106 protein-coding genes, 1 pseudogene and 2 riboswitches (2 of these 109 only partly in view) are annotated in these 114541 nt (G+C 56.9%); of the genes and pseudogenes, 74 read left to right on the top strand and 33 right to left on the bottom strand.

Annotated features, from left to right (window positions below):
• The 3 genes from ACLBWT_RS14865 to ACLBWT_RS14855 form a co-directional block, all read left to right on the top strand.
• A protein-coding gene (locus ACLBWT_RS14865; protein ID WP_447663914.1) for a UbiD family decarboxylase crosses the window boundary here: on the top strand, positions 1-1282 show its 3' portion. 491 nt of this gene lie to the left of the window's left edge; 1282 of the gene's 1773 nt are visible here — the last part of the coding sequence; the start codon falls outside the window, past its left edge; it ends in the stop codon at positions 1280-1282.
• Between the two features lie 61 nt (positions 1283-1343).
• A complete protein-coding gene (locus tag ACLBWT_RS14860; RefSeq protein ID WP_447663913.1) occupies positions 1344-2060 on the top strand; it encodes a Cthe_2314 family HEPN domain-containing protein in 717 nt (238 codons plus the stop codon).
• Between the two features lie 21 nt (positions 2061-2081).
• Positions 2082-2870 carry an SDR family oxidoreductase gene (locus ACLBWT_RS14855; protein WP_447663912.1) on the top strand — a complete coding sequence of 263 codons (789 nt, stop codon included), beginning with the start codon at positions 2082-2084 and terminating at the stop codon, positions 2868-2870.
• An 83-nt stretch (positions 2871-2953) separates the two neighbouring features.
• Here ACLBWT_RS14855 and ACLBWT_RS14850 read toward each other — a convergent pair whose 3' ends face one another.
• On the bottom strand, positions 2954-3199 hold the full coding sequence (locus tag ACLBWT_RS14850) for a NifU family protein (protein WP_048744982.1): 246 nt from the start codon (positions 3197-3199) through the stop codon (positions 2954-2956).
• 87 nt (positions 3200-3286) lie between these two features.
• On the opposite strand from ACLBWT_RS14850, the gene ACLBWT_RS14845 reads away from it, so the two are divergent.
• Positions 3287-3556, top strand: coding sequence for a YuzB family protein (locus ACLBWT_RS14845; RefSeq protein ID WP_447663989.1), 270 nt, complete (start codon positions 3287-3289; stop codon positions 3554-3556).
• Between the two features lie 3 nt (positions 3557-3559).
• On the opposite strand, the gene ACLBWT_RS14840 is transcribed toward ACLBWT_RS14845, so the two are convergent.
• Complete coding sequence (locus ACLBWT_RS14840) at positions 3560-4627, bottom strand: NAD(P)/FAD-dependent oxidoreductase (RefSeq protein ID WP_447663911.1); 1068 nt, start codon at positions 4625-4627, stop codon at positions 3560-3562.
• 66 nt (positions 4628-4693) lie between these two features.
• Positions 4694-5797 carry an aminofutalosine synthase MqnE gene (gene mqnE, locus ACLBWT_RS14835; RefSeq protein WP_048744984.1) on the bottom strand — a complete coding sequence of 368 codons (1104 nt, stop codon included), beginning with the start codon at positions 5795-5797 and terminating at the stop codon, positions 4694-4696.
• A gap of 416 nt (positions 5798-6213) precedes the next feature.
• Here mqnE and erpA point away from each other — a divergent pair, with 416 nt between their 5' ends.
• Together erpA and ACLBWT_RS14825 are read left to right on the top strand one after the other, a co-directional pair.
• Positions 6214-6573 carry an iron-sulfur cluster insertion protein ErpA gene (erpA, locus tag ACLBWT_RS14830; protein ID WP_021882070.1) on the top strand — a complete coding sequence of 120 codons (360 nt, stop codon included), beginning with the start codon at positions 6214-6216 and terminating at the stop codon, positions 6571-6573.
• Positions 6574-6979: 406 nt separating this feature from the next.
• Positions 6980-7411 (top strand): hypothetical protein, encoded by a 432-nt coding sequence (locus tag ACLBWT_RS14825; RefSeq protein WP_164763057.1) that lies wholly within the window; start codon positions 6980-6982, stop codon positions 7409-7411.
• 150 nt (positions 7412-7561) lie between these two features.
• Here the strand turns inward: ACLBWT_RS14825 and ACLBWT_RS14820 are convergent, their stop codons facing one another.
• The 3 genes from ACLBWT_RS14820 to ACLBWT_RS14810 all read right to left on the bottom strand — a co-directional run bounded on the left by ACLBWT_RS14820 (position 7562) and on the right by ACLBWT_RS14810 (position 9053).
• A complete protein-coding gene (locus ACLBWT_RS14820) occupies positions 7562-7876 on the bottom strand; it encodes a DMT family transporter (RefSeq protein WP_048747654.1) in 315 nt (104 codons plus the stop codon).
• Between the two features lie 66 nt (positions 7877-7942).
• The gene (locus ACLBWT_RS14815; protein ID WP_049867949.1) at positions 7943-8317 is read right to left on the bottom strand and encodes a DMT family transporter; all 375 of its coding nucleotides are present in this window, start codon (positions 8315-8317) and stop codon (positions 7943-7945) included.
• Between the two features lie 166 nt (positions 8318-8483).
• Positions 8484-9053, bottom strand: coding sequence for a TetR family transcriptional regulator (locus tag ACLBWT_RS14810; protein WP_447663910.1), 570 nt, complete (start codon positions 9051-9053; stop codon positions 8484-8486).
• Between the two features lie 198 nt (positions 9054-9251).
• Here ACLBWT_RS14810 and ACLBWT_RS14805 point away from each other — a divergent pair, with 198 nt between their 5' ends.
• Genes ACLBWT_RS14805 through tnpB form a run of 3 tightly spaced genes read left to right on the top strand, consistent with a single transcriptional unit; the run spans position 9252 to position 9923 of the window.
• The gene (locus ACLBWT_RS14805) at positions 9252-9560 is read left to right on the top strand and encodes a hypothetical protein (RefSeq protein ID WP_447663999.1); all 309 of its coding nucleotides are present in this window, start codon (positions 9252-9254) and stop codon (positions 9558-9560) included.
• Positions 9472-9798 carry an IS66 family insertion sequence element accessory protein TnpA gene (tnpA, locus tag ACLBWT_RS14800; RefSeq protein WP_447663988.1) on the top strand — a complete coding sequence of 109 codons (327 nt, stop codon included), beginning with the start codon at positions 9472-9474 and terminating at the stop codon, positions 9796-9798. Before ACLBWT_RS14805 ends, tnpA begins: the two co-directional genes overlap by 89 nt.
• Entirely contained in the window at positions 9792-9923 is a 132-nt protein-coding gene (tnpB, locus tag ACLBWT_RS14795; protein WP_081718282.1) for an IS66 family insertion sequence element accessory protein TnpB, read from the top strand. The genes tnpA and tnpB overlap by 7 nt, the downstream gene beginning before the upstream one ends.
• A gap of 82 nt (positions 9924-10005) precedes the next feature.
• On the opposite strand, the gene ACLBWT_RS14790 is transcribed toward tnpB, so the two are convergent.
• Positions 10006-10440, bottom strand: a complete 435-nt coding sequence (locus ACLBWT_RS14790) for an Rrf2 family transcriptional regulator (protein WP_447663909.1) — start codon at positions 10438-10440, stop codon at positions 10006-10008.
• Between the two features lie 171 nt (positions 10441-10611).
• Between ACLBWT_RS14790 and ACLBWT_RS14785 the strand changes: the two genes are divergently transcribed.
• Positions 10612-11013 carry a cupin domain-containing protein gene (locus ACLBWT_RS14785; RefSeq protein WP_029881528.1) on the top strand — a complete coding sequence of 134 codons (402 nt, stop codon included), beginning with the start codon at positions 10612-10614 and terminating at the stop codon, positions 11011-11013.
• 219 nt (positions 11014-11232) lie between these two features.
• Here ACLBWT_RS14785 and ACLBWT_RS14780 read toward each other — a convergent pair whose 3' ends face one another.
• From ACLBWT_RS14780 to ACLBWT_RS14770, 3 genes are all read right to left on the bottom strand, one after another.
• Positions 11233-11853 carry a hypothetical protein gene (locus ACLBWT_RS14780; RefSeq protein ID WP_447663908.1) on the bottom strand — a complete coding sequence of 207 codons (621 nt, stop codon included), beginning with the start codon at positions 11851-11853 and terminating at the stop codon, positions 11233-11235.
• A 156-nt stretch (positions 11854-12009) separates the two neighbouring features.
• Complete coding sequence (locus ACLBWT_RS14775; RefSeq protein ID WP_447663907.1) at positions 12010-12327, bottom strand: hypothetical protein; 318 nt, start codon at positions 12325-12327, stop codon at positions 12010-12012.
• A gap of 194 nt (positions 12328-12521) precedes the next feature.
• Positions 12522-13133 carry a hypothetical protein gene (locus tag ACLBWT_RS14770; RefSeq protein WP_447663906.1) on the bottom strand — a complete coding sequence of 204 codons (612 nt, stop codon included), beginning with the start codon at positions 13131-13133 and terminating at the stop codon, positions 12522-12524.
• Positions 13134-14289: 1156 nt separating this feature from the next.
• Between ACLBWT_RS14770 and ACLBWT_RS14765 the strand changes: the two genes are divergently transcribed.
• The 3 genes from ACLBWT_RS14765 (at position 14290) to ACLBWT_RS14755 (ending at position 16772) form a co-directional block, all read left to right on the top strand.
• Positions 14290-15135, top strand: a complete 846-nt coding sequence (locus ACLBWT_RS14765; RefSeq protein ID WP_447663905.1) for a hypothetical protein — start codon at positions 14290-14292, stop codon at positions 15133-15135.
• 192 nt (positions 15136-15327) lie between these two features.
• Entirely contained in the window at positions 15328-15780 is a 453-nt protein-coding gene (locus tag ACLBWT_RS14760) for a hypothetical protein (protein ID WP_447663904.1), read from the top strand.
• Positions 15781-16088: 308 nt separating this feature from the next.
• Positions 16089-16772, top strand: coding sequence for an SOS response-associated peptidase (locus tag ACLBWT_RS14755; protein ID WP_447663903.1), 684 nt, complete (start codon positions 16089-16091; stop codon positions 16770-16772).
• Positions 16773-17289: 517 nt separating this feature from the next.
• Here ACLBWT_RS14755 and ACLBWT_RS14750 read toward each other — a convergent pair.
• Positions 17290-18372, bottom strand: coding sequence for a tyrosine-type recombinase/integrase (locus ACLBWT_RS14750; protein WP_447663902.1), 1083 nt, complete (start codon positions 18370-18372; stop codon positions 17290-17292).
• A 280-nt stretch (positions 18373-18652) separates the two neighbouring features.
• Between ACLBWT_RS14750 and ACLBWT_RS14745 the strand changes: the two genes are divergently transcribed.
• From ACLBWT_RS14745 to ACLBWT_RS14725, 5 genes and pseudogenes are all read left to right on the top strand, one after another.
• Positions 18653-19684 carry a hypothetical protein gene (locus tag ACLBWT_RS14745; RefSeq protein ID WP_447663901.1) on the top strand — a complete coding sequence of 344 codons (1032 nt, stop codon included), beginning with the start codon at positions 18653-18655 and terminating at the stop codon, positions 19682-19684.
• 252 nt (positions 19685-19936) lie between these two features.
• Positions 19937-20104, top strand: coding sequence for a hypothetical protein (locus ACLBWT_RS14740; RefSeq protein WP_447663900.1), 168 nt, complete (start codon positions 19937-19939; stop codon positions 20102-20104).
• Between the two features lie 18 nt (positions 20105-20122).
• On the top strand, positions 20123-20332 hold the full coding sequence (locus ACLBWT_RS14735; protein WP_447663899.1) for a hypothetical protein: 210 nt from the start codon (positions 20123-20125) through the stop codon (positions 20330-20332).
• A gap of 35 nt (positions 20333-20367) precedes the next feature.
• Positions 20368-20547, top strand: a complete 180-nt coding sequence (locus ACLBWT_RS14730) for a hypothetical protein (RefSeq protein ID WP_447663898.1) — start codon at positions 20368-20370, stop codon at positions 20545-20547.
• 321 nt (positions 20548-20868) lie between these two features.
• A pseudogene (locus tag ACLBWT_RS14725) lies at positions 20869-21078 on the top strand (DinB family protein); the annotation flags it as partial.
• A 294-nt stretch (positions 21079-21372) separates the two neighbouring features.
• Here the strand turns inward: ACLBWT_RS14725 and ACLBWT_RS14720 are convergent.
• A complete protein-coding gene (locus tag ACLBWT_RS14720) occupies positions 21373-23028 on the bottom strand; it encodes an FAD-binding dehydrogenase (protein ID WP_447663897.1) in 1656 nt (551 codons plus the stop codon).
• A gap of 210 nt (positions 23029-23238) precedes the next feature.
• On the opposite strand from ACLBWT_RS14720, the gene ACLBWT_RS14715 reads away from it, so the two are divergent.
• The 4 genes from ACLBWT_RS14715 to ACLBWT_RS14700 all read left to right on the top strand — a co-directional run bounded on the left by ACLBWT_RS14715 (position 23239) and on the right by ACLBWT_RS14700 (position 27879).
• Positions 23239-23994, top strand: a complete 756-nt coding sequence (locus ACLBWT_RS14715; RefSeq protein ID WP_048747645.1) for a response regulator transcription factor — start codon at positions 23239-23241, stop codon at positions 23992-23994.
• Positions 23991-25067, top strand: a complete 1077-nt coding sequence (locus tag ACLBWT_RS14710) for a sensor histidine kinase (RefSeq protein WP_447663896.1) — start codon at positions 23991-23993, stop codon at positions 25065-25067. The genes ACLBWT_RS14715 and ACLBWT_RS14710 overlap by 4 nt, the downstream gene beginning before the upstream one ends.
• Positions 25068-25181: 114 nt before the next feature.
• On the top strand, positions 25182-25958 hold the full coding sequence (locus tag ACLBWT_RS14705) for an ABC transporter ATP-binding protein (RefSeq protein ID WP_021880094.1): 777 nt from the start codon (positions 25182-25184) through the stop codon (positions 25956-25958).
• A complete protein-coding gene (locus ACLBWT_RS14700; protein WP_447663895.1) occupies positions 25933-27879 on the top strand; it encodes an FtsX-like permease family protein in 1947 nt (648 codons plus the stop codon). Before ACLBWT_RS14705 ends, ACLBWT_RS14700 begins: the two co-directional genes overlap by 26 nt.
• Before the next feature lie 193 nt (positions 27880-28072).
• On the opposite strand, the gene ACLBWT_RS14695 is transcribed toward ACLBWT_RS14700, so the two are convergent.
• Complete coding sequence (locus ACLBWT_RS14695) at positions 28073-28579, bottom strand: hypothetical protein (RefSeq protein ID WP_048748687.1); 507 nt, start codon at positions 28577-28579, stop codon at positions 28073-28075.
• 464 nt (positions 28580-29043) lie between these two features.
• Here ACLBWT_RS14695 and ACLBWT_RS14690 point away from each other — a divergent pair, with 464 nt between their 5' ends.
• Together ACLBWT_RS14690 and sda are read left to right on the top strand one after the other, a co-directional pair.
• A complete protein-coding gene (locus tag ACLBWT_RS14690) occupies positions 29044-29694 on the top strand; it encodes a YheC/YheD family protein (RefSeq protein WP_048748686.1) in 651 nt (216 codons plus the stop codon).
• A 301-nt stretch (positions 29695-29995) separates the two neighbouring features.
• Positions 29996-30139: a sporulation histidine kinase inhibitor Sda gene (gene sda / locus ACLBWT_RS14685; RefSeq protein ID WP_021880090.1), complete on the top strand. Its 144-nt coding sequence runs from the start codon at positions 29996-29998 to the stop codon at positions 30137-30139.
• Positions 30140-30555: 416 nt separating this feature from the next.
• Here the strand turns inward: sda and ACLBWT_RS14680 are convergent, their stop codons facing one another.
• Entirely contained in the window at positions 30556-31557 is a 1002-nt protein-coding gene (locus ACLBWT_RS14680; protein ID WP_447663894.1) for an NAD(P)/FAD-dependent oxidoreductase, read from the bottom strand.
• Positions 31558-31760: 203 nt separating this feature from the next.
• Between ACLBWT_RS14680 and ACLBWT_RS14675 the strand changes: the two genes are divergently transcribed.
• Together ACLBWT_RS14675 and ACLBWT_RS14670 are read left to right on the top strand one after the other, a co-directional pair.
• A complete protein-coding gene (locus ACLBWT_RS14675; protein ID WP_048748684.1) occupies positions 31761-32954 on the top strand; it encodes an NAD(P)/FAD-dependent oxidoreductase in 1194 nt (397 codons plus the stop codon).
• Positions 32954-33226, top strand: coding sequence for a hypothetical protein (locus tag ACLBWT_RS14670; RefSeq protein WP_021880086.1), 273 nt, complete (start codon positions 32954-32956; stop codon positions 33224-33226). Before ACLBWT_RS14675 ends, ACLBWT_RS14670 begins: the two co-directional genes overlap by 1 nt.
• A 113-nt stretch (positions 33227-33339) precedes the next feature.
• Here ACLBWT_RS14670 and hemQ read toward each other — a convergent pair whose 3' ends face one another.
• Positions 33340-34086, bottom strand: a complete 747-nt coding sequence (gene hemQ / locus ACLBWT_RS14665) for a hydrogen peroxide-dependent heme synthase (protein ID WP_049869691.1) — start codon at positions 34084-34086, stop codon at positions 33340-33342.
• 185 nt (positions 34087-34271) lie between these two features.
• Here hemQ and ACLBWT_RS14660 point away from each other — a divergent pair, with 185 nt between their 5' ends.
• The 11 genes from ACLBWT_RS14660 (at position 34272) to ACLBWT_RS14610 (ending at position 46617) form a co-directional block, all read left to right on the top strand.
• A complete protein-coding gene (locus tag ACLBWT_RS14660) occupies positions 34272-34559 on the top strand; it encodes a YuiB family protein (RefSeq protein ID WP_083436575.1) in 288 nt (95 codons plus the stop codon).
• A gap of 265 nt (positions 34560-34824) precedes the next feature.
• Positions 34825-36342 carry a helicase DnaB gene (locus ACLBWT_RS14655; protein WP_127507717.1) on the top strand — a complete coding sequence of 506 codons (1518 nt, stop codon included), beginning with the start codon at positions 34825-34827 and terminating at the stop codon, positions 36340-36342.
• A gap of 63 nt (positions 36343-36405) precedes the next feature.
• Complete coding sequence (gene dnaI, locus ACLBWT_RS14650) at positions 36406-37386, top strand: primosomal protein DnaI (protein WP_021878071.1); 981 nt, start codon at positions 36406-36408, stop codon at positions 37384-37386.
• A gap of 298 nt (positions 37387-37684) precedes the next feature.
• Entirely contained in the window at positions 37685-39751 is a 2067-nt protein-coding gene (locus ACLBWT_RS14645) for an Ig-like domain-containing protein (RefSeq protein ID WP_048744699.1), read from the top strand.
• Positions 39752-39964: 213 nt separating this feature from the next.
• Positions 39965-40294, top strand: a complete 330-nt coding sequence (locus tag ACLBWT_RS14640; protein ID WP_447663893.1) for an ArsR/SmtB family transcription factor — start codon at positions 39965-39967, stop codon at positions 40292-40294.
• The gene (locus tag ACLBWT_RS14635) at positions 40291-40713 is read left to right on the top strand and encodes an SRPBCC family protein (protein ID WP_447663892.1); all 423 of its coding nucleotides are present in this window, start codon (positions 40291-40293) and stop codon (positions 40711-40713) included. Before ACLBWT_RS14640 ends, ACLBWT_RS14635 begins: the two co-directional genes overlap by 4 nt.
• 220 nt (positions 40714-40933) lie before the next feature.
• The gene (locus ACLBWT_RS14630) at positions 40934-43189 is read left to right on the top strand and encodes an ATP-binding cassette domain-containing protein (protein WP_447663891.1); all 2256 of its coding nucleotides are present in this window, start codon (positions 40934-40936) and stop codon (positions 43187-43189) included.
• A 369-nt stretch (positions 43190-43558) separates the two neighbouring features.
• Positions 43559-44662: a sulfate ABC transporter substrate-binding protein gene (locus tag ACLBWT_RS14625; RefSeq protein WP_447663890.1), complete on the top strand. Its 1104-nt coding sequence runs from the start codon at positions 43559-43561 to the stop codon at positions 44660-44662.
• A gap of 32 nt (positions 44663-44694) precedes the next feature.
• The gene (gene cysT, locus ACLBWT_RS14620) at positions 44695-45528 is read left to right on the top strand and encodes a sulfate ABC transporter permease subunit CysT (RefSeq protein ID WP_447663889.1); all 834 of its coding nucleotides are present in this window, start codon (positions 44695-44697) and stop codon (positions 45526-45528) included.
• 12 nt (positions 45529-45540) lie between these two features.
• Positions 45541-46425, top strand: coding sequence for a sulfate ABC transporter permease subunit CysW (gene cysW, locus ACLBWT_RS14615; RefSeq protein WP_447663888.1), 885 nt, complete (start codon positions 45541-45543; stop codon positions 46423-46425).
• A gap of 3 nt (positions 46426-46428) precedes the next feature.
• Positions 46429-46617, top strand: coding sequence for a YezD family protein (locus ACLBWT_RS14610; protein ID WP_447663887.1), 189 nt, complete (start codon positions 46429-46431; stop codon positions 46615-46617).
• Positions 46618-46817: 200 nt separating this feature from the next.
• On the opposite strand, the gene ACLBWT_RS14605 is transcribed toward ACLBWT_RS14610, so the two are convergent.
• Positions 46818-46970: a hypothetical protein gene (locus ACLBWT_RS14605; RefSeq protein ID WP_021878061.1), complete on the bottom strand. Its 153-nt coding sequence runs from the start codon at positions 46968-46970 to the stop codon at positions 46818-46820.
• Positions 46971-47225: 255 nt separating this feature from the next.
• Between ACLBWT_RS14605 and uvrC the strand changes: the two genes are divergently transcribed.
• Complete coding sequence (gene uvrC, locus ACLBWT_RS14600; RefSeq protein WP_447663886.1) at positions 47226-49175, top strand: excinuclease ABC subunit UvrC; 1950 nt, start codon at positions 47226-47228, stop codon at positions 49173-49175.
• Positions 49176-49836: 661 nt separating this feature from the next.
• On the opposite strand, the gene ACLBWT_RS14595 is transcribed toward uvrC, so the two are convergent.
• Positions 49837-51477, bottom strand: coding sequence for a CPBP family intramembrane glutamic endopeptidase (locus ACLBWT_RS14595; RefSeq protein WP_447663885.1), 1641 nt, complete (start codon positions 51475-51477; stop codon positions 49837-49839).
• 237 nt (positions 51478-51714) lie between these two features.
• Positions 51715-51881, top strand: a riboswitch (cyclic di-AMP (ydaO/yuaA leader).
• Between the two features lie 119 nt (positions 51882-52000).
• On the opposite strand from ACLBWT_RS14595, the gene ACLBWT_RS14590 reads away from it, so the two are divergent.
• Positions 52001-53353, top strand: coding sequence for a TrkH family potassium uptake protein (locus ACLBWT_RS14590; RefSeq protein WP_447663884.1), 1353 nt, complete (start codon positions 52001-52003; stop codon positions 53351-53353).
• Between the two features lie 21 nt (positions 53354-53374).
• Positions 53375-54052, top strand: a complete 678-nt coding sequence (locus tag ACLBWT_RS14585) for a potassium channel family protein (RefSeq protein ID WP_447663883.1) — start codon at positions 53375-53377, stop codon at positions 54050-54052.
• Between the two features lie 91 nt (positions 54053-54143).
• Here ACLBWT_RS14585 and ACLBWT_RS14580 read toward each other — a convergent pair whose 3' ends face one another.
• The gene (locus ACLBWT_RS14580; protein ID WP_447663882.1) at positions 54144-55118 is read right to left on the bottom strand and encodes a LysR family transcriptional regulator; all 975 of its coding nucleotides are present in this window, start codon (positions 55116-55118) and stop codon (positions 54144-54146) included.
• A gap of 339 nt (positions 55119-55457) precedes the next feature.
• Here ACLBWT_RS14580 and ACLBWT_RS14575 point away from each other — a divergent pair, with 339 nt between their 5' ends.
• Genes ACLBWT_RS14575 through sdhB form a run of 3 tightly spaced genes read left to right on the top strand, consistent with a single transcriptional unit; the run spans position 55458 to position 58689 of the window.
• A complete protein-coding gene (locus tag ACLBWT_RS14575) occupies positions 55458-56123 on the top strand; it encodes a succinate dehydrogenase cytochrome b558 subunit (RefSeq protein ID WP_076353793.1) in 666 nt (221 codons plus the stop codon).
• Between the two features lie 28 nt (positions 56124-56151).
• Positions 56152-57900 carry a succinate dehydrogenase flavoprotein subunit gene (sdhA, locus tag ACLBWT_RS14570; RefSeq protein WP_447663881.1) on the top strand — a complete coding sequence of 583 codons (1749 nt, stop codon included), beginning with the start codon at positions 56152-56154 and terminating at the stop codon, positions 57898-57900.
• A gap of 18 nt (positions 57901-57918) precedes the next feature.
• Positions 57919-58689, top strand: a complete 771-nt coding sequence (gene sdhB / locus ACLBWT_RS14565; protein WP_447663880.1) for a succinate dehydrogenase iron-sulfur subunit — start codon at positions 57919-57921, stop codon at positions 58687-58689.
• A gap of 138 nt (positions 58690-58827) precedes the next feature.
• Here sdhB and ACLBWT_RS14560 read toward each other — a convergent pair whose 3' ends face one another.
• The 3 genes from ACLBWT_RS14560 to ACLBWT_RS14550 form a co-directional block, all read right to left on the bottom strand.
• Positions 58828-59322, bottom strand: a complete 495-nt coding sequence (locus ACLBWT_RS14560) for a glutathione peroxidase (RefSeq protein WP_447663879.1) — start codon at positions 59320-59322, stop codon at positions 58828-58830.
• A 170-nt stretch (positions 59323-59492) separates the two neighbouring features.
• Positions 59493-60404, bottom strand: a complete 912-nt coding sequence (locus ACLBWT_RS14555) for a J domain-containing protein (RefSeq protein ID WP_447663878.1) — start codon at positions 60402-60404, stop codon at positions 59493-59495.
• A gap of 151 nt (positions 60405-60555) precedes the next feature.
• Entirely contained in the window at positions 60556-60864 is a 309-nt protein-coding gene (locus ACLBWT_RS14550; RefSeq protein WP_048744678.1) for a winged helix-turn-helix transcriptional regulator, read from the bottom strand.
• A 172-nt stretch (positions 60865-61036) separates the two neighbouring features.
• Here ACLBWT_RS14550 and ACLBWT_RS14545 point away from each other — a divergent pair, with 172 nt between their 5' ends.
• Positions 61037-61435 carry a DoxX family protein gene (locus ACLBWT_RS14545; protein WP_447663877.1) on the top strand — a complete coding sequence of 133 codons (399 nt, stop codon included), beginning with the start codon at positions 61037-61039 and terminating at the stop codon, positions 61433-61435.
• Positions 61436-61657: 222 nt separating this feature from the next.
• Positions 61658-62479, top strand: a complete 822-nt coding sequence (locus tag ACLBWT_RS14540; protein WP_447663876.1) for a DUF695 domain-containing protein — start codon at positions 61658-61660, stop codon at positions 62477-62479.
• Between the two features lie 34 nt (positions 62480-62513).
• On the opposite strand, the gene ACLBWT_RS14535 is transcribed toward ACLBWT_RS14540, so the two are convergent.
• From ACLBWT_RS14535 to ACLBWT_RS14520, 4 genes are all read right to left on the bottom strand, one after another.
• Positions 62514-63410, bottom strand: a complete 897-nt coding sequence (locus ACLBWT_RS14535; RefSeq protein WP_447663875.1) for an EamA family transporter — start codon at positions 63408-63410, stop codon at positions 62514-62516.
• 282 nt (positions 63411-63692) lie between these two features.
• Positions 63693-64271, bottom strand: a complete 579-nt coding sequence (locus ACLBWT_RS14530) for a permease (protein WP_447663874.1) — start codon at positions 64269-64271, stop codon at positions 63693-63695.
• A gap of 342 nt (positions 64272-64613) precedes the next feature.
• Positions 64614-65423, bottom strand: coding sequence for a histidinol-phosphatase (locus tag ACLBWT_RS14525; protein ID WP_447663873.1), 810 nt, complete (start codon positions 65421-65423; stop codon positions 64614-64616).
• A 61-nt stretch (positions 65424-65484) separates the two neighbouring features.
• Entirely contained in the window at positions 65485-66387 is a 903-nt protein-coding gene (locus tag ACLBWT_RS14520; RefSeq protein ID WP_447663987.1) for a LysR family transcriptional regulator, read from the bottom strand.
• A gap of 203 nt (positions 66388-66590) precedes the next feature.
• On the opposite strand from ACLBWT_RS14520, the gene ACLBWT_RS14515 reads away from it, so the two are divergent.
• A complete protein-coding gene (locus ACLBWT_RS14515) occupies positions 66591-67916 on the top strand; it encodes an MFS transporter (protein WP_447663872.1) in 1326 nt (441 codons plus the stop codon).
• 132 nt (positions 67917-68048) lie between these two features.
• Here the strand turns inward: ACLBWT_RS14515 and corA are convergent, their stop codons facing one another.
• The 3 genes from corA to uraA all read right to left on the bottom strand — a co-directional run bounded on the left by corA (position 68049) and on the right by uraA (position 74201).
• Positions 68049-68984: a magnesium/cobalt transporter CorA gene (gene corA, locus ACLBWT_RS14510; protein WP_447663871.1), complete on the bottom strand. Its 936-nt coding sequence runs from the start codon at positions 68982-68984 to the stop codon at positions 68049-68051.
• A 563-nt stretch (positions 68985-69547) separates the two neighbouring features.
• Positions 69548-72688: an S-layer homology domain-containing protein gene (locus ACLBWT_RS14505; protein WP_447663870.1), complete on the bottom strand. Its 3141-nt coding sequence runs from the start codon at positions 72686-72688 to the stop codon at positions 69548-69550.
• Between the two features lie 205 nt (positions 72689-72893).
• A complete protein-coding gene (uraA, locus tag ACLBWT_RS14500; RefSeq protein ID WP_447663986.1) occupies positions 72894-74201 on the bottom strand; it encodes a uracil permease in 1308 nt (435 codons plus the stop codon).
• Positions 74202-74476: 275 nt separating this feature from the next.
• A riboswitch (SAM riboswitch) is annotated at positions 74477-74594 on the top strand.
• Between the two features lie 132 nt (positions 74595-74726).
• Between uraA and metA the strand changes: the two genes are divergently transcribed.
• From metA to mqnC, 4 genes are all read left to right on the top strand, one after another.
• Complete coding sequence (gene metA / locus ACLBWT_RS14495; protein WP_447663869.1) at positions 74727-75644, top strand: homoserine O-acetyltransferase MetA; 918 nt, start codon at positions 74727-74729, stop codon at positions 75642-75644.
• 64 nt (positions 75645-75708) lie between these two features.
• Positions 75709-76878, top strand: a complete 1170-nt coding sequence (locus ACLBWT_RS14490; RefSeq protein WP_447663868.1) for an aminotransferase class I/II-fold pyridoxal phosphate-dependent enzyme — start codon at positions 75709-75711, stop codon at positions 76876-76878.
• A complete protein-coding gene (locus ACLBWT_RS14485) occupies positions 76875-78062 on the top strand; it encodes a trans-sulfuration enzyme family protein (RefSeq protein WP_447663867.1) in 1188 nt (395 codons plus the stop codon). The genes ACLBWT_RS14490 and ACLBWT_RS14485 overlap by 4 nt, the downstream gene beginning before the upstream one ends.
• Before the next feature lie 348 nt (positions 78063-78410).
• Positions 78411-79544 carry a cyclic dehypoxanthinyl futalosine synthase gene (gene mqnC, locus ACLBWT_RS14480; RefSeq protein ID WP_447663866.1) on the top strand — a complete coding sequence of 378 codons (1134 nt, stop codon included), beginning with the start codon at positions 78411-78413 and terminating at the stop codon, positions 79542-79544.
• Positions 79545-79940: 396 nt separating this feature from the next.
• Here mqnC and ACLBWT_RS14475 read toward each other — a convergent pair whose 3' ends face one another.
• Positions 79941-81050 (bottom strand): diguanylate cyclase, encoded by a 1110-nt coding sequence (locus ACLBWT_RS14475; protein WP_447663865.1) that lies wholly within the window; start codon positions 81048-81050, stop codon positions 79941-79943.
• A gap of 214 nt (positions 81051-81264) precedes the next feature.
• Here ACLBWT_RS14475 and ytxC point away from each other — a divergent pair, with 214 nt between their 5' ends.
• The 3 genes from ytxC to ACLBWT_RS14460 all read left to right on the top strand — a co-directional run bounded on the left by ytxC (position 81265) and on the right by ACLBWT_RS14460 (position 85278).
• Positions 81265-82206, top strand: a complete 942-nt coding sequence (ytxC, locus tag ACLBWT_RS14470; protein ID WP_447663864.1) for a sporulation protein YtxC — start codon at positions 81265-81267, stop codon at positions 82204-82206.
• Positions 82207-82536: 330 nt separating this feature from the next.
• The gene (gene thrS, locus ACLBWT_RS14465) at positions 82537-84474 is read left to right on the top strand and encodes a threonine--tRNA ligase (protein WP_447663863.1); all 1938 of its coding nucleotides are present in this window, start codon (positions 82537-82539) and stop codon (positions 84472-84474) included.
• 78 nt (positions 84475-84552) lie between these two features.
• On the top strand, positions 84553-85278 hold the full coding sequence (locus tag ACLBWT_RS14460; RefSeq protein ID WP_447663862.1) for a 3D domain-containing protein: 726 nt from the start codon (positions 84553-84555) through the stop codon (positions 85276-85278).
• An 18-nt stretch (positions 85279-85296) separates the two neighbouring features.
• On the opposite strand, the gene ACLBWT_RS14455 is transcribed toward ACLBWT_RS14460, so the two are convergent.
• On the bottom strand, positions 85297-85755 hold the full coding sequence (locus ACLBWT_RS14455; RefSeq protein ID WP_447663861.1) for an Lrp/AsnC family transcriptional regulator: 459 nt from the start codon (positions 85753-85755) through the stop codon (positions 85297-85299).
• 468 nt (positions 85756-86223) lie between these two features.
• Between ACLBWT_RS14455 and liaF the strand changes: the two genes are divergently transcribed.
• From liaF to serC, 13 genes are all read left to right on the top strand, one after another.
• Positions 86224-87333 (top strand): cell wall-active antibiotics response protein LiaF, encoded by a 1110-nt coding sequence (liaF, locus tag ACLBWT_RS14450; protein WP_447663860.1) that lies wholly within the window; start codon positions 86224-86226, stop codon positions 87331-87333.
• A 9-nt stretch (positions 87334-87342) separates the two neighbouring features.
• Positions 87343-88380: a histidine kinase gene (locus ACLBWT_RS14445; protein WP_447663859.1), complete on the top strand. Its 1038-nt coding sequence runs from the start codon at positions 87343-87345 to the stop codon at positions 88378-88380.
• Positions 88377-89033: a response regulator gene (locus tag ACLBWT_RS14440; RefSeq protein WP_447663858.1), complete on the top strand. Its 657-nt coding sequence runs from the start codon at positions 88377-88379 to the stop codon at positions 89031-89033. Before ACLBWT_RS14445 ends, ACLBWT_RS14440 begins: the two co-directional genes overlap by 4 nt.
• Positions 89034-89191: 158 nt before the next feature.
• Complete coding sequence (locus tag ACLBWT_RS14435) at positions 89192-89611, top strand: YugN family protein (protein WP_447663857.1); 420 nt, start codon at positions 89192-89194, stop codon at positions 89609-89611.
• A gap of 234 nt (positions 89612-89845) precedes the next feature.
• Positions 89846-91438, top strand: a complete 1593-nt coding sequence (locus ACLBWT_RS14430) for a S1C family serine protease (RefSeq protein ID WP_447663856.1) — start codon at positions 89846-89848, stop codon at positions 91436-91438.
• Positions 91439-91600: 162 nt separating this feature from the next.
• The gene (locus tag ACLBWT_RS14425; RefSeq protein ID WP_447663855.1) at positions 91601-92296 is read left to right on the top strand and encodes a response regulator transcription factor; all 696 of its coding nucleotides are present in this window, start codon (positions 91601-91603) and stop codon (positions 92294-92296) included.
• A 2-nt stretch (positions 92297-92298) separates the two neighbouring features.
• The gene (locus ACLBWT_RS14420; protein ID WP_447663854.1) at positions 92299-93777 is read left to right on the top strand and encodes a sensor histidine kinase; all 1479 of its coding nucleotides are present in this window, start codon (positions 92299-92301) and stop codon (positions 93775-93777) included.
• 64 nt (positions 93778-93841) lie between these two features.
• Positions 93842-94792, top strand: coding sequence for a 4-hydroxy-3-methylbut-2-enyl diphosphate reductase (locus ACLBWT_RS14415; RefSeq protein ID WP_447663853.1), 951 nt, complete (start codon positions 93842-93844; stop codon positions 94790-94792).
• A gap of 13 nt (positions 94793-94805) precedes the next feature.
• Entirely contained in the window at positions 94806-95336 is a 531-nt protein-coding gene (locus tag ACLBWT_RS14410) for a DUF2062 domain-containing protein (RefSeq protein ID WP_447663852.1), read from the top strand.
• 256 nt (positions 95337-95592) lie between these two features.
• On the top strand, positions 95593-97908 hold the full coding sequence (locus tag ACLBWT_RS14405) for a glycosyltransferase family 39 protein (RefSeq protein ID WP_447663851.1): 2316 nt from the start codon (positions 95593-95595) through the stop codon (positions 97906-97908).
• Between the two features lie 227 nt (positions 97909-98135).
• A complete protein-coding gene (aroF, locus tag ACLBWT_RS14400) occupies positions 98136-99197 on the top strand; it encodes a 3-deoxy-7-phosphoheptulonate synthase (protein WP_447663850.1) in 1062 nt (353 codons plus the stop codon).
• A 334-nt stretch (positions 99198-99531) separates the two neighbouring features.
• Complete coding sequence (gene glnA, locus ACLBWT_RS14395) at positions 99532-100956, top strand: type I glutamate--ammonia ligase (protein WP_048748719.1); 1425 nt, start codon at positions 99532-99534, stop codon at positions 100954-100956.
• 196 nt (positions 100957-101152) lie between these two features.
• Positions 101153-102241, top strand: coding sequence for a 3-phosphoserine/phosphohydroxythreonine transaminase (gene serC / locus ACLBWT_RS14390; protein ID WP_447663849.1), 1089 nt, complete (start codon positions 101153-101155; stop codon positions 102239-102241).
• A 93-nt stretch (positions 102242-102334) separates the two neighbouring features.
• On the opposite strand, the gene ACLBWT_RS14385 is transcribed toward serC, so the two are convergent.
• Positions 102335-103060 carry a response regulator transcription factor gene (locus tag ACLBWT_RS14385; protein WP_021879075.1) on the bottom strand — a complete coding sequence of 242 codons (726 nt, stop codon included), beginning with the start codon at positions 103058-103060 and terminating at the stop codon, positions 102335-102337.
• Between the two features lie 125 nt (positions 103061-103185).
• Between ACLBWT_RS14385 and trmL the strand changes: the two genes are divergently transcribed.
• From trmL to ACLBWT_RS14370, 3 genes are all read left to right on the top strand, one after another.
• On the top strand, positions 103186-103650 hold the full coding sequence (trmL, locus tag ACLBWT_RS14380) for a tRNA (uridine(34)/cytosine(34)/5-carboxymethylaminomethyluridine(34)-2'-O)-methyltransferase TrmL (protein WP_447663848.1): 465 nt from the start codon (positions 103186-103188) through the stop codon (positions 103648-103650).
• A gap of 180 nt (positions 103651-103830) precedes the next feature.
• Positions 103831-104079, top strand: a complete 249-nt coding sequence (locus ACLBWT_RS14375; protein WP_447663847.1) for an AbrB/MazE/SpoVT family DNA-binding domain-containing protein — start codon at positions 103831-103833, stop codon at positions 104077-104079.
• Positions 104080-104303: 224 nt separating this feature from the next.
• Positions 104304-105281 (top strand): aldo/keto reductase, encoded by a 978-nt coding sequence (locus tag ACLBWT_RS14370; protein ID WP_447663846.1) that lies wholly within the window; start codon positions 104304-104306, stop codon positions 105279-105281.
• Between the two features lie 262 nt (positions 105282-105543).
• On the opposite strand, the gene ACLBWT_RS14365 is transcribed toward ACLBWT_RS14370, so the two are convergent.
• Positions 105544-107151 carry a helix-turn-helix domain-containing protein gene (locus ACLBWT_RS14365; protein ID WP_447663845.1) on the bottom strand — a complete coding sequence of 536 codons (1608 nt, stop codon included), beginning with the start codon at positions 107149-107151 and terminating at the stop codon, positions 105544-105546.
• Positions 107152-107204: 53 nt separating this feature from the next.
• Positions 107205-109007 (bottom strand): cache domain-containing sensor histidine kinase, encoded by a 1803-nt coding sequence (locus tag ACLBWT_RS14360; protein WP_447663844.1) that lies wholly within the window; start codon positions 109005-109007, stop codon positions 107205-107207.
• A gap of 222 nt (positions 109008-109229) precedes the next feature.
• Here ACLBWT_RS14360 and ACLBWT_RS14355 point away from each other — a divergent pair, with 222 nt between their 5' ends.
• The 5 genes from ACLBWT_RS14355 to ACLBWT_RS14335 form a co-directional block, all read left to right on the top strand.
• Positions 109230-110108, top strand: a complete 879-nt coding sequence (locus ACLBWT_RS14355) for a carbohydrate ABC transporter permease (protein WP_021879069.1) — start codon at positions 109230-109232, stop codon at positions 110106-110108.
• Complete coding sequence (locus tag ACLBWT_RS14350; protein WP_447663843.1) at positions 110108-110938, top strand: carbohydrate ABC transporter permease; 831 nt, start codon at positions 110108-110110, stop codon at positions 110936-110938. Before ACLBWT_RS14355 ends, ACLBWT_RS14350 begins: the two co-directional genes overlap by 1 nt.
• Positions 110939-111185: 247 nt before the next feature.
• Complete coding sequence (locus ACLBWT_RS14345; protein ID WP_447663842.1) at positions 111186-112490, top strand: ABC transporter substrate-binding protein; 1305 nt, start codon at positions 111186-111188, stop codon at positions 112488-112490.
• A 384-nt stretch (positions 112491-112874) separates the two neighbouring features.
• Complete coding sequence (locus ACLBWT_RS14340) at positions 112875-114212, top strand: ABC transporter substrate-binding protein (RefSeq protein ID WP_447663841.1); 1338 nt, start codon at positions 112875-112877, stop codon at positions 114210-114212.
• Positions 114213-114432: 220 nt separating this feature from the next.
• Positions 114433-114541, top strand: partial view of a hypothetical protein gene (locus ACLBWT_RS14335; RefSeq protein ID WP_447663840.1) — the start only. It continues 1010 nt past the right edge of the window; 109 of the gene's 1119 nt are visible here — the first part of the coding sequence; the start codon lies at positions 114433-114435; its stop codon lies beyond the right edge, outside the window.

Here is a 114541-nt window from a genome sequence, read left to right as displayed (position 1 = left end):
TCCGAAGAAGCATAATGTCGGCATGTACCGCATGCAGATCTTCGACGACTCGACGACCGGCATGCACTGGCAGATCCACAAAGGCGGCGGCTTCCATTATCACGAAGCGGAGAGGAACAACCAGGAGCTGCCGGTAAGCGTATTCCTCGGGGGACCTCCGGCGCTGATCGCCTCGGCGATCGCTCCCGTTCCGGAGCATCTGCCGGAGCTGATGATCGCATCGCTCATTCTCGGCAGCAAGCTTCCGGTCACCCAGGATCCGCTGGGACGCCACCGCATTCCGGCGGAAGCCGAGTTCTCGATCCACGGCAGCGTGCCGCCGCATCTGCGCAGGCCCGAAGGCCCGTTCGGAGACCATTTCGGCTATTATTCCCTGCAGCATGATTTCCCGGTATTCAATGTCAGCCATGTGCATCACCGCAAGGATGCGATCTACCCGGCGACGATCGTCGGCAAGCCGCGGCAGGAGGACTACTACCTGGGGGAATATCTGCAGCGGCTGCTCAGCCCGGCTTTCCCGATGGCCATGCCTGGCGTGAAGGATCTGTGGGCTTACGCGGAGACCGGCGTCCACGCCTTGGCCGCCGCTGTCGTGCGGGAGAGCTATTCGCGCGAGGCGCTTGCGACCGGCTTCCGCATTCTTGGCGAAGGCCAGCTGACGCTGACCAAGTTCCTGATGCTGACCGACCAGCCGGTCGACCTGTCCCGCTTCGACGTGCTGCTGGAGACGATTTTGGAGCGCTTCCGCCCGGAGACCGACCTGTTCGTCTTCGACAACACATCGCATGATACGCTCGATTACACGAGCGGCAAGCTCAACCATGGCAGCAAGGCGCTTCTGATGGGCGTCGGCGAGCCAGTGCGTGAACTGCCGCATGAGTATACGGAAGGCCCGATCGCCGAAATCAGCGACATCGCGGTTTATTGCCGCGGCTGCCTGACCGTCTCCGGAGCGGACTATGCTTCGGATCCGGAGCTTGCGTCCAAAGTATTGGAGAGAGCCGCCGAGAAAGGAACCGACTGGCCGCTGATCGTCCTGGTCGATGACGCCAGCACGGTCGCTTCGGCCCAGACGCCGTTCCTGTGGACGGTATTCACCCGGTTCAATCCCGCGGACGATATCTATGCCCTCTCGGAAGCGAGGCGCCATCATATGGCCTACCGCCTTCCGATCGTCATCGATGCCCGCATGAAGCCGGGGTATCCGGACGAGCTGTTCCCTCGGGAGGATATCGTTTCTCTGGTCGACGGCAGATGGAAGGAATATTTCCCTAAATCCTGAATGCCTGAAGGTTTTTGGCTCTGCTGCACAGAAGCTAAGAAAATCCGGAGGAGGAAGGTCCATGCTGAGAATGTTGTTCGGGGAAGCGCCGGCCAAGCCTGAGGGCAAGATGGCCGAAGCGGTCCAAGCGATGGCCGATTATGCCTCCCTTCTCCACAAGCTCGTGGAGGAAGGCAAGGACCGCAATCATAAGGCGCGGACTTACGAGGTATGGACGATCGGCCTGATCGCTTCCCTTGATGAGCTGGAGCAGAGCTGCTACGCGGCATCACGCTTCTGCGCGATGGTCACGAGCTCCAGCGTCGAGGACATGGGCCCGGATGAACGGCTGAATTACAGGCGCTACGTCTATTTCGACAAAAATGCCTTCATCCGGCTGTTCGCGTTGCTGGACAAGCTGGGCACGCTGCTCAATGACATGCTGTCACTGGAAACGGAGCAATTCAAGAGGCAGTTCTCCTACTTTACGGTGCTGCACCGGATGCGGGATAAAAAGCTTCATCCGGGGCTTGCCGGTCCGCTCACGGATCTTAAGAACCAATATGACGAGCCGATCGTCCGATTGCGGAAAAGGCGGAATGTCGAGATCCACAGCATGAACTCCGAGCTGCAGGACGATCTGATGCAGCTGCATCTCAACTTCGGAGACGAAGTGAAGCTGGAGGATATCAACAGCCAGATGGAGGATCTGGCCCAATGCCTGGACATGGCGGCGGGAACCGTCCATCTCGTGTTCGATTATGCTTTGTCTCTATTGAAGCCTGCCGTAAGCAAGTGAGTCGAGGCAAGGAGGAGAAGCGTGGAGCTGAATGGAAAAACGGCGCTCATAACGGGCAGCGCCAAAGGGCTGGGCAAACGGGCGGCCGCTGAGCTGGCCCGGCTGGGATGCGATATCGTCCTGAACTACCGTTCCAGCGGGGCGGAGGCAGATGAGCTCGCTCGGCGCTTGGCACAGCAATACGGAGTGCGCGCGACCGCGGTGGAAGCGGACATCGCCGACCCCGGCGACACGGGCAGGCTGGCCGAGGAGGCGCTGAAGCTGAGCGGAAGCGTCGATATTCTGGTGAACAATGCCGGCCCGTTCATCCGGGAGCGGAGAGTATTCGCCGATTATGACGACGAGGAGATCATTTCCCTGCTTCATGGCAATCTGCTTGGCGCAATGCTGCTTGACCGCAAATTGCTGCCAGGCATGCGCAAGAGCGGCTGGGGACGCATCATCCATTTCGGGTTCGGCCATGCGATGGAAGGCAGAGCGTGGCCGCATCGCGCCGTCTATGCGGCGGCCAAGACCGGCCTCGTCTCCTTCACCAAGACGCTTGCCGTCGAGGAAGGCGAGCATGGCATAACGGTCAACATGGTCTGTCCCGGCGATATCCGGGGCGACTTCAAGGAGAAGTCCATTGCCGACGTCGACGGAATGAGAGATCCGGATTCGCCGCTCGGCCGGCCTGGCACCGGAGAAGACGTGGCGAGGGTCATTTCGTTCCTCTGCCTGCCGCAATCGGACTTCCTGACCGGCAACATCATCGATGTGACAGGCGGCTTCGATCCGATTCGCACGAGCATCAAGCCGGTCCAGCCCTGAGACAAAAGCACGAGCGGCCGATCGCCTCCAAGGAGGCGATCGGCCGCTCGTCTGTATATCGCGATGATGATGGATGCGGGCAATTAGAAGACTTGCATGACCTCTTGCACGCCTTCGACTTCTTCAAGCAGGGCGCGCTCGATGCCGGCCTTCAGCGTGATGGTGGAGCTGGGGCAGCTGCCGCAAGCGCCCATCAGGCGAAGCTTGACGATGCCGTCTTCCACGTCGACGAGTTCAACGTCGCCGCCGTCGCGCTGCAGGAAGGGACGGAGCTTGTCAAGAACGTCCAGTACCTCATCATACATCGTGCTTTGTGCGTTTTCGCTCATTGCAATCAACTCCTTTCTTATCTATTATAATACAAAGCCATTCAATTGAAAATGGACGGCAAAGCAAAGAGGTGAAACGACATCATGTTGAAACCGATCATCGAATTCTGCTCCAGCAATATGCATCACGGCACCGACCGGCTGATGAAGCAATACGAGCTCGATCCCGAGCTTGAAGTCATCGAATACGGCTGTCTCGGCAACTGCGGCGAATGCTATTTGTTCCCGTTTGCCATGGTGGATGGAGAGATCGTGAGCGCCGGGAGCGTCGAGGAGCTTGAAGCCGCCATCTCAGAAAAAATCGCCGTCAGCGCCGCCGAGCGCGCCGCGCTGGACAAGCTGATCGACGATTTATAGAGCTTAGCCGAAATGATTTTTGGAGCGCCACAGCACGCCGGTTTTGAGCACTCGGGGCACACGGCCCATAATGGCCGTCTTGCCCATGAGGCCGAAACCGGCTTTTTTGCCGAGCGAACCGAGCGTGCCCTTGAGCTTGATCTGTCCAAGCTTGGGCGTGCGGCCTTTCCATACGGCCTGCATGACGTCGGCCACTTGCTTGCCCATCGCTCCCGCCAGCTGTCCGCTGGGAGAGAACGGCACCGAGGCGCAGTCGCCGATGACGAACACTTCCGGATGGTCCGGGAGCTGATGCAGCTCGTTTACGACGAGCCGGCCCTGGTTGTCTTTGGGCACATTGAGATCCTGGACGACATCGACCGGCTGGATGCCGGCCGTCCAGATCGTCGCATCGGTATAGATCGGCTCCGGGGAGTTGCCGTCATGCAGAATGCCGCCCTCGAGCAGCTTGAGGGAGACGTTGCCCCTCATTTCCACATGATGCTCCAGGAACCATGACGACACGTACGTCTTCAGCTTCGTCGGAAATGCCGAGAGGATGCTCGGTCCGCGGTCGATGATGCGGATGTTGAGATCGCCTCTGCTCTCGCGCAGCTCAGCCGCGATCTCGACGCCGCTGAGGCCTCCGCCGATGATGGATACTTGGCCGTAAGGCTTGACGTCTCCGATCCTGCGGTACGTCCTGCGCGTCGCGGAGAACGTCTGGATGCTGCTGGAATATTTCTCCGCGCCGGGAATGCCGTGATAGTTGTCCGTGCAGCCAAGCCCGATCGACAGCCAATCGTACGACACGGGATCCTGGCCTTCCAATAGGATGTGCTTGTTCTCCAGATCGATACCCGTCACTTCACCGTAGGTGATAAGCAGACGGGGGTCGTTGGGGAACGCGACGCGCAGCTCGATCTCCGGCGAAGTGCCGGCAGCCAGCGCGTAATATTCCGTCTTGAGGCCTTGGAAAGGCATGCGGTCGATCAGGACGATGATCGTATCGGACGGAATGTCCCCGTCAAGCAGTTCCTGAGCCAGAGCCATGCCGCCGTAGCCGCCGCCCAAAATGACAAAACGTTTCATGATATCCCAACCCTTGTTTCACAATTCAGCTGATGGTGAACCTAATATGCTCGCCAGCCGTTCTTCTTACTCAAATACCTTGACTTCATTGTAGAAGGTGTCGCGTTCAACCGGAATGCGTCCCGCACCCTTTATTAACCAGATCAGATCTTCTCGTGACAGACCTTCCGGAGTGAGGGCGCCAGCCGCGTGGCTGATGCGCTCGCGGACCAGCGTTCCGTGCACATCGGATGCGCCCATCGCCAGCGATACCTGGGTCAGCTGAGGGCCGATATTGATGAAGTAGGCCTTGATGTGATTGAAGTTGTCCAGCATCAGGCGGCTGATCGCGATCGTCTTGAGGTCCTCGAAGGCCGAATTGCGGCGGCGGATGCCCGCCTTGGGGCTGGCCGGCTGCATGGAGAGAGGGATGAACACGAGGAAGCCGTTCGTCTCGTCCTGCAGCTCGCGGATCGACATCATATGCTGGATGCGCTGCTCGTGGGTTTCCACGGCTCCGTACAGCATCGTCGTATGCGTCTTGATGCCGAGGTTATGCGCGGTCCGGTGGACGTCCAGATACTGGCTCACGTCCGCTTTCTCGACCCTCATCTTCTTGCGGTACTGGTCCGACAGGATTTCAGCGCCGCCCCCTGTCAGGGATTCGAGGCCGGCGTCGCGCAGCTCTCTCAGCACGCCTTCGTAGCTGAGGCCGCTGATGCGGGAGAAGAAATCGATCTCGGCCGCCGTGTACGTCTTGAGCGTCACATGCGGATATTTTTCCTTCAGCGCCTTGAGCGAATCCACATAATATTGGAAGGGAACATGGGCATTATGGCCGCCGACGATATGGAACTCCCGCACGGTTGGCGTAATATGCTGATCGACGTATTGGATCATCTCTTCCGGCGTCAGCGTATAAGCGCCTTCGTCCCCCTCATCCTTGCGGAAGCTGCAGAAGGCGCAGTGGGCTTCGCAGACGTTGGTGAAATAAAGCGTCATCGTATCGATGAAATAAACCTTCTTGCCGTTCTTGCGCAGGTTGACCTCGTTGGCCATCTGTCCGATGCTGAGCAGATCGTCGGAGCGGTACATAAAGACGCCGTCTTCAAGCGTCAGCCGCTCGCCGGCGGCTACTTTCTCGCGGATGCCTTGCATGACGGAGGCTTCCGTCGGAGTAATGATATTCATGAATGGGACCTCCTTGTCCGTTCCGGTTCCTGCGGCCCGTGCGTCACCTCGGCGGGTCCGGCCCGCTGTTGCGGGAAGCTGCAGGTCAAGCGTCCTGCTTTGTGAAAAAAAGTACTTATTCGTGCGTCGTATGCAAACAAATCGTATTCATTATAAACCTTGAGTTGTTAAGCTTCAACAGGAAAACGGCAAAAGATCAGGGATTTCAAGGGAGTTATGGAGACAGGTTGTCCGCCTTGGGCGGACGCGGTAATGAGGTAAAGCGCCCGTGGACAGCTGTTCCGTTCAAGCTCATGCCCGTCTTGATTGCCCGCGCGCCGGACGCTCGCTTGTTTCCGCTCCAGCTTGCTTGAGACCCGGATGCAATAGGAGTATACTTAAAGCAATCGCCAGCTTTGACAGGAGGATGAAACGATATGATCGAGATCAGTGAAACGGCCTCGGATAAAATAAAAGAAATGCTCGCCGCCGAAGAAGCAGCGAACCTGTTCCTGCGCGTCGGCGTCAAGGAAGGCGGCTGCAGCGGCTTCTCCTACGGCATGGGCTTCGACGACGAGCAGAAGAGCGACGACCAGGAGCTCGACGTCAACGGAGTAAAGGTCGTCGTCGACAACGACAGCGCCAAGTACCTGCGCGGCCTCGAGATCGACTGGAAGGAAGGCGCCATGGGCGGCGGCTTCACGATCCACAACCCCAACGCCACCGTTACCTGCGGCTGCGGATCAAGCTTCCGCACGGCGAGCGACGCCGGCAAGCCGAAGCCGGACGAGTGCTGAGGCCAGCGCCTCTGAGAAGGTTTTAAGGCGGCGCAGAGTCGGGAGTTTACCTTAGGGTCCAATTCGGAATTCTTACAACCGAAATACAAGGGCTGTGAATTGGGATTAGAAAATACACAATCGTCGAATTGATTATTATCAACCGGCAATAAGGCAGTTATGGGTTGTAAATCCGACCTTCCGAACGTTGTATGTTGACATACAACGTTCGGAAGGTTTTTTTGTGTTGAACAGGAAACAGCGAAAAGTTCCAACCCGAAGATGAGCTGATAGCTGCAAGTTAGATTCCGAAAAAGGAAATCCTCCGGCGTACATATTTTATTGTTCTTTCCAAGAATCCATTAACGGATATATTTATATCATTCATATATATGCTGTATACTCTTTAGGCAAAAGGGAAAGGAAGATGCGCTTGAAGAGAAAAGGAATAAATGCTCTGCTTGCTCTGCTGCTCCTGGTTGCTTTTACCGCCCAACCGCTATTGGCGGCCCCCAAAGCCACAAGCGTCAAAGTCACCTTCGTAAGCGCGAAGCTGGTCGAGAACAATCATGTCGGCAACGAGTGGCGGTATGAAGCACGGGCTGGCAGCAAGGAGATTGAGGAGGGCCATTCGGTCACGCTGACAGTAAAGGGCAGCGAAACCATCAAGCTGGAAGTGGACGTCGAGGAACAGGACAAGATTCCTGACATCGGAAAAGGAAGCTCAACAATCAAGTTGTCCGCTATCAAGGGCACCGTGACGAAAAAAATGAAAGTGACCGTCGTCGAGAATCGTGGCCGCTATTCCGGAAATACTGCAACATGGGAGTTCGCTTTTAAAATCTCGAAAGCTTCATAAAATCGCATTCAAGCTTTGAGTCCCGCAACTCCGAAGTCGAATAAAAATAGGATGTTCAACCTTGATGGTAAGTAATCAGACCAGCACGGTCTCGAGAACAATTGAAGCCCCCGGAACAAGTCCTCTCGTTCCCGGTTTTTTCAATCGGTTTCAAGATACGGCCTTCAGTCCGCTCACGCCGATTACGATCAGCAGCAGGCTGAGCATCCGCATCCTGCTTTTCGATTCGCCGAAAAAGATCATGTTCGTCACGACGGCAAGAGAGGTTCCGAGACCGATCCATACCGTGTAGGCAATGCTAAGCTGGAGATATTGGAACGAAGCGTAAAGCAGGATGAACGACGCCGCGAAGCCGCCGGCGAACAGCAGGGCGTTCAGCCAGCTTTTGCGCCTGGAGAAGCGGCTGAGTCCTACGACTCCGGTCACTTCGCAGACCGCTGCGGAGAAAACAAAGATCCAACCCATGATGATAACCTCCATGTTGTCTTTCTAAATTGGTTGAACCGGCCATTGGCTGCTTGCCGGTTTATTTCAGCTGTTAGGCGAGGAATCGGCGCTTTTGCCGTCCGCCAGCTTCAGCATGACGATCCCGATCAGCAGCAGAATCATGAACAGGCTTTTGGCGATGCTGAAGGTGCCCCCGAACAGGGTGGCGTCCATCAGAGCGGTGCCGATGGTTCCCGCTGCCGCGAACAGGGCGTAGACGGTGCCGGTAGGGATGGACTGGCAGGCCCGATAAAGGAAGTAGAAGTCGATGACGATGAGAACGGCGATCAGGACGAAGTGCCAAGGGAGATTCGCGGTATGGAAGCCATACACCCAGATCCATTCCATAAGGCAGGTCAGTCCGACGAACAGCCAGCCTAATTGCGGCTTGGCGGGTTTGTTTTTTTGTTGCGCATGCATGAGAGACACACCTTTCGAGATGAAGGAAATCATATAGGAATGAAACGGTTAAACGAAAAAAGGTTAAAACGAATGAATCGTCCTATGAAATGAAGTCCTGCTACTGAATAAAAGCACCTTATGAATGAACGTCAGTCATAATTAGCTGTGAAAAGACGCAGAGCCGTCATTTCACTCCAAGCCCGGCGACAAGAAACGCTTTAAGCTCCGCGACATGCTCCTCCACGACTGCGCTGTCCGAAGCGGCGTACAAATAATTCTGCTCGGCGGCGGTTTCGATAAGCCCGAGCACCAGCTTGGCTGCATAAGCGGTCGCGATGGACGGGCGTATTTCGCCGCGTTCCTGGAACTGGACCAGCCTTCCGTTGATCCACTTGTAAATCGGGTCGTAGATCGCTTCCCATTCCCGGACATGCTCCGTCTGGGTGATGCCGGAGTAGATCAGCGCGGACAAATCCCGATGCTGCTCGGTGACCTCGAAGATCGCTTCGACCATGCCGTCCAGCTGCTCTCTGGCGCTGCCGCTGTCATCGATCGCATGCAGCCGGACGAGAATGTTCTGGACCATGACTTCCGCGATCGCCGGCATGACGGACAGCTTTGAAGGGAAATACAGATAGAAGGTGCCTTGGGCGATTCCCGCCTCTTTCACGATGTCGGAGATTTTGGTTTTTTCCATGCCCTTCTCCTGCAAGACCGCAATGGCGGCATCGATAATCAGCTGTCGTTTATCCATGGGAAGCACGATCCTTTCCGCATATGAATGAATGTCAGTCATTTATCTTCAGTTTAATTGTTCCCTTGCAGGATGTCAAGATGCAGAGCCGGTGCCGCTCTGTCTGGCTCCAAGATGAAATGCCCCCTGCTGTCCGATATAATGAGGGATGCCGTTATACCTATCGGCCCATCCCATCCACCAAAGGAGAACCATGAGATGACTGACATCAATGGATTTATCGCCGAGTGGCGCAGCCACCGCAACGTTTTGCCTCAAATGCTGGAACAGGTAACAGATGAGCAGCTGGGCATGAAGCCTTGGGAGAAGGCCATGTCATTGTCCGAGCTCGTCGTCCACATCGCCGGCTCGATGGTCATGTTTGCCGCGACGGTTGCAAACGGCGCCTACATGCCGGGAGGCAAGCCGGCTTCGCTCCATACGGGAAGATGTCCAAGAGAAATGGGAAGCCCGCATCGCTGCATTCCGTTCCAGCGGCGAAAAAGCAACAAAATGGTGCAAAGATAATCAAGTAAATCGTCGTCATCTTTACGCATGGTTGAAAAGACTAAGCAGTTCATCTTCGGACGCCAACAGTACCAAGTCAACTACCTTTGTCAAAGCTAACGTTATTCCTGAGTCGAAGCCTACAACGTCCGCTTGCCCCCTTTGCATCCGAATCGGTACAGCTGTTATCGAGGTCGAACCTGGGTTCAATCCTGCCCTGCTCCGCGATGTGGTGCAAGCATTGGAGGCCGAATGCTAAGCGAGCTGATCACTCAGCAAGTGTATCTGGCATGCGGTAAAACGGATTTACGGAAATCCATCGACGGACTGGCTGCTCTCGTCCAAGAAGGACTTGTATCCCAATCCCATTGTACCGAAAGGTGATGGAGCGAACGTTGTCAATGTCCGGGCGGACACATGAGTGGCTCTATGAAGAAGTGTTGTACACCGCGCAAGCGGTAAAAATTTATTCTTTCTGATCAAATTGTCCGGCCAGCGAAGCAATTGTTACTGCAGCAAGTTCATTTTCCATCGCAACCTGAACTTTGCCGTAGACCTGGTCCAGCATCCGGGGAATCTTGCTTCCAACTGGACAGGTTGGACATGTGGAACGATGGACGGCGAAAAATTTTTCTTGTTCTTGCTGCCCGTCCGTTACCGCACGATAAACATCCAGCAGCGTGATCTGCTCTGCCGGCTTCGCCAACGTAATATTCGCATGGACACCCAGCGAGGATTGAATCAAGCCCGCCTGCGTAAGCTTGCGCATATTCCGCCGAATAGCAGCCGGATTTGTGTTCACACTCACTCCCAGCAATTCGGAGGTCGTTCTTCCGGAAGCGTTGAACGCAAGAAAACATAAGATATGAATAGCGATGGAAAACTGATTGCTGTTTACCATCAGGACACCCCCTACCTTCTATCGAGCTTAGCTGCTTAGTCTATTGTATGAGTTTAATCTTTCTAAATCAATGCATAGTATTCAGTTGACATTGCACAAAAAAAATGCTAATGTTTAAATGTAATAGTAATTAATGCTGTTACAAATAAAATGATGAGGTGATATGAAACAATGGCAGATCAGAATGCAAGCTATTCCGTTTTTGAAGCAGGACCTTTCCGACAATTGGATAAAGGCAAGCAATTTCTGAAGGATTCGCTAAATTTGAACAGTATGGAAGTATCGCTCAACAGCCTTCCTCCCGGAGGTCAATTTCCCTTTCTGCACAAACATAAGGAAAACGAAGAACTGTACTTGATTATCCACGGTCAGGGACAATTCCAAGTGGACGGGAATATCTTCCCGGTACAAGAAGGATCGTCAATCCGCATTGCGCCTGAGGGCGTTCGTTCATTGCGAAATACTTCGCAGGAACAACATTTGGAATTTATTGTGATCCAAGCGCAGCAGCACAGCTTAAAACAATGGGTGAGCACAGACGGCATTCCGCTCGAAGAGCCCATCACCTGGTAGCCTATCTTTCAAGAAAGGCAACCGAGGCGGAACGTAACGGAAGATCCACTCCCACCTCGGAATTTTATGAAATTGTAATGTGTTAAAAAAGACGCTTCCATGCCCGTCGGTTATGCGGGTTTGGAAGCGTCTTTGCACATTTTTACGCCCATCTTCGCTCAAGCTTGCATGCGCATTTGGTTCTTGTGTCCCGTTAGTTGAAAAATTGATTGGTTCCCGTCATCCCCGATTCATTTGCGAAAGTGAATAATCTTTTAATAACTGCACCCATACTTTATCGTTAACAACGTAGTCCCAATTGACGTTTTCAACACCATTTGACGTAGCTTCGGGAACTAGATTCTTTGCTATCGCGGACCATTGTTTACTTATTTCATAGATGCCCTTTATCTTTTCGAATTGTTTCTCGTTAAGCGTAAGAGTTGACTTAGCAGGTGTGCAATCCCCGAGGACTCCATTTCCGATCAGTTGCCTGGCCAGAAAAAAATGAATATCCTGAGCTGCGTATGCTGTTATTTGATCAGTTTGTACATCGTTCTCCTTTTTTAAAGATTTTGCGGTCTGAAGCATTTCTTCATATTCCGTGCCGATCGATTTAAAGTTGTAACAAAGCGTAGTCGCTACATTGGGCAGCATTTCTTTCTTGCCACTGTTCATATATTGATGAAGAGTCTCTTCGCTAACCAGTACGGCTGTTAAAAAGTCCGATAATGATTGGCTTAATTTTGCGGAAATATATCTTTCATACCTTTGGTTTTCCTTAAACTGCACAAATATAATGACTATTGAGATAATCAACAAAACCATATATATTACAACAAGAACTCGTTTGATTGTCATTCAGCACTTCCCCTGTACCGATAATGATATTTAAGACATGCCCGTTATTTCAACAATAACAGCAGCCAATTACTAGCCAACTGCTGTTTGTTGTTTTGAAGTATTGTTTCCCTTTAGCTTAAATAAATAATGTTTTATTAAAGCCATTATTTCTGTTCATTTAGGCTTAGCAGCCGGTCTTATTGATGTTAGCTTTCCGGTGTGTTTGTTCTCGTCTTTTGTTTTAAAATCGTATGATACAGCGTAAATTTCACCTATTAATATAAGATTCCATGTATTTTCATTATTCACTTTAAGCCGGACTACCTCGGGATGGTTACCTAAGTCTTTGACCTTAATCCAGTATGAGTTCCTCTCTGGTTGCTCTTTATCAACAACTTTTATTAATCCAACGGTCGTGCTAGTGGTACCGCAAGATGCAAGCATCCCAACCAGAATCACAATACTGAAAATTTTTAGCATAATCTTGAACATTAATACACTTCCTTTTAATTATCCCGTTACACTTTAAACGTAAAATTTTCCCATTTGTTGCGTTAAACTGCCCGTTAGCTTAATGCCGGCTGCAGTCTACAACTTTATTTTTACGGTCTAATACTTTATTTTCACACCACACCATGATTATTCCGAATTTGTGCTGAAGCACCCTTACAGCAACTGAACTTGTTTTATATTCTTTTCAACCACTCGTTTAGTATGATTCGCACCTTTACTTGTTCTTCAATAGCCTTTTCAAGCGCATATCCCAGGACCATGCTTAACGTAATGTGTTCATGTGGACTTTTCGCATCGATTTGGCTGGCTAATCTCTTCATCTGCTCATTTGTTGCTTCATCAAGATTATTCTTTATCAACTGAGCCATAATGTCATACATCAATTTCTTTTGCCTAAGAACTTCGGTAATAATCGATGCTGCTGCAGCCTGCACGGATAAATCCATCGCATAAGCTAACTGGGATATCAGTTCATAGTCCGTTGCTTTTAGTCGCATAGACAGACGCTTTGCTCGTTTTCCAAACAAGACATACGATTCGTAATCCAAGTGGCCGATCATGAATCGGTTTGTTTTGTATACTAAAGTACGCTTCAAATGTGCTTGAAAATTATTGATCACTTCGTCCTTTTCATATCCCTTGATGGTCAAGGCTTCGCCAATAGTTTTCATGGGTAATTCGCATAGATAGCTCAGCATAAAGATCTCCTCGTATTGATCTGCCGTCAGTGGCGCTGCTATCGCTCTCTTTTTATCACTCCTGGACTTCCTTCCCTCTATGGTCAAAACTGACACCTCCCGCTTAGGTTATGCCTGCAACATCGTTTACGTGTTTCTGAGTTATTTTAATTTTATGATGATCCCAGCAATGTATGACAAGCATGTATGCAGCAAAAATACGTTGGGGATACTGGGAATAGAGGTGATGATTATGAAAACCAAAAGCATTGATCCCGGATCCCAACTGGCTCAAGAAATTATTCAATTTGCTAAAAGCCACAATATGAAGCTTCGCAAAAAAAGAGTTCCACCAACAGACTCCTCTAAGAACCTCCAGAAGCGACCATCAAGTTGATTCAGAATTTTTAAGTTACAACTATCAGCCCATCCTGAAATCGATCTATCGACCTGTATTCGTCCTTATGACGAAGGCAGGTCTTTTTTGTGTAAATTATTTACGGCACACCAATCATAAAGCGAGCTGCGATCAATTTTCTTACCGTTTATCTATCAAGAATCAAATCCTCTCCTGTTGCATTTAAAAACATCCAAATCAATCCTACCGGTGGAGATGCACTAACAAATTACTCTATTATGCAAAAATAACATTATGAAAAATTCACAATAGAATATAGTAAAATCGAAAAAAGGGAGTGCCACACCCAGAACAAAAAATCAACCCCGAACCGAATATTTAATTAGGCTCAGCAGGAAACAAAATGTACTTATGAGGTAGTGTCCTGTGGACGTTTTAACCCGACATGCAGCCAGGACGCCCAAACTTCCGACCCACATCCTTAATAGCCCCTAAATCAGCTTTATAGAACGCGAGAGTTAAACCAAGCTCTTACAGCGTCGCGTATCTTCAAAGAGGGGCAGCCAGTTAATTCAAAGAAAAGACTGCCCCCGATTCATAAGATACATTCTTAGAAGAGGGGAGGGGGGGTGTGGATTAGATATTAGTAACGTTAATGCTAACATTAAGGCTAGTGTTAATGTTAAACCCAGGCATGTATTGTACTTGAGGAATTGCATTAGTGGGTTGAGCAGCATAACGAAGAAGTGAAACTGCGGGAATGAAAGACCCATATTGTGCAGGAAGGGGATAGTAGCTAGAACAAAGAAGATACAATATATAAAGATGCAATGAAGCGGATTTCTGAACTTGTAGAAGAAGTAATCCAGGTTTGTGATGAAGTCCAGGTTTGTGATGAAGTTGCAGATGAAAACCATTACGAAAGAGATTGGGTTTTGGATCGATTCAGAGAACAATTTAGCAAAGCAAAACGACGAAAGTGAGCCGGGGACGGACATGAATAAAGTCAAGAAAAAGAAGTCGGTGAATCCGTGGGAAGGGCTGAACAAGCGTCAGCAGCTCTATTTGACGGCCATCTATGAAACGGACCAGGACGAGGAGCGTAACGCGAAAGCCTCGGCGGCAATCGATCGCCATAGCCGGCCGGCTGATGAGTGGCGTTGGCTCCCCTACGGATATGACCAATACGGGAATATGTTGCCTCTCATGGAGCGGATACATTCCTTAAACCTCATCGATCAGGGGACAGGTAGTACATTTAAGGCGCTCGAGAGCCGCGGGATGATCTCGCTTCGTTGGGAGCCGACCACGCTCGTTGATAAGATCCCGATCGTCCGGATAACAGCGAAAGGGCGAAGGGTGGTTCGAAAGGCGACCGGCGAAGTCCGCCCGAAGAAGCAGCCTGCGGTCATGCTGCGGGAATGGCATTGGAGAGCGCTCTCGATGGCATACCAGGCTTACTTAGAGAAGACGGAAGGTCTGCTGGATGAATGGGGAACCGCCTCTTATGGGGGGATATCCTGGAACACATGGCTGCGGCTTCGTGGCTATCGATTGAACGGGGAATATATTCAGCTGGTAAAGGAGCATCAAAACCGAGAGGCGGAGAACTGGCGTTTGTGGTATTACGTGATGCGGATTACGCCTGAAGGTGTTCGTTTTTATATTAGGGAATGGAATCGCTATCACGAGCTTTATCCGGATGTAGATGCGCCGGCACCCAACCAAGAGAGGGGTGATGCGATCGTTTAGATGGACGAACAGCTGTATTTCAGCGCGTAATGGATCGGTGTATGATGGAAAAAGCGGGTGCGGTATGGCCAGTGATTGTGCGCGCTGGGGGAACATACAAGTGAGTAGTCAGTCTTTGTTAGCCGATTAAAAGATTACCATCTATACTATAAAAGTAAGGTAATCAAACTTAAGAAAAAGGAGCAAGTTACTATGAAGAAGGAAGTTAGAATGCATTCAGGAATCTACCGTTTCAAATGGCCTTATCTTATGGGCCCGTTGATTCCAGACGATGCAGGGAATGTCACGGTATATGATTGTGACGTAGAAGTAAGAGTCGGTCAGGATGAAGATTTAAAAGAGGGGAAGCTAGCTACAATTATTATTACTTCCTACAGCGCTCCAGGTGTTCAAAATAGAATTGAACATATTGCAACTAAAATTCGGTTGGCGTTCTTTGATAATATCTTCCATGAACTTCATTGGGAGAAGGCGATTGTACCTGAAGAGAAGATACGCTGGATTGAACAACATCTATTCTCTAAAGGTAGTATGCAGGGGGACACCTCGCTTGATCAAGCTCTGGAAGTCACGATGCAATGGGACGCTAAGAAACACGCATACGGTGGACCATCGTGGAAAAACGCTCAAATTACATATAACTAAGAGTTAGACGGTTCTCTTGGATTGTCGAGGCGCGCCGGGCTGGTCAGATTAAAGGAGATTAACAGAATAAGATAGAAGCTGAAGCTTCAGGATGGCCGAAAGTGGCCAATAAACCAAGAAAGAGCCCCGGCTAATCGCCGGGGAATATTCGCATTACGAACAGCGGCGAGTTACCCTTTCACATTCGGATTTCGGGGAGATATCACAACAAGCCGAGCTTCAAATTGAAAAATTAAGGACTGTCATTGGCCTTCAGATCATGGGTAAGCTAAGGGTAATGCGATTATTTGAACCAGGAGGCGTTTCTTATGTGTGGACGATTCACGTTGGTTGCAGATCAAGAACAGGTCATTGATACATTTCACATCCAGGATGTTCAGTACGAGCTGGCCCCGCGATATAATGTCGCTCCTACCCAAACGATCGCTGGCGTATTAACCAATGATGAAGGTGAGCGTTCGCTGCAAGGGTTTCACTGGGGGCTTCTGCCCTTTTGGGCAAAGTCCAAGAAACTCGCTTACAGTACGTTTAACGCCCGAGCAGAAACACTTCAGAGTAAGCCGACATTCCGTTCAGCCTTCCCGACTAAGCGCATGGTAGTGGTTGCAGATGGATTTTATGAATGGGCGCATGATGGGAAAGAAAAGCAGCCTTATCGATTCCGGGTCCAATCCAATGAGGTTTTTGCCTTTGCGGGCTTGTATGATCATTGGAGGAGTCCGGAAGGTCAGCTGGTCCAAAGCTGCACCATCATAACTACCGATCCCAATAAACTAACCTCTAAGGTCCACGACCGAATGCCGGTAATATTAGGTGAGGAAGAATTGAAGGTTTGGCTTGATCCAGGAGTAACTGATAAAGAGCTCCTGCAGGAGCTTCTACAGCCTTACGACGCGAATGATATGTACTGTTACCCGGTATCTAAAGCTGTAGGTAATGTCCGGAATCAAGCTGCAGAGTTAATTGAAGAAATACCGCTAAACTCTAAGTGAGGGAGAGGTTTCCTTGTGATTGCCGGGACTGCAGGGAGATCATCGGTTCACGTAGTTAATTATTGAGGTCGTGAATCAGCCGCCTATATGGATCATACGAAAGATAATTAAAAGATGAGTAGCAATGAGGTTAAGGAGTAACCGTGCCGAATCCTGCCAATCTCGTGAATTTCAAGGGATAATGTGATATAATGCAGATCGTCCTCAAAGTGTATGTTGTTTCGCTTACACGTATACTTACACTTCGGATTGCTGGGCCGCTGATCTCTCCGGATCACGGCCTTTAGTTTATTCTGAGCTGCAGCACGAAAAAAGACGCTCTCCGCTTGGAGAACGCCTTATCAATGGCCGCGGCCTTTTCATCTTCTGACGCTTTAGAATAACCTCTCGTCATATTAATATCGGTATGACCTAGTGCCGAGGATCTGGCGAAGGGAAAACACAGTGATTAAACGAGTTTTAAAGGAGGCATACCGCTGACCATGTGGTGCCTTGAAATAAGTCTTTAAAAATATAATCAAATTAAAATATCAACCAGATCGCTAACATCCTTTTCTTTTTTTAATTGTGTTCGCAAATAATTTTCCTTAGTGGTTCGTTCTGACTCATGTTCAAGTGTCTCTGCAATATCTGATACTGATGCTCCTGCAGCTCGGGCAGCCTGAGCGAAATAATGACGCAAAAAATGTGGTGTAACCCTATGGAGCTTAACCGTTTTTAGACCAGCTGCCTCCATATATCGAGAAAGAGCAGATGATAAACTAGGCAAAGAATAGTGCTTACCATAACGATTAGGGTAAAAGGGAGTGAGATCAGTTGGATCAATCTCTACAGAAAGACCTAACCGTAATCGATACTCCATAATATCGTCGAGAGCGTATTGCTTGATATGTGCAAGCCGAATCTTGCCCCGCTTCCCCACCGTTTTTAGATAGAATTTATTCCTTTGTTTATCGTAAGAAAGGTCCCCCCATTTTGGAGTTATTATTTCATTCAGTCGAAGACCGGTTGTCGCGAGGATCAGTAGTAGACCTTTGATTTTAGGATTTTTCTTAAAATAAAGTATAGAACTACGAAGAGTTTCTTCATCTATTTCACGCTCAGGTATTAAATTTTTATCAATTTTAACTGGAAGTAAACCTCGAGCTAAATCTTTCCCGCAATAATCTTCTTCGTAACACCATTTCAGAAATCCCCTTAGAACGGTTGTTTTTTTGGCCAATGTAGTTTTTTTAGGATAAAGCTGCTGAAGAACACCTTGGTACTGCTCTATATTGAAGCGGGTCAACGATCGGAAATCATCAACTTGAATCGTATAACAAAAATATAGAAAGTGGAGAAGGATTTGAATGTAATCCCGCTTAGTTGTTTCTGAACGATTTTTGCCCCGTTGATGTATATAAAGGTAGATCATTCCTACATTAGATACCTGGGCATAATTATAGTTACCTTTATAATCCTCCTGACTAGCAACAACTGAATATAATTCTCTATAATAATCTGTTTTTATTAATTCCTTTTCTAACATAGGCTTATTCAAGCTATTAAGATTCACATTTTGAAAAATAGAAAGAATAACTTGATATATGTTTTCATTCATATATATGTATTCTCCAATCTATAATTTTAAGATTCTATTCTATTGATCAAACATTAAAGTCTAATTTACTTTTATTATAATGCTAAAACTCAATTCAAACAAAAATAATAGTCAATTCTTTCACATTTAGTGGTACTTGCTTGTTTTTAAAATATATAATTGAAAATAAATAAATACATTTAAATGAAGCGCTATTTAGAAAATTAAACGCAATGAAAATTATGTATTTATCTATATATAGTGTAAAATAATATTAACAAACGTAGTAGAGGTGATTAGATTGATCAAATATATGAATGTTGAGCAAGTATCTAAAGAACTTGGGATAACCCCCGCTTCGGTATATAAATTGATGAATCATAAAGATCCAAACAAAATTCTTGAACCGGTGAATCGTGAGACTTACAGGGGCGATGGGGGATACGTCTTTAGTGTTGAAGATGTTAACCGCATAAAGCCGCTATATATTAAAGAAGACTTAACTTCGGCCCAAGCTGCTAAACAAATAGGGAGATCTACAAGTTATATTCATAAACTGATTCAGGATGGGCTTATTGATTATTACGAAGGGGAGTATAGAGGGAAAAAGACATACTTTTTGAAGCAAGAGGAATTGGACAAGCTTGCTGAAATGAATGCAGCAGATGAGAGAAATGAAACGCTTTATGACCATAAGACAGGGGCATTCCTTTTTCAACTATATAAGAAAGGGGATGAGCTTGCACGAGTCGTACATATTAAGAAATTTAACCGTACTAAAGTAGAAATTTCATTGAAACTTGATAATGGCAAAATCCTTTCTTATAAAAAGGCTATTTTAGACGGATGGAAACCAACTATGCAAATAAGCCCTAAAAAGGCCATTACCAGCTATGGGTATTCGGTATTTGAATTTCCTATCCCTGCGACTATGGACTCCATGATCTACTCGATTATTGAAGAACTTATGAAACAAGCGGGACCAGTTAATCTTCGAATAAATCGAAGCAATGAAATAATCAAAGTAGAAGTTAAAAAGGTCGTATTAAAAGATATACTGGTCACTACACATCCGGATATGATTGACAGAATGAAATTGTTTTTAAAGCGGGGGAAAATCATCGCTAAATATGATGGGCTCTTAATTGATACCGGCTTATCTCCTATTACATTGTATATTTCCGAAGATAGAAAGGAGAAATTCGTTGAGACGGTAACGAATAACAAAGTTACGCTGCAGGAGTGGGCTGATAAAATTAATAATCTCGATCAAAAACAGTTTGAGCAGCTGATGCATTCATTAGGCACATTATTCAGTGAACTTGATAAATAGAGAGAGCAAGCTGTAATTGGAAGTCACTGCTTCGTCGATTTAAGGCAATGACAATTGCGTTTAGTATTTTGAAATAAAGCGAGCAGGTGTAATTCTATCAGCTCGCTTTTTTGTTTTATATTTTTAGAAAACATTCGTTAAAACATTGAATGTATAGTATTTTTGTGGATATTTTTCTATGATATACTCAAATAAAGCAATTCGACAACCTAAAACGGTGTTGATTTTAAATGAATAAGGAGCGTGTATTAAATGAATTATTGCGGCATATGTTCCCATTTTAAAGAAACGGGTAGTTCGGATGGTCCTATGCCATTAGGATTCTGCTATGGTAAAGCATGGAAAGATGGAGAACCTGAAGAAATACGTGCAGACGCAATTGCATGTGGCTCTTTTGTCGATGTAGAAGATACAAATTGAATAGGCGGTGTACATGAGATGAAGGCGCAAAAACTTCTCGATAAACTTGAATCTTACGAACAAGAAGCATACGACGCTGCCATGGGAACTGACTGGCTCGAAGCTATTGGTGAAGGTTTCAAATTTTACGTTCGACAATGCGTCGAGCAAGGCGAATCGGTCACGATGGCTGGCTTTGTTAAATACGTGGATGCTATGGCTCGTGAAAAGCTTGAAGTATCTGAATGAATACGCGGTTGTAATCATTAGGAGGTATGCAGCGAATGAAAGAAGTTCAATGTAAGTCCTGTCTTAAGAAGATAGCAACAATCAATTCTTTTAATGTCACAGAAGAAAATTTTGTCTCTCGATCTAATAGCTCCTACCCGGTTGGACCTAATATGGTTAATGAAGTTAAATTAACTTGTGAGTGCGGTCATGTAACAATGCTTTATGGCGGTTAATGTATCGTACTGAATATAAGTGAACATCACAATGAATCGGGAGCGTGCATTCGGATGATTAAAATAAATAATTTGGTAAAAAAAATCAGTAAAAAAAGATTGGAGAAAGCTAAGAAAGCTCGTATGGATGCTTCGAATGTACTTTATCGAACGCGGCCCAAAACAGATGGAGCTGTTTTTATCCTCGGAGAAGTCAACGATGCTGAAAACTCCTTATCGAAGATGCTAACAACAAAGCAAGATAGGTCATAAGGTATAAAGTTGCTTCGGTTCAAGGGGGATCTTAGCTGACTACTTAACGATGAGCTCCGGGCTTTTGTCGCTTCCACGACCGAGCGGGCGGAGGAGCTGCTTCGCTCGATCGGCGGGGAGCAATTGGAGCGGCAGATCGATTTCTTTGGAAATGCGATGCCGGGTCATGTCCTGCTTCAGAACGCGAAGGACCATGAGATCCACCATAAAGGCCAGCTGTTCGTCTACCTGCGTCTGGCAGGCATCGAGCAGCTGCCTTTCTTCGTCAGCCGCGGCTAAGAGCGGACGTTCAATTGACGTTCAATGAATGAGGCTGAGGCATCCGGCTCGAGGCCGTCTGCGTGCAAGAGCACAGCAGCCTGGGCGGATTTTCAGGTTGTCCGGAAGCATAGGGAAGCCCGGTGTCGGACTCGACAGCCGGGGCTTTCTGCTTTCAGGAGGACGAATGGGAAGCCCCGGCGTCGACTTCGATCGCCGGGGCATTTTTATATTCAAGAGGATAACGGGAAATGCCAAGCCAGAGCACTGTCAGCTGAAATCCGTGCGCCAGCTTGATCTGGGGCTGCGGCTCTGTTAATGGAGCTGCTCGGAGAGCGCCCGCCCCGCCTGACGTCCGGTGAACAGGCAGCCGCCGAGGAAGGTGCCCTCCAGCGCGCGGTAGCCGTGCACGCCGCCGCCTCCGAAGCCGGCCGCTTCGCCCGCTGCGTACAGGCCGGGAACGGGAGCTCCCTCGGTGCCGAGCACCCGCCCGGAAAGATCCGTCTGGAGGCCTCCCAGCGTCTTGCGGCTGACGATCCGCAGCCGGACGGCGATGAGAGGACCATGGGCCGGGTCGAGGAATTTATGGGGAGCCGCGGTGCGGATGAGCTTGTCGCCGAGATAGCTTCTCGCTCCGCGGAGAGCTACGATCTGCAGGTCTTTGGAGAATTTGTTGTCCATTTCGCGGTCTCTGGTCAGCAGCTGCCGCTCCAGCTCGGCCGCTTGGATAAGGGAGCTGCCGGCGATCCGGTTCATGCCTGCAGCCAGCTCGGCTGCGCTGCCGGCCGTGACGAAGTCCTCGCCGCGGTCCAGGAACGCCTGGACCGGACCTGGTACGGAAGAGAAGGCCCGTCCCAGGACGCCACGGATGCTCTTGCCCGTCAGGTCCGGATTCTGCTCCGAGCCGGAGAGGGCGAATTCCTTGCCGATGACCTTACGGGTGAGGACGAACCAGGAGTAATCATAACCCGTATCCTGGATGGCCTTCAGCGTGCCCAGCGTATCGAAGCCGGGAAAGTTCGGAGCGGGAAAACGCCTGCCTTCGGCATTCAGCCATATCGAGGAAGGGCCGGGCAGAATCCGGATGCCATGGCGGTTCCAGACAGGGCTCCAGTTGCGGATGCCCTCGGTATAATGCCACATCCGGTCCCGGTTGACGATGCGGCCGCCGGCTTGCTCCGCAATGCCGAGCATCCGTCCGTCCACATGAGCCGGGACGCCGGACAGCATCGTTGCGGGCGGCCGTCCGAGCCGCTCCGGCCAGTTTTGCCGGATCAGCTCGTGGTTCGCTCCAATGCCTCCGCTGGCCACGAGCACGGCTGCGGCATGGAATTCGAACTCGCCGACCGGCTTCCGAGAGCTTGCTTCGCCGCGTCCTGCGCGGCTGGGCTCGAGCACGACGCCATGCACCCCGGCGATGGAGGCGCCTTGCTTGATGAAGCCGTCGACCCGGTGGCGGGGACGATAGTCGACGAGCCCCGAGTCTATTGCAGCCCGGACGCGGGCCTCGAACGGCTTCACGATGCCCGGTCCGGTGCCCCAGACGATATGGAACCTAGGCACGGAGTTGCCGTGGCCCTCGGCCAGATAACCGCCGCGCTCGGCCCAGCCGACAACGGGAAAGAAGGAGATGCCGAGGGAGCGCAGCCATGCCCGCTTCTCTCCGGCGGCGAAGTCGACGTAGGCTTCCGCCCATCGGCGGCCCCAGCGGTCTTCGTCCTCCGCACGGTCGAAGCCGGCGGACCCGAGCCAGTCCTGCCAGGCGAGCTCGCGGGAGTCCTTGATGCCCATCCTCCGCTGCTCCGGAGAATCGACCAGAAACAGCCCTCCGAACGACCACCAGGCTTGACCGCCCAGCGACGCTTCCGGCTCTTGATCGACAAGCAGCACCTTCTTGCCGGCTGCGGCCAGCTCGCATATGGCCGCGAGTCCAGCGAGCCCGGCTCCGACCACGATGACGTCGTAATTCATGGATGGCCTCCTTTTATCGGCATAATATGAACATAAAAGCGTTTTCAACAACTTGGGCGGAAAGAAGGCCTGAACACGATTCGGATGCAAAATGATCTTAAATCACCAGGGGGCAAGGGTCAAATCGCTAGTGGAGGTTTCTCCCGACCTAAGCCCGGCTCATGGTTTTTCCCCTTTGTGGTAAACTTTCCTTATATGGAGGGGAATTCTATGTACCGAATCACGATCGTCGAGGACGATGACAAGATCGCCGAGCAGCTGGCGGGAGCGCTGGAGCGCTACGGCTTCCAGCCGCAGCGGGCGGCCAGGTTCAAGGAGCTGAACGAGGATTTCCGCGAGCATGCGCCTCATTTGGTGCTGATGGACATCAATCTGCCGTATTTCGACGGCTTCTACTGGTGCCGCCAGTTCCGCCAGCATTCCAAAGCTCCCGTCCTGTTCATCTCCGCTCGATCGGGCGAGATGGATCAGGTGATGGCGATTGAAAACGGCGGGGACGACTATATTACGAAGCCGATCCATCTGGATCTGCTCATGGCCAAAATCAAAAGCGCGCTGCGCCGCGCTTACGGTGAGTACGCGTCCACTGCGGGTTCTGCATCCCACGCTGCCGATCAAGCCGTCGCCATGGGAGCTCTCCGCCTGGATGCGAGCCGCAGCCTGCTGGAATGGCGGGGAGGCTCCGTCGAGCTGACCAAAAACGAGCGGCTGCTCGCGCAAAGCCTGCTTGAGTCGGGGGGCCGGATCGTTTCCCGGGACAACCTGCTGGAAAGCCTGTGGGACGATACGAGCTTTGTCGATGACAATACGCTCACGGTCAATGTGACCCGGCTCCGGCGCAAGCTGGAGGAGATCGGGCTAAGAGGCGTGCTGGAAACGGTGCGCGGCCAGGGCTACAGGCTGAATGAAGCTCAACTGGCCGAAGAAGGGGGCGGCCGTTCTTCGGCGCCGGAGAGCCGGGCATGAAGCGGCACTCGGCTCTGCTGCTTTATTTGCGCGGGCAGCTGTTCAGCCTTTCCGTCGTGGCTTCCTCCCTTCTGACCGGAGCGGCGATCTGGTACCTGGAAAGGGTGATGTCTTCCGCCGGCGTCGATTGGGCGGTTCTGGGCTATTTCCTGCTCTTGTCGCTCTGCATGACGGTTGCCGGATTGATGCTCGGCTACTTGCGCCAGAGGGCTTACCTGAAGCAGCTGCTCCGCATGACCGGGCAGCCGGCCGGCTGGAAGCCGCTGCTGTCGCCGGTAACGGCCGAACAGAAAAAAACGGCCGAGCTGATCTCGGTGCTCGGCCATCAGAGCCAGGACCGGCTCGAGCAGCATAACCGCGAGCGGGAGCTGCACCGGCATTTCGTGTTCCAATGGGTGCACCATATGAAGACGCCGGTATCCGTCATCGATCTGATCGCGCAGAACGCAGCCAGCAAGCCGGGCCTTGTCGGCCAGGAGCTTCAGGATGCCTCGGCCAGCCTCCGGGAGGAAACGGACAAGCTGGCCCGCGGCCTCGAGCAGATGATGCACACCGCCCGCCTGGACGAGTTCGCGATGGACTTCCATCCAAGGCGCGTCTCTCTTCACGAGGCCGCCCGCACGGCGGTCAACGCGCACAAGAGGCTCATCATCGCCGCCGGCGTCTATCCCCGCATAACGGGGGAGGGCTGGGTAGAGACCGATGAGAAATGGCTTCATTTCCTGCTTGGGCAGCTGGTGGCCAATGCCGTGAAATATTCTCGTCCCAAGCCCGGCAGCAAACAGCTGGCCATCGCGATCGTCAGCCAGACCGGCGGAGGGACAAGCATCTCCGTCCGGGATGAAGGCATCGGCATTCCGGCGCAGGATATTCCCCGAGTGTTCGATCCGTTCTTCACCGGAGAGAACGGACGCAAGACGGAGGAGTCGACGGGCATGGGCCTCTATCTGGCCCGGGAGGTCGCCTCGCGCATGGGCGTCGGCCTGGAGCTGGAATCCGCGGCGGGAGAGGGGACGACCGCGACACTGTCTTTCCACGGGAAAGCCATCCATGAGGATCTCCAAGTCAGGTGACAATGTTGTAAGGCGGGCTGTAAGCTGAATCAATGGGCCGGCCGCGGCCTCCCGGCTATACTTGGAACCAAGCCAGACAGAGAAACAAGATAGAATCGGGAGGATCCAAACGACATGAACATTCTGGAAGTCAACTCGCTGGGCAAAATCTACAGCACCAAAGGCGAGGTCAGCTATAAAGCGCTGGAAAGCATCGATCTCAACGTCGGCGCCGGAGAATTCGTCGGCATCATGGGCCCGTCGGGCAGCGGCAAGACGACCCTGCTCAATCTGCTGTCGACGATCGACAAGCCGACATCCGGCACGATCCAGGTGCGCGGCATCAATCCGGCCGGCCTGTCCGAACGCAAGCTGGCGCTGTTCCGGCGCCGCGAGCTCGGATTCGTGTTCCAGGATTTCAACCTGCTCGACACGCTCAGCCTGAAGGAGAACATCGCGCTGCCGCTCGTGCTCGACGGCGCATCCCCGTCCAAGATCGAAGCGGCGCTGGAGCCGGTGGCGGCTCTGCTCGGCATCGCTCCGATATTGGCGAAGCGCCCTTACGAAGTATCGGGCGGCCAGAAGCAGCGCGCCGCCATCGCGCGCGCCATCATCCACCAGCCGTCGCTGCTGCTGGCCGACGAGCTGACGGGCAATCTCGATTCCAAGTCGGCCAAGGACGTCATGGAGTCGCTGAAGGACCTCAATGAACGGCTCGGCGCGACCGTGCTCATGGTGACGCATGACCCGTTCAGCGCCAGCTACTGCCAGCGGATCATTTTCATCAAGGACGGCCGCTTCTTCTCGGAGATCCGCCGCGGGGACAACCGGCAGGCGTTCTTCCAGCAGATTCTGGACTCGCTCAGCGTGTTGGGAGGGAATTTCGATGACGTTCCGTTCGCTCGCGCTTAACAACATCCGGGGCAGCTGGCGCTCCTACGCCGCCTTTTTCCTCAGCAGCGTGTTCTCCGTCATGATTTTCTATTTGTACGCTTCCTTCCTCATGCATCCCGATGTGGCCAGCGGCCATATCGTCCATGCCAACGAGGTCAAGCCGATGATGAAATTCTGCGAATATCTGATCGTCATCTTCTCGTTCTTCTTCGTCCTGTACTCCAGCTCGGCCTTCCTCAAGACGAGGAAGAAGGAGTTCGGCCTGCTGTCGCTGTTCGGCACGACACGAGGCCAGCTCCGCAAGATGGTCGTCTACGAAAGCATGGCCATCGCGGTGCTCTCCATCGGGGCGGGACTCAGTCTGGGCATCCTGCTCAGCAAGCTGTTCCTGATGGCGCTGGAGGTGCTGCTGCAGAGCGATGTGCCGATCCGCTTCGCCATTCCCGGCCAGGCGGTGCTGCTCACCGGCGGAGGCTTCCTGCTGCTGTTCCTCGCGATCGCCCTCATTACGGCGATGACCGTAGGCAGGCAGCAGATCGTCGAGCTGCTCGGCGGTGCGAGGCGTCCCAAAAAAGCGCCTGCCGCATCGCCCTGGCTGTCCATTCTCGCTGCGGCATCCCTCGTGGCGGGTTATGGGCTGGCCTGCTGGATGACGCCGATGAACTTTCTGATTTTCGCGCTTCCGGTCATCGGACTGACGACGCTCGGAACGTATTTCCTTTACACGCAGCTGAGCGTGGCCGTACTGAATCGGCTCAAGCGGAGCAAGGGCATTTTCTACAAGCGCACGAATATGCTCGTCATCTCCCAGATGTCTTACCGGATCAAGGACAACGCTCGGGTGCTGTTCGTCGTCACGATTCTGAGCGCGGTCGTCATGAGCGCGGCCAGCACGGTGTATGTGTTCCAGAAGCTGCAGCGCGATCAGATCCTGGAGCATACTCCGTTCACGGTCGGATATGTGGAGCGCGGCGACGGCCATCCGGTCATGGACCCGGCGCAGGCCCGCAAGCTGCTCGAAGACGGAGGAGGCCGCATCGCCGAGCAGGCGGAGCTCCAGGGCGTCGTGGCGAAGGGGCTAACTTCGGCGGCGGCGGGCTGGAAGCCCGAAGATTCCCGCAAGGCGATGGCGGTGTCGGCTTCCGACTACAACCTGCTGGCCAAGCGGGCCGGGCTCGATGCGGTCAATCCTGCCGAGGGCGAGGCCGTCATCAGCTTTCCTTATAAGGAAATGAAGGGAAGCAAAACGAAGCCGAACGAAACCGTCTCGGGCCAGGCTGGCGGAGCGAGCTTCGAGCTGAAGCTGCAGAAGCTCGTGTACGGCAGCGTCTTCAGCCCCGTAAATGACGCGACCTATCTGCTGGTCGTTCCCGATTCCACGCTGCAAGCATGGAAGGACGGGGCTCCATCGGCGGAGCGCCTGCGTGCGTACGGCTTCGAGCTTAGCGATTGGGAGCGTGCGCTGCCTGCCGTCCAAACTTTCGAAAAGGCGCTCGCCAAAGAGCAGAAGAGCTTTGTCCAGAGCTACAGGGTCGAGAGCTACCGCGACATGAAGCAGTCGATCGGCCTGACCATTTTCGTCGGCCTCTTCATCAGCGTCCTGTTCTTTGTCGCTGCTGGCAGCCTGCTTTACTTCAAGCAGTTCACCGAGCTGCAGGAGGATCAGAGCCAGTTCCAGGCGCTGCGCAAAATCGGCCTCACCGCCGGCGAGCTGCGCCGCACGGTAGCGGCTCAAGTCGGCATCCTGTACCTTGCGCCCTGCCTGCTCGGCATCGTCCACAGCGTATTCGCAATGTTCGCCTTGGGGACGCTGATCGGAACGCCGGTCTGGATGTACGGCCTGATCATCATGGGCATCTACATTCTGCTCCAGGGCGTGTATTTCCTGATCTCCTGCACGGCATACACGAGAAGCATTCTGAAGCTGCCTGCAAGCTGAACCCGATAGTCTATTGATCGGGAAGGGAAGGGCTGATAGGCCTTGCACGCCTTCGCAAGAATCAATAGAAGGGCGAGTGATCCCGTACGGGCAGCAGGAATCGTGCGAGGGGCAATGGAGCCATAAACTCGTCAAAAAGAGCGGACCCCCGGAAAAAGTTCCGGAGGTCCGCTTTTTTTGGATTCGGCTTTTCTCAAGCGCGGCTTCGCGAGAGCAGCAGGAACGAGCCGCCGATAATGAACAGCAAAGCAAGGAACGGGAATACGGAGGCGAAGCCGCTGAGCAGCGCGCTGATCGAGAAGACGGCGCTGAACAGCAGGCCGATCACGAGCAGGATATTGATTGGGATAAGCAGCCAGCGGTTCCGGTTTCCGAACCAATAGAATTCCCACAGGCCGAACGGAACGGCCAGGATGAAGCCGGGCCAGATCGAGCCCCAGTTGTCCAGCAGCATGGCGAACTGGCAGACGAGGCCGGCCGCCAGCAAAATCCCGCCGGGAATGAGAAGTCCCGGAGCGCGGCGTCCGAGCAAGGAGAAGTACATCCAATGGAAGAAGATGCCGAGCGGGATCACGAACAGGCTTGGCCAGAAATGGCCGAAGATGAATCCGGGACCGACGCTGCGGCCTTGCTGCAGCATCATATAGACCCCGAGGAGGATGAGCGCCGCTCCGAGGACGGCTTTTGCTTGGCGAGTCATGATTCCACCCTTTCGGCTGTAGGCCACCTGCAGAACGCGGTTGATGGCCGTTTTTTTCCACTATACCAAGGCTGCGGCCTGCTGTCCTCCTGCCGGAGGGAAATCAGATCCCGGACTTAAGTCCAGGTCGAGGCTGTCTCAGGCTCTCATCCTTCCCCGGCGTCTGCCTGGAAGGCTGCAGCGGGCAATAGAGGCCATAAGCCTCGGACAATCATCCAAGAGAACGAACGCCTGAAAGCATAGAATAGAAGAGAAAGAGGAAAGGAGAACCGATCCAAATGGAAGAATTCGCAGCAGATTCGGCCTTCCCGGCGGATGAAGCGCCTGCGGCTGCCGTTGCGGCTGCCCAGGACGCTCCCGTTCAAGGAGAGGCAGTCCCCGAGACGGCGAATGCCGAGGATGAGCTGGCCTATGTGCAGAAGGCGCTGTCGCTGCCGCTTCATGCGGGGAAGGGCGGCGGACGCATGCTCTCGAGCAAGATGGCCAAAACCGCCGCGCTTCTCTCCCATCCGTCCATCGCTCCCCATATTCCCCCGACCCGGCCTTACACGGAAGCCAATCTGAAGAGCATGCTGGAGCAGCACGGGATGGTCGTCATCAAGCCGGTTCGCGGGACCGGGGGAATCGGAGTCATCAAGATCGAGCGCAGCGGAAGCGGATACAGCTATACGCACAGCTCGAGGACCCGCTCGGCCTCGTCGGTCCCATCCCTCCACAGGGCTCTGAAGCCGCTGCAGAAGGGGCGCGCCTACATGATCCAGAAAGGCATCCAACTGGCGACAGTTGGAGGAAGGCCGATCGACTATCGGGTCAAATACGTGAAAAACGGAAGCCGCTGGGAATTCCGCTCGATGGTCGGGCGCGTCGCCAGGCCGGGATTGTTCGTCACGAATCTGTGCCGGGGCGGCAGCCAGCTGACGGCGGCCCAAGGAATAAGCCGCTCGCTGTCCTCGAAGCTGGTGAGGAGCAAAAAGCAGGAAATGCGCAGCCTGACCCGAATTTCAGCGTCGGCGCTGGAAGCCCGCTTTCCCGGCATCGGCCAGCTCGGCTTTGATTACGGCCTCGACAAAAGCGGGAAGATATGGATTTTCGAGGTCAACACCCGCCCTAAATAGGCATGCAGCCGAGCATTATCATTACCCTCCCCATCTCCCGCTCAACCTTGCTGGAGCCTGCAAAATCTTTATCGGAAATAAAGTATTCATCAAACTTTTTTATTGAATTTCCCTCCCCTCCGGTTGTGTATAACTCTGTCCACAGTAAGCATGAAGAGTTTCCTCAAGATTTTCCAAATACCCACAATTTGTGCACATCTTGTACACCGTTCCATGTGGATAACGGAACGCTTGTTCCTTGAAAACAGCCCATGCTAAGATTGGGAAGAAATAGAAATTCAATTCGAAAGGAGGCTGAAATATGGAGTTGTTGTCTGATGAGCTGCTGATCGAGACTTACTTCAGCGCGGTCCAGTTCAATCTGGATTACGATTTCATCAAGCTTTTGAAGGGTGAGCTGAAGCGCAGACAACTGAGTCCCGAATCCATACTTTTAGGCGCTTGATGACTTCTTGGCCGCGCTTGTTGTTCCACGGCCATCCGGATGGAAATCAGGGATGGACGATCACAGCTCAATGCGGACGCTGACTCCGCAGCTGCTGGAGCAGGCGGGACAATACACCATATGATAACAAGCCTGTTCCAATCCGCCGGACAGATCGTCGGTCTGTACTGGCGAGTACGGCGAATACGGGCCTGCATAATCCGCCGCGGGACCGCAGTCTTCGGCCGGTCCTGCGCAGTGCGGGCATGCCGCATAGAGAAGCCGGATTCCATTGCATACGGGACACATAAAATAGGGTACCCTCCCAAGACATCGTTTGCTGCCGCTCAATCGGAAGCATGGCGCATGTCGAGGTAGGATACCCTTATTTTTTCGGTTCTAACGGGTCTGATTCGAGGATCTTCTTCCGTTATGGCCTACAGCTTGAGATTGCTGCTATGTCCAGGCGAGAGCTTGGCGGAAGGATCGATATAGACTTTGGCGTTGTTGACGGCCGTCGGCGCTTCGCCGAAACCGACCGCGATCAGCTTCAGCTTGCCCGGATAAGTCGTGATGTCGCCGGCAGCGAAGATACCGGGCACGCTCGTCTCCATCCGGGTGTCGACGACGATGCTGCCTCCCTCGATATCGAGGCCCCACTCGGCGATCGGGCCGAGAGACGATACGAAGCCGAAGTTGACGATGACCGTATCCGTATCCAGCACGGTCTCCTCGCCGGTCTTCACATGGCGCAGAGTGACCCGCTCAATGTAGACCTCGCCCTCCAGCTTGGCGATCTCGGTCGGGACAAGCACCCGGACGGTGGATTCCTGCAGCTTGGCTACGCTGTGCTCATGAGCGCGGAATTTATCCCTTCTATGGATCAGGGTGACGCTTTCGGCGATCGGCTCGAGCATGAGCGCCCAGTCGACGGCGGAATCGCCGCCGCCGCTGATCAGCACCTTTTGGCCCTTGAACTGATGCAGATCGCTGACGAAGTAATGCAGGTTCTTCTTCTCGTACAGCGCCGCCTCCGGCAGCTCGAGCCGGCGGGGCTCGAAGGCGCCGACGCCTGCCGTGACGATGACGGCGCGGGCCAAGTGGACAGCTTTGTCGGTACGAATCTCGAACAGCCGCTCCCCGTGCTTGACGAGAGAGGTTACCTTCTCCTCCAGGCACACTTCCGGCGCGAAATGATCCAGCTGCCGCCGCAGCGAATCGACGAGCTCCTGGGCGGTAACCTTGGGAAAGCCGGCGACATCGTAGATGTGCTTCTCGGGATACAGGGCGGCGAGCTGGCCGCCCAACTGCGGCATGCTTTCAATGATCTTGACGGATGCCTGGCGCATGCCGCCGTAAAAGGCGGCGAACATGCCTGCCGGCCCGCCGCCGATAATGGCGATGTCGACCGGTTCCGCATTGGATTCCAATCCTGTCATTTCCGCACCTCCAGAACATGGGCTACAGGATCATTATACGCCTGCCCGGGCGTCCAAGGGAAACGGCGCAATTGTACGTTCTTCTAATTATTTTCGTAGGAAATGACCTTGATGTGCCAATCCTTATTTTGATATCATGGCAGGAGTATATTTGGATCATTAGATAGCAGGATGTCAAGAGATGGATTGGAAGGGAACGCCATATGAGCAATATACCGAAGATCGTCATACTGGGAGCAGGCTACGGAGGCATTCTGACCGCGCTGAAGCTCCAGAAGCAGCTGAACTACAACGAAGCGGACGTCACGCTTGTCAACAAGCACGACTACCATTATATTACGACCCATTTGCATATGCCGGCAGCGGGAACGGACAATCCCGAGAATGCCCGCGTCAATATTTCCAAGCTGATCGATGAATTCAAGATCGACTTCGTGAAGTCCACGGTCGTGCAGATCCGGACGCAGGACAAGAAGGTCATTCTGGAGGACGGAACGCTGTCCTACGACTATCTGGTCATCGGCCTCGGCGGAGAGCCGGAAACGTTCGGCATCCCGGGCCTCGCCGAGCATGCGATGAACATCCGCAGCATCAACTCGGTCCGCCTCATCCGCGAGCATATCGAGTACCAGTTCGCGAGGTACAAGCGGGAGCCGCATCGCACCGATTACCTGACGTTCGTCGTCGGGGGAGCGGGCTTCACCGGCATCGAGTTCGTCGGCGAGCTGGCCGACCGCATCCCGCAGCTATGCCGCGCGTTCGACGTGGACCGCTCGCTCGTGAAGCTCTACAACATCGAGGCGGCGCCGTCCGCGCTGCCGGGCTTCGATCCGGAGCTGGTGAAGTACGGCATGGACGTGCTGGCCAAGAAAGGCGTCATCTTCCGCATCGGGACCGCGATCAAGGAATGCTCGCCCGACGGCGTCATCGTCGGCGACGGCGAGGAGATCCGCTCCAAGACCGTCATCTGGACCGGGGGCATCCGCGGCAACCGGCTGATCGACGAGGCCGGCTTCGAGACGATGCGCGGCCGCGTCAAGGTCGACGACTACCTGCGGGCTCCGAACCAGGAGAACATCTACATCATCGGGGACAATTCCCTGATGTTCAACGAAGAGGGCCGTCCGTATCCGCCGACCGCCCAGATCGCCATGCAGCAGGGCGTCACCTGCGCCCACAACCTGGTCGCGGCGATCCGCAGCCAGCCGCTGAAGACATTCGCCTTCAGCAACAAGGGCACGGTCGCCTCGCTCGGCAAAGGCGAGGGCATCGGCGTCGCCTTCGGCAAGAAATACCAGGGCCGCAAGGCCGCCTGGCTGAAGAAGATGATCGACCTGCGCTACCTGTTCATCATCGGGGGAATCCCGCTCGTCCTGCGCAAAGGGAAGTTCTTCTAATGCGCCACTGCAGCGTGCAGGTGCGCGGCCTGCTGACGAGAGACGAGCTCGACCGGTACAACGCGCTGATGGAAGTGGGCTCCTATCTGGAGTCCCAGAACCGCCACGACTTGGCCTATACCGTCCAGAAGGAAGTGGACAGGCTCATCGAGCCGGGCATCGAGCGGCTCAAGGAGAAGGGCCGGCAGCGCGACCGGGACACCGAGGAATATCTGAATGCCAAGAGGCTGGCCGCCGAGGCCGGTCTCGAGGATGACGAAGACGAGGATTAAAGCGAAAAAGCCGCAGGCTGAAAGGGGAAAACCCTTCCGCCTGCGGCTTTACTTCTGCTGCCATGCGCCGGCTGCGCAGAGCCTGCCTCGACCGGGATATCCCGGTCAGGGCATCAAACGGACAGCAGCTGCTCCAGCTTGGCGCCGTCGAGCAGATTGCCGATGAAAAACTCGCCGAAGTCGCCGTAGCGAGCGCTCACCTCGTCGAACCGCATCTCGTAGACGAGCTTCTTGAACTGGAGGGCGTCCTCCGCGAACAGCGTCACGCCCCATTCCCAGTTGTCGAAGCCGACGGAGCCGCTGATGATCTGCTTGACCTTGCCGGCGTACTGGCGGCCGATCATGCCGTGGCTGCGCATCATCGCGCGCCGCTCGTCCATGCCGAGCATATACCAGTTGTCGCCGCCGTCGCGGCGCTTGTTCATCGGATAGAAGCAGATGTGGCGGGCTTTCGGAAGCGTCGGCTTGAGGCGGGCCACGATGTCCGGGTTCTGCATTGGATCCTCGCCCGGCTTGCTCATGTAATTGCTGAGCTCCACGATGCTGACATAGGAGTAAGCGGGCTTCGTATAGTCGCCGAGCGGACTCTTGTTGAAGCTCGTCTCCAGTTCGCTGAGCTCCTCAAGCGTCTCGCGAAGATGCATGATGACGAAGTCGGCTTTCTGGCCGACGACGGAATAGAACGCCGTGCTGCCCTTGCGGTCCTGCTCGTCGCGTGTCCACCCGGCCAGCATGGATTGGATGGAGTCCAGCGCGGAAGCGCGGTCTCCGGCGCCGGCCGCTTTCCAGGCCTGCCAGTCGATCGTGCGGAAATCATGGAGAACGTACCAGCCCTCCAGCGTTTGTGCTGCGTCACTCATTTCCGTTGTTTCTCCTTCCATAAGAAGGGCATGCCTGCACCCCTCCTGCCATGTCTCCCATTGTATCGAATCGCCTCAAGCAGAGCAACCGGAGCGGGAAGCTGCAAATTGACTTGCGGGCAGGCTTGGCATAAACTTAGAAGGAACCGCGTTTGGTATGCGAGAACGGAAGGATGATAGGCGGCATGCTTCAAATTATAATTGCGACGGTGCTCTTTTTTGTGATGATGTTTGGAATCGGATTCATCCTGAACATGCTCATGAAGACGACCTGGTTTCCGATTTATCTGTTCCTGATCGTACTGGTGCCGATCTACATATGGTCCACCTGGGACCACAGCGTCTCGGTGGCCGATAATATAGGAGAGTTCACGTTCATCGATTGGATGCCGGTCATCGGCGCCCTTGTCGGAGCCTATGTAAGCGGGTATGCCATCCGCAAGCTCCGCATCGGCGGCTTCAAGATGTTCTAGGCTTTTGCCGGAGTTTCAAAAAGGAAAGCGGCCGACATGCGGCGCTTTCGCGGCCTGCTCGTTCCATAGGCTGCGGGCGCTGCCATGTCTTTTTTTTCTCTCCCGCCCAAGGAGATCCCGGCTCGGCTCCGCATGGGGCCGGCCGATGAGGGCGGCGCCATAAAATGGTCGGGCAAGAAGGCTGGACCGGCTTCCCGAATGGTGTCGGATAGGCTCGATTCTATGATACACTAGTAGGACGAAGAAAGAAGGGGTGGAAGAAACGATGCGCATAGACAGCCGGCTGCAATTCACCGAACATCACCGGTTCTGTGTGTACCGGAGCTTCTCGCTAAGTCCGCTCGACCAGCGGATGCTGACGCTTATCTACCAGCCGATGACGGGAGCGGCAGCCGCTTCCCTCTATCAGTTCCTTTATTATCAGGTCGCGGAGGGCTACAGCGGGTATTCCTCTCTCGACAGCCAGCGCAAGCTGTTCCTCGGTCTAGGCCTCGACATGAACGATGCCGGCCGCCGGGAGCTGGCCGCATGCGCTTCCGTTCTGGAGGCGCTCGGCTTGCTGACGACCTGCCGGCTGTTCCTGCCGGGCCAGGAGGACGTCATGTACGAATACGAGCTGACAGCGCCGCTGTCGCCGGCCGAGTTTTTCCAGAACCAGCATCTGAGCATGCTGCTGCGGGACAAGGTCGGCAAGTACGGCGTCGTAAGCCTCCAGGAGTCGCTGTTCCAGCGGGAGCCGGACGAGCTCGCCCAGCATGAGCTGGTCAAGGAGAACATTTCGATGCCGTTCTACGAGCTGTTTCGTCTGAACGCCGCCGTCGATCTGGAGCTGGAGCAGGCTCTCGAGGAAACGTCGCCGGTCCGCAAGGCTCCGGTCCAGCCGGAGCAGCCGAGTGCCGGAATCCAGTATGGCGACCTTATCTACCGCTTTCCGCGGGGATCGGCGAACCGCCCTTACGTGGAGAGGCTGCGGGGGGATCAGGACCGGATGGCCCAGCTGAATTACGTCGCATACAAATACGGTCTCGGGGCTGCCGACCTCAGCAGGCTGCTGGACGAAGAGGATGTATTCGACGGACGCGGGGAGCTGCAGCTCGACGACTTGCAGCTCAAGGCCGCCCAGATGTACCGGCAGGACCGCAAGCGCGAGAGCGACCGGGCGCGCCAGACTTCTCGGATGCAGGAGGAGACGGAAGCCGAGCAGCCGGAGCACGGCGTGCTCGCGGAGCATTATTTGCCGGTTCCGTCGCAGCTGTCCGGACGATGCGACATTCAGCAGTACAACATGCTGATGCGCAACGAGCCGCATACCCGCTTCCTGCGCCGGTTTTTCCCCGGCGCCGTGCCGGACTGGATCGAGCGGCAATTCGAGCGGATCGACCTTCACTACAAGCTGCCGGGACCGGTCATCAACGTGCTCGTCCATTATGTCTTCGGGATGAAGGGATCGTCGCGCGTCACGAAAACGTTCATTGAAGCGGTCGCCTCCAATATGCTCGTGCAGCAGGTGGACGAATTCGAGAAGGCGGTCGGTTATGTGAGGGAGCAGATTGAAGTGGAGCGCTCCCGCGAAGCCCAGCAGGCCGGCGCACCGGGCAGGGGGCAGGCTGCTTCCCAGCCGCGGAGCGCCCCGGCTGCCGGCGGCAGAGGCGGCTACCGCCGGACGGGAGCGTCGCGCAAGCCGGTGCTGCCGGTCGTGGGGGATGACGCCGCCGCTCCGGAGGTATCGCCGGAGGAGCTGGAAGAGATTTTGCAGCTTGCGCGCAAGCTGGACGGCAAGTAGAATTTGAGCCCATCGGGCTTTTTGGATAAACGGCCAGCATGAGAAAGAAAGGAGGAGGCAGCTATGGAATCCCTGAAGGATTTGCTCAAGACGATGCCGGGAGGAGCCCAGATTCGGGCCCGGGCCCAAAAGCAGCTGCAGGAGCTGCTGGACGATCCGGGCGTCCGCAAGCTGCGGGAGCAGCATCCCGATATTGACGAAGGCGTGGTGCGGCGCAATTCCAATCTGGTCTATCAATACGTCAAGGAGCATCGCAACTGCTCGGCCTGCCCGGGACTGGACGAATGCCCCAACGACTTCCAGGGCCATTATACGCTGCTGTCCGCGGACGGCTCCAGCGGCGAAACCCGCCTGATCGACCGGAAGACAGCCTGCCGCAAGTTCATCGCCCGCCGCAACGAGGAGCTGATCCGCAGCCGCATCCGCAGCTTCTACGTCAGCGACAAGGTGCTGGCCAAAGCGTATTCCTTCGAAGACATCGCGAGGAAGGACTCGGCCCGCCTGCCGGCGGTCAAGCAGATTCTTCAATATATCGACCGGACCAAAGAGCAGGGCCTACAGACGGACGGACTGTACTTGACCGGCCAGTTCGGAACGGGCAAGACGTTCCTGATGGGCTATATGATGGGAGAGCTGGCGAAGCTCGGCTACTCGGGCGTCATTGTCTACATGCCGGATTTCGTCGAGGATCTCAAGGCGATGTTCGGCGAGCCGGGCCGTCTCAAGGAGACGATCGATCTGATGAAGGAAGCCGATATTCTGATCTTCGACGACATCGGCGCCGAGAACCTGAGCCCGTGGGTTCGGGATCATGTCATGGGCTCGATTCTGAACTACCGGATGGAGCGCAAGCCGACCTTCTATACCTCGAACCACGCTCTCGACGATTTGGAGCAGCATTTCAGCTTCACGAGCAAGGACGGGGAGGAATACCACAAGGGCCGCCGGATCATGGACAGGATCCGCCCGTTCGTGGAGGTCATCATGGTCAAGGGAAGCAACAAGCGCGGATCCCGGGGAGCTAATCCGGGAGCGGAAACCTGAACATCTCAAGCCATAACGTCCCGATCGAGACTTCCGTCTCGCATCGGGGCTTTTTTTCGTTTTCTTCCCCTGCTTGACCGATTCTAACCAGCTTGCCCATGACGCTTTGCCGGAACAAGCCCGCGGCGAATTACCGGAAGTTTGCTCGAAACGTGACTTGTTTTGGATGAGACCGCCTTCGACAGAAACATTTCCTCCATAGTGCCGTTAAAGAGGGTACATTCGCTGGCCCGCATCCGCGATGCGGTTTTTTCTTCTTCCGCGGTTCCGGCAGAAAACCCTTAGGAGGACTGCAAAGATGAGGAAAATCGCTCTGGCATTGCTCGCGTTATCGTTGCTGCTTGGATTAGCCGTCCCAGCCGCGGGAGCGGCGACGCTGACGACGGAGGAGAAGTTCCAAGTGCTGAAGCGGCAAGGTATTATGACCGGTTTCGAGGACGGATCGTCTCGCCTGAACGAACCCATGTCCCGCGAACAGTTTGCTTCCGTGCTCTATAAGCTTCTCGAATTGCCTCATTCCAGTTCCACAGTCGGCTTCGCGGATGTTCTGAAGACACGCTGGTCGTTCACAGCGGTCCAAGCGGTGCGAAGCGCAGGCATCATGGTCGGCAAAGGAAATAATCGATTCGAGCCGACCGCCGCGGTGAAGGTCGAAGAGCTGGCTGTCGTGCTGCTGAAGGTCAACAGCATCCCTGCCGATCCGAAGTCCGGATTCGTTGGCAAAGCATCGGCCTGGGCGAAGGATGCGGTCGGAACCTCTCTTAACAAAGGCTGGATCGCCCCGAGGAACGACTACACGGTCAACGCTACGCGAGGTGTGCTCGTGGAGGCTGTCTACGCGGTCTATGCGGGCTGGGCCAGTGCGCTCGACGTGAAGTCGGTCGAAGGACTGAGCGTCCAGTCGGTGCGGGTGAATCTGAAGGCGAAGGCCGACTCGGCGGATATCGGACAATTCTCCCTGAGGGACGATCTCGGCAACGTCGTGCCGATCCTTCTCGCGACGGTCGGAGGAGACGGGATGTCGGTATTGCTTACAACAGGCTACCAAATCGAAAACCGCAAGCATACCTTAACCATCGAGAGCAAGGCGTGGGCGTACACTTCGGCGAGATCGGACATGGTGAAGCCGACGATAACTGCGTTCGACCGGTCAACAGCCCGCAGCTATGTCCTGACGTTCTCAGAGCAAGTTGACACCAAGACGGCAACGAGTCCCGCGAACTACTTGTTCTCCGGCGGATTGAAGATAACGACGCTGCAGCTCTCTTCGGACAAGAGGCAGGTCACGTTCTCCACGTCGGATCAGTCGGACAACACTCGGTACTGGCTGACCGTCAAGAACGTCAAGGATCTCGCCGGCAACGTCATGGACACGCGATCGGATTTGTCTATCGTAGGCAACGACGACACGACAAAGCCGGCGATCATCGATTCGGAATTTAAGGTGAATGCGGATGCTTCTTTGACCGTCAAATTCAGCGAGAAGGTGAATCGGGACATTGCCGTGCAGACCGGACGGTACAGCATCGACGGCTTGGCGATCGTATCAGCGAGTCTGGACAACGAGGGGCGCACCGTCACGCTTCGGACATCGGCCCAACAAGACAAGACCGTGTACAGCCTTGCCGTATCCGGCATTCCCGACCTGGCTGGCAACATGATGGATAAAAAATCCGGCCTTCTGTTCGGGGGCATCTCCAATCCGATCCTGCCGGTGAAGCTTCAGAGCATAGCCGCGGTTAACGAGAACACCCTGGAGATCGCGTTCGACAGAGATATCAAGGACGCAGACGTCGGTTCCTTAGCAGCAACGATTCTCAAGGATAACGGTGCCAACGTCTCGATGTCCGGCTGGAGCAAATATGTCGTCCGCAAGCCGGGAACGAAAAGGATCGTTGCGGTCCAATTCCGCACGGGAACCGATTCGAATCCGAGCTTGTTCGATCCTGGCCACGTATACACGGCGAGGGTAACAGGCGTGTCGTCGCTCATCTCGCGGGACGGCGCGAACGAATCCGCGTTCGCGGGAACCATAGCCGCCAACGAGGCTCCTTATGCGAAACAGGTGATTGTCTTGAACCGGACGACGATTAAGGTCGTATTCAGCGAACCGGTGAAAAACGTGAACGAGCCATATTTCGTGATGAAGGAACAGGGAGGAGATGCTGTCGGCATCTCCCATGACGAATTGAACAACACGGGCGCGGTTGTCACCGAGGTGACGCTGAAGCTGTCCAAGGATATGACGCCGGGCCAGGTCTATGTTCTCACGTTCAAACCGGGCATAACCGATGCGGCAGGCTTCAACGGATGGAAGACGAAGAACGGCAATGAGGACATCAGCCTTCTGTTCACAGGTGTTTAATTTTCTAGTACTCTTGGTCACCAAGGCAGGTCTGAGCGTGATCAATACCAAAGACAATATGGCATTATTGACGGCTGCCGAAAGAATGGATCGCTCTCACCCGAGAAGTACAAAGTCTTTTATTGACGAGACACCTAATGGTGTCGTATGATCGAATTGTCACCAAATGGTGTCCGATCGCGGGTTCAACTAAAATACGTAGGAGAGGGTGTTGTGAGCGAGAACAACCAGTTGCGGGATGTATATGACGCGATTGCAGATCCTACCAGGCGCCGGCTGATCCGTCTGTTAGCAGAGGCGGAGGAGATACCGCTTCATGAATTGACGGCACAGTTCGAGATGGGCCGGACAGCCGTTTCCAAGCATTTGACCATCCTTAAAGAGGCCGGACTGGTGCTTGACCGGAAAGTCGGCAGAGAAACGCGATTCAGGCTGAATGCCTCACCGCTTCGAGAAGTTCAAGATTGGCTGGCTTTTTACAGCAGGTTTTGGAGTACGAATATGTCGCGCCTGAACCAACTATTAGAGGAGGAAGAAAATTGAGTTTAACCTTATCCTTGGATTTTCAGTACACGGCATCGATCGAGAAGCTTTGGTCCGCCGTAACCGATTCCAACAAGCTTGCCAAATGGGTGGTCGACATCCACAGCGGCCAGGCGATGGAAAATGATTTCAAGCCCGTCGCAGGACATCATTTCCAGTTTCGCACTCAGCCGTCCGAATGGTGGGATGGAATTATCGATGGTGAGGTTCTCGTCGTCGACGAACCAAACAAAATATCCTATACTTGGGCCAGCGGCGGGGAAAAGCACACAGTCACCTGGACACTGCAGGATTTAGGGGACGGGAAGGTAAACCTTCATCTCGAACAAGTCGGATTCACCAATGCTCAAGGACTCGAAGGTGCAAGGTATGGCTGGAGCAAATGGTGCGGCGAGCTTGAAAAGGTATTGGGACAATAAACGATAACGGCATTCGGCTTAGGATTGCAGTTCCTTCTTCAATGCTGAATTTGAACCCTGCTTAGCTCGAAGTAGACCTAAACCGGCTGCATGCACCTTGCAGCCGGTTTAGGTCTACTTCGGATCATGGGACAAGCTCTTGTCGTTTCTTTTCAAGATCGCACGAATCCGTCTGGAAATGTCGGAATGAAGGAAAAGAACAATCGGAAGGGTGTCAAGCATGAGCGAATCGAATCAGGAGTACATCGTCATCTCGGGTGCGAGGGAAAACAATCTCAAGAGCGTATCCTTGCGCATTCCCAAGCGGAAGATCACGATCTTCACCGGGGTATCCGGATCCGGCAAGTCCTCGATCGTTTTCGATACCATCGCAGCAGAATCCCAGCGTCTGCTGAATGAGAACTTCAGCATGTTCGTCCGCAGCTTCCTGCCGCGTTTTCCGCAGCCGGATGCAGACGCGATCGAGAACCTCAGCATGGCCGTTATCGTCGATCAGAAGCGGCTGGGCGGCGGCTCCCATTCCACGATGGGCACAATCACCGATATCTCTCCCATTCTTCGTCTTCTCTTCTCCCGAGTGGGACAGCCCTATGTCGGAAAAGCAAACATGTTCTCCTTCAATGACCCGCAAGGCATGTGTCCCCAGTGCAACGGGCTCGGCCGCAGCCTGTGCGTCGACATGAGCAAGGCGCTGGACATGTCGAAGTCGCTAAATGAAGGGGCCATCTTGCTGCCCGGCTATGCGGTGAACAGCTGGGACTGGAACATGATCGTCCAGTCGTGGCCCTTCGATACCGACAAGAAGCTGAGCGATTATTCGGATGAGGACCTGGAGCAGCTGCTGCACGGCAAAGCTAGGAAAGTGAAGATGGATTTCGCGGGCAAGGCGACGAATATTACGGTGGAAGGCGTCATCGAGAAGTTCTCGAACAAATACATCAAGCAGGATGTGAAGACGAAGTCAGAGCGCACCCAGCAGGCTGTCGCGCCTTACATCACCGAGGGCGCCTGCTCCAGCTGCCACGGCGCGAGGCTCAGCCGGGCCGCGCTTGATTGCAGGATCAATGGATACAACATTACGGAGCTGTCTTCCATAGAGGTCGGCCATCTCATCCGCGTCATTCGGGAGATTGATGATCCGGCAGCCGCGCCGGTAATCAAGTCGCTGTCGGATAGGCTGCAGCATCTGGTGGATATCGGGCTCGACTATTTGACGCTGGACCGGGAGACGGATACGTTGTCCGGCGGCGAGTCGCAGCGCGTCAAGATGGTGAAGCACCTGAGCGGCAGCCTGGTGGACGTCACCTACATCTTCGATGAGCCCAGCGTCGGCTTGCATCCCCGTGATGTGCACCGGCTGAACGGGCTGCTTCAGAAGCTTCGCGACAAGGGCAATACCGTCCTTGTCGTCGAGCATGATCCCGATGTGATCAAGGTGGCGGATCATATTGTCGACGTCGGGCCTCACGCCGGCAGCCGCGGCGGCTCCATCGTGTATGAAGGAAGCTTCCAAAAGCTGCTGGAGGCCGATACGCTGACAGGCACCCATATGAAGCGGCTGCTCCAGCTGAAGCGCGATTGCAGGCAGCCGTCCGGCAAGCTCAGCATCAAGGATGCCACGCTGCACAACCTGCGGAACGTGAGCGTGGATATTCCGACCGGGGTGCTGACCGTCGTTGCAGGTGTCGCCGGCTCGGGCAAGAGCACGCTGATCAACGAAGTGTTCCTCAGCCAGCATCCGGATGCGATCGTCATCGACCAATCGGCGATAGGGGTGTCGACGCGCTCGAATCCCGCGACCTACACAGGCATCATGGATGATGTGCGCAAGGCGTTCGCTTCCGCGAACAAGGTGAGCCCGAGCTTGTTCAGCTTCAACTCCAAGGGGGCCTGCGAGAACTGCCAAGGGCTGGGAGTCGTGTACACCGACCTCGGCTACCTTGACAGCGTGAAGCTGCCCTGCGAAGTCTGCGGAGGCAGAAGGTTCAAGGAAGAGGTGCTGACGTACAAGCTGAACGGCAAGTCGATCGCAGAAGTTCTGGAGATGACGGTGGAGCAGGCATTGGATTTCTTTCAGCTAAAAGAAGTTGTGCGCAAGCTCCGGGCGATGAGCGATGTAGGGCTGAACTATGTCACGCTCGGGCAGCCGCTCAGCACGCTCTCGGGCGGAGAATGCCAACGAATCAAGCTCGCAAGCGAGCTGCATAAGCAGGGCAGCATCTACGTGATGGACGAGCCGACGACCGGCCTTCATATGTCCGATATCGGACACCTTCTGGAGATCATGAACCGTCTCGTGGATGCCGGCAACACCGTCATCGTCATCGAGCACAACCTCGAGGTGATCAGCCAAGCGGATTGGATCATCGATATGGGACCGGACGGAGGCAGCAAGGGCGGCCAGATCGTGTTCGAAGGCACGCCGGCGCAGATCGTCCAAGCGGAGCAGTCGATCACGGGAAAATACTTGATGTAAGGAAGCTGAGCTTGTGCAAGCGGGTTGAGCCGGCAACAGGCGGAGAGTTGGACTGGCGGGGAACGAAACGAATGCGGTATAAGGATGGACAGCTGAAGGCTAATCTCAGCTGTCCTTTTCCATTCAAGCAGCGCTATGCGGATGAATATGAAACTAATTTCATTCCATAGGATCAACATGCGAACCCGATCGGAAGGGTATCAGCTTCAGTTATGGACCCCATAAGGGTTGTTGAAAAATCCGTTGACACCAATGGGGATAGGCTGGTATTATTTGATCCATAAACCAACTAAACAACTAGGAATTATCTCACTTGTTACCGGACCTCCGGAACAGGCGGACTTATCTTCCATGAAGGGGTGCTCGTCCATGACAAAGAAAAAGCTTCGCACGCTGCCTGTCCTTTTGCTCTCGGCTTCTCTCGCCTTCACCCTGACCGCCTGCGGCTCCGGCAACAACAGCAATAATGGAAATGCAGCGGCCGGCAATACCGGCGGTGCGGCCAACGCCGCAGGCGCCAAGACAGAGCCCAAAGGATCTGTCGAGCTGCTCAACGTATCCTACGATCCTACCCGCGAGCTCTATGGGGCGTATAATGCGGCGTTCGCGAAATATTGGAAAGACAAGACCGGCCAGGAAGTAACCGTGAAGCAGTCGCATGGCGGCTCCGGCAAGCAGTCGCTCTCCGTCATCGGAGGCCTCAAGGCTGACGTCGTCACGCTGGCGCTCGGCTACGACATCGATGCGATCGCCTCGAAAGGGCTGCTGAACAAGGATTGGAGCACGAAGTACGAGGACAACAGCGCTCCGTATACGTCCACGATCGTATTTCTGGTCCGCAAGGGCAATCCGAAGGGCATCAAGGACTGGAACGATCTCGTGAAGCCTGGCGTGCAGGTCATTACGCCGAATCCGAAAACATCCGGCGGCGCCCGCTGGAACTATCTTGCGGCATGGGGCTACGCCTCCAAGCAGGACGGCGGCGACGAAGCCAAGACGAAGGATTTCATGAAGCAGCTGTTCAAGAACGTTCCGGTGCTCGATTCCGGCGCGCGCGGCGCGACGACGACGTTCACGGAGCGCGGCATCGGCGACGTCCTGCTCGCGTGGGAGAACGAGGCTTTCCTTTCCCAGAAGGAGCTTGGGGACAAGTTCGAGATCGTCTATCCTTCGATCAGCGTGCTGGCGGAGCCTCCGGTAGCCGTCGTCGACAAGGTCGTGGATAAGAAGGGCACCCGCGAGGTCGCCGAGGAATATCTGAAGTATCTGTACAGCGACGAAGGCCAGAAGATCGCCGCCGACAATTTCTACCGTCCGATCAACAAGACGATCGCGGAGCAGTACAAAGACAAATTCAAGGAGCTTGAACTGCTCCAGATCGACAAGGACTTCGGCGGCTGGGCCGAAGCGCAGAAGAAGCATTTCGCCGACGGCGGAACGTTTGACGAAATCTACACGCCGGGATCCAAGTAAAAGGTTCTGGACGATACAGGAGCTGACTTCACATGAAAGGTTCCCGCACTCGGAGCATTTTACCCGGATTCGGATTGTCGATGGGCATCACCGTGTTTTACCTTTGCATCATCGTGCTTATTCCGCTGTCTTGCGTCCTGCTCAAGACGGCGGAGCTCAGCTGGGGAGAATTCTGGTCGACGGTGACCGCTCCCCGTGTCATGGCTTCCTACCGCATCAGCCTTCTGACTTCGCTGGCGGCAGCGGTAATCAACGTCGTGTTCGGCTTCATTGTCGCATGGGTGCTGGTACGCTATTCGTTTCCGGGCCGCAAGTTCCTGGACAGCCTCGTCGACCTGCCGTTCGCGCTTCCGACCGCAGTCGCCGGCATCGCCCTGACGGCCATCTACGCGCCTAACGGCTGGGTCGGAAAATGGCTGGAGCCGCTTGGCATCAAGGTGGCCTTCACGCCGCTCGGCATCACGATCGCCTTGATCTTCATCGGCTTGCCTTTCATCGTCCGGACCGTTCAGCCCGTATTGGAGGATCTGGACGCAGAGGTCGAAGAAGCGGCCGTCATGCTGGGAGCCGGAAGATGGCGCACGATCCTGCGCATCGTGCTGCCGGAGCTGACGCCGGCGCTCCTGACCGGCTTCGCGCTTGCGTTTGCCAGGGGCATCGGGGAATACGGCTCCGTCGTCTTCATCTCCGGCAACATGCCGATGCGCACGGAGATCGCTCCGCTGCTGATCATGACGAAGCTGGAGTCGTTCGAGCTGGAGCAGGCAACGGCGATCGCGCTCGTGCTGCTCGTCATCTCGTTCGCTATGCTGCTCGTCATCAATTACATCCAGTGGCGGGCCGGCAGGCGCGCGCTGTCGCGATAGGAGGAATGCCCTGTGGCCGGTACCGTAACTTCCCGATTGTCCGCCAAGGCCGTTGTCCGGGCGAAGCCCGTAAGCGAGCCGCGTGCCGTCAAATGGCTGCTCATCGGCATCGCCTTCGTATTTCTCGCGCTGATCGTCCTGCTGCCTCTTCTCACCGTCTTCATCGAAGGAATGAAGCGGGGCTGGGATGTGTATATCAGCGCCTTGACAGACCCCGACGCCGTGGTTGCTCTCAAGCTGACGCTGCTCGTAGCCGTCATCGCGGTGCCTTTGAACGCCGTCTTCGGCGTGGCGGCCGCATGGCTCGTAACCAAGTTCAGCTTCCGCGGCAAAAACCTGCTCGTGACACTGATCGACTTGCCGTTCTCGGTGTCGCCCGTCATCGCGGGCTTCATCTTCCTGCTGCTCTTCGGCGCCCAGGGTTATCTCGGCCCATGGCTGGATGAGCATAATCTGCAAATCGTATTTGCGACTCCAGGCATCGTACTCGCGACTATGTTCGTGACATTTCCTTTTGTAGCCAGAGAGCTGATTCCCCTCATGCAGGCGCAGGGCACGCAGGAGGAGGAAGCGGCCGCCACGCTTGGGGCGAAGGGATTCCGCATCTTCTGGAACGTTACGCTTCCCAACATCAAATGGGGCCTTCTGTACGGCATCGTGCTCTGCAACGCGAGGGCTATGGGAGAGTTCGGCGCCGTATCGGTCGTATCCGGACATATCCGCGGGGAAACGAACACCCTGCCTCTGCATGTGGAAATACTGTACAACGAGTATCAGTTCTCGGCATCCTTTGCCGTGGCTTCGCTGCTGATGATGCTTGCGCTGGTTACGCTTGGCGCGAAAAGTCTCGTGGAATGGAAAACCGCGCAGCGGGATAAAGAAACCGTGGAGGGATGACGGATGGCGAAACCTGTGGAATTGGATGAATCCTGGCTGGAGCGCATCGCCGACCAGGTCAACGGGCTGGAGTACGGCGCGGTGGTCATTACGGTGCATGACGGACGCATCGTGCAGATCGACCGTACGGAGCGCAAGCGGTTCGATGCCGCCGCCCTTCGGCAGCCGGGTGCCGCCGCGGCTCAGGGATGAATCCGAAGCAAGATGAATAGAGAACGGAATAAAAGGACGAGACAGGGCTTCCCCTATCTCGTCCTTTTGGTTCTGTCAGCCGGCTTTGCGGTCAGAGTCTTGCGCTTGAAGCCAGATTCTCGAATTAGGCCGATAAAAAAATGAATACCCTCCTGGCCGGAGCCGGAGGGTTGGATTGGATGTGTGGGTGGAACGGGAGCCTAGGAAATGATGTATTTGACAACCACCATGATAATATAGGCAACGGTCATAAAGCCAAGCATGCCGCCGAATCCGACCATAAGATCCATCAGGTCGTCACGCGGTTCCTCATTCAGATGCTCGCGCGGATCTCTTACATTGACGCTCTCCATTGTTCGCCCTCCTCGCTTCAAGACTCAGGTATCGCTGTCCCGGCCCGGAGGCCGTTATGTATCGGACAAGACGTTATCGCATCAGCTTGTAATAGTATACCCAACCTGGCGGAGTTATGTAAAGGTGAAATTTGCCTTATGGAACCGCTGCTGAAAGCGGTATCCGGCCGCGGCTGACGGCTGCCTGCTCCCTGTGCTACAATAGAGAATACGGCAAAAGGCCAGCGGGGCCGAGCCGCGAAAGGTGGATTGTCCATGGATCCCATCAAGGGGAAGCTAGCGCTCCTTCCCGACCAGCCGGGCTGTTATCTGATGAAGAACGGCGAAGGCACCATCATCTATGTCGGCAAGGCCAAAGTGCTGAAAAATCGTGTCCGTTCCTATTTCAACGGAACCCATAACGGCAAGACGCAGCGTCTCGTCTCGGAAATCCGGGATTTCGAATATATCGTGACGGCAAGCAACATGGAAGCGCTCATTCTGGAGTGCAACCTGATCAAGCAGTATCACCCCCGCTACAACGTGCTTCTGAAGGATGACAAGTCCTTTCCTTATATCAAGATTACGAATGAGAAGCATCCGAAGCTGGAAGTTACCCGGCGGATCGTGAAGGACAAGGGCAAATATTTCGGCCCGTATCCGAACGCCTATGCGGCGCAGCAGACCAAAAAACTGCTGGACCGCTTGTACCCGCTTCGCAAATGCAACACGCTGCCCGACAAAGTATGCCTGTATTACCATCTCGGCCAGTGCCTCGCTCCTTGCGAATTCCCGGTGGAGCAGGCGACGTACGATTCCATGGTGCAGGAGATCGCCCGCTTCCTGAACGGCGGTCAGGACGAGGTCAAGGCGGAGCTGCAGCGCAAAATGCTGGAGGCCGCGGAATCGATGGAGTTCGAACGCGCCAAGGAATACCGCGATCAGATCACGGCGATCGATGCCGTCATGGAGAAGCAGAAGATCACGCTCGCCGACGCGCTCGACCGCGACGTGTTCGGCTATGCCACCGACAAGGGGTGGATGTGCGTGCAGATCCTGTATATGCGCAGCGGCAAGCTGATCGAGCGCCATACGACGTCCTTCCCCTATTACGGCGAGGCTTATGACGACTTCATGACGTTCGTTACCCAGTACTACAGCGACAACCCGGCTCTGCCGAAGGAAATCCTCCTGCCGGTGCCGCCGGGCGAGCTCCATGCCGGGGCGACTGTGGAAGACGGTGCTGCCGGGGGAGCGGCTGGCCGTGGGCAGCAGAGCGCCGCAGGAGCAGCGGAGACAACGGTGCCGGCTGCACAACCCGCAGGAGCAGCAGAAGCGGCAGCGGACGACGGCGGCGAGCCCGCGGCCGGATCCCATGCGGAGGAGATCCGCTCCTCGCTCCAGAGCTGGCTCAAGGTCAAGGTCCATATTCCGCAGCGCGGGCGCAAGCGCGAGGTCGTCGGCATGGCGGAAGGCAACGCCAAGGTGACGCTCGACGAGAAATTCAAGCTGATCGATCGCGATGAGGAGCGCAGCGTCAAAGCTGCTTCGGGCTTGGCCGCATCCATCGGCTTGACGACGATCCGGCGCATCGAGGCGTTCGACAACTCCAATATCCAGGGAACCAACCCGGTATCGGCCATGGTCGTCTTCATCGACGGCAAGCCCGACAAGAAGGAGTATCGCAAGTACAAGGTCCGGACCGTCCAAGGGCCGGATGATTACGAGACGATGCGCGAGGTCATTCGCCGGCGGTACGAGAGGGTGCTCAAGGAAGGGCTGGAGCTTCCCGATCTTATCGTGGTGGACGGCGGCAAAGGGCAGATCAGCGCGGCGGTCGACATCCTCGAGAACGAGCTCGGCCTTCAGGTGCCGGTATGCGGGATCGTGAAGGATGCCAAGCATAAGACGGCGCAGCTTATGGTCGGCGATCCGCCGGAGCCGGTCGTGCTGCCCCGCGACAGCCAGGAATTCTATCTGCTGCAGCGCATCCAGGACGAGGTCCACCGCTTCGCGATCACGTTCCACCGCGAGCAGCGGGGCAAGTCCATGGTTCAATCGACGCTGGACTCCATTCCCGGCATCGGGGAGAAGCGCCGCAAGCAGCTGCTGAAGCATTTCGGCTCCCTCAAGAAGATCCGCGAAGCATCCGCCGAGGAATTCAAGCCGCTCGGCATCGGCGCTGCCCTGGCGGAGCGGATCGTGGCGGCGCTGAAGGAAGAGTAGCGTCCCGGCGACAAGCGGGATTGGCGAGAAAAATGGGGAAAAGCCTGCATGGCTGTCTGCACCGCTTTCGGTGCCGGCTGGCCGGGCAGGTTTTTCTTTACCATGCGGGATCGTGAAGCGGGCCTGGATCCAAGCCAAAACTGCTGCCCTTTTCGGCTTGGCGCAGGGGGTAGCAAGGCTCGAAACGAGCCTTGCAGGGTGTCCTTGCGGCTACGCGCAGGGGTGCAAGGCTCGAAACGAGCCTTGCAGGTCACCTCGCGGCTTCGCGGAAGGGTGCAAGGCTCGAAACGAGCCTTACAGGGTGCCCTTGCGGCTTGGCGCAGGGGGTGCAAGGCTCGAAACGAGCCTTACAGGTCACCTCGCGGCTTGCCGCAGGGGGTGCAAGGCTCGAAACGAGCCTTGCAGGGTGCCCTTGCGGCTTCGCGTAGGGATGCAAGGCTCGAAACGAGCCTTACAGGGTGCCCTTGCGGCTTCGCGTAGGGATGCAAGGCTCGAAACGAGCCTTACAGGGTGCCCCTCGCGGCTTCGCGGAGAGGATGCGCAAGGCTCGAATCGAGCCTTGCAGGTGGCCTCGCGGCTACGCGTAGGAGAAGGGGCTGCCCCAAAGCCATCGGCTTTAGGGACAGCCCCTTTGAGTTCCAGCGTGATAGGGAGCGCAATCTCAGCCCGGCGCCAGCGGAATGCTGCTGCTCCGCCGCGAGCCGTACCATTTCATCGCCCAGGCGACGCCGGCAGGCGCGACGATGTAGACGACGCCCGCAAGGATATTGCCGCCTCCTCCGATGAGGAAGAGCGAGATCGACATCAGCACGGAGTCCATGATGGCATGGGCGAATACCGCCGTGAAAAATCCGAACCGAAGGAAGATGTATCCGAACAGAAGGCCGAGAATCGTCAGCTCGATCAGCCTCGTCGTAGACGGGTAGATCGGATAGGTCACATGTCCGAGCGCCCAGATGATCGTAGGGATGAGGCAGGCGACGAACGGGTTTTTCAGCCACTTCATCAGCAGGCCGATGCCGAACAGGCGATAGACGGCTTCCTCCTGGATGGCTGCGCACCACGCCAGCAGCGGCATCAGCAGCGGAGCGGCGAGGTTGTAGGGCGACTGGGTTACGTCGCTTGTCGACCAAGCTCCGGTAAATGCCGACAGGCCGATCAAGATAACGGTCTGCAGGCCGAGAAGGATGAAGCCGAGCACATAGGCAAGCTTCATGCTGCTCCAAGCGGTCTCTCCGAAGCGGGACTCGCGGGAGGTCAGCCACAGCCGCCTGCCCTGCGCGCGCCATAGCCCATCCCCGGCGACGAGGGAGAAGTAGGCGGACAGAGCGAGCAGGAAGGTGAGGCCCATCGTGATGACGAGCTGGACCAGGACGACGGTCTCGGCGTTGGGCCGCGCTCCATACATGGCCCGGAGGCCGTCGAGCATGTTCAGGTTGTTGATGGCATAGAAGCCGAGAAACACGAGGCTGATCGCCCAGCCGCGGCGGAAGGAGCTGTACTTCCTCATGACGATCGAATAGATGACGGCGAGAACGAACAGGATTCCGCTCGGCAGCAGATTGCCCAGCAGCGACAGGCTGGAGGCGATCCGATCCTGATCCGCCGTGTAGGCGAGGTAATCCTTGGGCACTTCATAGCGCGGCATGAACTCCGCCAGGACGGTCTTGCCGCCAGGCTCAGCTGCGGCGGCGGAAGGAGGAGCCGCCTCTATGGTGAGGCGGGCTTGGCCGATCCCTCCTCCTTGCACGGCATACACCGTCTTGTAGCCCGCCGATTCACCGATCCTCTCCAGCTTGCCGTAGCCGAGCTCGGCGGCTTGCTTGGCGGCAAGCCGGTCAAGCTGTTCCGCGCTGGGGGCAAGGACGTCCGCGGATTCTCCGGCAGAGGGCGTGAACACCTGCTTCCAGCCGATCACCCGGCCGCTGGACATGCCGACCTCGACGAACATCTGCCCTTCGGGCAGGGAGAGAGACACCTGCCATGTATCGGCCGGAACGATCTTGCCGGGTCCTTCCTCGAATTTTTTGGACAGCTTTTCTTTGCTCAGATAACCGGTTATGTCCCGGTCGGATTGGTGGACCGTATGAGCGGCGAGAGGCTCGGAGCCGGTCAGCTGCCGGGCGAAAGCCATCGCTGCCTGCTGCGCCTCGCCCTTGGGAACAGGCTTGTCGGAAGCTTCCTCTCCCGACAGCCCTCCCGCGAAGGAAGGGATGATCTGCAAAATCAGGAAGATGGCGGCTCCAATGATTCCCGTCCAGAAATACTTACGATAGCTTTTCTCCAACTCGGAGCTGTTCATGATTGTCCTCCTGACGATGCCTGACTGCAGGGCAAGCTTTTATAACCTTACCACAGCGGCTTTCAAATTATCCACGCCGCGGCAGGGAGAGATCGAGATTTCGCGCAAAAGAAAGAGCAAGGGCAGGATTACGCCTTGCTGGACTTGTCCCAGCACTATTTTCCGTCCCATATCGCTCCGCAAGCTTGGATTGGGACATTGGTAACCTGTCCTCTATCCTATATAATCAAATCCGACCATATAGAACAGCCGAATTTCCAAAGAATACGGGGGAACCATATAGCTGCCTGGCGCAGCTTGGGGTGAATTCCGTTCCGGCGCAGGCGGCTGCCTGCCGGGAGCGGATAGGGCAGCCGTCATGCCCGAATCCGACAGCTAACCTCGGAGGCTGCTTGACCGGACTCGCAGGGCGCACAGGCACTTGGGTTTCCAGTGCTTTTTTTTGTGCTTCCGAAGCGACAGGCTTACGATGCCAGGACTTCGCGATCGGCAGGGATATGGAGACAAAAGGAGAGTCGCCGGCATGCAATCATGGTCTTCAGTATTCAAGCAAGCTTTCAAATTGTCGCCGCCGCGCATTCTCGTCGCCGGATTCGCCGTCATGATCGGCATCGGCTCGCTGCTGCTGATGCAGCCGTTCGCAACGGCCGGCGGAGAGGGCACGAGGTGGATCGACGCCCTGTTCACCGCTACTTCGGCGGCTTGCGTCACAGGCCTCGTCGTCGTGGATACCGGCACCCACTATTCGATTGCAGGCCAGATCATCATTCTTCTGCTTATTCAGATCGGAGGGCTCGGCTTCATGACGATGGCGACGCTGTTCGCCCTCGTGCTGCGCAAGCGCATCTCGCTCAAGGACCGGCTGCTGCTGCAGGAAGCGATGAACCAGAGCTCCATAGAGGGAATCGTCCGGCTTATCCGCAAAGTTCTGCTGTATTCCCTCGTCATCGAAGCGGCGGGAGCGCTGCTGTACGCGGTCCGCTTCGCATCGGACATGCCGATCGGCCGCGCCGTTTACTTCGGCATCTTCCACGGCGTATCCATGTTCAACAACTCCGGCTTCGACATCTTCGGCGATTATCGGAGCCTCACCGGCTATGTGTCGGATCCGCTCGTCAATATCGTGACGATGGTGCTGATCGTTACAGGAGGCCTCGGCTTCATCGTGTTGTCCGATCTGATGGAATGGAGGAACAACCGCAGGTTCTCCCTCCATTCCAAAGTGGTCTTGCTGGCCACGGGCAGCCTGATCGTCATCGGAGCGGTCGTCATCTTCATCTTCGAATATTCCAACGCCAAAACGATGGAGCCGCTCGGCTTCGGAGGCAAGGTGCTCGCAGCCTTCTTCCAATCCGTCACGACGCGCACGGCGGGAGCCAACTCGCTCGATATCGGCGCGATGCGCCAGGCGAGCTTGTTCTTCATGATCATCCTCATGTTCATCGGGGCATCGCCGGGCTCGACGGGCGGCGGCATCAAGACGACGACGTTCATGACGCTCGTCGCCGCGATGGGCGCTATGATCCGCGGCAGGGAGGACATCGTCCTCTTCCGCTACCGGCTGGGCAAGGAGCGCATCATGAAGGCTTTGACGATCACGATGCTGTCGCTTGCGCTCGTGCTCGTCGTGACGATGGTGCTCTGCACCGTCGAGGACCGCGATTTCCTGCGGATCCTGTTCGAGACGGTATCGGCATTCGGCACCGTCGGGCTCAGCACGGGAATCACGACCAGCCTGAAGGATGTCAGCAAGCTGCTGCTCAGCCTGACGATGTTCGCCGGCCGGCTCGGTCCGCTGACGATGGCATACGCGCTGAGACCGAAGCAAGGCAAGGAATTATATAAAAATCCAGAAGGCAAGATTATCATCGGATAGGAAAGGAAATAAAGAGACACAATGGGAAAGAGTTCAAAAGGAGAGCAATACTGCGTCATCGGGCTGGGCCGATTCGGCTCCAGCCTGGGCAAGGAGCTCATGCAGCTCGGCTATGAGGTGCTCGGCATCGACCGCAGCGAGGAGCTGGTGGACGATATGAGCGCCGTGCTCACCCATACGCTATGCGCCGACGCGACGGACGAGGATGCGCTGCGCGCGATCGGCATCCGCAACTTCGACTGCTGCATCGTGGCCATCGGGGGAGACATCCAGTCGAGCATTATGGCGGCGATACTGGTCAAGGATTCCGGAGTCGGCAAGGTCGTCGTGAAGGCGGTATCGGAGCTGCACGGCCGGGTGCTGGACAAGCTTGGCGTCGACAGGGTCATCTATCCGGAGCGGGATATGGGAATCAGGGTCGCCCATCAGCTCGTATCGCCCAATCTGCTCGACTATATCGAGCTGTCGTCCGAATACGCCGTCGCGGAGCTGGCTGTTCCGGGCTGCCTCAACGGCAAGGCGCTGTCCGAGATCGACACACGCAAGCGCTACGGCTGCAGCATCGTAGCGATCAACAAGCCCAAGGGCATCATCATCGCTCCCCAGGCGAATTCCATTCTGGAAGAAAAGGATGTCATGGTCGTCATCGGAACGAACGAGGGCATCGAGCAGTTTGAAAACGCGGTGAGCCGCAGCTGACGACCGCCGTGGAGGGAAATAAGCGGCCTGCCGGGCAGGAGCGGTCCGCTCCAGGCCAGGCATACGCATAGAAAGAAAGGCAGGAGGCGCGTCAGTCGACGCGGACTCCTGCCTGTTTGGTTTCAGCGGCCCTCTGCTGCATGGCCTTCAAACTTGCCACCGGCGAAGCCGAGCGGCGGAAGTAGTTCGCGGCCGCTTCGCGGATCCAGTCTCTGACCGCAGGCTCCAGCCGGGCCGGGTCGCCATGGATGAGCGAGGTGGTCCGCTTGGCCTGCTCCAGCTCCAGCACCGGGACGACCATAAGGTCGTTGTCCGCCAGCATCTGCTGCCGGATATAGGAGCGCGGCAGCAGCGTCGCCGCTCCGCAAGTATGGAGCAGCCGCAGGATGGCTTCGAACGAATCGATTTCCATTTTGACATCGGGATGCAGCCTGTGGGTGTCGAACAGCTCGTCGGTCAGGTTGCGGTACCAGGTTCCTTTGGAGAAGAGGATCATCGGCAGCCCGCTGAGCGTCCGGATCGCCAGCTTGCCGTTCTCGGTCAGCAGATGGCAGCGGGGAAGCACCAGCTCCAGATGGTCGTCGAACAGCGGGACGCAGTGCAGCTGCGGGTCGTCGATGACGGATGCCACCAGGCCGAGATCGATTTTTTTGTCCCGGACGAGCGATACGATCTCGTGGGTCTTGCCGGTGACGGCCTTGATGTCGATCTCGGGATGGCTGGCGGTCAGCGCCTGGATGAGATCCGGCAGCGTCGTCTGCAGCGTCGTCAGGCTGGCCCCGATCGTCAGGCTGGAGCGATGAGTTTGCTTGAACTCGCTCAAGGTGCTCATGTATTTGCGATGCAGCTGACGGGCCTGGAGCGCGTAGTCGTAGGTCAGCTCGCCGATGCGCGTCAGCTCCAGCCTGCGTCCGACGCGGCGGAACAGCTGCGCGCCGAGCTCCTGCTCGAGCTTGGCGATCTTCCGCGACAGCGCCGGCTGGGACAGGTTGAGCAGCGCCGAGGCTTTGTTCATGCTGGACTGCTCGACCACGGCGGCGAATACGTTGAGATCTTCGTTGAGCATTTCCTGCAGCCTCCCGATCCTTTAGAAGAGAATGAATGAGCAAGGCAGCAAATCTTATCTTGCGCATGCCGGCAGCTTCCCTGAGGAGAGCTGCAGCTTCATGGCTTGAGCTCTTATGCATATAGGTTATAACATTGTATAAGGAATAAACAATATCTTTATAAGGAAAAAAAGAGTACGATGGAAACTGTGGCTAAACTGTGACCGGAAAAAGCAGGGGAAAGCTGTCGGGTTTTGTTGACGCTCCCATGCACGGGCTGTAAAATGGATAAGGTTTGCAACAAAATTCGACCGATGATGACTAGAAATCAAACGGCTGGAAAGGAGAACGCTTTATTTATGAATGGTAACTCGTACTTAACGCGCAAGATTCACTCGCTGCTCGGGGTGATTCCGCTCGGCCTGTTCCTCGTTGAGCATGCCATCACCAACTACTCGGCGTTTGAAGACGGGCCTGAGGGCTTTAACGACAGCGTCGGGTTCCTGAACGGACTGCCCCTTGTTCTCTTCCTGGAGATCTTCGGCATCTTCCTGCCGCTCCTCTTCCATGGAGTATACGGCTTGTATGTCGCCTACCAATCGAACTGGAACAACTCCCGCTTCAAGTACGGACGCAACTGGGCGTTCACGGCGCAGCGCGTCACCGGCGTGATCACGTTCATCTTCGTCATCTGGCATGTGTTCGAGACCCGCTTCCAGGTCGCCCTGGGCAACCTGACGCATGAGGAGCTCGGCGCCCGGATGCACGAGATCTTCACGAATCCGGTCTACATCGTGCTGTATGCGATCGGTGTCCTTTCCGCTGTCTTCCACTTCGCGAACGGCATGTGGTCGTTCCTCGTCAGCTGGGGCATCACGGTCGGCCCGCGCGCGCAGCGCGTCTCCGCCTATATCTGGATGGGCGTGTTCGTGATTGTATCGGCTCTGTTCCTGCTTTCCATCGTGGCCTTCACGGGCAGCGACTTCGCCGAATCGGCATCCGCCGTACGTACCTGGATCGGTTAATACGACAGACAAGGAGGACCTCATAATCATGGCTAAAAACAACATTATCGTCGTCGGCGGCGGACTCGCCGGCCTGATGGCTACAATCAAGGCGGCCGAGGCAGGCGTGCACGTCAACCTGTTCTCGCTCGTGCCGGTCAAGCGCTCCCACTCCGTGTGCGCGCAGGGCGGCATCAACGGCGCCGTCAATACAAAGGGCGAAGGGGACTCCCCTTGGGAGCACTTCGACGACACCGTCTACGGAGGCGACTTCCTCGCCAACCAGCCGCCTGTCAAGGCGATGTGCGAGGCGGCGCCCGGCATCATCCACCTGATGGACCGGATGGGCGTCATGTTCAGCCGCACGCCGGAAGGCCTGCTGGACTTCCGCCGCTTCGGCGGCACGCAGTACCATCGCACGGCGTTCGCCGGCGCGACGACGGGCCAGCAGCTGCTGTATGCGCTGGACGAGCAAGTACGCCGCTGGGAGGCCGCCGGCCTCGTCAGCAAGCATGAGCATTTCGAGTTCATGGGAGCGGTCGTGGACGAAGACGGCGTCTGCCGCGGCATCACCGGCCAGGACCTGCGCACGATGGAGGTCCACTCCTTCCGCGCCGACGCGGTCATCCTGGCGACAGGCGGCCCCGGCATCATTTTCGGCAAGACGACCAACTCGGTCATCAATACGGGCACGGCGGCCAGCGCCGTGTACCAGCAAGGCGTCCACTACGCCAACGGCGAGATGATCCAGATCCATCCGACGGCCATTCCGGGCGATGACAAAAACCGCCTCATGTCCGAATCGGCTCGCGGCGAAGGCGGCCGCATCTGGACGTACAAGGACGGCAAGCCTTGGTACTTCCTCGAGGAGAAATACCCGGCTTACGGCAACCTCGTGCCGCGCGACATCGCGACCCGCGAGATCTTCTCCGTATGCGTCGACCAGAAGCTCGGCATCAATGGCGAGAACATGGTCTACCTCGATCTCTCCCATAAGGATCCAAAGGAGCTTGACGTCAAGCTCGGCGGCATCATCGAGATCTACGAGAAGTTCGTCGGCGACGATCCGCGCAAGCTGCCGATGAAGATCTTCCCGGCGGTCCACTATTCGATGGGCGGCATGTGGGTCGACTACAATCAGATGACCAACATTCCGGGCCTGTTCGCCTGCGGCGAATGCGAGTACCAGTACCATGGAGCGAACCGTCTCGGCGCGAACTCCCTGCTGTCCGCCATTTTCGGCGGCATGGTGACGGGACCCAAGGCTGTGGAATATATCAAGGGACTTAAAAAGTCCGCGGAAGACGTTTCTTCCAGCATCTTCGACCGCGAAGTGAATCTGCGCACGGACAAGTACGAGTCCATCCTGAAGATGGACGGCACGGAGAACGCCTACGTGCTGGCCAAGGAGCTCGGCGAGTGGATGACGAACAACATGACCGTCGTCCGCTACAACGACCGTCTGGAGCAGACGATCCAGAAGATCAAGGAGCTCAAGCAGCGCTACACCAACATCAACATCAACGATACGGCCCGCTGGAACAACGCCGGAGTCGCCTTCACCCGCCAGCTGTGGAACATGCTGGAGCTGTCCGAGGCGATGACCAAGGGCGCGCTGCTCCGCGACGAAAGCCGCGGCGCGCACTACAAGCCGGAGTTCCCGGAACGGGACGACGAGAAGTTCCTGAAGACGACGATCGCGAAATTCACGCCGGAAGGCCCGGAGATTTCGTACGAGGAAGTCGACACTTCGCTCATTACGCCGCGCAAGCGCGACTACTCGAGCAGCAAGCACTAAGGAGGAGGGAGAACGACAATGGCAACCGAAACAGCTACCAAGACCGGTAAAATGGTCAAGTTCATTATTACCCGTCAGGATTCGCCGGATGCGGCTCCTTATACCGAAGAGTTTGAGGTTCCGTACCGCCCGAACATGAACGTCATCAGCGCCCTGATGGAAATCCAGCGCAACCCGGTCAAAGCCGACGGCGCGTCCACGACTCCGGTATGCTGGGAGTCGAACTGTCTCGAGGAAGTATGCGGAGCCTGCTCCATGGTCATCAACGGCAAGCCGCGCCAGGCATGCAGCTCCCTGGTCGACAAGCTGGAGCAGCCGGTACGCGTCGCTCCGATGAGCACGTTCCCGGTCGTGCGCGACCTCGTCATCAACCGCGAGCGCATGTTCAACGCCCTCAAGCGCGTCAAGGCATGGATTCCGATCGACGGAACCTACGATCTCGGACCGGGACCACGGATGGCCGAGACGAAGCGCCAATGGGCCTACGAGCTGTCCAAGTGCATGACTTGCGGCGTCTGCCTCGAGGCTTGCCCGAACGTCAACGACCGCTCCAGCTTCATCGGACCGGCGGCGATTTCCCAGGTTCGCCTGTTCAACGCCCATCCTACGGGCGAGATGAACAAAGCCGAGCGCCTGGAGACGCTGATGGACGACGGCGGCATCGAAGGCTGCGGCAACTCGCAGAACTGCGTGCGCTCCTGTCCGAAGGGCATTCCGCTCACGACGTCGATCGCCGCGATCAACCGCGACACGACGGTGCAGCTGTTCAAAAACTTCCTGGGCGTGTAATCGGCCCCGCAATACGAAGACCCCGTACCGGCTCGGTACGGGGTCTTTTTTGTTCATTTCAGTCTGGTTTAGAGCTTTCCGGTCTGGTTAGAGCCGCTCACTTCCTTCCGGCTCATGCAACGTCCTCGTTAGAGGCGCTTATACGGGAGCCGGCGCTCCGAGAAGCTTGGCGACATGGCTCTCGATCTTCTCGGGCTTGTCGGTCGGCGCGAAGCGCTTCACGATGCGGCCTTCCTGGTCGACCAGGAACTTGGTGAAATTCCACTTGATCGCCTTGGTGCCGAGGAAGCCTCTGGCGTTCTCGGTCAGATAACGGAAGAGAGGATGAGCGCCGCTGCCGTTGACGTCGACTTTGGCGAACAGCGGAAACGTGACGCCGAAGTTGATCTTGCATGCTTCCTGGATCTGGTCGTTGTCTCCTGGTTCCTGGTTGGCGAACTGTCCGCATGGAAAGCCGAGAACGGCCAGCCCTTTGTCCCCGTATGTCTGATGAAGCTTCTCCAGTCCGTCGAATTGAGGCGCCAGGCCGCACTTGGTCGCGGTATTGACGATCAGCATCACCTGGCCTCGGTGCCGCTCCAAGGTTTCTTTGGCGCCGCGCGCCGTTTCGACTTCAATATCATAAATAGACATCGGTTTCGCCTCCAACTTCATCGCTCTAATTAAATTGTATACAATTTAAATGACGCTGTCAACATTGCCAGCCTCAATGGCTCCAGGGATGAAACAAGCGGCCTTTTCCTGAAAAGGAAGGGCCGCTTGGCTGGTCCCGCAATCGGACTTGCAGGTGTTGGAAGATAGTGTCAAGGAGCGGAAGTATCCGACAAGGCGGCCCGGATGAACTGCAGGGAATTGTCCAGCTTGGCCGTGTCGCTGCGGATGGCGGCAATGAAGCGGCCGCCCTCCAGGCCCATGCTTTTGACGAGAGGGCTGTCCGTGACATCGACGCCGTAGACATGCTCTTCGTTCGGAGTATCCTGAGCAGCCGCGCTCAAAGCATGGTCGTCGTTGTATTCAGAGCCAAGCGCGTCCTTATGGGTCTCAAGAGGGAGAAGGGCGTTCTGGGAAGCCAGCTTGTCGAAGCTTGCGCGGTCCAGCAAGTAGACGTCGTCCTTGTTCGTGATGAGATCGAGAACGCTCTTCTGGACCATGGCCATGTCCTGTCCGGACTTGGGATCGGCCGGTACGTAAGTGAGATGGACGATCACTCGTTTCCAATCGGGGAACCGGCTCACGAGCTGCTGCTCGGCTGTCTTCACGTCGCTTCCGGCCGGCGAGCCGAATTCGCCGAAGTAGGAGAGAGCCAGGGCGGCGGGAGGAAGCTTGGCCAGCTCGGCCTGCTCCTCCTTATGGTTCAGGTAAGCATTGATGCCGTACACGACGGCGGCGATCAGCACGATCGCGCCCAGCAAGTGAAACTTATAATAGCTGAAGAAGTGGTCCACCTTTTGCGCGGATCCCGCCATTCCCTTGTATTTCCCATACGCCTTCTTGTTGTACTCTTCCCGCGCCATCGCTTCCTCATGCTCCAGGATCGTCCGGTACGCCGCATTGATCGTCTCGAGGCTCGGAGATCCCGCCTGTTCGCCGTCCCCGCCGCGGGCTTGCTGGCTGCGAGCCCTGCGCAGCAGCAAGGAGTATTTCTTCTCGACTTCTTCCTTGGAAGCGTTGTCGGGCAGCCCCAAGTCCCGGTATGCCTGCTTGATCGTATCCATGCCTCACCCTCACTGTCCGCTATTGATGTCCATACTAGTATAAGCCCCCGCAGGTACGGATTTCCACCATCCAGCCGAACTTGAGGAGATCGGGACGGAGCCGGAAACAGCAAAAAAGCCGCCCGGTCGGGCGGCCAGATGGCACGGAACGCTACATCCAATGCTCTCCCCAGTCCTGAATGGACTCGATGACAGGCTGCAGATGATGTCCTTTGTCGGTCAGCTCATATTCAATCCGTACAGGCATCTCCGGATAAACCTTGCGGTTCACGATCTGAGCCTGTTCGAGTTCCTTCATCCGATCGGTAAGCATCTTGTCGCTCATCTCCGGAATTTGTTCCTTGATTTCCTTAAACCGCTTGGGCCCGCCGAGCAGCACCCGGATGATAAGGCCCGTCCACTTTTTCCCAAGCAGCTCGATGGCGGCTTCGTACTTGGGACACATGGTGGAGTAGTCCATTCTTATCACTCCTTCTTGTGCTACCATTGTACCATATAAACTAAGGAAATGTAAGCGACTGTCCCTGAATTGATTAATTTTATATATTAACTTGACTAAGGTTAGTTAATGATTTATGATAAGTGCATTCAAGCAACGGACGAATACATTCTATGAAGAGGCGGGGTTCATTATGTTCGATACGGGGATTCTTATCTTAAGGGTTGTTGCAGGGCTGCTGTTCGCGGCGCATGGCACGCAGAAGCTGTTCGGCTGGTTCGGAGGCTACGGAATCAAGGGAACGGCAGGCTGGCTGGAGTCGCTCGGCGCCAAGCCCGGCGTGCTGATGGCGGTGCTCGCGGGGCTCTCGGAGCTGCTGGGAGGGCTGCTGCTGGCGCTTGGATTGTGGGTGTGGATCGCCGCGGCGCTGATCATCATCCCGATGCTTGTCGCGATCGCTAAAGTTCACGGGGCGAACGGCATCTGGTCAACGGCCAACGGCTACGAGTACAATCTGATTCTCATCGCGATTGCGCTGGCTGTCGCGTTCACTGGCGCAGGAGCCTATTCCATCGACGCTGTCTTGAGCTGATCCTCATCCGCATGGCCTCTTCTTGCCCGGCAGCCGGTTCGGCTGGCCGCTGGCAGGAAGAGGCTTTTTTGTCCTGAAATGCCGGATGAAACCCGCAACTTTTCCAGCTCTGCTGCGTCTTTGGACTAGAACGGATAAAAAAACGATTTGCCGGACCGAAGCAGTCCGGTATAATAGACAGACATTTGGCGGGGAGGACTCGTCAGAAAGCGAGGTGCGGCGATGGCAGACGACTGGGGCTTCTTCGAACGCCATTCCGAGGACAAGGAATTGATGAGGATCCTTGTCAATTGCGCCTGGAGACAGGATGCGCACCCGCCGGGCTTGAACCAGCTGTTGTCGATTACAATCAACCTCTACTCCATCCGCAGCCGGCATAAGAACAAGGAAAGCATGATATCCGAGCTGGAGAGGATGGAGCATGAGCTGGAAGAGGCCGTGCAAGCGGGAGGCAATTCCGTCTATATCGGACGCATCAATACGCCGAGAAGGCTTGAATATTATTATTATATGGAGAGCGGGGCGTCGCTGGAGCCGCTGCAAAAGATATTGTCGTCAAGAAGCGGCAGCAGGCTGATGCATTACGTCAAGCCGGATTCCGAATGGGAGTTTTACCGATATTTGCTGCCGGACACGCTTGAAGAGCTGTTCATCCATAATGCTCAAATGGTGTACGCGCTGCTGAACCGGGGAGATGATATCCGGAGGCCGCGCAATGTGTATCATTGGCTGCTCTTCCGCGATCATGACGGACGCAAGCTGATGCGCATGAAGCTGGAAACGATGGGGTACCGGATCGAGGAAGGCAAGAGCGGGGAGCCGGAGCCCGAATACCCGTACCCTCTCGTCATCAGCCGCTTCGAGGACGTCAGGCTGGAAACCGTCAACGGCCGGGTCGACGAGCTGTACCGAATGATCGGGGCGGGCGGCGGCAAATACGACGGCTGGGGATCGGTCATGAAGCTTACCGCATCTTACCGCATCAAGGCTTGGTGGAAAAAGTGGCTCGGCTCGTTCTCGGCCGCATGCCGCCCCAAAAGCTGATGATGCGGACGGGCAGCATTTGTTGCCGTCTGCTTTAAAGCTTGATCAATACGAGGCCTGCCAGAAGGCAGGCAAAAGCGAGCCATTGCAGCCTTGTCAGGCGTTCCCGGTACAGCAGGATCGAGCCGGCCGCCACGACAAGGCTGTTTGTCGCGAAGATGGGAGCGGCTATGCCGGCCTTGCCGGTCTCGAGCGCCCAGGCATAGAGCTGGAGCCCGCCATAGGAGAACAACCCCGCGAGCAGGCCTAGACGGAGGCCGATGCTCCAGCCATCGGCGGATGATTGCCGGACTGCGCTGCCGCTCTTCCGGCCGGAGCGCTCCTTAAGGACGGCTGCCGCAAACCAGAGCAGCGAAAGGAAGTAGCCGGTCAAGAGAACGGAGGAGGAGGGCAAGCCGAGCTCGCTCGTCACCTTCAAGCCTCCGTTGCGGAAGGTGAACAGAACGACGGCTGTCCCCGTGTACAGGAACCAGCGCCGGTCCCCGATCGAGAGCGGCTCCGACCGGCGCAGGGCGATCAGGACAGCGGCTGCCAGCAGCAGGCCGATTCCGGCCGCCTCCCATCCTCCAAGCGGCTCGCCGTATATCCATACCGACATCGCCACGACAAGGACGATGTTGAGGTTCGTAATCGGCGAGGTGAGACTGGCGGGGCCGTAGCGCAGCGCCTGCATGAACACGACGTTGCCCCAGGCGGAGCCTGCTCCGACAACCGCTCCTGCGAGCCAGGCTTTCCAGCCAAGCGCGGCCGTCCAGCTTCCGTCCGCCAGGCATTGGAAGAGAAAGCCGGCCGTTCCTGTCACGTATAATCCCAATAGGAGGGAGGTGTTGTTCCCTCCGCGCATTTGGGATACTTTCATCCACCAGCCGGCGAAGCCGAACACGGCCGCGCTGCCGATCGAGATCAGAAGCCATATAGCAGAGTCTGTCATGAGGGTCGGTGCTCCTTTGTTGCCTGTATTGGAGGGGTAGAAGCAATCTGTTACACAAATGAAATATTCCTGTCACGCCTTTATTACAATGAGGGGTTAAGATAGTGACATGACCCCCTTTTAATAAATATACTTGGGACCTTCCTTCCGGAAGGTCCACTTTTTTTGCCCTTATATAGAGATGATGGGGTGAACGGCATGAAAAAGCAACTACAGTCTATCATGCGGAGCCTCATGCTTCATCCGGGGTTTTGGGACTAGGCCGTCCTTAGTCTGCTCCTGTCAGCCCCAGCCGAGAGTATCCGTCGCAAGGGACAGCAGGAGCAGAGCGCACATGGCCGCTCCGGTCCATAGATTGCGGCTTCGATTCACCGATGCGGCGCCGGTGTCGGGCAGGGATCGGACATATAGGATGGCCCCGACTGTCACCAGTGCAAGCTCGGCGGCCATACTAATGGACGTCCATTGCCACAGTCCGAGCCCGAGGAGAGGCAGCCCTCCAGCATTGCCGGGCAGAATCGGCAGGTCTGCGCGGTGCATGGCGAGGTCAAGCGCCCAGTGGCTCAAGACGACGGCGCCGATCGTCCATCCTCCCTTTCGTCCCCATTTTCGGGAAGCGAGCCATCCGACAGCCATAGCGATGATCAAGGTCCCGACCAGCGAGTGCGTGTAATCCGCATGAATGATGCTGCCGCCGTAACCCTCGGCGCCTGGGACAGGCTCCATCGTTTCCTTGCCCGTCAGGAGGAAGGGAACGAAGATCACGTCGAGCAGCTGCGTGCCCAGCATGAGCGTCCAAAGCGGAACCTGAGGATTTTTGGCTTTGACGGCTGCGGCTAATCCGAAATGTCCAGCGAACATCGAACCTCACCCCTTTCCTTGCCTGGAAGAACGTCTGGCCCGGGCGTCCGCCCAGCCCATTCCAACCGTGAACAGAAGCATGAAAACGATAAAGCTCATCGTCGAACCTCTCCTTGTCGCCGAAAACTAATGGATTTAGTTTTACTATAACTAATCGCATTAGTTTTTGCAATCCTTTCCAGAGATAGATTTTGCAAAGCTTGTCCGCATCACAAAAAAAGAGCCCATAGGGCTCAGAGACGGATAAATCGAAGCTTGCATCCTTACGTTAGAGGCTCTTGAATGCGGATCCGTTGAAAGCTCTTCGAACGCCTGAGCGGCTGGCGGCTCAACAACGTCTGCTCAAAGAGGCACTGCGACCGGCTGCTTCTGCCGATAGAAGAACCATTCACGGAAACCGATCGATTTCAGCAGGGCGCGGACTTCCTCGAAGTCGTCCCCGACCCGCGCGGGCACATGGGAATCCGAGCCGAAGCTGCATGTGACGCCGAAGTGATGAGCTCTTTCCAGAATTTCGTTGGAAGGGTACCAGCCGCCGACCGTTTTCGTTTTGCCGGAGGTGTTGATCTCGATCGACGCCCCGCTTCCGGCGATAGCCTGCAGAGCCAAGTCGATGCTCTCGGAAGCCGGGATGTCGGAGAAGGCGGGATAATATCCCTTCATCGCGTCGATATGGCCGAGCACCTGGAACATGCCGCTGACGGCCGATTGCCTGATCAGCTCATAATACTCGCGCTTCTGCTCGGCCTGCGCCGATTGTGACAATCCCTTCCAGCGGGTTTTGTTGAAGATGCTTCTGCCTGACGTGAAATGGACCGAGCCGATGATATAGTCGAACGGATAGGCTTCGTAAGCCTTGCGGTATGTATCGGCATGCTCCGGAAAGAAATCCGACTCCATGCCCAGCAGCACTTCGATCTTGCCTTCGTATTTGGCCTTCAGGGCCAGCACTTCCTCGACGTAGCCCGCCAGAGAGCTGCGGGCCATCGCAATGCCCGGCTCCGGATGGTCTTCTTCCCTGCCGAAGTAGGGGGAATGGTCGGAGATGCCGATCGCGCCGATTCCGGCGTCGATTGCGGCGCGGATATAGTCCTCGATGCTTCCTGCGGCATGGCCGCAGCGGCTGTGGTGGGTGTGCAGGTCGAATTTCATCGGATCGGTTCCTCCTCAAGTTCATATCGGGTTCAAAGCAATCCTTTGTACGGAAGGCTCGCTACTCGCTGCTGATGAACTGCGCTTCGGGCATGCCCTTGAGATCGCTCAGGAACTGCTGCATGGCGGAGTTCAAATATCTTCCCGACTTGTAGACGACGCCGATCGGATGGGTGACCTCCAGCTCCGTCACCCGGATCATTCGCAGCGTGCCTGAACGGAGCTCGTTGGCGATGGACAGGTTGGAGACGATAGCAGCTCCCAGGTTGATCTCGACCATCCGCTTGACTTCCTCGCTGCTGGACAGCTCCATCACGATATTGGGGATGATGCCGTTCTTGGAGAAGATGCGGTCGACGAAGCGCCTGCCGAGCGTATCGGGAGACAGCATGATCAGCGGGATATCCTTCAATTTGTCGATGGAGGCATGCTTGAGCTCGGCCAGCGGATGCGCAGGGGATACGACAAGCTCGAAAGTATCATAGTACAGAGCCGATGTCTGCAGATTCGGATTCTTTTCGGACAGATAGGTGATCCCTAGATCCACGCTGCCTTTCTCGACGCTGGCCATGACCTGGGAGGACGGCATCGAATGGATCGTCGTCTTGATCAGCGGGAACTGGTTCTGGAAGTAGGACAGCACCCGGGGCAGAATCTGGATGGCGATGGAGCTCGTCGTCCCGAGCACGATATGGCCCTGCGGAATATGGTTCAGGTCGGACAGCTTCTGCTTCAGCTCTTCGACGATGGACAGGATGCGCATGGCATGGTCAAGGAACACCTGTCCCCGATCCGTCAGCGTCACAGGCTGGTTCCGGTCTACCAGCACCGTCTTGAATTCCTCCTCCAGGCTCTTGATCTGGGCCGATACGGCCGGCTGAGTCAGGTTGAGCTGCTCCCCGGCTTTGCGGAAGCTCATCGTTTTGGAGATGGTGAGCAGCGTTTCGAGCTGGCTGATATTCAGAAGAGGTTTCCCTCCTTTTGATAAGAGTTTTTTATCATTTCTTCTTAGTATATAGAAGAGAGCAAGGCGGGTAAAGCTTCCGGATATTTACAATAAGTTGAAAGACAGCGCTTCCTCCTGCAGCAGGAAAAGGTATCCGGACGGCGAAGCTGTTGCATACGGCCGCCTGCACGGAGCCGAAGCAGAGGAGGATTGCATTCCTTATGGACAAAAAGGCTGTCAGGGGCTGGATCATGTACGATTGGGCCAACTCCGCATTCGCTACGACGATGATTGCGGCAGTCATGCCGGTATATTACGACCAGGTCGCGGGAAAAGGCCTTGAAGGCTCGCTGGCCTCCGTCTACTGGGCCAACACCCAGAGCATCGCCATGCTGTTCGTCGCGCTGCTGTCGCCGCTCGCGGGAGCTGCGGCCGACCTGCTCGGCTCCAAGCTGCGGTTCCTGATCGCCTTCACCCTGCTCGGAGCCGTTCCGAGCTCGCTGATGGCCTTTGCCGGGGAAGGGGACTGGTTCCTCGCTTCCTGCCTGCTTATTCTCGGCATCATCGGCTTCACGACCGGCGGCACCTTCTATGACGCTCTCCTGCGCGACGGCATCCCGGAGAATGACCGCCACAAGGTAAGCGCTCAAGGCTACGCGATGGGCTATGCGGGCGGAGGGCTGCTGCTCGCCGTCAATATCCTCATGATCCAGAAGCCAGAGTGGTTCGGATTCGCCGATTCGACGGCCGCCACCAAAGCCTCGTTCGTAACGGTCGGCATCTGGTGGCTGCTGTTCTCGCTGCCGCTGTTCCTGAACTGGAAGGAGCCGCGCCCGGGTCGTGCGTCCGGTCCGGCGCTGAGGAGGGTAGGGCAGACGGCCTGGCAATCCATGCGGCGCCTGGTCGGAACGCTGCGCTCGCTGAAGAGGTACCCCGAGCTGCTCAAATACATGATCGCCTTCTGGTTTTTCAACGACGGCATCAGCACGGTCATCGTCATGGCGACGATCTACGGCTCCAGCATCGGCATCGAATCGAGCGATCTCATCCTGGCGCTGCTGATTACCCAGTTCACGGGCCTGCCGGCGACGCTGCTGTTCGGACGGCTGGTGTCCCGATTCGGCGCCAAGCGGATGCTGATGTACTCGCTGGCTGTGTATCTGGTCATCGTCGTGCTCGGCTACTTCATGACGAACCAGCTGCATTTCTACATCCTGGCGTTCATGGTCGGCCTTGTCCAGGGCGGCAGCCAGTCGGCCGCGCGCTCGCTGTATGCAGGACTTCTTCCAGCAGGCAGATCCGGCGAATGGTTCGGATTCCTCGCCCTTTCCAGCAAGTTCACCTCCATGCTCGGCCCGCTCGTCTTTTCCATTGTCGGTACGCTGACAGGCTCGACCCGGACGGCGATATTGTCGGTTGCCGCTTTCTTCCTGATCGGAATGGTCCTGCTGTCGCTGGTCGACTTCGTCAAGGGAGCGCTGCAAGCAGACCAAACGGAGCTTCCGGACGCCTCGGCAGGCGGCAGCGGCTTCGGAGCCGGAGCCTAGCTCCGCGCGGAAGCGGCCGTCCGGCGCTCTTCCCTCATCATTCCCGAAAACAGCAAACCCCTTGCATTTGGCTGTGCTTCGCAGCCGCTCATGCAAGGGGTTTGCTTCGTCTTCGGGGACCGGCCGCTCTCATCACAGCCAATCTTTCTTGCGGAACAGGAACAGCATGCCGCCGCCCAGCATAAGCATGAAGCCCATGATGAGGTAGAAGCCGTAATAGAAATGCTCTCCCGGCAGATGGGCGAAGTTCATGCCGTAGATGCCGGTGATGAAGGTCAGAGGCATGAAAATCGTCGTCAGCGCCGTGAACACGCGCATGATCTCGTTGGCGCGGCTGGACAGGCTGGACTGGTAAGCCTCGCGCAAGTTCGCCATGAGGTCGCGGTACGTATCGAACGTCTCGGTGATCTTGACCGCATTCTCGTAGATGTCGCTGAAGTACTTCTGCAGTTGGTCGTCGATCAGGCGCAGATCCTTTTTGTTCAGCGTGGCGATGACGTCGCGCTGAGGGCCGAGCACCTTCTTGAGCCAGAGAATCTCGCTGCGCAGGCCGATGATCTCGCCTAGATGCGACTTTTTCGTATGCATGAGGATGTCTTCCTCGAGACTTTCGATGCGCGCCTCGATCCTGTCGCCGACGAGGAAGTAATTGTCCACGACAAGGTCGACGAGATGGTACAGGAAGCGGTCCGGACGGTTGACGTCCTGCTCCCATAGAATCGGCTTCAGAGAACGCAGCTCGTTGATCTTCTGCTTCGTGACGGTGATGATGTAATGCCGGCCGAGAAACATGTTGAGCGCCCGGAGGAAGATCTCCTCGTCATCGAACCTGATGCTGTTGATGACGATAAAATAATGGCCTTCGTACAGCTCGATCTTCGGGCGCTGCTCCTCCTCGCTCAGACAGTCCTCGACGGCCAGGTCGTGGAGGCCGAACAGCGGCTGGAGGACGGCAAGGTCCTCGACGTCCGCGTCGATCCAGTAGAAGCCCTCAATGGGGGGGGCAAGCGTTGCTTGCAAATCTTCGACGGGGACGAACACCCCGTTGTTGACCATGCGGATTTTCATGGCTTATTCTCCTCTCGCGGAAGAACGAGCAGGAGCCGGATGCCGCAGCCGTTGGCGGCGGGCGGAGAAGAGCCTGCAGCGCAGGGAGATCAACGTCCACGCAAGGCGGGGTCCGACTTGTCGTCTTCTTGGTGTTGGGTTTGCTGATTGTTGCTAGAGGCTGGCTTAGGCCCTTCGCCTTCCATGGCGTTTCACTCCTTGTTCCCCTCGGGGCAGTATGAAAGTCTTGTCTAGTATACTCTTTAGGACAGGATGGACTCAAGGGAATTTAGACGGGGAGATGTCGCCTGCCGCCGCCCTCTCCGCCGGCTTGTTCGTACAGTGTATGCGGAAGGCGGGAAGGGGGTTCCCGGGCGCACGCCGCCAAACAAGGATACCGGAAAATAAAGCGGACGCAACCTCTAGAGCAGCGGTGCATGCCGATATCAAGGCAGGCCGAGAACATAACGGCGAGCGGAACGTTTGGATAGGATTGCAATGTCCCGCGCAGCGGAAAAAACCGGAACCCCGCCAAGCGGCGGAATTCCGGTTGTGTGCATGCTGTCGCGCCGGCGGAAGTCGGTTCAGCCGCCGAGAAGCCGCAGCAGCAGAACGGCCGCTTGGGCGCGCGTGGCAGGCTGTGCCGGGGCGAGGATGCCCTCCGGCATCCCGGCCAGCATGCCGGCTTGAAGCAGGCCCGCGATGGAGGCCCGGGCATACGGGGCTGTCTTGCCGCCGTCTTTGTAAGCGCCAAGAAGCGAAGGGATCTCCGTGGCGTCCGGCTCCTGGAGCTTGCCGAGCAGCTGCAGAGCCCGCATCGCCATGACGGCGAGCTCCTGGCGGGTCAGCGGCCTGGACGGCTCGAATGATCCGCCGCCGGTTCCCGAGATCAGGCCTGCTTCCGCAGCGGCCGAGACGGCTTGGCTGTACCAGGAGCCCGGGGGAACGTCCTTGAACGGCGCAATGCCCGCCGAGACTGCTTCGGGAAGCTTCAGCGCGCGGTACAGAAGGACGGTGAATTCCGCGCGAGTCACGGCACGGTTCGGCTCGAATGCGCCGGCAAGGGAGCCGCGGACGATATCCAGCGCGGCGAGCTTGCTGATGTCATCGGCAGCCCAAGGCGCATCCGAAAGATCGGTAAACGGCCGGCCGCTGCCGGCCGATCCGCCCGGTGGAGAAGCGGAAGGCGCGGGAGCCGATGACGGCGTTGGAGCCGCCGATGGGGCAGGCGAAGCGCTCGGTGTCGGCGTCCAAGCCGGCCCTGGAGCCGGCGTCGCAGAAGGCTCCGTAGTCGGAGCCGGATCGGCGCTCGGCGAAGGGGCGGTACTTGGAGCCGGATCGGCGCTCGGCGAAGGGGCGGTACTTGGAGCCGGATCAGCGCTCGGCGAAGGGGCGGTACTCGGAGCCGGATCGGCGCTCGGCGAAGGCTGTGTGCCCGGATTCGGCTCCTCGGCCTGCCGTTCCCCGACTACGATGCCGAGGCCGTTGGTTCCGACGTAAACGCGGCCGAACACACGCGGGTCTCCCGTTATCGTCCGGTTGGCGGCGCCGAACTGATGGGTATCGTCATTGATCCGCGTCCAGCTACCGCCTGCGTCATCGGAGCGGTAGATGCCCCACTTCCCATCGACCTTCGCATAGCTGTACACAGCCATGCAGGGCTGTCCGGGAGCGGCTTTGCCGAAGCCGATCGAAGCCGACTCCTCAACGCCTTGAACCAGCCGGAAGCTGGCTCCGGAATCCGTGGAGCGGTACAGGCCGAAGGCATCCTCGGGATTTTTATTGTCCGATGCCGCGGCAAGCCAGATATCGCCTTCAACACCCGGAACGGCTTTGAATTTGCTGGTGATCCGCTTCGGAAGCCCAGTCGCCGCTTCCTGATGGAAGGTCGCTCCGCCATCGGTGCTCGTGTAGAACGATCCTTCGCTGAAGCCGTAGAACTTGTCCGGATTCACGCGGTCGGAGCTGACGGCAGCGCCGGCTGGAATGCCGGCGGACGGCTGCCATGTCTGTCCGTCATCGGCGGACCGGCTTACGGGCTGGCCTTCCGGACTCCAGAGGATGGAGCGGCCGTCGGCGGAAGCGGCCACATAACCGCCGCCGACGGAAAGGCCGCTTCCCCATGGATTCATGCCGGGCTTCCAGGTGATCCCGTTGTCCCGGGAAACCCCGATGCCGGCATCCGAACCGGAGACATTGCCGACCCGCACGATGAAGTCGGGGTCAAGCTCGGCATAGTCCAGATCCGTGCTTGTTCCGATATAAGGATTCGCGATCATCTCGGGGGCTTGGGTCAGATCGGCATGGCGGAAGCCTCCGATATCGCCCATCGCGCTGAGCAGCGGAGCTCCTGCCGGCGGGCTGATGAGCCCGAGCACGGATGTCTCCTCGATGCCTCCCGCCTGGACGGACAGATGCACGGGCCCGTAGACGCTGCCTCCCGCTGTAAGCGGCTGGTCGAGCGCGGTCACGTCGGATGCGCCGTACAGCGTCGCTCCCGTTCCGTACAGAATCGAGCCGGAGTCGAACGGATCGATCTCGAGGCTGCCGATCATCCAGCCCAGCTTGGGCGATGTTTCGGGCAAAGGCTTGTCCTTCACCCCCCAATCCAGCCAAGGGGAAAGGGAGTAGTCCAGCTCGTAGCTGTTGTTCCGCTCCGGGTAATTCCCGAACGTCCAGAACGGCTTCCATGTCCGGCCTCCGTCGAGGCTGCGGTAGATCTGCTCGTCGGGCCACCATTTGTTCATCGTCGCGACCATGACGGTGCCGGGATGGCGGGCGTCGACGGCGAGGCCGCCGTACGGGCTGGAGGTGCTTCCGGAGCCTTCCGGACTGATGTCGCTCCATTCGCCGGAATCCGTATCGAGAACCCAGACCGAGCCTTCGCCGCCGTTATAAGGTCCGATATCCTTGGCGTAGGTCACGTAGAGGCGGCCGTCGGACGAGAGAACGCCGTGATGCGGCAGGAAGCCCTGGTCGGGCTGGCCCGGTACGGCTTCCCATGTCGCTCCGGCATAGATGACCGGGGTCGCGCTCCCCTTCGTTCCGGACGAAGGGTCGAAGGTCACCCAGACGACTCCGATGGGATCCTTCATATAGTCGTCGGAAGCCGAGCCGACGGCGGTGAAGGCTGCGACCCGGCTCCAGGTGACCCCGGCATCGGCGCTTTTCCACAGGCCGTTGCCGCTGCGCGCGCCGAGATAGAGGATGTCTCCGTCGTTCGGATCGACGGCCAGCCGCTCGCCCATGGAGCGGCCGGGCATATTGCCTCCGAGCTTGAAGGGAAGCTCCGTCCGCTGCCAGCTGTCTCCCCGGTCGGAGGAACGGTAGATGTAGCCGTTCATGTCGGTCCAGTCATTGGTATAAGTGCCTAGCGCGGCATAGACCCGGTTCGGATCGGACGGATCGGGCGCGATGCTCTCTACGCCGAGCAGATTCCATTCCTCCATGCCGACGCCCTCGAGCAGCTGCTTCCAGACGCCGCCTGTGGAGGCGTCCCGCCGGTATGCGCCGCCCATGTCCGTCCGGACGTAGGCAAGTCCCTGTTCGGCCTTGCTGTAGACGATGCCGGGAATGAATCCTCCGCCGACAACGGCTGCCCGCCCCCAGCTGTAAGCTTCGCTTGAGGCTTGTGGGGCCGCATTCCCGGCAGCGGCAGCGGCGGGCGATTGGGCAGGCAGTGATAGAGCGGCTGCGAGCAAGGTGATGCAGATGGATTTGAACACGATAGACCTCCTTTGGCCGATTTAAAATGTAAGCACTTACATTTTAAGGCGTGCCGGAAGGGGCGGGATACCGGCTAAATCGGTCGATTAATCAGATGGAAATCGGAGATGGCGGCGGAAAGCCGGCCTTGGCCGGAAAGCAAAAAAAGAGTTCCCAAGGCCGATACAGCCGAGGAAACTCTTTCTATCCTTCAAAAAGCGTCGATCAGTGCCCTTCCGCCCCGTCTTTTTCATTGGAAAGGCCGGTGACCTCGAACAGCTTGAACAGCAGGCTGAACACGACCGCTATGACGGTAGCTAGTGCCATGCCGGAGATGGAGAAGCTGCCGAACTTCAGCGACACGCCGCTGAGGCCGGTCACAAGCACGACTGTCGTCAGGAACAGGTTAGACGGCCGGCCGTAATCGACTTTCTCCTCGATCAGGATGCGCAGGCCGGAGGCCGCGATGACTCCGAACAGCAGCAGGGAGACGCCGCCCATGACCGCCGGCGGAATGTGGGCCACGAGCGCGGAGAACTTGCCGAAGAAAGACAGCAGGATGGCGATGACTGCCGCGCCGCCGATGACGAAGGTGCTGTAGACGCGGGTGATGGCGAGCACGCCGATGTTCTCGCCGTACGTCGTATTCGGCGTCGCTCCGACGAAGCCCGATACGATCGTGCTGAGGCCGTTGCCGAGCAGCGAGCGGTGCAGGCCGGGATCTTTGGACAGGTCCTTCTTCACGATGTTGCCGGTGACGACGAGATGGCCGACATGCTCGGCGATGACGACGAAGGCGGCCGGCAGGATAATGGCGATTGCGTTCCAGTCCAGCACCGGCATGGTGGCATGAGGCGCCTGCAGCCATCCGGCCGCGGCGATCGCTTCGCCCGCTTCATGCGTCATTCCCATGAAATAAGCGACGACATAACCGGTGACGATGCCGATCAGAATCGGAATGATCTTCAGGAAGCCGCGGAAGAGCACGGAGCCGAGGACGGTGACGAGCAGAGTGATGATGGAAAGGGTGATGACGTTCGAATCGGGCGTCCATGAGGCCGCCGTCGCCGCATCCGGGGCGATCCAGCCGGCCATGCGCGCGGCTACCGGCACAAGCTCGAGCCCGATGACGGCAACGATGGCGCCCATAGCCGCCGGCGGAAAGACGACATGGATCCATCCCGTGCCTGCCGCCTGCACGATGAGGGCGACGATGGTGAAGACGATGCCCGCCGCGATGAAGCCGCCGAGCGCCGCCGCGTAGCCTCCGCCGGAAGCATGGGCCGCGATGACGCCGGCTGCCGGTCCGATGAAGGCGAAGCTGGAGCCGAGGTAGGCCGGGATGCGGCCTTTGGTCAGGAGAATGTAGAACAGGGTGCCGATGCCGTTCATAAGAAGGCAGATGGCTGGATCCACGCCCAGGATGTTGGGAACGAGAACGGTGGAGCCGAACATGGCGAACAGATGCTGCAGGCTGAGGAGAAGGCCCGGGCCGAGCGGCGGCTTTTCCAATACTCCGATTTCACGTTTCAAATTCATGACGCCCCTTTTTCTCGATTTGTTCGTGAAGGAAGAATGGCAGATAGGTTCCATTCTTCCCTTCTCGCCGCGACATGCCGCCTGGCTGCTATAGCCGCCGTACCGGTGCAAGCGGACAAAACTTCGTTGATTTTATCCGTTTCTGCCGTTTTTAGCAATGGGCAATATTTTGGGGCGGGGCGGCTGGATGCAATTCGCTTCTTGACGGCCCGCCCGGATATCCAGTATTGTAGGTACAGAAGCCGACTGGCCAATTGAATATCGATACTTTCTTATCAAGAGTAGGCGGAGGGACCAGCCCGATGAAGCCCGGCAACCGGCGTGCGAACGCACGGTGCTAATTCTTGCGGATGCGCATGCGGCAGCGGCGTGTCTGGGAGATGAGAGAGGCGCATGTGTTTCCGTCGATACGACCCTGCGACCCTTTCTCAAGCGCGAGAAGGGGTCTTTTTGCATGCAGCAGCGCCTGTGACCCCGCCCCCTGCGATACCGTACAATTCATAAAAAGGAGTGACAGGCATGCCGATCAAAGTACCCGACCATCTGCCCGCCAAGGAGGTTCTGGCGGAAGAGAACATATTCGTCATGGACGAAAGCGTCGCCTACCATCAGGATATCCGCCCGCTGCGGATCGCAATCCTCAACCTGATGCCGAACAAGGAGACGACGGAGACGCAGCTGCTCCGCCTCATCGGCAATACGCCGCTGCAAGTGGAGGCCGTTCTGCTGCATCCTCGCACGCATACGTCGAAGAATACGTCGTCGGACCATCTGCAATCGTTCTACAAGACGTTCGACGAGATCGCCCATCTGTATTTCGACGGCATGGTCATCACCGGCGCTCCGGTGGAGCAGATGGCTTTCGAGGAAGTGAACTACTGGGAAGAGCTGAAGGACATCATGGACTGGAGCCGCAGCCACGTGACTTCGACCTTCCACATCTGTTGGGCTTCTCAGGCCGGTCTGTACCATCATTACGGCGTGCCCAAGTACGATCTCGACCGGAAGATCTTCGGCGTGTATCCGCATACGGTGGAGAAGCGCGGGGTCAACCTGCTGCGCGGCTTCGACGAGATGTTCTTCGTGCCGCAGTCGCGCCACACGGAGGTCCGCCGCGAGGATATCGAGGGCATAGCCGATCTCGACATCCTGTCGGAATCGCCGGAGGCCGGCGTGTACCTCGTCGCCTCCAAGGATGGGCGCCAGATCTTCGTCACCGGCCATTCCGAATACGATCCGGAGACGCTCAAGTACGAATACGACCGCGACGTCGCCAAAGGCATGGAGATCGCCCTGCCGATCAATTATTATCCCGGCAACGATCCGTCCCGCAAGCCTCTGTCCACCTGGAGGGCGCATGCCAACCTGCTGTACTCCAACTGGCTGAACTATTACGTCTACCAGCAGACGCCGTTTGATCTCGGAGCCCATATATAAGTCCGCGATCCGGCCGTTTGAACCCATTCATCCTACTTTATTGAAGCAAAGGAGCCAGCAGCCCATGAAGATCGAAAGCCGCCTTGCCCAAATCGGATCCATCGAAGAGCCGGTCACCGGATCGATCAGCTATCCCATCTACCAAGCGACCGCATACCGGCATCCGCGCCTCGGCCAGAGCACCGGGTTCGATTACGCCCGCACCAAGAGCCCGACCCGCAGCGTCCTGGAGGAAGCAGCCGCAGAGCTCGAATCCGGCGACGCCGCGTTCGCCTGCAGCTCCGGCATGGCCGCCTTGCAGACGATCTTCGCCATGTTCAGCCAGGGCGATCATCTCATCGTCTCCCTCGACCTGTATGGCGGCACCTACAGGCTGCTGGAGCGGATCATGTCGCGCTTCGGCGTCACGACCTCCTACATCGATACGAACGATATCGAGGGGATGGAGAAGCTGCGCCGTCCGGAGACGAAGGCGGTGCTGATCGAGACGCCTACCAATCCGCTCATGATGGTGACGGATATCAAGGCGGTATGCGGCTGGGCCAAGGAAAATGGCTTGCTGACGATCGTGGACAATACGCTGCTGACGCCGTTTTTCCAGCGCCCGCTGGAGCTTGGCGCGGATATCGTCATCCACAGCGCGACCAAATACCTGGGCGGACACAACGACGTTCTCGCCGGACTCATCGTCACCAAGGGCGGGGAGCTGTCGACGGAAATGGGCATTCTGCACAATTCCATCGGGGCGGTGCTCGGGCCCCAGGATTCCTGGCTGCTGATGAGAGGAATGAAGACGCTCGCCCTGCGCATGGAGCGCCATCAATACAACGCCACGCGGCTGGCGGAATATCTCCAAGGCCATCCCGCTGTCGCGGAAGTGTTCTATCCGGCGCTCAAGGACCATCCCGGCCATGAGATCCAGAACCGGCAGTCCTCCGGAAACACAGGCATTTTCTCCTTCAAAGTCAAGGATGCCCGCTACGTCGAGCCGATTCTGCGCCATATCAAGCTCATCGCCTTCGCCGAAAGCCTCGGCGGCGTCGAGTCGCTGATGACGTACCCGGCCGTCCAGACCCATGCGGACATTCCGGAGGAGATCCGCCGCGCTGTAGGCGTGGACGACCGGCTGCTGCGCTTCTCCGTCGGCATCGAGCATGCGGACGATCTCATCGATGATCTCGGGCAGGCTCTGGAAGCCGCGCGGACCGAGATCGAAGGCGGTGCGCAGGCATGAGCGGACAGGACAAGCAGCCGGAGAGCGGGCGCGCCGCGGACAAGCGGCGCTTCGCCACGAAGCTGATCCACTTCGGCTCCGAGGTGGACGAGTTTACGGGCGCCTCCAGCACGCCGATCGTGCAGGCATCGACGTTCCACCACCACGATATCTACAACCCGCCCAACCATGATTACAGCCGCTCGGGCAATCCGACCCGCGCCGCAGTCGAGGAAGCGATCGCCCTGCTGGAGGGAGGCGCCCGCGGGTTCGCCTTCGCCTCCGGCATGGCGGCCATCTCGACCGCCTTCCTGCTGCTGTCGGCGGGAGATCATGCCATCGTGACGGAAGACGTCTATGGAGGCACCTATCGCTTCCTGACGACGGTCCTGAGCCGAATGAACATCGAGACGACGTTCGTGGACATGACGGATCTGGACGCGGTTAAGGCTGCGCTGAAGCCGAATACCCGCGTCGTCTTCATGGAGACGCCGTCCAATCCGACGCTCAAGATTACGGATATCGCCGCCGTGGCGTCATGGGCCAAGGAGCATGGCATCCTGACGATGGTGGACAACACCTTCATGAGTCCTTACCACCAGCGTCCGCTGGAGCTCGGCGTCGACATCGTGCTGCACAGCGCGACGAAGTTTCTGGGCGGCCACAGCGACGTGCTTGCGGGCCTCGCGGTTACGGCCGACGAAGAGCTCGGCAAGCGCCTTTACGCCCTGCAGAACGGCCTTGGCGCGGTGCTGGCTCCGCAAGAGGCCTGGCTGCTCATGCGCGGCATGAAGACGCTGCAGGCGCGGATGGACCAGAGCGAGAGCAGCGCGCGGAGACTGGCGGACTGGCTGTCCCGGCATCCGGGCGTCGGCCGCGTGTATTATCCGGGGCTGCCGGATCATCCGGGCCGCGAAGTCCACGAGCGCCAGTCGCTCGGATACGGCGCGGTCGTGTCCTTCGATACCGGCAGCGCGGCGAGAGCCAAGGAAGTTCTCAGCAAGGTGCGTCTGCCGATCGTCGCCGTCAGCCTTGGCAGCGTGGAGAGCATTCTTTCCTATCCGGCGATGATGTCGCATGCGGCCATGCCTCCCGAGGTGCGGGCGCAGCGGGGCATCGGCGACGGCCTGCTGCGCTATTCGGTCGGGCTGGAGCATATCGACGACTTGATCGAGGATCTGGATGAAGCGCTTCGGGAATCCTGACCGGAGCATTCGGCACCGTCGCTGTCGGCGGTGCTCTTTTTTACGGCCTTCCAATAGCTGATAAATGATATACGGATAGGGAGTGTGCTCTGAGCTTCATTGGCACAGCCTGGCCGATCTGGGAACGGGCCAAAACGCCCTTGAGAGGCGATATGGAGCGTTCTTGAGGCTGCAAGCCGGTTTTTAGCTTCTCCTCCTCACCGTAGCTGGAGATTCGTCGTCTTTTTGGAGAGTGACGATGGGACCTTGTTCATGTTAGGATTAGGTTGTGAAAATGGGAACGTACTATGTGAAATCGGGAACAATTACGGCCGGGAACGACCTGGCTTGCATAGAGGAGGCTGCCGGATGCAACAAGTGGACCGCGTGCTGGACAAGGCGCTGCTGGGAGAGAGGATCAGTCTCGAGGACTGCATCGTGCTTCTGGAATCGGACGAGATCGAGAAAATGGGACGAGTCGCAAATGAGCTCATGGTGCGCAGGCATCCCGAGCCGATCGTGACGTTCAACATCGGACGCAACATCAACTACACCAATATTTGCGACGTATACTGCCGCTTCTGCGCTTTCTATCGCCCTCCGGGCTCGAAGGAAGGCTATGTGCTGCCGGACGAGACGATCCTGCAGAAAATCCAGGAGACGGTCGATGTCGGCGGCGACGAGATCCTGATGCAGGGAGGGGTCAACCCCGATCTGCCTTTCCAGTACTATCTCGATATTCTGCGCAAGATCAAGGACCGCTTCCCTGAAGTGACCATGCACAGCTTCTCGCCGGCGGAGATCCAGAAGATGAAGGTGCTCTCCGGCTTGTCGCTGGACGAGACGCTGCTGAAGCTGCACGAGGCGGGACTGGATTCCTTGCCTGGCGGCGGCGGCGAGATTCTGGACGACCGCACCCGCCGCAAGATCAGCCGGCTGAAGGGCTCCTGGACCGACTGGATGGACACGATGAAGGCGGCTTGGCGCAACGGCATGAACACGACGGCGACGATGGTGTACGGATTCGGGGAATCGATGGAGGAGCGCGCCCTGCATATGCTGCGCGTCCGAGAAGCGCAGGACGAATGCAAGGCGCTCGGTTATCCTTCTCCCGGCTTCCTGGCCTTCATCACTTGGCCTTTCCAGCCGGACAATACGAACCTCAAACGGGAGAAATCCAAGCCGGAAGAATACCTCAAAATGGTGGCCATCAACCGGATCATGCTGGACAATATTCCGAACATGCAAGCGAGCTGGGTGACGATGGGGCCGGAGATCGGCAAGCAGTCGCTCTCGTACGGAGTCAACGACTTCGGCAGCACGATGCTGGAGGAGAACGTTGTGTCCGCGGCGGGGACGACCCACAAGGTCAACATCGAGCTGATTCTCCAGTATATCCGCGAGTCGGGCAAGATTCCTGCACAGCGCAACACGCGCTACGACATTCTTCGTGTCTTCCATGACGGAGAACACGCCGAACGCGACTTCGTCATGCAGAACTAGATGGTTGATCTCGACGCTAGTCCCGGTGGATCGCTCCGAGCGGTTCCCAGCGGACCAGCGTCTTTTTTGGTATGTGCCGCGGATTCGGAGCTGCTATGAAGCTGAGCCTCGCAACGGATGAACGAAGGGACTTCGGGTTGCGGCGAGGCCACTGAAAATGTGTCGCTGCAGACGGAAATCATTCTTCCGATCGCTGTTGTCCCCAGATTTCTCTGATTTCTGCTGCTTTTAGGGTTGAAATCCGGGGACAAAGGCGCCCCCATCCGTTTCTCCAGAACGATTTCGCGCCTTACGCTACTTTTTCGGCGGCCTCGGGTTGCCGCCAGGCATCCTTTTTTTCGGCTGAAAAAACAGCCCCATGCTGCCTTCCAGGCGGCAATGGGGCTGTACGGTCGTTCAGGAGAAGCTTGCTTGGGGCATATCGGCTTCTTCCGCGATGATGATGCGGTTTTTGCCGGAGGATTTGGCGGCATAGAGGGCTTTGTCGGTTCGGGCAAAGAAATTCTCCTTGCCTTCGTCGGCATAATCGGAGAAACCGATGCTCACCGTAATGCGGCGGGTTCCGAGCTTGTCGTATACGGCCGAAGAAATCTTGCTCTGCATCGCCTCCAAAATATGAAGGGACTTCTCCGCGGCTCGGTCCGTGAAGATGACGGCAAGCTCCTCGCCGCCGTAACGGGCGACGAAATCGTTCATGCCGGCCTGGGCGCGGACGATCTCCGACACTTTCTTCAGGACGAGATCGCCGGCCCGATGGCCGAACTGATCGTTGACGCTCTTGAAATTGTCGATGTCGATCAAGGCAAGCTGCAGCGGCATCCCGCTGACATCATGGTGGTCGATCAGCTTGTCGAGGTATTCATGGAACGTAATATGATTGTAGAGTTCCGTAAGCGCGTCCGTTTTGGCCAGCTTGTCCATGATCGTATTCTTGACCATCAGCTCTTGGTTGAAGCGAGATGTATGGATGTAATACTGGCGCATTTCCTTGCCTCTCGCAATAACCCCCCAAGCCACAAGGCTGAATGCCCCCATCATGGCCGTAATGGAAAGCATGCCGACCAGGGAGATGTCAAGATTGTCGTTGAAGACGTAGAGGCAGAACAGGGATAGCAGGCAAAGGACGTCGGCAAAGACGAGCTTTTTGGAGGAAAAATAAAAAATGGACACCAGCACGGGCAGGAACAGCGCAATGACGATATAGTTCACTTCGATATTGATTTGAACGATGATGAAGGTCATGAGAGCGGAAGCGACCAGCAGCGAATAATCGCGCAGTCTCTCAGACAAATAGCGGATAGCAATCTCTGCCCCGACCAGCACGGAAAGATGGAGCACCGTTGGGAGCAGGATGTATTTCTTGAAGAAGATTCCGGAAGCAAGCGGAGTGATGAAGGCCAGATACAAGAATTCGAATAAGATCATTAAACCGAGCAGGCACCAGAATCCATTCATCAGCATCCTGTTCCAGCGCGCTCGGGTGAAGTCCAGCAATTGATCGTCCAAATAGAGTCACTCCAGCATGCAAGCTTGGTTACACGTTAATCAATATACCATGAAAAGATCGCCAATCCAATCCTCATTATGAATAGGAAATGTCCGCAGAACCACCTTTTTCCTCCTCCGGAAAATGCTTATTCCAGGCCTCATGCCCTTCTCCTCGCCGAATATCCGACCATGCCGGGCATATACTAAAGCGAAGGAAAGGGGTTGAGCGCGCATGGAGCTGCTTGTTGTGGATCTCATCGCGGAGGAAGAAGACGGCGGCGAGGCCTTGTGCCGCGAGCTGAACGGGGCAAGCTCCGGCTGGGCGGAAGGTGCGGAGCGATTATGGGACTGGTCGCCGGGTGCGTCCGGCCGCAGCCTGATCTGCACGGCCCGGCTCCCCGGATTCTCTCTCTCCGAGCATGGAGGCCTTGTCTATGCGCAGGCCGCAGCCAGGCTGTCGGGCTATATCATCGAGCGTTACGAGCCTGTGCTCATCCGCACGATCATCCGCAAGCAATTTCATTATACCGGCGACGAAGAGATCGCTACTATAGAGCAGTGCTGCAGGCTGGTCCTGTCCGGCGAGCAGTGGCATATCGAGGAGCCGCATCCGCTCGCGGGAGGAGAGGCGAGCAGCCGCGGGCAGCGGGAGGCCAAAGTGGCCACGGAGCTGGAAAGCTTCCTCGCGGAGAATACGCGTCTCAACCTCCAGGGGTTCGTGACGTTCAGGCTGCAGGGCTATTGGCAGGAGCTGCGTGAAGCGGCGGAGTATGCGGTCGAGGAATACGTCATGGATAAGCAGTATCAGGAATTCATTTCCCTGCTCAAATATTTCGTGGCGGTGCAGCCGAGCCGCCGCAAGCTTGTCCATGTCGTCCAGGATGACGGACAGGAGATCAAGCTTCTGGACGCGGATTTCCTTCCGCTGGACACCCGCTCCGAGGACCGCGCCATCGCCGAGCTGGTGGATGCCGAGCTCAACGTGGAGGATATGGTCCTGAGCAGCCTGATTACGGCCGCGCCGGCCTCGATCCGGATCCATACCCCGACTCCGGATCATCAGGTCATCCGTACGATCCAGGCCATTTTCGAGCAGCGCGCCGAAGTATGTCCAGGCTGCCGCGATTGCGGAGTCGGCGGGACCTCCCAGGCTTTGGGCGCCGGAGAGCCTTGACGGGCAACGTTCCGCTTCTATATAATGTGGTCAAAGCATTGATGAAGACAAGCGGCGTTTGACGCGCGTCCCAGAGATAGGAATCCCGGCTGAAAATTCCTAACGCAGGCGCAAGCGGCCGTACCCCTTCGAAGCTGCATGATGGAACCCGGACCTCTCCGGAAAGTAAATGATGCCGGCCTAATCCCCGTTACCGGATCCCAGAGAACGCCTCGGCGTTGAATTAGGGTGGAACCACGGGTCTGAACGTACAGCACTCGTCCCTTTGCGGGACGCAGTGCTTTTTTGCGTCCTTAAGATCCTATTTATAAATCAGGAGGCGGCATGACAATGGCAATTGAAATCAGGCTTCCCGACGGCGCGGTCCGTGCTTATGAGCCGGGAGCGACAATCGAGGACGTAGCGGGATCCATCAGCTCCGGACTGCGGAAAAATGCGGTGGCGGGCAAGCTGGACGGAAAAGTCGTGGATTTGAACACGGAGATCATGGACGGATCGCTTGTCGAGATCGTCACGCTCGATTCGGCGGACGGACTTGAGGTATACCGTCACAGCACGGCCCATCTGATGGCCCAAGCGATCAAGCGCATCTACGGAGAGAAGACGGTCAAGCTGGGCATCGGTCCGGTTATTGAGGACGGCTTCTATTACGATATCGATCTGGAGCAGTCCATCACCCCTGAGGATTTGGAAAAGATCGAGAAGGAGATGGAGCGGATCATCAAGGAAGATATTCCGATCCGCCGCCGCGAGGTCAGCCGCGAAGAGGCTCTGGCGACATTCGAGAAGATGGAAGACCCGCTCAAGCTGGAGCTGATCCGCGACCTTCCGGAAGGCTCGGTCATCACCATCTACGACCAGGGCGAATTTTTCGATCTATGCCGAGGGCCGCATCTGCCGTCCACCGGCAAGATCAAGGCGTTCAAGCTGCTGAGCGTTGCCGGAGCCTACTGGCGCGGCGATTCCAAGAACAAGATGCTGCAGCGGATCTACGGCACCGCATTCCCGAAGAAGGCGCAGCTGGACGAGCATCTTCATCTGCTCGAGGAAGCCAAGAAGCGCGACCACCGCAAGCTCGGCCGCGAGCTGAAGATGTTCACGTTCTCCAAGGAAGTCGGACAAGGCTTGCCGATCTGGCTGCCTAACGGCGCCCGCGTGCGCCGCACGCTGGAGCGCTACATCGTCGACCTCGAAGAAAAGCTCGGTTACCAGCATGTCTATACGCCGGTGCTGGCCAATGTCGAGCTGTACAAAACGAGCGGGCACTGGGAGCACTACAGCGAGGACATGTTCCCCAAGATGGTCATGGACAACGAGGAACTTGTGCTGCGTCCGATGAACTGTCCCCACCATATGATGGTGTTCAAAAGCGACATGCGCAGCTACCGCGACCTGCCGATCCGCGTAGCGGAGCTCGGCACGATGCACCGCTACGAAATGTCCGGCGCCCTGACCGGATTGCATCGCGTTCGGGCCATGACCCTGAACGACGCGCATATCTTCTGCCGTCCCGATCAGATCAAGGAAGAATTCGCGCGTGTCGTCAACCTGATCCGCAAGGTATACGAAGACTTCGGCATCAAGGAATACCGCTTCCGTCTCAGCTACCGGGATCCGCAGGATACGGAAAAGTACTTCCAGAACGACGAGATGTGGGAAATGTCCCAGCGCATGCTGCGCGAAGTCGTCGAGGAGCTCGGCTTGCCGTTCTTCGAGGCGGAGGGAGAAGCCGCATTCTACGGTCCTAAGCTCGACGTGCAGATCAAGACGGCTCTCGGCAAGGAAGAGACGCTCTCTACGGCTCAGCTGGACTTCCTGCTTCCGGAACGCTTTGAGCTCGAGTATGTGGGCGAGGACGGCAAGAAGCATCGTCCGGTCGTCATCCACCGCGGCATTATCAGCACGATGGAGCGCATGACCGCTTTCCTGCTGGAGAATTTCGCCGGCGCCCTGCCGCTCTGGCTGAGCCCTCAGCAAGCACGCGTCATTCCGGTATCCCAGGTATACGAAGGTTATGCCCGCCAAGTCGAGGAGCAGCTGCTTGCGGCAGGCATCCGCGCCGAGAGCGACCTGCGCAACGAGAAGCTCGGCTACAAGATCCGCGAGGCGCAGCTGGAGAAGATTCCGTACATGCTGATCGTCGGCGAGAATGAAGCCGGAGCCGGCACGGTCTCGGTGCGCAAGCGCGGAGAAGGGGACATCGGGGCGAAGCCGGTAACCGAGCTTGCAGCGGAGCTGGCAGAGGAAATCGCCAAGAAAACCGTTTAATTGAAGCAAAATTCGACAAAAACTGAATAAAGCCTGCGGGCAGTGGGTAACCTCCGTTTAAAGGGGAGATCACTGACTATGCCCACAGGCTTTTTGTTTTACCGAAAATCCATCCATCTTCTCGTTGTTGCCGCGATTATCGTCCTCGTCCTCGACTCAGGCTGCGTGCCGGTCATAGCCGATTCGGAGTCCGATGCCGCGCCTCGCAAGCTGGAGCAGAGAACCAATGCTGTACCTGTTCCCGAGCGGGCCGCCGTACGTCGTCCCGCTCCGAAGGCGGCGGACAAGCCTGCCGCTCCGCCGCAGCCCGCTGCCGCACAGCAGTCGGCGTCGACTGGGATGCCGGATGCCGTCTCGTCTGCGCCGGAGCAGCCGCAACAAGAAGGGCTTGCACCGGTCAAGAGCATCTCGGTGCTGGCGACAGGTTACACGGCCGGAATCGAATCGACCGGCAAGAGACCTGGACATCCGCTCTACGGCATCACCCGTTCCGGTGTCAAGGTCATGCGGGGGCAGGTGTCGACGATCGCCGCGGATACGAAGGTGCTTCCGATAGGGACGCTGCTCTTCATACCCGGATACGGGTATGGGGTCGTGGCGGACACCGGCTCCAAGATCAAGGGGAAGCGGATCGACCTTTACTTCGACACGACCCGCCAGGTCTACAAGGAGTGGGGAAAGAAACAGGTTACGGTGCAGGTAATCAGGTATGGCTCCGGCAAGCTAGACCAGCGCATGCTGAACCGGCTGAATGAAACGGTGAAAGCCGTCGGAGTGCAGCAGCCGAAGAAAACCAAGCTATAAAAAAACCGCCAGCCGGCCTTATACGTCAAGGCCGCTGGCGGATTTGAACTTGCGGATCATGAGCTGGGTCTGCACATTGACGACCCCTTCCAGAACGTATAGCTTGTCGTACAAGAACTTCTCGAGTTCATTCTCGTCTCGCAGCAATGCGTGGACATGCAGCGTGCTGGAGCCGGTCATCTGATAAATGTTGACGACCTGCATCTCCTCCGACAGCTGCTGTCCGACGGAGTCGACGCAGCGCGGCTCGACCTGGACCTCGAAGAAGGCGGATACCGTACGGCCAAGCTTGGCCACGTTCACGCGGACTGTGAAATGTTCAAGCACGCCGCTCTCCAGCAGGGATTCGACCCTCTTCTGGATGGCAACGCGCGAGAGGCTCAGCGTTTCCCCGATCTTGGCGTAGGGCATCCTTCCGTTCTCTAGGAGCAGCTGTACAATCTGTTGATCGATATCGTCCAAATGGGGGAGTTTCATTGAAGCGGACTCCTTTCGCAAACTGATCTCGTGTTAATAAACATAACATAATCATTCGACATTGAATAGTCATTTTTTGATTTCGAACAGCAAGCTTGCCCCACTGATTTGACGCTTTACGTAATTAAATCACTGCCATTCCGCGGATATGGAAGCAATGAATCCACATTCTTCTCCTTTAGGAATGAATTAAATGTTATATATATGTCATATTTGGACCTGATTATGAAGGCCGCACAGTTTTCCGCTAGCCCCTGCCGCTTCTGCACTCGCAGCAGCGGCTTTTTCGTATTTTGGAACCATAGTGGGAGTGCCGGCAAGTTTTCATAGGAGGTTTCCTTTATTTAGTGCTTGCCTCCGTCTGCAGACGGAGAAGGGAATCAACCGTCAGACTCTACCTGCATGTTGAGCGGCACGGTATAATGAGGACACGAAAGCAGATGAGAAGGGCAAGGAGATGTCGATAGCATGAAACAAACCCATATATGCCGAGTCCTCGGAGGACTGGCCATAGCGGCAGTCGGCGGCTTGTTCATCCTTCACCAGATGGGGATGCTCGGCTTCCAGCATCTTGACATCGGAGGGTTCATCAGCCGATATTGGCCGCTTGTTCCGCTCCTGATGGGGCTGTCCACGCTGTTCTCGGGAGGATCGCTCTGGGCCGGCGCGGCCATGGTGCTGTTCGGACTCGTGATGCTGGGGCGCAACATGGGATTTTCGTACTGGTCGTTCGGCGACGCGGCGCAGTTTCTGCTCCCTGTAGTCGCCATCGTGTTCGGACTGAGGATGGTCTTCTCGCGCGGCGGCCGGCGGCAGCGCCATGAAGAGCCGGAAGACGACGGAGAGTGGACCTCGTACACTTCTTATCAAGGTCCCGTTCCCCCGGCTCCTCCGCTGCATCCGGACCCGCTGCATCCGGAAGAAAGGCCCGGACGGCCGGGAGATGGCGGAAGGTTCGGGAAGGATGGACAGCCGGCTCATGGCGGCGCCCAGGCACCGGCCGGCAATGCCGGAGACGGTTACGCTGAGCGGGAGTCCGGCTGGTCTCCGGAGCCGGGCCGGCCGGTGGACTGGAAGCGGGCCAAGCATGAATTCAAGCAAGCGAGGCGCGAATACCGGGAGGCGCATCGCCGCCACCGCGGCCATGGCCGCGGCAGCCATCATCATGGCCGCACGGAATGGTGGAACACGGATCCGAACGCTCAGACACGCTCCAACTTCATCGGGGATATCCATCTCGGCCATGATTACTGGGATCTCGTTCCGCTCAACATCTCCCACTTCATCGGAGACACCGTGCTGGATCTGACTCGCGCGAACATTCCGACGGGAGAGACGAAAATTACGATCAGCTCTTTCATCGGAGATGTGAAAGTATTCCTCCCCGCCGATTCGGATGTCGGCATTCAGGTCGTATCGAGCGCTTTCATCGGCGATTCCAAGGTGCTTGGACGCAAGGAAGGCGGGATGTTCCAGCATTCGGATACGCAGAGCCCGAGCTTCCGCGAATCGGAACGCAAGATCAAGCTGGTGTGCAGCACATTTATCGGAGATGTCCGGGTGACGAAGGTAGGGTGAGGTCGGGACGTGGTCGTAAAGCTGCTTAGAAGCGGCAGGCTGGAGCTGATATCGTTCTTCGTGCTCAGCACGGTCGTGCCATGGTGTGTCATGTACTGGATCAAGCAAGGATGGATGCACAAAGCGTCTTCCGGCCAGCTGTGGCTGACGGGAACGCTCCTGTGCCTGATTGTCAGCATCGGCCTCGGATATTGGATCGGCAAGCGGCAGCAGAACCGCATCGACGCCGTGCATCTGGCGCTCAAGCAGGCCGCGAGCGGCAATCTGGCGGCTCGTCTGCCGGAGGGGGAAGGATATTCGCTGGCGGGGGCTTACCACGAATTCAACCTGATGGCCGAAACGCTGGAGAGGAAGCTTCAGGTGATGCAGCGGCAGAACGAGATCCGCGTGCTGCAGCAGGCTGCATCGAATGAAGAAGCCGTTCTGGAGGAGCGCAAGCGGCTGGCGCGGGACCTGCATGACACCGTCAGCCAGCAGCTGTTCGCCATCCATATGTCGGCCTCTTCCCTGCCCAAGCTGCTCGAGATCAGTCCCGAGCGGGCCGGCGAAGTCATGAAACAGCTCATCACGATGTCCTCTCATGCTCAGAAGCAGATGAGAGGTTTTATCGCGCAGCTGCGGCCGCTGGAGCTGGAGGGCCGCTCGCTCGAGGATGCGCTGGCGCGCTGGTTCCCGGATTACTGCAGGCAGAACGGCCTGCAAGGCGTCCTTGACTGGAGGGTGGAGGAAGAGGTTTCCGAGGCCAAGGAGCATCAGCTGTTCCTGATCGTGCAGGAAGCGATGGCCAACGTCGTGAAGCATGCGGGTGCCGGCAGCGTCACGCTCTCGTTGTCCGATACGCCCAGCAGCCTGACCTTGGTGCTGCAGGACGACGGCCAGGGCTTCCGGGCGGATCAGGTCCGTCCGGGCTCCTACGGCCTCTCGACGATGCAGGAGCGGGCGATGCAGCTGGGCGGCGACGCGGCCATTATCAGCAAGCCGGGAGGAGGCACGCGGATCCGCGTGTCCCTGCCGAAATACGGAACTGAGGAGCGGGGAGAACAATGACGGGAACCGAATGCTGCCGGATCATGATCGTGGACGACCATGACATGGTCCGTACCGGTCTGAGGACTTATTTGATGCTGGAGCCCAAATTCGAGGTGGTCGCGGAAGCGGGCAGCGGCGAGGAAGCGCTGCGCCTGCTTGACGGGATGGAGGAGCTTCCCCATCTCGTCCTGATGGACCTGATGATGCCGGGCATAGACGGCGTAGAGGCGACTCGCCGGATCACGGAGAATTTTCCGTCCGTAAAAGTCGTGCTCCTGACCAGTTTCCTGGAGGATGAGAAAGTCGTTGCGGCCGTCGAGGCCGGAGCAGTCAGCTACGTGCTCAAGACGGTCAGCTCCGAGGAGCTCATCTATGCGCTCAGCGGCGCGCTGCGGGGCATGCCCGTCATGACGGCGGACGTCTCTCAGGCGCTCACCCGCGGGCTGCGCCAGCGCTCCGCGCAGATCGTCGACGAGGGATTGACGGAGCGGGAGAAGGAAGTGCTGCTGCTGGTCGCGGAAGGCCAGGCCAACAAGGAAATCGCCGAAGAGCTTCATATCAGCATCAAAACGGTTAAGACACATGTAAGCAACCTGCTGATGAAATGCGAGGTCGATGACCGGACGCAGCTGGCGGTCTATGCCCATCGCAAAGGTTGGGTCAAATCCTGATCGGGATCGGCCAGCGGTTGGATTCGGACTGAAGCATGAAGAGCATGACATGGGGGAGGGTTCGGGACGTCAACGCGGCCGTCCTGCAGCTTCCGGCACATAACGCCCGATCCGGCAGGGAATGCTGACCATATCGAAGCTGACAAGGAGAGATATCCATGATTGAGATCGCATCCCCATTGGAATCGACCGAGCATGACTTCGTACAGATCAAGCGCGTGCTGGATAAGCAGGGCTTCGTGCTGGGAGGCAATTGGGATTACGGCAACGGGTCCTTCGACTTGAATCTGGACGAAGAGAACAAGGTATGGCTGCGCTTGCCGTTCGACGTGCTGCGCGGCAACGTGGACGACCAGACCGAGGACAACGACGCCTCTATCAAGCTGACCACTCCGTATGTGCTTCGCCATCTGTACCGGGAAGGCAGCGATCCGGAAGCGAAGATGCGCACGGTAGGCGCGCTGTTCGACCAGTTCCAGGCGCCGGTCGACCCGGATGCCGACGTCGCTCCGGAATGGGTGGAGAAAGCCAAGCAAGTGCTTGACGACACCGAGGCGCAGCTCAACGTTCCCCGCTGAATCTATCTTTTGGGCAAGGCCTTTGACCCGTTCAGGCGGAATCAAAGGTTTTTTATTTTGTCTTATGCCCTTTTTCAGTTTCTTTTAAGGTAGATTGTGCAAGATAGACACATAACCATTCCACGCTGGTTCCACGGACGGCAAGGCTGCGGGCAAGCCATTCCGCAGGCAGTCCGGCGCCTCCCGCGGGGAGGATGAGGGAGCTCATTTCATAGAATCGAGGAGGAATTTTCGATGGAAGACAATCGCAATGGCAACGGCCGCTTCGACGGATTCTGGGACGAAGAGAGCAAGAAGAACGAGGAACGCGCAAAACAGGATTCGCCGGACAACTCCGGCGGCGAGCGCCAGGAAGGCTCCTCTTACTACTATTCCTACGGCCCCTTCCGCCAAGGACAGCCCGACCGGCAGGAGCCGCGCCGGGAAGGGCAGCCTTCCGGGACCTACGGCGCTTCCGAGGAGCGCCCGCAGGAGGGCCAATCGCGAGAGGTCGTCGTGACGCCTCCCCGCCAGCTGCGCCCGTTCGTACCGGCTTCCAATGCAGGCAAGGGCGAGTGGCAGAGCGGCGGCGGAAGCGGCGGCAAGCGGCGCGGAGGAGGCTTCCGCACCGCAGCGGTATCCTTCCTCGCCGGGGTGATCGCGGTCGGCGGCCTGATGTGGGCGTCGGATGAGAACGACTGGTTCACGAAGGGACAGGCGCTGACCTCTTCGGGCATCGTATCGGGCCAAGGAGACAACACTGCGACCGCCAGCAAGGTTTCTACGGCAGCCGACACGACCCGTCCGATGAACATCTCGCAGATATCGGAAAAAGCTTCGCCGGCAGTCGTGCTGATCACGACCTACAGCAACGCCACCAGCTCTTATGGCGGCGGCCTCGACAGCGACCCGTTCTTCCGCCAGTTCTTCGGCGACCAGTTCGGGGGCGGCGGCAGCCCCGGCCAGCAGGGCGGAGAGCTGCAGGAAACGGGACTCGGCTCCGGATTCTTCTTTGAGAAAGACGGCTATATCCTGACGAACCAGCATGTCATCGACGGCGCGCAGCAGATCAAGGTCAAGGTGCAGGGCACGACCAAGGAGCTGGAAGCCAAGCTGCTCGGAGCGCGCAAGGATCTCGACCTCGCCGTGCTCAAGGTAGAGCCGCAGGACGGCAAGGACTTCCCGACGCTGCCGCTCGGCGACTCCGAAGCCAGCAGCATCGGCGACTGGCTCGTCGCCATCGGCAACCCGAACGGCTTCGACCATTCCGTTACGGTCGGCGTGCTGAGCGCCCGCGAGCGTACGATCCAGGTCGCTTCGGAATCCGGCGGCACCGCGCGCAACTACCAGCATCTGCTGCAGACGGACGCCTCCATCAACCCCGGCAACTCCGGCGGTCCGCTGATCAACATGAACGGCGAAGTCATCGGCATCAATACCGCCATCAGCGCGGACTCGCAGGGCATCGGCTTCGCGATTCCGACGAGCACGATCAAGGAAGTCGTGGATCAGCTGAAGGCCGGCCAAAGCTCCGCTCCAAGCCCGTTCATCGGCGCGACGCTGGCTGACATCACGGACCAGATGAAGCAGGAGCTCGGCCTCAGCAGCACGGAAGGCTCCATCGTCCGGGAAACGACGTTCAATGCTCCGGCCTACAAGGCAGGCCTGCAGCAATATGACGTCATCACCGGAATGGATGGAACGAAGTACAAAACGAAGGAAGACCTGATCGCGGTCATCCAGAAGAAAAAAGTCGGCGACAAGGTGACGATGAACGTCATCCGCAACGGCAAGAAGATGGACATCACGATCGAGATCGGCGACAAGAGCAAGTACAACGTCGAATAACCGTGCGACGAATGTCCGGTTGTTCCGGAGCGCAGGCGTAGTGACGCCTGCGCTCCTCTTATGTCCGCCCCGCCGGGGAAGCGGGACGGACCGGCTGCGGATTTCAATTCGCCGCCGGCTGAGTTAGGATAGAATCAACGAGCAAGCGAGGGGAGCTGGGCCATGAGACCGCATATCGTGGTGGTAGACGATGATGAGAAGATTACATCCATGCTGCGCCGCAGCCTGGCGTTCGAGGGATACGAGGTCACGACGGCCGGCAACGGGCTGGAAGGGCTCAAGGCGCTGCTCGGAGCCGATCCGCAGCTGCTGATCCTGGACGTCATGATGCCGCAGGTGGACGGCTGGGAAGTATGCAGGCGCGTCAGGGAAGGCGGCAGCGCCGTGCCGATCCTGATGCTGACCGCCAAGGACGATATCCATGACCGCGTGAAGGGACTCGATCTCGGCGCGGACGATTATCTGGTGAAGCCGTTCGCGCTCGAGGAGCTGCTCGCACGGGTGCGCGCGCTGCTGCGCCGCAAGCCGGACAAGCTGGATGAGCCGGGCAACCGGCTGTCCTTCGAGAATCTCATTCTCGACCTGGATTCCCGCGAAGCGATGCGCGGCGGACGCCGCATCGAGCTGACCGCCAAGGAATTCGACCTGCTCCATCTGTTCATGCAGAATCCGAAGCGCGTCCTTACCCGCGACTCCATCATGGACAAGATCTGGGGCTACGATTATAGCGGGGAGTCGAACGTGCTGGAAGTGTATATCGCCATGCTGCGGCAGAAAACCGAGGATGCCGGCACAGACAGCCGCCTGATCCAGACGGTCCGGGGCACCGGTTACGTCCTCCGCGGAGGAGTGAGCTAGAAGTGTCCATCCGATTCAAGCTTACGCTTACCTACAGCGCGATTCTTGCCGTCATCCTCATCGTCATGGGGGGGACGGTTTATGCTTTTCAGAGCTATAAGGCTTATTCCGACGTGAAGAACAAGCTGGAAGCACAGGGAAAGGATTTAGGCAGTCAGATCAAAAAATACAGCACCTTCCTTCCTGGAGAACTGCAAGTGGATCCGTCCTCCCTCCTGCAGGGAGAATTCTATATCCAGATCGTCAACTACCGTACGGGAACCTACAATCTTTCGGCCAACATGGAGCGATATCATCTGGTATTTCCGTTCCAGAAGGACTCTTCGCAATTGAAGAAATCCGATTTCGTCAAAACGAAGGCGAACGGTTATCCGTTCTACGTGTACCAGGTTCCGATTGTGGACATGGCCAGCAACGGGAAGGTCGTCGGCCTGCTGCAGGTCGGCTCCAACATCATCGTTCAGGAAAATACGCTCCAGCAGCTGCGGACCATTCTGGTCTTCACTTCGCTGATTGGCCTGATCGTCGCATTCACCGTCGGGATGCTGATGGCCCGCCAGTCGCTGCGCCCGATCGAGATCGTCATTCAGGCCGCGGAGCAGATCGAGAATGGAGCTGACCTCAGCAGGAGGATCGCCTGGAAAGGCCCGAGCGACGAGCTCGGCCGTCTTACGGACACTTTGAACGGCATGATCGGGCGCATGGAGCTGGCATACAACGAGCTGGACGAAGCTTACGACGCGCAGCGCCGATTCGTCTCCGACGCCTCGCATGAGCTGCGCACGCCGCTGACGACGATCCGCGGCAATATCGATCTGCTCGAGAAAATCTGGAAGCCGGCTCTTGAAGACGGTACGAACCGCATTCCCGAGGTTTCCGAGCATGAAGCGATGCGCCAGGAAATGTCTCGCGAGGCGATGAAGGATATCGGGGACGAGGCGCGGCGGATGAGCCGGCTCGTCAACGATCTGCTTGCCCTGGCGCGGGCAGACGCAGGCTTCGTCATGGAGAAGAAGCCGGTGGAGCTGACTGAGGTCGTCGAGGATGTCGTGCGGCGCGCTTCCATGCTGCCGCGCACGGCAAGCTGGAAGCCGGGAGACCTGACTTCCCTCGAGGGAGTCGGCGTTATGGGCAACCCGGATTATTTGCGCCAGCTGCTCTTCATCTTCATCGAGAACGCGTTCAAGTACACGCCGGAGGGCAGCGTCATGCTGCGGGCCGTCGTCAGCGGCGCCCAGGCAGGCATCATTATCCAGGATACCGGCCTCGGCATGGAGCCCGAGCAGGTTCCCCATATCTTCGAGCGCTTCTACCGCGCCGACGAATCGCGCGGCATCACAAGCGGAACCGGGCTCGGACTGTCCATCGCGAAGTGGATCATCGACGAGCATGAAGGCTCGGTCGAGGTGCGGACGGTTCCGGGAGCGGGTACGACGTTTACGGTTTGGCTGCCTATCGCCTTTTCTGTGCATGTCGAATAGAGTATAATGAATACAGTGCGGCCGTACCGGATAGTTCAAGCCGGCCGGGAAAGCAGGTATTTCGATGGAAGTGGTCAAGATTTCGCCGCGCGGCTATTGCTACGGCGTCGTGGATGCCATGGTGCTGGCTCTTCAGACGGCTCGCAACCTGGATCTGCCGCGTCCCATATACATTCTGGGCATGATCGTGCACAACGGCCATGTGACGGAGGCATTCAAGGAAGAAGGCATCATTACGCTTGACGGGGAGAACCGCTTGGAAATTCTCGAGCAGGTGGAGAAGGGGACGGTCATCTTCACCGCGCACGGAGTGTCGCCGGCGGTGCGGCGCCGCGCCAAGGAAAAGGGGCTTACGGTCGTCGACGCGACCTGTCCGGACGTGACGAAGACGCATGATCTCATCTCTGAGAAGACCGCGGAAGGCTACCATATCATCTATATCGGCAAAAAAGGCCATCCGGAGCCGGAAGGCGCGGTCGGGGTTGCGCCCGATCTCGTGCATCTCATCGAGAGGGAAGCGGACATCGAGGTGCTCGATGTTCCCGGAGACCGGATTCTCATCACGAATCAGACGACGATGTCCCAGTGGGATATCCGGCATCTGATCTCGAAGCTGCTGGAGAAGTACCCTGCGGCTGAGATCCACAACGAGATCTGCCTCGCTACGCAGGTTCGCCAGGAGGCAGTCGCCGATCAGGCCGGGCAGGCCGAGCTGACGATCGTCGTCGGCGATCCGCGGAGCAACAACTCCAATCGTCTTGCCCAGGTATCGGAGGAGATATCCGGGGTGCCGGCTTATCGGATCGCCGACTTGTCGGAGCTCAAGCTGGAATGGCTGCAGGGCAAGCAGCGCGTATCGGTGACATCCGGAGCTTCCACGCCGACGCCGCTTACGCGCGAGGTCGTCGATTTTCTGGAACGATACGACGAGAAGGATGCTTCCACTTGGGAATTGAAGCGTACGGTCGACATGAAGAAGCTGCTTCCCAAGATCAAGACCAAGTCAGGCGCATAAAGAGGGTAGGAAGATGGCTGGCAATATAGCAAAATCCAGACCGAGGCCGATGTCTGCTCGGATCGGGCGCTGGATCCGGTACAAATTCATACAGCTGCTGAGGGCTCCTGGCGGTCCGTCCTTCGTGGCGATGGGCTTCTCGATCGGATTGTTCTGTGAAATGTTCACGCTCCCCACGTACGGGCTGGCTTTTTTCCTGATCTTCCCTCTGATCTATATGCTGCGCGGCAGCCTTGCGGGGGCTCTGATCGGATTCGTCATCGGGAAGGTCATCTATCTGCCGTTCGCTTATCTCCACAACAAGGTCGGCGGATGGGTGCTTCCGACACACCTTGTGTTCGACATTCCGTTTGTCGGGGCGGAGGTCAACCGGTTCCTGCTTCTCAACTTCAAGCTGATTGTAGGCGGCATCATCGACGGCATATGGCTGGGCGCCCTGTTGTTCTTCACCGTCCGTGCCCTGCTGCGGTATTATGCTGCGCGGCGCAAGGAGAAGCGCAAGCTGCGCCGGGTCCTCCCGCCGACTCGTACGGCATCGGAATGATTCATTACCCCATACGGTTGATCTTAAGCGTTTCTTCTATATAGAAGAAGCGCTTTTTTTCTATCCGCACAAAAACGGGTTTCCGGACATGGGGCTGCGGAGATCAGTCTTCCAAGAAGGAAAGGAAATCGAAAGCCCCTCCCGGCACCGCGGATTCCATACCGTTCTATTTCTACGATCTGGAAGGTCGTTCATTCAAGGTTCATTTTGGCCGCTTACAATGAGCTCATGACCCGATAGAGGAGTGGGGATAGAGATGGAAATCAGGGAGAGGGCAAGATCCGGCAGGCGGCTGGATCCGGTGCTGGCCGCCGCCATGCTGGCGTCCGCTTTTTTGAACCTGTATGGAATAGGGAAGGAAACCTACGCCAATACGTATTACACGACCGCAGTAGGCAGCATGCTGCAGAGCTGGCATAACTTCTTCTACGGCTCGCTGGACTCTGCCGGATCGGTGACGGTGGACAAACCCCCGCTTGCCTTCTGGATCCAGACGGCGTTCGCCTACGTGTTCGGCTTGCATGGCTGGAGCGTCATTCTGCCGCAAGCGTTGGCTGGAATCGGCTCGGTGCTGCTTGTCTACCTGCTGGTCAAGCCTTCCTTCGGGCTCGCCGCCGCTCGCATCGCTGCCTTCGGGATGGCGCTGGCCCCGGTCGGCGTCGCGGTGTCGAGAACGAACAATATCGATGCGATGCTTGTCTTCACGCTCTTGCTGGCGGCGTGGTTTCTGCTGCGAGGCGTACGAGGGCAGCGGACGGGCAGCCTGCTTGCTTCCTTCGCCCTGATCGGAGCGGCATTCAACATGAAGATGCTCCAGGCGTACATGGTCCTTCCGGCCTTTTATCTGCTCTATCTGCTGGCGGTACGCTTCCCTTGGAAGAAGAAGCTCGCTGTGCTGTCCGGAGCAACGGTTCTCATGCTGGCCATATCCGTATCCTGGGCGGCAATCGTAGACTCCGTGCCGGCCGACAAGCGGCCTTATATCGGCAGCAGCACGGGAAATTCGGTGCTGCAGCTCGCTTTCGGCTACAACGGAGTTTCCCGGCTGACGGGAGACCGCAGCCCAGGTGCCCGAGGCGGCGCCGGCGGCTTCCCCGGGACAATGGCTCCGGGCGGCGCTCTGCCTGGAGGCAGCCAAGGCCAGGGCGGAATGCTGCCGGGAAATGAAGGCGGCACCTGGCAGGACGGCCAAGCGCAAAACGGAACCGGCGGCACGGGGCAGGACGGACAACCTCAAATCAATGACAACAGCGCGGACGGACAAAACCAGCGGAACGGCTCCGACAGATCCGGACGCTTCGAGCGGGCAGGAGGAGCCGCAGGCGTTCCCGGAGGCTTCGGCGGCAATGGAGGCGGGGCTGGCGGGATGTTCGGCACCGGGGAGAAGGGGCCGCTCCGCTTGTTCCAGCAGGCTCTCTCCGGCCAAGCGAGCTGGCTGCTGCCTTTTGCCCTGATCGCGGCAGTCGCGCTGCTCTCCACATGGAGACGGAAATCCATGACGGAGAAGCATAAGGAAACGCTGTTCTGGCTGGCCTGGCTTATTCCCGTCGGCGGATTTTTCAGCATCGCCGGCTTTTTCCACCAATATTACCTCATCATGCTGGCTCCTCCGGCTGCGGCGTTGTTCGGGGCAGGCTGGAGCGAGATGTGGGCGAAATACCGCCAAGGAAAAGGCTGGCAGGTCTATCTCCTGCCGGCTGCCGTCGCGGCGACTTCGATGTTCCAATGGCACATCCTGCGTCCTTACGAGAGCACGATCGGCGTAGGCTGGTCGCTCGCGGTCGCGGGGCTCGGACTGCTCGCCGCGCTCATTCTCGCCGTCCTGAATTCGCGCGACAACAGCGCTGCGGTCCGGTGGACCGCCGTCGCGGCTGCTGCGGCGCTGCTGATCGGCCCTGCCTACTGGTCGGCGACCCCGATCGTGTACGGTCAGAACTCGATGATCCCCGCAGCCGGCCCCGACGGCCAAAACAGCATGGGAGGCGGAAGGGGCGTCTTCGCCGTCTCTGGCTCCAGGACCGGCGGACAATGGGATGCGGTGAACGGAGGACAAGGCGGCTTGCCGAATTCATCGGAACAAGGCGGACGGCCGAATTTCTCCGGGCAGTCAGGAATGCAAGGAGGCTTCCAGGGCATGCCGGGAGGAGCCGGCGACAGGGGAGGAAGCGAGAGCTTGAACGAAGGACTGCTCGCCTATTTGAAGCAAAACCAAACGACCGACTATTTGCTCGCCGTGTCCGATTACGGGACAGCCGCTCCTTATATCGTGGAGGCCAAGCAGAAGGTCGTCATCCTGCACGGCTTCCAGAACTCGGATCCGGTCTATGACTCTGCCAAGCTGGAGCAGCTGGTGAGGTCGGGCAAGGTGAAATATTTCCTCGTCGGAGGATCGGGCGGAGCAGGCGGCCGTGAAGGCGGCAGCGACCTCAATGCCTGGATCGAAGAGCATGGCAAGGCCATAGACGCGAGCGAGTACGGCGGTTCCCCGGCGGCAAGTCCGGAGGGAGAGACTTCCGGCAGCTCCGCATTCGGACGCAGCGGCGCCATTCTGTATGAAGTGACTCTGGATTAGGGAGGCATGGGGCATGATCCAGGTTCGATCAATCCGAATTTATAGCGGAACAGGCTGGCCAATGATTATCGGCCAGCCTGTTTTTGGCATCAATGAATCACGGGGGGCATATCATGTTGAAACGGATCTTGACGTAAGCAGAGCAACCTTGTATATTTACTTTATCAAATAAAAGCATAAAAGCTTAAAAGCGAACAAGCACGAAAGCGAAACGGAGCGTGTTTACTATGATCGTCATTACCCAATCATCCATCAACGAAGAGCGCATACAGGAAATCGTATCCCACATCGAGCGTTCAGGCGTGCAGGCCCATGTCTCCCGCGGCATCGACCGGACCGTCATCGGCATTATCGGCAAGGCGGAGCCGGCCCTTGCGGAGCATTTGCGCCAGATGAAGGGCGTAGAGGATGTCATCAAGATCTCCAAGTCCTACAAGCTGGCCAGCCGCGACTTCCATCCCGACGATACGATCATCGATATCAAGGGAGTCAAGATCGGCGGCAGCGATCTTGTCATCATGGGCGGCCCATGCGCCGTGGAGACTCCGGAGCAGATCGACGAGATCGCCCGCCTCGTCAAGGCAGCCGGCGGCCAGGTGCTTCGCGGCGGCGCCTTCAAGCCGCGCACGGGTCCGTACAGCTTCCAGGGCGTCGGCGTGGAAGGACTGGAGATGATGGCGGATGCGGGCCGGCGCCACGGCCTCCTCACGATTACGGAAGTGATGACTCCTGAATACGTCGATATCTGCGCGGAGCATGCCGATATTCTGCAAGTCGGCACCCGCAACATGCAGAACTTCGATCTCTTGCGCAAGCTCGGCACGATCCAGACGCCGGTCCTTCTCAAGCGCGGATTCAGCTCCACATACGATGAATTCCTCAATGCGGCGGAATACATCCTGGCAGGCGGCAATCCCAATGTGATGCTTTGCGAGCGGGGAATCCGCACGTTCGAGACGTACACCCGCAATACGCTCGATCTGTCGGCGATTCCGGTGCTGCAAGGCCTCAGCCATCTGCCGGTCATCTCGGACCCGAGCCACGGAACGGGACGCCGCGAGCTGGTGGAGCCGATGGCCAAAGCTTCCGTGGCTGCCGGCGCCAATGGGCTGATCATTGAAATGCATACGGATCCCGACAATTCCATGACGGGAGACGGCATCCAGTCGCTGTTCCCCGATCAATTCGCCCGCCTGCTCAAGGATTTGGAAAAGCTTGCGCCGATCGTCGGCAAGAATTTTGACACGAGCAAGGCAGAAGCGGATCAATTCGTTGTCTGGCAAAAGTAGAAACGGCTATCTGGAGGAGAGATAAAGAAAGCGCTTCCGCATAAATATGCGTAGAGCTGAATTTCAACATATGCAGCTAATATCGATATTGCTCGTAATACATCCGTAAACCCTTTTACGTCAAGGGACTTACGGATGTTTGCGTTGAGAGCGTCCGCAGAATGTGAATATTGTATAAATGTTGTGAGTATTGCTTACACTTGTTCCAAAAATACCTGACATACCTATTGACGCTTAAAAGCAACGGTTTTATAATTACTTCAAGGTTTAGAGCCAAAGTTGAACAATCTCGGTCTTAACTAATGCTAACGTTCGGAAATGGAGGAAATTTTAGATGTCAGTTCAAAGCGTATTGGACAAAATCAAAGAAAATAACATCCAGTTTGTCGATTTCCGGTTCGTGGATCTCTCCGGCCGCGCTCACCATATCACTCTTCCTGCGACGGAAGTTGACGGTGACACGTTCGTGAACGGCGTCGCATTTGACGGTTCCTCGATTCCTGGCTTCCGGGGCATCGAAGAATCTGACATGGTCATGATGCCGGATACCGGTTCGGTGTTCCTGGATCCATTCACGGATCACCCGACTTTGAACGTCATGTGCAATATCTTCACACCGGATGGCGAACGCTACGACCGCGACCCGCGGAGCATCGCCCAGAAGGCAGAGGAATTCCTCCAATCCTCCGGCGTCGGCACGACAGCATTTTTTGCCCCTGAGTCCGAGTTCTTCGTCTTTGACGACGTTCGTTACGAAAGCTCGATGAACTCTTCCTCCTACTTCGTCGATTCCGAAGAAGCGGCTTGGAACACGAACCGCAAGGAAGAGGGCGGCAACCTGGCGTTCAAAGTAGGCGTCAAAGGCGGCTACGTGCCGGTTGCCCCTGTCGACTCCCAGCAAGACCTTCGCAGCGAGATGGTCCGCCTGATGCAGGAAGCGGGACTCCGCGTCGAGCGCCATCACCATGAGGTGGCTACGGCCGGCCAAGCGGAGATCAACTTCCGCTTCGATACGCTGACCAAGACGGCAGACAATCTCCTGCTCTACAAATACATCGTGCACAACACAGCCCGCCAGTACGGCAAAGTGGCTACGTTCATGCCGAAACCGCTCTTCGGAGACAACGGCAGCGGCATGCACGTTCACCAATCGATCTTCAACGGCGATTCGCCGCTGTTCTACGAGAAAGGCGGCTACGGCAACCTGAGCGAAATGGCGCTGCATTACATCGGCGGCATTCTGCATCACGCTCCGGCGCTGATCGCGCTGACCAACCCGAGCACGAACTCCTTCAAACGCCTCGTTCCAGGCTATGAAGCACCGGTCAACCTGGTGTTCTCCAAGGGCAACCGTTCCGCTGCCGTACGTATCCCGGTTGCAGCTGTTACGCCTAAGGGCTGCCGCATCGAGTTCCGTACGCCGGACTCCACGGCGAACCCGTACCTGAGCTTCGCGGCGATGCTGCTTGCAGGGCTGGACGGCGTGAAGCGCAAAATCGATCCGACCGCTCTCGGATTCGGTCCTTACGACAAGAACATCTACGAGCTGTCCGATGAAGACAAAAAAGAAATCCGCAGCGTTCCAGGATCCCTGGAAGAAGCTCTGGATGCGCTGGAAGCCGATTCCGGGTTCCTTACCGAAAACGGCGTCTTCAGCCAGGACTTCATCGACAACTACGTTGCCTTCAAGCGTCAGGAAGCCAAAGCCGTCGCAATCCGCGTCCATCCGCATGAGTACGGCCTCTATTTCGACTGCTAATCCGGACTTATACCATTCAAGATCAGAAGCTCCCTTATCGGGAGCTTCTTTTTTGCTCAAAGACGAATGATCTTCAACGCTTCCTCAACCAGCGTTCGTGAAATTATCACTTGAACGAGAGAGGTAATCTTGTTAAGATAGCCATAACTTTATTGGAGTGTATCTTTCCAGCGACAGAGACAGGGGTGCAAGGAACATGACGAAGAGGGCTTACAATTTCAACGCAGGACCTGCGGCATTGCCGCTTGAAGTGCTTCAGCAGGCGCAGGAGGAATTTGTCGATTACAAGGGTGCCGGCATGTCCTTGATGGAAATGTCGCATCGAAGCAAGCTGTTCGAGGGCGTCAACGACGAGGCGGAGCAGCTGCTGAGGGAGCTTCTCCAAATTCCGGATTCCTACAGCGTCATGCTGCTGCAAGGCGGCGCAAGCACGCAATTCGCGATGGTGCCGCTCAATTTCCTTCATCAGGGATTGACCGGAGCGTACGTGAACAGCGGCAGCTGGGCCAAAAAAGCGATCAAGGAAGCGAAGCTGATCGGCGAGACAGCGATCGCCGCCACCTCGGAGGGCTCCAAGTTCACCCGCATGCCGAGTCTGGAAGAGATTGTCCTGCCTGACAACGCGGCTTATCTTCATCTGACTTCCAATGAAACGATCGAGGGCACCCAGCTTCCGTTTTTCCCGGATACGGGGGAAGTTCCGCTCATCGCCGACATGTCCAGCGACATCATGTCGAGGCCGCTCGACATGAGCCGGTTCGGCATGATCTATGCCGGCGCCCAGAAAAACCTGGGGCCATCCGGCGCGACGATCGTCATCGCCCGCAACGATCTGATCGCCAGCAGTCCTGCGGCGCTTCCGACGATGTTCCGCTACGACACGCATGCGAAGTCCAAATCCCTCTACAACACGCCGCCTTCCTTCGCGGTCTACATGATCGGGCTTGTGCTCAAATGGCTCAAGGGCAAAGGCGGCCTGGCTGCCGTCGAGCAGACGAACAGGGACAAAGCGGCTCTCATCTACGATGTCATCGACCGGAGCGGCGGCTTCTACAGCGGGGTGGCCGACACCGGCAGCCGCTCGCTGATGAACATAACGTTCCGCCTGCAATCCGATGAGCTGGACAAGGAATTCGTCCGCCAATCGGAAGCGGAAGGCTTTGTCGGGCTGAAGGGCCACAGAGACGTCGGCGGCCTGCGCGCGTCCGCCTACAATGCGGTTCCGCTTGAGAGCTGCAAGGCGCTTGCCGATTTCATGACGGAGTTCCAGAGGAAGAACGGCTGAGCAAGCCGGACATAAGAAGAGCTCTTGCCTCTTGAGGCAAGAGCTCTTGCGTTAACGGCAGGCAGTGGAAAAGCAGATGCATGAAGGCCGAAATTATGCCATTGCCGCTGTCTGGTCCTTGGGGGAAGGGCCGGTAAGCTTGTATCCGACATTGCGGACCGTCATAATATACTCGGGAGACCGGGCGCTTTGTTCGATTTTGTCCCGGAGATGGCTGATATGGACGTCGACGATCCGAGTATCGCCGAGGAAGTGGTAATCCCATACGCCCTGCAGGAGCTGCTGCCGGCTCAGCACTTTGCCGCGATGGCGGCAGAGGAAGACGAGCAGCTCGAACTCCTTGGGCGTAAGCTCGACCTGCTCGCCGTTCAGATGGACCTCGCGCTTGGCGAGATCGACCTGCAGCGGTCCGACTTCATAGCTGACTTCGGCATGGATGCCGGGATAACCTTGCATTCTCCTGAAAATAGCGCCGATCCGGGAGACGAGCTCCTGGGGGCTGAACGGTTTGGTCATATAGTCGTCCGCGCCGTTGTCCAGTCCCGCAATGCGGTCGGACACATCCTGCATGGCGGTAAGCATGACGATCGGAACGGCATTGCCGCGGCGGCGCAATTCCCGGCATACTTCGATGCCGTCCATCTTGGGAAGCATCAGGTCGAGCACGATGAGGTCCGGGCGGAAAGGCTTCAGCATGTCGAATACAGCCATTCCGTCGTGGACGGACCGCACTTCATAACCTGCAAGGTTGAGATTGAATTCCAGCAGCATCGAGATGGATGGTTCATCGTCAACGACCAGCACTTTTTTCTTCGTCACCTTGTTCGGCTCCTTTTACCAGATCTTGACTCCAGTATACAGCCCGAGCTTCAGATAGGAATTAAGGCTGCGTAAAAGGAATGTAAAGTCTACCCAGAAGTTTGACCGAAAGGAAGTCGCAAACGATGTCTTATCATATCGTCCTGGTGGAGCCGGAGATCCCGGCCAACACCGGCAATATCGCCAGAACCTGCGCGGCTACCGGAGCGCATCTGCATCTTGTCCGCCCGCTCGGCTTCGATACCGACGACCGGACGCTCAAGAGAGCCGGCCTGGACTATTGGCATGCCGTCCAGGTCCATTATTACGATTCCTTTCAGGAAGTGAAAGATGCTTTTCCGGAAGGCAGGTTTTTCTACGCCAGCACCAAGGCATCCAAACGCTACGACCAGTTGGATTATCGGGACGGAGACCTGTTCGTATTTGGAAAGGAAACCAAAGGGCTGCCTCCCGAGCTTGTCGCGGCCAACCTGGATACCGCGATCCGCATGCCGATGACAGGCAGCGTCCGTTCGCTCAATCTGTCCAATTCTGCGGCGATCGTCTTGTTCGAGGCGCTCAGGCAATCGGACTTTCCCGGCATGGCTTGAATATTTGGCGTTCTGTCCAAAAGTTGGAGAATATTAAGCAACTATGAACAGAGGAAGGATTTGCTTCCTGCCATGGAGAATGGTAGGAGAAAAGGACATCCATATGCCCTATTGCATGATTTGCAAGCCGAAGGGTTGGTTGTGACTAGATAATTCAGACATAAGGAGCGGATACAACCGATGAAACCGGCTGGAGTCGTACGAAAGGTCGACCAATTGGGCCGCATAGTGCTGCCCAAATCCCTGCGCAAACGTTACCAGATGAACGAAGGGGATCCTGTGGAAATCCTCGTTCAAGGGGATCAAATCATTTTGGAGCGATATCGTCCGCGCTGCGTCTTCTGCGGATCGATGGAGCAAGTAGCTGATTTCAAGGAACGTTATTTGTGCTCGGAATGCATGAGCCAGATGCAGCATCTGCGCCGCTGATTCATGGAATGATGGCAGAGAAGCCCGATACCGGGCCGATCTGTGCAAGCAGCTTCGGAAGCAAGGCCGCGAGGCCGGGCTCCGGGGCTATTTTTTGTTCCGGTGCAGCCGCCCATCACGTCCGGGAGGAAGGATATAAATGGTTGAAATTTCCTGAATATTCAGTATGATAGTGACATTCCGACAGCCTGCTGACAGGCCGGAGCGACAGGAGGAAGGTCCAAATGGAATATACAAGGCTGGGCAAGACCGGGCTGGAGGTATCCCGGCTATGTCTGGGATGCATGAGTTACGGAATTCCGGATAGAGGCTCCCACCCATGGACGCTGGACGAGCAGGCAAGCCGTCCGTTTATCCGCAGAGCGCTTGAGCTTGGCATTAATTTCTTCGATACCGCCAACAGCTATTCCGACGGCACGAGCGAGGAGATCGTAGGCAGGGCCCTCAAGGATCTTGCGCGCCGCGACGATGTCGTGATCGCGACCAAAGTATATTTCCCCACGCGATCCGGCCCGAATGGCGGCGGCTTGTCCCGCAAGGCGATCATGTCGGAGATCGACAACAGCCTGCGTAGGCTTGGCACCGACTATGTCGACCTGTACCAGATTCACCGCTGGGATCCGGGAACCCCGATCGAAGAAACGATGGAAGCTCTCCATGATGTCGTGAAAGCCGGGAAAACGCGGTACATCGGCGCTTCATCCATGTACGCCTGGCAGTTCCTGCAAGCCCAGCATGCGGCGGAGCGGGGAGGCTGGACGAAGTTCGTCAGCATGCAGAACCACTTGAATCTGCTCTACCGGGAAGAAGAGCGGGAGATGCTGCCTCTGTGCGAGGAGCTTGGCGTCGGCGTCATTCCCTGGAGCCCGCTTGCCCGGGGACGCCTCACCCGTGACTGGGACCAGAGCAGCGAGCGCTTCGAGAGCGATCTGGTCATTCCGCGGCTGTACGCCTACTCGGAGAATTCGGACCGGGTCATCGTCGAGAGGGTCGGGCAAATCGCGGCGTCGCGCGACGTGCCGCGGGCCCAGGTTGCGCTTGCGTGGGTGCTCGGCAAATCCGCCGTGACGGCGCCGATCGTCGGAGCGACCAAGCCGCAGCATCTCGAGGACGCCGTCGCGGCGCTGCAGCTGAAGCTGACGCCGGAGGAGACGGCGCTGCTCGAGGATCCCTATATTCCGCATCCCGTACTCGGCCACTGACTTGCGGCCGGAAACGACGAATAAGCCCCGGCATGAGTAGCATGCCGGGGCTTGTCTGACGATCAGCGTCATCGGATGGGATTATAGTCCCTTGGTTTTGTCGTCATTGTAGGCGGCCGTGAACATGGCCGTCAGGAACAGCAGGGACACGACAAGAACCACGATGAATGGAACGGACATATGTAGCACCTCCGAACGAATTGATACCATTATACCCAACCTGCTGGAAAAAGAAAACGGTTCTATTTGTGAACAACCTGTGTCAATCCTCTTTGCGGTATTGACCTGGAGAGCAGCCCGAATGCTTCTTGAATACCTTGCTGAAATATTTCTCGTCCGAGTATCCGACCTGGCTCGAGATTTCCGCGATCTTGAGGGAGGATCCGAGCAGCAGCCGGCTGGCCTTGTCCATCCGCAGCTTTTCCACGTAATCGCTGAGCGTGTTTCCCGTTTCCTGACGGAAGCGCCGGCTCACATGCTCGCGGCTGAGAAAGAAGCGGGAAGCCAGCGTCTGCAAGGATAAGTCTTCCTCCAAATGGCCGTCGATATACGAGATCATCTCGGCGATGATGCTGCGGTCCTGCCGGACTCTTTTGAGTAGGCTTTCCATCCAGTCCAGCAGCAGCAGCCGGAACTCCTTCTCCGTCTCGTCGAGCAGCAGCCGTCCGTCTTCGTCGAACCGGACCGGCAGGGGGGCTGTCCGGGACTTGGCCTGCTCATCTTCGGCATCTTCCGGCAGGAATTCCTTATGCAGGCGCGTGAACATCATTTCGCTCTGCCGTTCCCATAGGGCGAGATCGCCCGGCGTGACGATGCCGGAGCGCCGGACTTTGCCGAACCAATCTCTCAAAGCGGCGGTCGCTTCCGCAGGATTGCGGATTTGCAGAGCGAGGCGGAGCGGCTCCTCCAGATCGGTCAAATGCGGAGCTGCGGAAGGCTGCACGGTTCCCGCATGGGAAATCCTCACGCCGTCGGCGAGGAGATTTCGGCGCTGAAGCGTCTGCCTGGCGGATTGGACGGACAATCCGGTCTGCTCGGCTTCCGGCACGAGCCTGCCGATGCCGGCATACAAATCGGCCCTAAGCGTCATTCGAACGGCTTCGAGAAGTCTGGCCGTCCTTTCCGCGATGAAATCATGTCCTTCCCAGAACAGGGCGATCACTTCATCGGCTGCATTGGGGGAACGGAAAGCATATCCGCACTGCCATTCGCTGCGCATCAGATCGTTGAATACGTTGATGATGGCGTATTCGAGCAGCTCCTTGTCGCCGCGAAACCGCTTGAGCAGCTTCTCCTGAACCGGAAACAGGCTGAAGACGGCAGTCTGGAAAGCCCCTTGCTGCGGAAAGCCCTGGAATTCGGAATGAAGCTGCGCGGCAGCCGGCTCGGACTCGTTCGACACCGATGCCAGCTTGCCGAACAAGTGGCTCCAGTATACGGGCTTGTACTGGTTCATGGCGATTCCGCTCTCGACTTGGCGCTGCCTTTCCTTTGTTTCCTGGCACCAGGACCCGATCGCGCGCTTGGAGGCTTCCATCAGCTGATCCGGATCGATCGGCTTGAGAATATAGTCGATTCCACCGTACTTCATCGTTTTGCGCACATAATCGAAGTCATTGTAGCCGCTTATGGCGATGATCTTCGTCTGGGGATAGTGGTCGCTCAGCCATTCCATGAAGCGCAGCCCGTTCGTGATAGGCATATGCACGTCCGTCAAGACGAGCGCGGGCAAATGCTCGGCGACGAGCAGCTTGGCCGCTTCGCCGTTGTCGGCTTCAAGAATCAGGTCAACGCCAAGCTCCTTCCATTCCACAAGCAGCTTGACGGCTTCCCGGGCATGGGTTTCGTCGTCGACGATCAATATATTCATGATGATTTTTCTCTCCTGTCTCTATATAAAGGGGCATCACGGAAGCCCTCTGGTCAATCCGCGGCCGGAATGACAAGCGTGACCATCAGCCCGCCAAGCGGAGCCGCTCCGGATTCGAGCTCCATGCGGGCGCTCTCGCCGCAATGCAGCCTCAGCCTCGCAGCGACGTTGGCCAGTCCGATATGACTGCCCGACTCGTCTCCGATCTCTCCGTCCCGGCTGATTCGCTGCCTTACAGAGGCCAGCTTTCCTTCATTCATCCCGGGACCGTTGTCGGCGATTTCGATTGTGATCCGGTTATCCTCCAGCTGAGTGCGGATCGAGACATGGACCATGCCTCCAGCAGGATCGAAAGCATGCTTGAAAATATTCTCCACCACCGGCTGGATAATCATCCGCGGCACGGAAGCCCGCTGCGCGTCGGGATCGCCTGATATCTCATAGGTCAGCTTGTCGCCGAACCGATGGCGCTGCAGCTCCAGGTAAGACCGGGTATGATCGATTTCCTGGGAAATAGAGACAAACTCCTCCGCCGTATTCATGGAGTAGCGCATCATTTTGCCGAGCTGCATGATCAGCTTGTACAGATCCGGAACTCCGCGCTGCAGCGCCGTCGTGCCGATCGATTGCAGGGCATTGTACAGGAAATGCGGATGGACCTGGGCTTGCAGCGCCTTGAGCTGATTCGTCTTGTTCGCCAGCTCGAGCCGATATTCGCGAAGGACCAGATTGTTGATCGTCTCCATCATCATCCGGAAGCGCCGCGCCAGCTGTCCGATCTCATCGGACTGGCGCAGATGGATATCCGTCTCGAGGCGACCGGACTGGATCTGGTTGACGTAGCCCGTAAGCTGCTTGATCGGCCTGGTGATCCAGAAGGATACGAACAGGGCGGTCAGCGTCACGAGAAACAGGGAGCCGAGCAGCACCCACGTATTGGCCTGCGTGATCTGACGGGTCGCTCCATGCAGGACGGAAGGAGGGATGCGCTTGACGAGCACCCAATTATGATCGCCGGCTTCAAGCGACTCATAGATGAACACGCTCTTGGAATGGGAGTCCTTAAGCTCCACGTTGCCGCTCTCCCCGGCGGAGGCCAGCTTCAGGATCGGTTCGGCCCATGGCTCCTTGAGCTTCAGGCCCTTGCCGTATTGGCCGGGTCCGTAGACGATGGTTCCGTCGTGCGCGAGCAGGAATACTTCCTCGCCTCCGCCGGCGCTGTACAACTGGGCGCAGATGGAATCGATGACCTCGGTTGTAATGTCCAGCGAAAGCGTGCCCATCTGCTTGCTGCTCGGAATTTGATAGACCGGCCGGATCAAGGTGATGACGGGCCGGGACAGGATGAGTGGCGTGGAGTTGATTCCATAGCTGCTGCTCATATGAAGAGGCTTGATCGTATAAGATATGCCTTCCTCCAGAGTCGTTCCCGGCGCGGCCACGATTTGGTCCATCCGCTTATACTGTCCGCGGGAGAAGAGATATCCACGCTCCGCTCTGCCCGAATGGAGGTAGACCTGATAAATTTCCTTGACCGACGAGGACATGATCTGGAGGCTGACGAAAATCTGATTGTCGACCAGATAGTCGCTGCGTCCTGTTTCAAGCGTCCTGTACAGGGTAGTGTCCGAATAAGGAGCCAGGGAAGTTTGGAAAAAAGACTGAAAATAGTTGGCCAGGTTGGTCCTGCCCTGGTAAAGGAGGCTCGAGTTCTGCCGCACTGTGTCGGCGGCGACGAAATCTGCTGTCCTTGTATTGGTAATGATGAGCGATGCCAGCATCGGAACCGCGATCGCCAGCAGCAGGAAAACGGCCAGCTTGGTTCGGATGCTTCGCTTGATCCAGTAGAATTTCAAGCTCCGATGCTCCTTTATGGGCCTATTTAACTACGCCCTTATCGTATTATAGCGGTCCCTACGGGCAGCATCAATATTTTACCCCTATTGAGTCATCATCCTCTGTGGGAGCGGGGAAAGCGAAAGCGTATACTTGAGGAAAATCCACAAGCTGTCCGGATAATGGCGCTTGGCAATGGAAAGGCTTACTAAGATTCCTTCTAGAGAAAGGGGAGAAACGGGATGAAAAGCAAAGGATGGTCGAGCCAGTGGCTCCAGCAGATCGTATTCACGGGCCCTGCGACACTTGCGTTCGCGATAATCGTCGCACTTCCCTTCTTCATGGGCATGTTTTACTCCATTACGGACTGGAATGGTGTCGGAGGGTATAATTTTGTCGGATTCGACAACTTCTCCCGGCTGTTCCATGACCAGACATTCATCAACTCCTTCAAGTTCACGGTGAAATTCACGATCGCAGCCGTCATCCTGTCGAACCTTGTAGGCTTTGTCCTGGCGCTGCTGCTGACGCAGCCGGTCAAGTCCCGCAACGTGCTGCGGACGATCTTCTTCATGCCGAACGTCATCGGCGGCCTGCTGCTCGGCTTCATCTGGCAGTTCATCTTTGTAAAAGGTTTTACGGCCGTAGGCGACAAAACAGGCTGGGCCTTCTTCAACCTCCCTTGGCTCGGCGACGAGCCGACCGCATTTTGGGGCATCGTCATCGTGACGATCTGGAGCACGGCGGGTTACTTGATGGTCATCTACATCTCCGCCCTCATCAACGTTCCCCGCGATCTGATCGAAGCGGCTTCCATCGACGGAGCGACTGCCTGGCAGCGCCTGCGCCATATCACGGTGCCGCTGATCATGCCTGCCGTCACGATCGCGCTGTTCCTCGCGCTGTCGTGGTCGTTCAAGTCCTTCGACATCATCCTGTCCCTGACCAAGGGCGGACCGTACAACTCGACGCAATCCGTCGCGCTCAACATCTACAACGAGGCGTTCCAGAACAACAATTTCGGCTATGGCACAGCGAAGGCGCTCGTATTCTTCATCGTCGTCGCGCTGCTGACCTCGCTCCAGGTGTACCTGACTAAACGCCGGGAGGTGCAGGCTTAATGGAAACGTCCCGATACCGCATCAGTACCTTCGTGCTGGAAATCATCGCGCTGCTGGTCGCGCTCGTATTCCTGGTGCCGTTCTACTTCCTGGTGAGCAACTCGCTGAAGAAGTACGGAGATATCCTGCTCGACTCCGCATCCTTGCCGAGTCCTGCGACGTTCGACAATTTCACGAGAGCATGGGAAATCATGAAGTTCCCGGCTTCGTTCGCGAACTCGCTCGTCATTACGCTGACAAGCATCATCGGCCTTACGGTCATTTGCTCGATGGCCGCATACCGGATGGTTCGCCGTCCGACCAAGTACAACAACCTGCTGTTCATGCTTTTCGTCGCGGCCATGGTCATTCCGTTCCAATCGATCATGATTCCGCTCGTCAAGACCGCGAGCTGGTTCCATCTGACGAAGAGCCTTCCGGGCTTATGGGTCTGCTACATGGGCTTCGGATCGTCGCTCACGATCTTCCTCTATCACGGTTTCGTGAAGTCGATTCCGCAGGAGATCGAGGAATCCGCGACCGTGGACGGCTGCTCGCCTTACGGAGTCTTCTGGAGAATCGTGTTCCCGCTCCTCAAGCCGATGACAGCTACGATCATCATCCTGAACAGCCTCTGGATCTGGAACGACTTCCTGCTGCCGAACTTGATTCTCGGCGAAGGCCAGCGGACGATTCCTCTGTCCACGTACAGCTTCTTCGGCCAATACACGAAGCAGTGGGATCTGGCTCTTGCCGGTCTGGTCATGGGCATCCTGCCGATCCTGATCTTCTTCCTGACGCTTCAGCGTCATATCATTTCCGGCATTACGGCCGGTTCGGTGAAAGGCTGATTCTTCTGTTCAAAGTCATGCTGACGATTACCTGCGGGTGTCGTCAGCATCTTCTTTTTTCGACACCTTCCTATGATAATATTGATTTCCTGATGAAGCATCAATATATTCCCCATATATTCGCAATATGTTCTGTGGGAACGTTTGCGCAGAATGGTTTATACTTAAAAAGCTCCGAACATAAACGTTAAATGCAACCAGTTGGACATACTATCGTGGAGCACGATTTCAAGGGGGTAAAAAAGCAATGTTGAAAAAAGGATTGCTTACGGCCGTCTCGGCAGGCCTGGCTATTTCGATGCTGGCAGGCTGCAGCACGACGAACAACGGCGGCAACACGGAAGGAAACGCCAATACCGGCTCCGGCGCAAGCGGAGAGCAGGTAACGCTGAATATTTTTCAATTCAAGGTCGAGATCGCCGATGCGATGAACCGGCTGAAAGCCGATTACGAAAAAGAGCATCCGAACGTCAAGCTCAATCTCGAGACGATGGGCGGCGGAGCCGACTACGGCGCGGGCCTGAAAGCGAAATTCGCTTCCGGCCAAGAGCCCGACATCTTCAATAACGGAGGCAACTCCGACCTGAACACCTGGGTCGACAAGCTGGAGGATCTTACGGATCAGCCTTGGCAGAGCGACGTTGTCGAGACGGCGAAGGAAGCCATTACCCGCGACGGCAAAAACTACGGCCTCCCGATGGGCATCGAAGGCTACGGCTTCATCTACAACAAGGATCTGTTCGCCAAAGCCGGCATCACGGAGCCTCCGGCTACGATGACGCAGCTCAAAGCCGCGGTAGAGAAGCTTAAAGCGGCCGGCATCACGCCGTTCTCGAACGGCTACCAGGAGTGGTGGGTGCTCGGCAACCATACGTTCAACGTAGGCCTGGCCGATCAGGAAGATCCGGCCGCCTTCATGAAGAAGATGAACGAAGGCAAGGGTGAACTTGAAGGCAACAAGGTGTTCCAGAACTGGTTCAACCTGTTCGACCTGACGATCCAAAACAGCAACAAAAACCCGTTGACGACCGACTACAACACGCAAGTGACGCTGTTTGCGAGCGGCAAAGCAGCGATGATGCAGCAAGGCAACTGGACTCAGGTGCAGATCGACGGCATCACGCCGAACATGAACATCGGCCTGCTGCCGATGCCGATCGACGACAGCGAGAAGAGCGGCAACATCCTCGTCGGCGTTCCGAACTACTGGGTCGTGAACAAGAACTCCAAGAACAAGGAAGCCGCCAAGGAATTCCTGAACTGGCTGGCAACCTCCGAGACCGGCAAGAAGTACACGGTCAACGAGTTCAAGTTCATCCCGGCTCTGAAGAGCGTGGAAGTGACGGACGAATCGATTCTCGGACCGATCGCGACGGATATCATGAAATACAGCAAGGAAGGCAAGACGAGCGGCTGGTACTTCAACCAGATGCCGGAAGGCGTGCCTCAGGAGGTCGGCGCGGAAATGCAGGCCTACGTGGCGGGCAAATCCGACAAGGCGCAGCTGCTGAAAAATATCCAGAAGAAATGGAACGACATGATCAAGAAGTAAGCAGCTTGATCCAGCAGCAATGAACTTCCCCGGCAGCCAGCGGCTTGCCGGGGTTTTTCTATTGCCGGGCGGCAGGGCTGGCGGAGACGGGCTGCCGCATTATGTGCAAACGTATGCGTGCAGAGGAATCGAGACGGCGGCAGGAGGAGGCCATTTCTTTCGTTCGATAAAGGAAAACGATAAAATAATCCGTTTATTTCGACAATCGCTTTCGACAAAAGGTGTAGAATATTGACAAAAGCTCCGGATGTCAATATTCTACACCTTTTTGTTCAACATTCTCTGTGGCAACGCTTGCATGCCTGAGGTTATACTTCATTTGTAAGCATAAGTAAACACTTCAATTTACAAAAGAGGGTCAACATACCAAGGAGGAATTTTCCTATGAAAAAGGGATTGCTTACCGTCATGTCCGCGGGTCTCGCGCTCAGCGTGATGGCCGGCTGCAGCACATCGGGCGGCAACAGCGGCGGCTCCGCAGACCAGAACAGTAGCCCTGCGACGAATGCGGCTTCCAATACGAATTCAAGCGGCGGCGACAGCGGCAAGAAAGTCACGCTGAATATTTTCCAATTCAAGGTCGAAATCGCCGACGCGATGAACCGGCTCAAAGCCGATTACGAGAATGAGCATCCCAACGTCACGCTCAATGTCGAGACAATGGGCGGGGGCGCAGATTACAGCGCAGGCCTGAAGGCGAAGTTCGCTGCCGGCCAGGAGCCCGACATTTTCAACAACGCAGGCAACTCGGAGCTGACCACCTGGATCGACAAGCTGGAGGATCTGTCCGACCAGCCTTGGGCAGGCGATATCATCGATTCGGCCAAGGATCAGATTTCACGTGACGGCAAGCTCTATGGAATGCCGGTCGGCGTAGAAGGCTACGGTTTCATCTACAACAAGGATCTGTTCGCAAAAGCCGGCATCACGACTCCTCCAAAAACGCTTACCGAGCTTGAAGAAGCGTGCAAAAAGCTGGAAGCAGCAGGCATCACGCCGTTCTCCGACGGCTACCAGGAATGGTGGGTTCTGGGCAACCATCTGTTCAACGTAGGCTTGGCCAACCAGGATGATCCTACGGCATTCGTCAACAGCGTGAACGAAGGCAAGGGCGGACTCGCCGGCAACGCCGTGTTCCAAAACTGGTTCAAGCTGTTTGACCTCACGTTGAAATACAGCAACAAAAACCCGCTGACGACGGACTACAACACGCAAGTAACGCTGTTCGCAAGCGGCAAGACGGCCATGATGCAGCAAGGCAACTGGACTCAGGTCCAAATCGACGGCATTACGCCGGACATGAACATCGGCCTGCTGCCGATGCCGATCGACGACAGCGAGAAGAGCGGCAACATTTTCGTCGGCGTGCCTAACAACTGGGCTGTCAACAAGAACTCCAAAAACAAAGACGCCGCCAAAGAGTTCCTGACTTGGCTGGCGACGTCCGAGACGGGCAAGAAATATATCGTGAACGAATTCAAGTTCATTCCGGCCTTGAAATCCGTTGAAGTCACCGACAGCAAGGTGCTCGGCGCCATCGCCAACGACATCGTCGCCTACAACAAGGAAGGCAAATCCTCCGGCTGGTTCTTCAGCCAGATGCCTGAAGGCCTCCCGCAGGAAGTCGGTTCGGAAATGCAGGCTTATGTCGCCAAGAAAGTCGACCAAAACCAGCTTATGCAAAACATCCAAGACAAATGGGACAACATGAGCAAGAAATAAGCTCGTTCTGAACAGCGCCCCTGGAGCATATATGCTTCAGGGGCGCTTTTTGTATTGAAGCGGACGCAGACGTTGGACGGACTGTTGGGGACTTAACGGATCGAAATACTTGAAAGCTCGAATAGGGACCAAGAAGCGCAGCATGATTTCTTGCGAGGCATTACGTGAACTTATTTCCCATATAGGCCGGCATATCTGCCGTCCGTCAGGAGGGGTGGGCATGTCTGGAGGGGAAATCATGCTGAACTTGAGCGAACCCAGCGCCGAACGGTTTCATTTGTTCGGCAGGGAGGAGATTCAGCCGGCCATGAAGCGGGCGCTGGAGCCTC

The sequence above is a fragment of the Paenibacillus sp. D51F genome (assembly GCF_053345695.1).
Note: the sequence above shows the minus strand (reverse complement) of the source record. Positions and strands in the feature narration are given on the sequence as shown.

Excerpts from the sequence above, each read along its gene's own strand:
- ACLBWT_RS14485 (WP_447663867.1), top strand. The coding sequence starts at position 76,875 with ATGAGCGGACAGGACAAGCAGCCGGAGAGCGGGCGCGCCGCGGACAAG.
- ACLBWT_RS14535 (WP_447663875.1), bottom strand. The coding sequence starts at position 63,410 with ATGACAGACTCTGCTATATGGCTTCTGATCTCGATCGGCAGCGCGGCC.
- ACLBWT_RS14765 (WP_447663905.1), top strand. The coding sequence starts at position 14,290 with ATGAAAACCATTACGAAAGAGATTGGGTTTTGGATCGATTCAGAGAAC.
- ACLBWT_RS14365 (WP_447663845.1), bottom strand. The coding sequence starts at position 107,151 with ATGAATATATTGATCGTCGACGACGAAACCCATGCCCGGGAAGCCGTC.
- ACLBWT_RS14545 (WP_447663877.1), top strand. The coding sequence starts at position 61,037 with ATGTTCGATACGGGGATTCTTATCTTAAGGGTTGTTGCAGGGCTGCTG.
- ACLBWT_RS14660 (WP_083436575.1), top strand. The coding sequence starts at position 34,272 with ATGCTTCAAATTATAATTGCGACGGTGCTCTTTTTTGTGATGATGTTT.
- ACLBWT_RS14700 (WP_447663895.1), top strand. The coding sequence starts at position 25,933 with ATGACGTTCCGTTCGCTCGCGCTTAACAACATCCGGGGCAGCTGGCGC.
- ACLBWT_RS14775 (WP_447663907.1), bottom strand. The coding sequence starts at position 12,327 with ATGTTCAAGATTATGCTAAAAATTTTCAGTATTGTGATTCTGGTTGGG.
- ACLBWT_RS14820 (WP_048747654.1), bottom strand. The coding sequence starts at position 7,876 with ATGGGTTGGATCTTTGTTTTCTCCGCAGCGGTCTGCGAAGTGACCGGA.
- ACLBWT_RS14785 (WP_029881528.1), top strand. The coding sequence starts at position 10,612 with ATGGCAGATCAGAATGCAAGCTATTCCGTTTTTGAAGCAGGACCTTTC.
- trmL (WP_447663848.1), top strand. The coding sequence starts at position 103,186 with ATGTCTTATCATATCGTCCTGGTGGAGCCGGAGATCCCGGCCAACACC.
- ACLBWT_RS14370 (WP_447663846.1), top strand. The coding sequence starts at position 104,304 with ATGGAATATACAAGGCTGGGCAAGACCGGGCTGGAGGTATCCCGGCTA.
- ACLBWT_RS14710 (WP_447663896.1), top strand. The coding sequence starts at position 23,991 with ATGAAGCGGCACTCGGCTCTGCTGCTTTATTTGCGCGGGCAGCTGTTC.
- ACLBWT_RS14670 (WP_021880086.1), top strand. The coding sequence starts at position 32,954 with ATGCGCCACTGCAGCGTGCAGGTGCGCGGCCTGCTGACGAGAGACGAG.
- ACLBWT_RS14350 (WP_447663843.1), top strand. The coding sequence starts at position 110,108 with ATGGAAACGTCCCGATACCGCATCAGTACCTTCGTGCTGGAAATCATC.
- sdhA (WP_447663881.1), top strand. The coding sequence starts at position 56,152 with ATGGCTAAAAACAACATTATCGTCGTCGGCGGCGGACTCGCCGGCCTG.
- metA (WP_447663869.1), top strand. The coding sequence starts at position 74,727 with ATGCCGATCAAAGTACCCGACCATCTGCCCGCCAAGGAGGTTCTGGCG.
- ACLBWT_RS14455 (WP_447663861.1), bottom strand. The coding sequence starts at position 85,755 with ATGAAACTCCCCCATTTGGACGATATCGATCAACAGATTGTACAGCTG.
- ACLBWT_RS14655 (WP_127507717.1), top strand. The coding sequence starts at position 34,825 with ATGCGCATAGACAGCCGGCTGCAATTCACCGAACATCACCGGTTCTGT.
- ACLBWT_RS14860 (WP_447663913.1), top strand. The coding sequence starts at position 1,344 with ATGCTGAGAATGTTGTTCGGGGAAGCGCCGGCCAAGCCTGAGGGCAAG.
- ACLBWT_RS14405 (WP_447663851.1), top strand. The coding sequence starts at position 95,593 with ATGGAAATCAGGGAGAGGGCAAGATCCGGCAGGCGGCTGGATCCGGTG.
- ACLBWT_RS14675 (WP_048748684.1), top strand. The coding sequence starts at position 31,761 with ATGAGCAATATACCGAAGATCGTCATACTGGGAGCAGGCTACGGAGGC.
- ACLBWT_RS14555 (WP_447663878.1), bottom strand. The coding sequence starts at position 60,404 with ATGGATACGATCAAGCAGGCATACCGGGACTTGGGGCTGCCCGACAAC.
- ACLBWT_RS14850 (WP_048744982.1), bottom strand. The coding sequence starts at position 3,199 with ATGAGCGAAAACGCACAAAGCACGATGTATGATGAGGTACTGGACGTT.
- ACLBWT_RS14440 (WP_447663858.1), top strand. The coding sequence starts at position 88,377 with ATGACGGGAACCGAATGCTGCCGGATCATGATCGTGGACGACCATGAC.
- dnaI (WP_021878071.1), top strand. The coding sequence starts at position 36,406 with ATGGAATCCCTGAAGGATTTGCTCAAGACGATGCCGGGAGGAGCCCAG.
- ACLBWT_RS14625 (WP_447663890.1), top strand. The coding sequence starts at position 43,559 with ATGACAAAGAAAAAGCTTCGCACGCTGCCTGTCCTTTTGCTCTCGGCT.
- ACLBWT_RS14355 (WP_021879069.1), top strand. The coding sequence starts at position 109,230 with ATGAAAAGCAAAGGATGGTCGAGCCAGTGGCTCCAGCAGATCGTATTC.
- ACLBWT_RS14755 (WP_447663903.1), top strand. The coding sequence starts at position 16,089 with ATGTGTGGACGATTCACGTTGGTTGCAGATCAAGAACAGGTCATTGAT.
- mqnE (WP_048744984.1), bottom strand. The coding sequence starts at position 5,797 with ATGAATATCATTACTCCGACGGAAGCCTCCGTCATGCAAGGCATCCGC.
- ACLBWT_RS14430 (WP_447663856.1), top strand. The coding sequence starts at position 89,846 with ATGGAAGACAATCGCAATGGCAACGGCCGCTTCGACGGATTCTGGGAC.
- ACLBWT_RS14750 (WP_447663902.1), bottom strand. The coding sequence starts at position 18,372 with ATGAATGAAAACATATATCAAGTTATTCTTTCTATTTTTCAAAATGTG.
- ACLBWT_RS14525 (WP_447663873.1), bottom strand. The coding sequence starts at position 65,423 with ATGAAATTCGACCTGCACACCCACCACAGCCGCTGCGGCCATGCCGCA.
- ACLBWT_RS14735 (WP_447663899.1), top strand. The coding sequence starts at position 20,123 with ATGAAGGCGCAAAAACTTCTCGATAAACTTGAATCTTACGAACAAGAA.
- ACLBWT_RS14730 (WP_447663898.1), top strand. The coding sequence starts at position 20,368 with ATGAAAGAAGTTCAATGTAAGTCCTGTCTTAAGAAGATAGCAACAATC.
- ACLBWT_RS14805 (WP_447663999.1), top strand. The coding sequence starts at position 9,252 with ATGACTGACATCAATGGATTTATCGCCGAGTGGCGCAGCCACCGCAAC.
- ACLBWT_RS14490 (WP_447663868.1), top strand. The coding sequence starts at position 75,709 with ATGAAGATCGAAAGCCGCCTTGCCCAAATCGGATCCATCGAAGAGCCG.
- serC (WP_447663849.1), top strand. The coding sequence starts at position 101,153 with ATGACGAAGAGGGCTTACAATTTCAACGCAGGACCTGCGGCATTGCCG.
- ACLBWT_RS14780 (WP_447663908.1), bottom strand. The coding sequence starts at position 11,853 with ATGACAATCAAACGAGTTCTTGTTGTAATATATATGGTTTTGTTGATT.
- ACLBWT_RS14810 (WP_447663910.1), bottom strand. The coding sequence starts at position 9,053 with ATGGATAAACGACAGCTGATTATCGATGCCGCCATTGCGGTCTTGCAG.
- ACLBWT_RS14375 (WP_447663847.1), top strand. The coding sequence starts at position 103,831 with ATGAAACCGGCTGGAGTCGTACGAAAGGTCGACCAATTGGGCCGCATA.
- erpA (WP_021882070.1), top strand. The coding sequence starts at position 6,214 with ATGATCGAGATCAGTGAAACGGCCTCGGATAAAATAAAAGAAATGCTC.
- ytxC (WP_447663864.1), top strand. The coding sequence starts at position 81,265 with ATGGAGCTGCTTGTTGTGGATCTCATCGCGGAGGAAGAAGACGGCGGC.
- ACLBWT_RS14590 (WP_447663884.1), top strand. The coding sequence starts at position 52,001 with ATGCAATCATGGTCTTCAGTATTCAAGCAAGCTTTCAAATTGTCGCCG.
- corA (WP_447663871.1), bottom strand. The coding sequence starts at position 68,984 with ATGAAAATCCGCATGGTCAACAACGGGGTGTTCGTCCCCGTCGAAGAT.
- mqnC (WP_447663866.1), top strand. The coding sequence starts at position 78,411 with ATGCAACAAGTGGACCGCGTGCTGGACAAGGCGCTGCTGGGAGAGAGG.
- glnA (WP_048748719.1), top strand. The coding sequence starts at position 99,532 with ATGTCAGTTCAAAGCGTATTGGACAAAATCAAAGAAAATAACATCCAG.
- ACLBWT_RS14680 (WP_447663894.1), bottom strand. The coding sequence starts at position 31,557 with ATGACAGGATTGGAATCCAATGCGGAACCGGTCGACATCGCCATTATC.
- uvrC (WP_447663886.1), top strand. The coding sequence starts at position 47,226 with ATGGATCCCATCAAGGGGAAGCTAGCGCTCCTTCCCGACCAGCCGGGC.
- ACLBWT_RS14580 (WP_447663882.1), bottom strand. The coding sequence starts at position 55,118 with ATGCTCAACGAAGATCTCAACGTATTCGCCGCCGTGGTCGAGCAGTCC.
- ACLBWT_RS14540 (WP_447663876.1), top strand. The coding sequence starts at position 61,658 with ATGGCAGACGACTGGGGCTTCTTCGAACGCCATTCCGAGGACAAGGAA.
- ACLBWT_RS14345 (WP_447663842.1), top strand. The coding sequence starts at position 111,186 with ATGTTGAAAAAAGGATTGCTTACGGCCGTCTCGGCAGGCCTGGCTATT.
- ACLBWT_RS14760 (WP_447663904.1), top strand. The coding sequence starts at position 15,328 with ATGAAGAAGGAAGTTAGAATGCATTCAGGAATCTACCGTTTCAAATGG.
- ACLBWT_RS14840 (WP_447663911.1), bottom strand. The coding sequence starts at position 4,627 with ATGAAACGTTTTGTCATTTTGGGCGGCGGCTACGGCGGCATGGCTCTG.
- cysT (WP_447663889.1), top strand. The coding sequence starts at position 44,695 with ATGAAAGGTTCCCGCACTCGGAGCATTTTACCCGGATTCGGATTGTCG.
- ACLBWT_RS14410 (WP_447663852.1), top strand. The coding sequence starts at position 94,806 with ATGGCTGGCAATATAGCAAAATCCAGACCGAGGCCGATGTCTGCTCGG.
- ACLBWT_RS14515 (WP_447663872.1), top strand. The coding sequence starts at position 66,591 with ATGGACAAAAAGGCTGTCAGGGGCTGGATCATGTACGATTGGGCCAAC.
- ACLBWT_RS14720 (WP_447663897.1), bottom strand. The coding sequence starts at position 23,028 with ATGAATTACGACGTCATCGTGGTCGGAGCCGGGCTCGCTGGACTCGCG.
- ACLBWT_RS14560 (WP_447663879.1), bottom strand. The coding sequence starts at position 59,322 with ATGTCTATTTATGATATTGAAGTCGAAACGGCGCGCGGCGCCAAAGAA.
- ACLBWT_RS14585 (WP_447663883.1), top strand. The coding sequence starts at position 53,375 with ATGGGAAAGAGTTCAAAAGGAGAGCAATACTGCGTCATCGGGCTGGGC.
- aroF (WP_447663850.1), top strand. The coding sequence starts at position 98,136 with ATGATCGTCATTACCCAATCATCCATCAACGAAGAGCGCATACAGGAA.
- ACLBWT_RS14690 (WP_048748686.1), top strand. The coding sequence starts at position 29,044 with ATGCTCTCGAGCAAGATGGCCAAAACCGCCGCGCTTCTCTCCCATCCG.
- ACLBWT_RS14605 (WP_021878061.1), bottom strand. The coding sequence starts at position 46,970 with ATGGAGAGCGTCAATGTAAGAGATCCGCGCGAGCATCTGAATGAGGAA.
- ACLBWT_RS14815 (WP_049867949.1), bottom strand. The coding sequence starts at position 8,317 with ATGCATGCGCAACAAAAAAACAAACCCGCCAAGCCGCAATTAGGCTGG.
- ACLBWT_RS14460 (WP_447663862.1), top strand. The coding sequence starts at position 84,553 with ATGCCCACAGGCTTTTTGTTTTACCGAAAATCCATCCATCTTCTCGTT.
- ACLBWT_RS14705 (WP_021880094.1), top strand. The coding sequence starts at position 25,182 with ATGAACATTCTGGAAGTCAACTCGCTGGGCAAAATCTACAGCACCAAA.
- ACLBWT_RS14415 (WP_447663853.1), top strand. The coding sequence starts at position 93,842 with ATGGAAGTGGTCAAGATTTCGCCGCGCGGCTATTGCTACGGCGTCGTG.
- ACLBWT_RS14740 (WP_447663900.1), top strand. The coding sequence starts at position 19,937 with ATGAATTATTGCGGCATATGTTCCCATTTTAAAGAAACGGGTAGTTCG.
- ACLBWT_RS14550 (WP_048744678.1), bottom strand. The coding sequence starts at position 60,864 with ATGGACTACTCCACCATGTGTCCCAAGTACGAAGCCGCCATCGAGCTG.
- ACLBWT_RS14695 (WP_048748687.1), bottom strand. The coding sequence starts at position 28,579 with ATGACTCGCCAAGCAAAAGCCGTCCTCGGAGCGGCGCTCATCCTCCTC.
- ACLBWT_RS14575 (WP_076353793.1), top strand. The coding sequence starts at position 55,458 with ATGAATGGTAACTCGTACTTAACGCGCAAGATTCACTCGCTGCTCGGG.
- sda (WP_021880090.1), top strand. The coding sequence starts at position 29,996 with ATGGAGTTGTTGTCTGATGAGCTGCTGATCGAGACTTACTTCAGCGCG.
- ACLBWT_RS14790 (WP_447663909.1), bottom strand. The coding sequence starts at position 10,440 with ATGGTAAACAGCAATCAGTTTTCCATCGCTATTCATATCTTATGTTTT.
- ACLBWT_RS14645 (WP_048744699.1), top strand. The coding sequence starts at position 37,685 with ATGAGGAAAATCGCTCTGGCATTGCTCGCGTTATCGTTGCTGCTTGGA.
- ACLBWT_RS14425 (WP_447663855.1), top strand. The coding sequence starts at position 91,601 with ATGAGACCGCATATCGTGGTGGTAGACGATGATGAGAAGATTACATCC.
- sdhB (WP_447663880.1), top strand. The coding sequence starts at position 57,919 with ATGGCAACCGAAACAGCTACCAAGACCGGTAAAATGGTCAAGTTCATT.
- ACLBWT_RS14435 (WP_447663857.1), top strand. The coding sequence starts at position 89,192 with ATGATTGAGATCGCATCCCCATTGGAATCGACCGAGCATGACTTCGTA.
- ACLBWT_RS14825 (WP_164763057.1), top strand. The coding sequence starts at position 6,980 with ATGCGCTTGAAGAGAAAAGGAATAAATGCTCTGCTTGCTCTGCTGCTC.
- liaF (WP_447663860.1), top strand. The coding sequence starts at position 86,224 with ATGAAACAAACCCATATATGCCGAGTCCTCGGAGGACTGGCCATAGCG.
- ACLBWT_RS14340 (WP_447663841.1), top strand. The coding sequence starts at position 112,875 with ATGAAAAAGGGATTGCTTACCGTCATGTCCGCGGGTCTCGCGCTCAGC.
- tnpB (WP_081718282.1), top strand. The coding sequence starts at position 9,792 with ATGCTAAGCGAGCTGATCACTCAGCAAGTGTATCTGGCATGCGGTAAA.
- ACLBWT_RS14610 (WP_447663887.1), top strand. The coding sequence starts at position 46,429 with ATGGCGAAACCTGTGGAATTGGATGAATCCTGGCTGGAGCGCATCGCC.
- ACLBWT_RS14595 (WP_447663885.1), bottom strand. The coding sequence starts at position 51,477 with ATGAACAGCTCCGAGTTGGAGAAAAGCTATCGTAAGTATTTCTGGACG.
- ACLBWT_RS14715 (WP_048747645.1), top strand. The coding sequence starts at position 23,239 with ATGTACCGAATCACGATCGTCGAGGACGATGACAAGATCGCCGAGCAG.
- hemQ (WP_049869691.1), bottom strand. The coding sequence starts at position 34,086 with ATGAGTGACGCAGCACAAACGCTGGAGGGCTGGTACGTTCTCCATGAT.
- thrS (WP_447663863.1), top strand. The coding sequence starts at position 82,537 with ATGGCAATTGAAATCAGGCTTCCCGACGGCGCGGTCCGTGCTTATGAG.
- ACLBWT_RS14630 (WP_447663891.1), top strand. The coding sequence starts at position 40,934 with ATGAGCGAATCGAATCAGGAGTACATCGTCATCTCGGGTGCGAGGGAA.
- ACLBWT_RS14530 (WP_447663874.1), bottom strand. The coding sequence starts at position 64,271 with ATGTTCGCTGGACATTTCGGATTAGCCGCAGCCGTCAAAGCCAAAAAT.